Annotated in this window: 110 protein-coding genes (2 of these 110 cut by a window edge); 25 read left to right on the forward strand and 85 right to left on the reverse strand. The window is 72.0% G+C overall.

The genetic code is table 11. From position 1 onward, the window contains the following. Nucleotide 1: a 1-nt sliver of a hypothetical protein gene (locus ACF061_RS07645; protein WP_392265890.1), read on the reverse strand. 353 nt of this gene lie to the left of the window's left edge; only 1 of the gene's 354 nt is visible here; only part of the start codon is in view: it crosses the left edge, with 1 base visible at nt 1; its stop codon lies beyond the left edge, outside the window. A 430-nt stretch (nt 2-431) separates the two neighbouring features. On the opposite strand from ACF061_RS07645, the gene ACF061_RS07650 reads away from it, so the two are divergent. Then, nucleotides 432-1,496 (forward strand): NlpC/P60 family protein, encoded by a 1,065-nt coding sequence (locus tag ACF061_RS07650; protein ID WP_392266182.1) that lies wholly within the window; start codon nt 432-434, stop codon nt 1,494-1,496. Between the two features lie 114 nt (nt 1,497-1,610). Here the strand turns inward: ACF061_RS07650 and ACF061_RS07655 are convergent, their stop codons facing one another. Next, nucleotides 1,611-2,345: a LuxR C-terminal-related transcriptional regulator gene (locus tag ACF061_RS07655; protein ID WP_392265891.1), complete on the reverse strand. Its 735-nt coding sequence runs from the start codon at nt 2,343-2,345 to the stop codon at nt 1,611-1,613. Further along, nucleotides 2,345-3,634 (reverse strand): PspC domain-containing protein, encoded by a 1,290-nt coding sequence (locus ACF061_RS07660; RefSeq protein WP_392265892.1) that lies wholly within the window; start codon nt 3,632-3,634, stop codon nt 2,345-2,347. The genes ACF061_RS07655 and ACF061_RS07660 overlap by 1 nt, the downstream gene beginning before the upstream one ends. A 208-nt stretch (nt 3,635-3,842) precedes the next feature. Between ACF061_RS07660 and ACF061_RS07665 the strand changes: the two genes are divergently transcribed. Then, a complete protein-coding gene (locus ACF061_RS07665) occupies nt 3,843-5,507 on the forward strand; it encodes a PspC domain-containing protein (RefSeq protein WP_392265893.1) in 1,665 nt (554 codons plus the stop codon). Further along, nucleotides 5,494-5,736 (forward strand): hypothetical protein, encoded by a 243-nt coding sequence (locus ACF061_RS07670; protein WP_392265894.1) that lies wholly within the window; start codon nt 5,494-5,496, stop codon nt 5,734-5,736. The genes ACF061_RS07665 and ACF061_RS07670 overlap by 14 nt, the downstream gene beginning before the upstream one ends. 85 nt (nt 5,737-5,821) lie before the next feature. On the opposite strand, the gene ACF061_RS07675 is transcribed toward ACF061_RS07670, so the two are convergent. From ACF061_RS07675 to ACF061_RS07685, 3 genes are all read right to left on the reverse strand, one after another. After that, a complete protein-coding gene (locus ACF061_RS07675) occupies nt 5,822-6,352 on the reverse strand; it encodes a DoxX family protein (protein ID WP_392265895.1) in 531 nt (176 codons plus the stop codon). A 136-nt stretch (nt 6,353-6,488) separates the two neighbouring features. Further along, nucleotides 6,489-7,766 carry a hypothetical protein gene (locus tag ACF061_RS07680; protein ID WP_392265896.1) on the reverse strand — a complete coding sequence of 426 codons (1,278 nt, stop codon included), beginning with the start codon at nt 7,764-7,766 and terminating at the stop codon, nt 6,489-6,491. Between the two features lie 583 nt (nt 7,767-8,349). Beyond that, nucleotides 8,350-9,144, reverse strand: a complete 795-nt coding sequence (locus ACF061_RS07685; protein WP_392265897.1) for a class II aldolase/adducin family protein — start codon at nt 9,142-9,144, stop codon at nt 8,350-8,352. A 152-nt stretch (nt 9,145-9,296) separates the two neighbouring features. Here ACF061_RS07685 and ACF061_RS07690 point away from each other — a divergent pair, with 152 nt between their 5' ends. Next, on the forward strand, nt 9,297-9,857 hold the full coding sequence (locus tag ACF061_RS07690) for a pyridoxamine 5'-phosphate oxidase family protein (RefSeq protein WP_392265898.1): 561 nt from the start codon (nt 9,297-9,299) through the stop codon (nt 9,855-9,857). A gap of 19 nt (nt 9,858-9,876) precedes the next feature. On the opposite strand, the gene guaA is transcribed toward ACF061_RS07690, so the two are convergent. Then, entirely contained in the window at nt 9,877-11,457 is a 1,581-nt protein-coding gene (gene guaA, locus ACF061_RS07695) for a glutamine-hydrolyzing GMP synthase (protein WP_392265899.1), read from the reverse strand. Between the two features lie 436 nt (nt 11,458-11,893). Here guaA and ACF061_RS07700 point away from each other — a divergent pair, with 436 nt between their 5' ends. Further along, nucleotides 11,894-12,190, forward strand: a complete 297-nt coding sequence (locus ACF061_RS07700) for a chorismate mutase (protein WP_392265900.1) — start codon at nt 11,894-11,896, stop codon at nt 12,188-12,190. Between the two features lie 670 nt (nt 12,191-12,860). On the opposite strand, the gene ACF061_RS07705 is transcribed toward ACF061_RS07700, so the two are convergent. Then, nucleotides 12,861-13,298, reverse strand: a complete 438-nt coding sequence (locus tag ACF061_RS07705) for a hypothetical protein (protein WP_392265901.1) — start codon at nt 13,296-13,298, stop codon at nt 12,861-12,863. Nucleotides 13,299-13,350: 52 nt separating this feature from the next. Here ACF061_RS07705 and ACF061_RS07710 point away from each other — a divergent pair, with 52 nt between their 5' ends. Beyond that, a complete protein-coding gene (locus ACF061_RS07710; RefSeq protein WP_392265902.1) occupies nt 13,351-14,040 on the forward strand; it encodes an LAETG motif-containing sortase-dependent surface protein in 690 nt (229 codons plus the stop codon). Nucleotides 14,041-14,276: 236 nt separating this feature from the next. Here the strand turns inward: ACF061_RS07710 and ACF061_RS07715 are convergent, their stop codons facing one another. From ACF061_RS07715 to ACF061_RS07750, 8 genes are all read right to left on the reverse strand, one after another. After that, entirely contained in the window at nt 14,277-16,082 is a 1,806-nt protein-coding gene (locus ACF061_RS07715; protein WP_392266183.1) for a GMC family oxidoreductase N-terminal domain-containing protein, read from the reverse strand. A gap of 107 nt (nt 16,083-16,189) precedes the next feature. Continuing rightward, nucleotides 16,190-17,803 carry a succinic semialdehyde dehydrogenase gene (locus tag ACF061_RS07720; protein WP_392265903.1) on the reverse strand — a complete coding sequence of 538 codons (1,614 nt, stop codon included), beginning with the start codon at nt 17,801-17,803 and terminating at the stop codon, nt 16,190-16,192. 130 nt (nt 17,804-17,933) lie between these two features. After that, nucleotides 17,934-19,841 (reverse strand): protein kinase, encoded by a 1,908-nt coding sequence (locus tag ACF061_RS07725; RefSeq protein ID WP_392265904.1) that lies wholly within the window; start codon nt 19,839-19,841, stop codon nt 17,934-17,936. Between the two features lie 444 nt (nt 19,842-20,285). Further along, nucleotides 20,286-22,025 (reverse strand): serine/threonine-protein kinase, encoded by a 1,740-nt coding sequence (locus ACF061_RS07730; protein ID WP_392265905.1) that lies wholly within the window; start codon nt 22,023-22,025, stop codon nt 20,286-20,288. A 71-nt stretch (nt 22,026-22,096) separates the two neighbouring features. Next, nucleotides 22,097-23,890, reverse strand: a complete 1,794-nt coding sequence (locus ACF061_RS07735) for a protein kinase (RefSeq protein ID WP_392266184.1) — start codon at nt 23,888-23,890, stop codon at nt 22,097-22,099. A 147-nt stretch (nt 23,891-24,037) separates the two neighbouring features. Further along, on the reverse strand, nt 24,038-26,899 hold the full coding sequence (locus ACF061_RS07740) for a protein kinase (protein WP_392265906.1): 2,862 nt from the start codon (nt 26,897-26,899) through the stop codon (nt 24,038-24,040). Between the two features lie 174 nt (nt 26,900-27,073). After that, nucleotides 27,074-29,245 carry a serine/threonine-protein kinase gene (locus tag ACF061_RS07745; protein ID WP_392265907.1) on the reverse strand — a complete coding sequence of 724 codons (2,172 nt, stop codon included), beginning with the start codon at nt 29,243-29,245 and terminating at the stop codon, nt 27,074-27,076. Nucleotides 29,246-29,457: 212 nt separating this feature from the next. After that, entirely contained in the window at nt 29,458-31,164 is a 1,707-nt protein-coding gene (locus tag ACF061_RS07750; protein WP_392265908.1) for a glycerol-3-phosphate dehydrogenase/oxidase, read from the reverse strand. 280 nt (nt 31,165-31,444) lie between these two features. On the opposite strand from ACF061_RS07750, the gene ACF061_RS07755 reads away from it, so the two are divergent. Continuing rightward, nucleotides 31,445-32,653 carry a nucleotide sugar dehydrogenase gene (locus ACF061_RS07755; RefSeq protein ID WP_392265909.1) on the forward strand — a complete coding sequence of 403 codons (1,209 nt, stop codon included), beginning with the start codon at nt 31,445-31,447 and terminating at the stop codon, nt 32,651-32,653. A 676-nt stretch (nt 32,654-33,329) separates the two neighbouring features. Here the strand turns inward: ACF061_RS07755 and ACF061_RS07760 are convergent. The 4 genes from ACF061_RS07760 to ACF061_RS07775 all read right to left on the reverse strand — a co-directional run bounded on the left by ACF061_RS07760 (nt 33,330) and on the right by ACF061_RS07775 (nt 38,125). Continuing rightward, nucleotides 33,330-34,454, reverse strand: coding sequence for a GuaB3 family IMP dehydrogenase-related protein (locus ACF061_RS07760; protein ID WP_392265910.1), 1,125 nt, complete (start codon nt 34,452-34,454; stop codon nt 33,330-33,332). Nucleotides 34,455-34,560: 106 nt separating this feature from the next. Next, nucleotides 34,561-36,063, reverse strand: coding sequence for an IMP dehydrogenase (guaB, locus tag ACF061_RS07765; RefSeq protein WP_392265911.1), 1,503 nt, complete (start codon nt 36,061-36,063; stop codon nt 34,561-34,563). Between the two features lie 163 nt (nt 36,064-36,226). Further along, nucleotides 36,227-36,814, reverse strand: coding sequence for a sigma-70 family RNA polymerase sigma factor (locus tag ACF061_RS07770; RefSeq protein WP_392265912.1), 588 nt, complete (start codon nt 36,812-36,814; stop codon nt 36,227-36,229). Between the two features lie 699 nt (nt 36,815-37,513). Continuing rightward, nucleotides 37,514-38,125, reverse strand: a complete 612-nt coding sequence (locus tag ACF061_RS07775) for a response regulator transcription factor (protein ID WP_003948568.1) — start codon at nt 38,123-38,125, stop codon at nt 37,514-37,516. A gap of 382 nt (nt 38,126-38,507) precedes the next feature. On the opposite strand from ACF061_RS07775, the gene ACF061_RS07780 reads away from it, so the two are divergent. Further along, on the forward strand, nt 38,508-38,837 hold the full coding sequence (locus ACF061_RS07780) for a WhiB family transcriptional regulator (protein WP_392265913.1): 330 nt from the start codon (nt 38,508-38,510) through the stop codon (nt 38,835-38,837). A 144-nt stretch (nt 38,838-38,981) separates the two neighbouring features. Here the strand turns inward: ACF061_RS07780 and ACF061_RS07785 are convergent, their stop codons facing one another. Further along, nucleotides 38,982-39,893: a LysR family transcriptional regulator gene (locus ACF061_RS07785; RefSeq protein ID WP_392265914.1), complete on the reverse strand. Its 912-nt coding sequence runs from the start codon at nt 39,891-39,893 to the stop codon at nt 38,982-38,984. Nucleotides 39,894-39,977: 84 nt separating this feature from the next. Here ACF061_RS07785 and ACF061_RS07790 point away from each other — a divergent pair, with 84 nt between their 5' ends. The 3 genes from ACF061_RS07790 (at nt 39,978) to ACF061_RS07800 (ending at nt 42,309) form a co-directional block, all read left to right on the forward strand. Further along, nucleotides 39,978-40,658: an MOSC domain-containing protein gene (locus ACF061_RS07790; protein WP_392266185.1), complete on the forward strand. Its 681-nt coding sequence runs from the start codon at nt 39,978-39,980 to the stop codon at nt 40,656-40,658. A 73-nt stretch (nt 40,659-40,731) separates the two neighbouring features. Continuing rightward, on the forward strand, nt 40,732-41,505 hold the full coding sequence (locus ACF061_RS07795) for an SDR family NAD(P)-dependent oxidoreductase (protein ID WP_392265915.1): 774 nt from the start codon (nt 40,732-40,734) through the stop codon (nt 41,503-41,505). Between the two features lie 96 nt (nt 41,506-41,601). Further along, nucleotides 41,602-42,309 (forward strand): ester cyclase, encoded by a 708-nt coding sequence (locus tag ACF061_RS07800; RefSeq protein WP_392265916.1) that lies wholly within the window; start codon nt 41,602-41,604, stop codon nt 42,307-42,309. Between the two features lie 19 nt (nt 42,310-42,328). Here the strand turns inward: ACF061_RS07800 and ACF061_RS07805 are convergent, their stop codons facing one another. The 5 genes from ACF061_RS07805 to ACF061_RS07825 form a co-directional block, all read right to left on the reverse strand. After that, nucleotides 42,329-42,853, reverse strand: a complete 525-nt coding sequence (locus ACF061_RS07805) for a hypothetical protein (protein WP_392265917.1) — start codon at nt 42,851-42,853, stop codon at nt 42,329-42,331. 411 nt (nt 42,854-43,264) lie between these two features. After that, the gene (locus tag ACF061_RS07810) at nt 43,265-44,206 is read right to left on the reverse strand and encodes a phosphotransferase (protein ID WP_392265918.1); all 942 of its coding nucleotides are present in this window, start codon (nt 44,204-44,206) and stop codon (nt 43,265-43,267) included. Nucleotides 44,207-44,210: 4 nt separating this feature from the next. Continuing rightward, entirely contained in the window at nt 44,211-46,841 is a 2,631-nt protein-coding gene (locus tag ACF061_RS07815; RefSeq protein ID WP_392265919.1) for an ATP/GTP-binding protein, read from the reverse strand. A gap of 306 nt (nt 46,842-47,147) precedes the next feature. Continuing rightward, nucleotides 47,148-47,354, reverse strand: coding sequence for a DUF397 domain-containing protein (locus tag ACF061_RS07820; RefSeq protein WP_392265920.1), 207 nt, complete (start codon nt 47,352-47,354; stop codon nt 47,148-47,150). Then, entirely contained in the window at nt 47,351-48,193 is an 843-nt protein-coding gene (locus ACF061_RS07825; protein ID WP_392265921.1) for a Scr1 family TA system antitoxin-like transcriptional regulator, read from the reverse strand. The genes ACF061_RS07820 and ACF061_RS07825 overlap by 4 nt, the downstream gene beginning before the upstream one ends. Nucleotides 48,194-48,502: 309 nt before the next feature. Between ACF061_RS07825 and ACF061_RS07830 the strand changes: the two genes are divergently transcribed. Continuing rightward, nucleotides 48,503-48,973 carry an ATP-binding protein gene (locus tag ACF061_RS07830; RefSeq protein ID WP_392265922.1) on the forward strand — a complete coding sequence of 157 codons (471 nt, stop codon included), beginning with the start codon at nt 48,503-48,505 and terminating at the stop codon, nt 48,971-48,973. Nucleotides 48,974-49,088: 115 nt separating this feature from the next. Here the strand turns inward: ACF061_RS07830 and groL are convergent, their stop codons facing one another. The 4 genes from groL to ACF061_RS07850 form a co-directional block, all read right to left on the reverse strand. Then, the gene (groL, locus tag ACF061_RS07835) at nt 49,089-50,714 is read right to left on the reverse strand and encodes a chaperonin GroEL (RefSeq protein ID WP_392265923.1); all 1,626 of its coding nucleotides are present in this window, start codon (nt 50,712-50,714) and stop codon (nt 49,089-49,091) included. A 113-nt stretch (nt 50,715-50,827) separates the two neighbouring features. Beyond that, entirely contained in the window at nt 50,828-51,136 is a 309-nt protein-coding gene (gene groES / locus ACF061_RS07840) for a co-chaperone GroES (protein ID WP_086729066.1), read from the reverse strand. An 829-nt stretch (nt 51,137-51,965) separates the two neighbouring features. Continuing rightward, nucleotides 51,966-52,751 carry a polysaccharide deacetylase family protein gene (locus tag ACF061_RS07845; protein ID WP_392265924.1) on the reverse strand — a complete coding sequence of 262 codons (786 nt, stop codon included), beginning with the start codon at nt 52,749-52,751 and terminating at the stop codon, nt 51,966-51,968. Between the two features lie 221 nt (nt 52,752-52,972). After that, nucleotides 52,973-53,923 carry a polysaccharide deacetylase family protein gene (locus ACF061_RS07850; RefSeq protein ID WP_392265925.1) on the reverse strand — a complete coding sequence of 317 codons (951 nt, stop codon included), beginning with the start codon at nt 53,921-53,923 and terminating at the stop codon, nt 52,973-52,975. Nucleotides 53,924-54,225: 302 nt separating this feature from the next. Between ACF061_RS07850 and ACF061_RS07855 the strand changes: the two genes are divergently transcribed. After that, entirely contained in the window at nt 54,226-55,437 is a 1,212-nt protein-coding gene (locus ACF061_RS07855) for a methyltransferase domain-containing protein (protein ID WP_392266186.1), read from the forward strand. Nucleotides 55,438-55,476: 39 nt separating this feature from the next. Here ACF061_RS07855 and ACF061_RS07860 read toward each other — a convergent pair whose 3' ends face one another. The 3 genes from ACF061_RS07860 to ACF061_RS07870 form a co-directional block, all read right to left on the reverse strand. Further along, nucleotides 55,477-56,748: an RNA polymerase sigma factor gene (locus tag ACF061_RS07860; protein WP_392265926.1), complete on the reverse strand. Its 1,272-nt coding sequence runs from the start codon at nt 56,746-56,748 to the stop codon at nt 55,477-55,479. 209 nt (nt 56,749-56,957) lie between these two features. Beyond that, entirely contained in the window at nt 56,958-57,314 is a 357-nt protein-coding gene (locus tag ACF061_RS07865) for a YciI family protein (RefSeq protein WP_392265927.1), read from the reverse strand. A gap of 413 nt (nt 57,315-57,727) precedes the next feature. Continuing rightward, entirely contained in the window at nt 57,728-58,756 is a 1,029-nt protein-coding gene (locus tag ACF061_RS07870; RefSeq protein ID WP_392265928.1) for a LacI family DNA-binding transcriptional regulator, read from the reverse strand. 143 nt (nt 58,757-58,899) lie between these two features. Between ACF061_RS07870 and ACF061_RS07875 the strand changes: the two genes are divergently transcribed. The 6 genes from ACF061_RS07875 to ACF061_RS07900 all read left to right on the forward strand — a co-directional run bounded on the left by ACF061_RS07875 (nt 58,900) and on the right by ACF061_RS07900 (nt 66,711). Next, the gene (locus ACF061_RS07875; RefSeq protein WP_392265929.1) at nt 58,900-60,210 is read left to right on the forward strand and encodes an ABC transporter substrate-binding protein; all 1,311 of its coding nucleotides are present in this window, start codon (nt 58,900-58,902) and stop codon (nt 60,208-60,210) included. Continuing rightward, nucleotides 60,207-61,103 carry a carbohydrate ABC transporter permease gene (locus tag ACF061_RS07880; protein ID WP_392265930.1) on the forward strand — a complete coding sequence of 299 codons (897 nt, stop codon included), beginning with the start codon at nt 60,207-60,209 and terminating at the stop codon, nt 61,101-61,103. Before ACF061_RS07875 ends, ACF061_RS07880 begins: the two co-directional genes overlap by 4 nt. Before the next feature lie 4 nt (nt 61,104-61,107). After that, nucleotides 61,108-62,013, forward strand: coding sequence for a carbohydrate ABC transporter permease (locus ACF061_RS07885; protein WP_392265931.1), 906 nt, complete (start codon nt 61,108-61,110; stop codon nt 62,011-62,013). 35 nt (nt 62,014-62,048) lie between these two features. Continuing rightward, nucleotides 62,049-64,361 (forward strand): glycoside hydrolase family 3 N-terminal domain-containing protein, encoded by a 2,313-nt coding sequence (locus tag ACF061_RS07890; RefSeq protein ID WP_392265932.1) that lies wholly within the window; start codon nt 62,049-62,051, stop codon nt 64,359-64,361. 451 nt (nt 64,362-64,812) lie between these two features. Then, nucleotides 64,813-66,342, forward strand: a complete 1,530-nt coding sequence (locus ACF061_RS07895) for a hypothetical protein (RefSeq protein WP_392265933.1) — start codon at nt 64,813-64,815, stop codon at nt 66,340-66,342. 48 nt (nt 66,343-66,390) lie between these two features. Next, a complete protein-coding gene (locus ACF061_RS07900) occupies nt 66,391-66,711 on the forward strand; it encodes a hypothetical protein (RefSeq protein ID WP_392265934.1) in 321 nt (106 codons plus the stop codon). A 206-nt stretch (nt 66,712-66,917) separates the two neighbouring features. Here the strand turns inward: ACF061_RS07900 and ACF061_RS07905 are convergent, their stop codons facing one another. From ACF061_RS07905 to tsaB, 4 genes are read right to left on the reverse strand one after another with little or no spacing between them, the layout of a single operon-like run. Beyond that, a complete protein-coding gene (locus ACF061_RS07905; RefSeq protein WP_392265935.1) occupies nt 66,918-67,184 on the reverse strand; it encodes a hypothetical protein in 267 nt (88 codons plus the stop codon). Beyond that, nucleotides 67,181-68,284, reverse strand: coding sequence for a tRNA (adenosine(37)-N6)-threonylcarbamoyltransferase complex transferase subunit TsaD (tsaD, locus tag ACF061_RS07910; RefSeq protein WP_392265936.1), 1,104 nt, complete (start codon nt 68,282-68,284; stop codon nt 67,181-67,183). Before tsaD ends, ACF061_RS07905 begins: the two co-directional genes overlap by 4 nt. Next, a complete protein-coding gene (gene rimI, locus ACF061_RS07915; RefSeq protein ID WP_392266187.1) occupies nt 68,277-68,750 on the reverse strand; it encodes a ribosomal protein S18-alanine N-acetyltransferase in 474 nt (157 codons plus the stop codon). Before rimI ends, tsaD begins: the two co-directional genes overlap by 8 nt. Nucleotides 68,751-68,794: 44 nt before the next feature. Then, complete coding sequence (gene tsaB / locus ACF061_RS07920) at nt 68,795-69,448, reverse strand: tRNA (adenosine(37)-N6)-threonylcarbamoyltransferase complex dimerization subunit type 1 TsaB (protein WP_392265937.1); 654 nt, start codon at nt 69,446-69,448, stop codon at nt 68,795-68,797. Between the two features lie 115 nt (nt 69,449-69,563). Between tsaB and ACF061_RS07925 the strand changes: the two genes are divergently transcribed. Continuing rightward, nucleotides 69,564-70,142, forward strand: a complete 579-nt coding sequence (locus tag ACF061_RS07925) for a hypothetical protein (protein WP_392265938.1) — start codon at nt 69,564-69,566, stop codon at nt 70,140-70,142. Nucleotides 70,143-70,728: 586 nt separating this feature from the next. Here the strand turns inward: ACF061_RS07925 and tsaE are convergent. From tsaE to ACF061_RS07945, 4 genes are all read right to left on the reverse strand, one after another. Next, on the reverse strand, nt 70,729-71,283 hold the full coding sequence (gene tsaE, locus ACF061_RS07930; protein WP_392265939.1) for a tRNA (adenosine(37)-N6)-threonylcarbamoyltransferase complex ATPase subunit type 1 TsaE: 555 nt from the start codon (nt 71,281-71,283) through the stop codon (nt 70,729-70,731). Further along, complete coding sequence (locus ACF061_RS07935; protein WP_392265940.1) at nt 71,249-72,484, reverse strand: alpha/beta fold hydrolase; 1,236 nt, start codon at nt 72,482-72,484, stop codon at nt 71,249-71,251. Before ACF061_RS07935 ends, tsaE begins: the two co-directional genes overlap by 35 nt. A gap of 81 nt (nt 72,485-72,565) precedes the next feature. Next, nucleotides 72,566-73,774, reverse strand: coding sequence for an alanine racemase (alr, locus tag ACF061_RS07940; protein ID WP_392265941.1), 1,209 nt, complete (start codon nt 73,772-73,774; stop codon nt 72,566-72,568). Nucleotides 73,775-74,127: 353 nt separating this feature from the next. Further along, nucleotides 74,128-75,564, reverse strand: coding sequence for an NAD(P)H-hydrate dehydratase (locus tag ACF061_RS07945; RefSeq protein ID WP_392265942.1), 1,437 nt, complete (start codon nt 75,562-75,564; stop codon nt 74,128-74,130). Between the two features lie 427 nt (nt 75,565-75,991). Here ACF061_RS07945 and ACF061_RS07950 point away from each other — a divergent pair, with 427 nt between their 5' ends. Next, nucleotides 75,992-77,761 carry a PP2C family protein-serine/threonine phosphatase gene (locus ACF061_RS07950; RefSeq protein ID WP_392265943.1) on the forward strand — a complete coding sequence of 590 codons (1,770 nt, stop codon included), beginning with the start codon at nt 75,992-75,994 and terminating at the stop codon, nt 77,759-77,761. Nucleotides 77,762-77,808: 47 nt separating this feature from the next. On the opposite strand, the gene ACF061_RS07955 is transcribed toward ACF061_RS07950, so the two are convergent. The 4 genes from ACF061_RS07955 to ACF061_RS07970 all read right to left on the reverse strand — a co-directional run bounded on the left by ACF061_RS07955 (nt 77,809) and on the right by ACF061_RS07970 (nt 81,626). Further along, complete coding sequence (locus ACF061_RS07955) at nt 77,809-78,180, reverse strand: holo-ACP synthase (protein ID WP_392265944.1); 372 nt, start codon at nt 78,178-78,180, stop codon at nt 77,809-77,811. 35 nt (nt 78,181-78,215) lie between these two features. Next, on the reverse strand, nt 78,216-78,428 hold the full coding sequence (locus tag ACF061_RS07960; RefSeq protein ID WP_392265945.1) for a DUF4287 domain-containing protein: 213 nt from the start codon (nt 78,426-78,428) through the stop codon (nt 78,216-78,218). A gap of 403 nt (nt 78,429-78,831) precedes the next feature. After that, entirely contained in the window at nt 78,832-80,679 is a 1,848-nt protein-coding gene (glmS, locus tag ACF061_RS07965; protein WP_392265946.1) for a glutamine--fructose-6-phosphate transaminase (isomerizing), read from the reverse strand. Nucleotides 80,680-80,825: 146 nt separating this feature from the next. Further along, the gene (locus ACF061_RS07970) at nt 80,826-81,626 is read right to left on the reverse strand and encodes a hypothetical protein (protein WP_392265947.1); all 801 of its coding nucleotides are present in this window, start codon (nt 81,624-81,626) and stop codon (nt 80,826-80,828) included. A gap of 233 nt (nt 81,627-81,859) precedes the next feature. Between ACF061_RS07970 and coaA the strand changes: the two genes are divergently transcribed. After that, nucleotides 81,860-82,828 (forward strand): type I pantothenate kinase, encoded by a 969-nt coding sequence (gene coaA, locus ACF061_RS07975; protein WP_392265948.1) that lies wholly within the window; start codon nt 81,860-81,862, stop codon nt 82,826-82,828. 37 nt (nt 82,829-82,865) lie between these two features. Then, complete coding sequence (locus ACF061_RS07980) at nt 82,866-83,822, forward strand: DUF389 domain-containing protein (protein WP_392265949.1); 957 nt, start codon at nt 82,866-82,868, stop codon at nt 83,820-83,822. A gap of 55 nt (nt 83,823-83,877) precedes the next feature. Here ACF061_RS07980 and glmM read toward each other — a convergent pair whose 3' ends face one another. From glmM to rplM, 3 genes are all read right to left on the reverse strand, one after another. Further along, a complete protein-coding gene (gene glmM / locus ACF061_RS07985; protein WP_392265950.1) occupies nt 83,878-85,236 on the reverse strand; it encodes a phosphoglucosamine mutase in 1,359 nt (452 codons plus the stop codon). 191 nt (nt 85,237-85,427) lie between these two features. Beyond that, complete coding sequence (gene rpsI, locus ACF061_RS07990; protein WP_392265951.1) at nt 85,428-85,940, reverse strand: 30S ribosomal protein S9; 513 nt, start codon at nt 85,938-85,940, stop codon at nt 85,428-85,430. A 42-nt stretch (nt 85,941-85,982) separates the two neighbouring features. Beyond that, entirely contained in the window at nt 85,983-86,426 is a 444-nt protein-coding gene (gene rplM / locus ACF061_RS07995) for a 50S ribosomal protein L13 (protein WP_392265952.1), read from the reverse strand. A gap of 360 nt (nt 86,427-86,786) precedes the next feature. Here rplM and ACF061_RS08000 point away from each other — a divergent pair, with 360 nt between their 5' ends. Further along, nucleotides 86,787-87,662, forward strand: coding sequence for a hypothetical protein (locus tag ACF061_RS08000; RefSeq protein WP_392265953.1), 876 nt, complete (start codon nt 86,787-86,789; stop codon nt 87,660-87,662). Nucleotides 87,663-87,800: 138 nt separating this feature from the next. On the opposite strand, the gene ACF061_RS08005 is transcribed toward ACF061_RS08000, so the two are convergent. From ACF061_RS08005 to ACF061_RS08165, 33 genes are all read right to left on the reverse strand, one after another. Continuing rightward, the gene (locus tag ACF061_RS08005) at nt 87,801-89,105 is read right to left on the reverse strand and encodes a UDP-glucose dehydrogenase family protein (RefSeq protein WP_392266188.1); all 1,305 of its coding nucleotides are present in this window, start codon (nt 89,103-89,105) and stop codon (nt 87,801-87,803) included. 142 nt (nt 89,106-89,247) lie between these two features. Further along, complete coding sequence (gene truA, locus ACF061_RS08010; RefSeq protein WP_392265954.1) at nt 89,248-90,102, reverse strand: tRNA pseudouridine(38-40) synthase TruA; 855 nt, start codon at nt 90,100-90,102, stop codon at nt 89,248-89,250. An 89-nt stretch (nt 90,103-90,191) separates the two neighbouring features. Then, complete coding sequence (rplQ, locus tag ACF061_RS08015) at nt 90,192-90,686, reverse strand: 50S ribosomal protein L17 (protein ID WP_392265955.1); 495 nt, start codon at nt 90,684-90,686, stop codon at nt 90,192-90,194. Between the two features lie 207 nt (nt 90,687-90,893). Beyond that, nucleotides 90,894-91,916 carry a DNA-directed RNA polymerase subunit alpha gene (locus ACF061_RS08020; protein ID WP_003966937.1) on the reverse strand — a complete coding sequence of 341 codons (1,023 nt, stop codon included), beginning with the start codon at nt 91,914-91,916 and terminating at the stop codon, nt 90,894-90,896. A gap of 181 nt (nt 91,917-92,097) precedes the next feature. Continuing rightward, nucleotides 92,098-92,502 carry a 30S ribosomal protein S11 gene (gene rpsK, locus ACF061_RS08025; RefSeq protein ID WP_003956432.1) on the reverse strand — a complete coding sequence of 135 codons (405 nt, stop codon included), beginning with the start codon at nt 92,500-92,502 and terminating at the stop codon, nt 92,098-92,100. 66 nt (nt 92,503-92,568) lie between these two features. Further along, on the reverse strand, nt 92,569-92,949 hold the full coding sequence (gene rpsM / locus ACF061_RS08030) for a 30S ribosomal protein S13 (protein ID WP_189700564.1): 381 nt from the start codon (nt 92,947-92,949) through the stop codon (nt 92,569-92,571). 195 nt (nt 92,950-93,144) lie between these two features. Continuing rightward, nucleotides 93,145-93,258 carry a 50S ribosomal protein L36 gene (rpmJ, locus tag ACF061_RS08035; RefSeq protein WP_003998809.1) on the reverse strand — a complete coding sequence of 38 codons (114 nt, stop codon included), beginning with the start codon at nt 93,256-93,258 and terminating at the stop codon, nt 93,145-93,147. Nucleotides 93,259-93,323: 65 nt separating this feature from the next. Continuing rightward, complete coding sequence (gene infA / locus ACF061_RS08040; protein WP_003948620.1) at nt 93,324-93,545, reverse strand: translation initiation factor IF-1; 222 nt, start codon at nt 93,543-93,545, stop codon at nt 93,324-93,326. Between the two features lie 286 nt (nt 93,546-93,831). Beyond that, a complete protein-coding gene (map, locus tag ACF061_RS08045; RefSeq protein ID WP_392265956.1) occupies nt 93,832-94,668 on the reverse strand; it encodes a type I methionyl aminopeptidase in 837 nt (278 codons plus the stop codon). A gap of 131 nt (nt 94,669-94,799) precedes the next feature. Beyond that, a complete protein-coding gene (locus ACF061_RS08050) occupies nt 94,800-95,462 on the reverse strand; it encodes an adenylate kinase (RefSeq protein WP_392265957.1) in 663 nt (220 codons plus the stop codon). Beyond that, nucleotides 95,462-96,775, reverse strand: coding sequence for a preprotein translocase subunit SecY (gene secY / locus ACF061_RS08055; protein ID WP_392265958.1), 1,314 nt, complete (start codon nt 96,773-96,775; stop codon nt 95,462-95,464). Before secY ends, ACF061_RS08050 begins: the two co-directional genes overlap by 1 nt. A gap of 181 nt (nt 96,776-96,956) precedes the next feature. After that, on the reverse strand, nt 96,957-97,412 hold the full coding sequence (gene rplO, locus ACF061_RS08060) for a 50S ribosomal protein L15 (RefSeq protein ID WP_392265959.1): 456 nt from the start codon (nt 97,410-97,412) through the stop codon (nt 96,957-96,959). Between the two features lie 2 nt (nt 97,413-97,414). After that, nucleotides 97,415-97,597, reverse strand: a complete 183-nt coding sequence (gene rpmD, locus ACF061_RS08065) for a 50S ribosomal protein L30 (RefSeq protein WP_030174559.1) — start codon at nt 97,595-97,597, stop codon at nt 97,415-97,417. Between the two features lie 2 nt (nt 97,598-97,599). Further along, the gene (rpsE, locus tag ACF061_RS08070; RefSeq protein WP_361119948.1) at nt 97,600-98,205 is read right to left on the reverse strand and encodes a 30S ribosomal protein S5; all 606 of its coding nucleotides are present in this window, start codon (nt 98,203-98,205) and stop codon (nt 97,600-97,602) included. Nucleotides 98,206-98,245: 40 nt separating this feature from the next. Continuing rightward, nucleotides 98,246-98,629 carry a 50S ribosomal protein L18 gene (gene rplR, locus ACF061_RS08075; RefSeq protein WP_392265960.1) on the reverse strand — a complete coding sequence of 128 codons (384 nt, stop codon included), beginning with the start codon at nt 98,627-98,629 and terminating at the stop codon, nt 98,246-98,248. Nucleotides 98,630-98,632: 3 nt separating this feature from the next. Continuing rightward, complete coding sequence (gene rplF / locus ACF061_RS08080) at nt 98,633-99,172, reverse strand: 50S ribosomal protein L6 (RefSeq protein WP_392265961.1); 540 nt, start codon at nt 99,170-99,172, stop codon at nt 98,633-98,635. Between the two features lie 24 nt (nt 99,173-99,196). After that, nucleotides 99,197-99,595, reverse strand: a complete 399-nt coding sequence (gene rpsH, locus ACF061_RS08085; RefSeq protein WP_073951484.1) for a 30S ribosomal protein S8 — start codon at nt 99,593-99,595, stop codon at nt 99,197-99,199. A 212-nt stretch (nt 99,596-99,807) separates the two neighbouring features. After that, nucleotides 99,808-99,993 (reverse strand): type Z 30S ribosomal protein S14, encoded by a 186-nt coding sequence (locus ACF061_RS08090; protein ID WP_003948630.1) that lies wholly within the window; start codon nt 99,991-99,993, stop codon nt 99,808-99,810. Between the two features lie 5 nt (nt 99,994-99,998). Next, nucleotides 99,999-100,556 carry a 50S ribosomal protein L5 gene (rplE, locus tag ACF061_RS08095; RefSeq protein WP_392265962.1) on the reverse strand — a complete coding sequence of 186 codons (558 nt, stop codon included), beginning with the start codon at nt 100,554-100,556 and terminating at the stop codon, nt 99,999-100,001. Then, nucleotides 100,556-100,879, reverse strand: a complete 324-nt coding sequence (rplX, locus tag ACF061_RS08100) for a 50S ribosomal protein L24 (protein WP_392265963.1) — start codon at nt 100,877-100,879, stop codon at nt 100,556-100,558. The genes rplE and rplX overlap by 1 nt, the downstream gene beginning before the upstream one ends. A 2-nt stretch (nt 100,880-100,881) precedes the next feature. Further along, the gene (gene rplN / locus ACF061_RS08105) at nt 100,882-101,250 is read right to left on the reverse strand and encodes a 50S ribosomal protein L14 (protein ID WP_003998823.1); all 369 of its coding nucleotides are present in this window, start codon (nt 101,248-101,250) and stop codon (nt 100,882-100,884) included. 128 nt (nt 101,251-101,378) lie between these two features. Then, on the reverse strand, nt 101,379-101,660 hold the full coding sequence (gene rpsQ, locus ACF061_RS08110; RefSeq protein WP_392265964.1) for a 30S ribosomal protein S17: 282 nt from the start codon (nt 101,658-101,660) through the stop codon (nt 101,379-101,381). Next, nucleotides 101,657-101,881, reverse strand: coding sequence for a 50S ribosomal protein L29 (gene rpmC, locus ACF061_RS08115; RefSeq protein WP_018564811.1), 225 nt, complete (start codon nt 101,879-101,881; stop codon nt 101,657-101,659). Before rpmC ends, rpsQ begins: the two co-directional genes overlap by 4 nt. Next, nucleotides 101,881-102,300 carry a 50S ribosomal protein L16 gene (rplP, locus tag ACF061_RS08120; protein ID WP_009190136.1) on the reverse strand — a complete coding sequence of 140 codons (420 nt, stop codon included), beginning with the start codon at nt 102,298-102,300 and terminating at the stop codon, nt 101,881-101,883. The genes rpmC and rplP overlap by 1 nt, the downstream gene beginning before the upstream one ends. 5 nt (nt 102,301-102,305) lie before the next feature. Next, a complete protein-coding gene (rpsC, locus tag ACF061_RS08125; RefSeq protein ID WP_009190135.1) occupies nt 102,306-103,136 on the reverse strand; it encodes a 30S ribosomal protein S3 in 831 nt (276 codons plus the stop codon). After that, complete coding sequence (rplV, locus tag ACF061_RS08130; protein ID WP_019329637.1) at nt 103,136-103,483, reverse strand: 50S ribosomal protein L22; 348 nt, start codon at nt 103,481-103,483, stop codon at nt 103,136-103,138. Before rplV ends, rpsC begins: the two co-directional genes overlap by 1 nt. A gap of 44 nt (nt 103,484-103,527) precedes the next feature. Beyond that, complete coding sequence (gene rpsS, locus ACF061_RS08135; RefSeq protein WP_086726223.1) at nt 103,528-103,809, reverse strand: 30S ribosomal protein S19; 282 nt, start codon at nt 103,807-103,809, stop codon at nt 103,528-103,530. A gap of 12 nt (nt 103,810-103,821) precedes the next feature. Continuing rightward, nucleotides 103,822-104,658 (reverse strand): 50S ribosomal protein L2, encoded by an 837-nt coding sequence (gene rplB, locus ACF061_RS08140; protein ID WP_384162215.1) that lies wholly within the window; start codon nt 104,656-104,658, stop codon nt 103,822-103,824. Between the two features lie 40 nt (nt 104,659-104,698). Further along, nucleotides 104,699-105,118, reverse strand: coding sequence for a 50S ribosomal protein L23 (rplW, locus tag ACF061_RS08145; protein WP_392265965.1), 420 nt, complete (start codon nt 105,116-105,118; stop codon nt 104,699-104,701). Next, nucleotides 105,118-105,774, reverse strand: a complete 657-nt coding sequence (gene rplD / locus ACF061_RS08150) for a 50S ribosomal protein L4 (protein ID WP_392265966.1) — start codon at nt 105,772-105,774, stop codon at nt 105,118-105,120. The genes rplW and rplD overlap by 1 nt, the downstream gene beginning before the upstream one ends. A gap of 8 nt (nt 105,775-105,782) precedes the next feature. Further along, a complete protein-coding gene (gene rplC / locus ACF061_RS08155; RefSeq protein ID WP_067045344.1) occupies nt 105,783-106,427 on the reverse strand; it encodes a 50S ribosomal protein L3 in 645 nt (214 codons plus the stop codon). Between the two features lie 18 nt (nt 106,428-106,445). Beyond that, on the reverse strand, nt 106,446-106,754 hold the full coding sequence (gene rpsJ / locus ACF061_RS08160; RefSeq protein ID WP_003948644.1) for a 30S ribosomal protein S10: 309 nt from the start codon (nt 106,752-106,754) through the stop codon (nt 106,446-106,448). A gap of 751 nt (nt 106,755-107,505) precedes the next feature. Then, complete coding sequence (locus ACF061_RS08165; RefSeq protein ID WP_392265967.1) at nt 107,506-108,066, reverse strand: MarR family winged helix-turn-helix transcriptional regulator; 561 nt, start codon at nt 108,064-108,066, stop codon at nt 107,506-107,508. Nucleotides 108,067-108,311: 245 nt separating this feature from the next. On the opposite strand from ACF061_RS08165, the gene ACF061_RS08170 reads away from it, so the two are divergent. After that, nucleotides 108,312-109,844 (forward strand): MFS transporter, encoded by a 1,533-nt coding sequence (locus ACF061_RS08170; protein ID WP_392265968.1) that lies wholly within the window; start codon nt 108,312-108,314, stop codon nt 109,842-109,844. 154 nt (nt 109,845-109,998) lie between these two features. On the opposite strand, the gene gdhA is transcribed toward ACF061_RS08170, so the two are convergent. The 4 genes from gdhA to ACF061_RS08190 all read right to left on the reverse strand — a co-directional run. Beyond that, nucleotides 109,999-111,357: an NADP-specific glutamate dehydrogenase gene (gdhA, locus tag ACF061_RS08175; protein ID WP_392265969.1), complete on the reverse strand. Its 1,359-nt coding sequence runs from the start codon at nt 111,355-111,357 to the stop codon at nt 109,999-110,001. A gap of 276 nt (nt 111,358-111,633) precedes the next feature. Further along, entirely contained in the window at nt 111,634-112,098 is a 465-nt protein-coding gene (locus ACF061_RS08180; RefSeq protein WP_392265970.1) for a hypothetical protein, read from the reverse strand. 2 nt (nt 112,099-112,100) lie between these two features. After that, nucleotides 112,101-112,598, reverse strand: a complete 498-nt coding sequence (locus tag ACF061_RS08185; RefSeq protein WP_392265971.1) for a hypothetical protein — start codon at nt 112,596-112,598, stop codon at nt 112,101-112,103. Between the two features lie 30 nt (nt 112,599-112,628). After that, nucleotides 112,629-112,841, reverse strand: partial view of a hypothetical protein gene (locus ACF061_RS08190; protein WP_392265972.1) — the end only. The gene runs 1,101 nt beyond the window's last position; the window shows 213 of its 1,314 coding nt (coding positions 1,102-1,314); its start codon lies beyond the right edge, outside the window; the stop codon is at nt 112,629-112,631.

Consider the following 112,841-nt stretch of genomic DNA (forward strand, 5'->3'; position numbering starts at 1 on the left):
TGAGGCCGGAGCCTAACCACCGGCCCGTACCCCTTCGGACACCGGCCCGTCCCCGAGCGTCCGGCGCGGCCCGGCCGACACGGCGGCGCGCCCACGTCCCATAGCACCCCCTCGTTCCCGTCCGCTCCCGAAGTCCCGGAACGGTCACCACTCAGCGTGAAGACGCCGCCCTGGGGAGCGTCCGGCGGTCTCATACGGTCACCGGCCGGTCCCCTCCCGTCAGTTCCGCACATGGAGTCACCCGCTCGACACGGAGAGCCCTAGCGTCCTCACCCGGTGACCGGCTCCCCATCGCCGCCCGGACCAGGGGCGGCAGCCGGACACCACCGCCGAATGGTCCGGCGGTGGCGCGCTCCCCCGTGTGGGCCGCCGCCGGACGCGCACCCCGCACCGCGGCCCCGCGGCCGGACGAAGGGAACGTGACAGTCCTCGTGGCAGCGCACCGCAAGCCCCGACAGTGCTCGCTCAGCGGCAGCACGGCGCGTACGGCCGTCACCATCGCCCTCGCGGGCGCGGCGACGCTGACGGGCTTCGACGGCGTCGGCCGGGCCGCGCCGCGGCCCGAACCGGAGCAGGTCAGGGCCAGGGTGGACCAGCTGTACCGGGAGGCGGAGGTCGCCACCGAGCGGTACGACGGCGCGAGGGAGAAGGCTGACGCGTCCGGGCGGCGGCTGCGGACGCTGGGCGACGAGGCGGCCCGCAGCCAGGCCAGGCTCAACTCCGCGCGGGACGCGCTCGGTTCGATCGCCGCAGCGCAGTACCGGGAGGGCGGGATCGATCCGGCCGTACGGTTGATGCTCTCCGACGATCCGCGCCGCTATCTGCGCGACGCCGAGTTCGCGGAGCGGGCGGGGTTCCGGCAGACGGCCGCCGTGGCCGACGTACGCAGGCAACTGAGGAACATCGAGCGGTTGCGCGGTGCGGCCCGCGTCGAACTGGCCTCCCTCCGGTCGGAGCAGGCGCGACTGCGGCGGCACAAGAAGACGATCACCAGCAGACTGGACGAGGCCCGTCGGCTGCTGTCCGGGCTGTCCCCTCACCAGCGGGCCGCGACGACCGGCCAGGACGCGGACACCGGGCGTGCCTCGCGCTCCACCGCCGCCACGCGGAACACGCTCGGCGGCCCGGCAGCGGTCAGGGCCCCCGGCTCCCGGGCGGCGGCGGCCGTCGCGTACGCCTACCAGAAGCTCGGCAGCCCCTACGTGTGGGGCGCGACCGGTCCCGACGCCTTCGACTGCTCGGGCCTGGCCCAGGCCGCCTACCGTGCCGCCGGAATCTCGCTGCCCCGCACCACCTACGCCCAGATCAACGCCGGCCGCCGCGTCGCCCGGGACGAACTGCTCCCCGGTGACCTGGTGTTCTTCTACTCAGGGGTCAGTCATGTCGGCATCTATGTGGGTGGCGGCCACATGATCCACGCCCCGAACCCCTCGGCCCCGGTCCGGGTGGCCCCGATCGACCAGATGCCGTTCGTGGGGGCGACCCGGGTGGCGTGAGCTCACGGGCCGACCTCAAGGCGAGGGACGGGTGACGGTCCGGCAGCGCCGGTCGCCGGTCGCCGGTCGCCGGTCGCCGGTCGCCGGTCGCCGGGGCCAGGATGAACGGCCCGCTCACACCAGTCGGCGCGCCGTGGCCCAGCGGGTCAGCTCGTGGCGGTTGGAGAGCTGGAGCTTGCGCAGGACCGCCGAGACATGGGACTCCACCGTCTTCACCGAGATGAAGAGCTGCTTGGCGATCTCCTTGTAGGCGTAACCGCGGGCGATGAGCCTGAGGACCTCGCGTTCGCGCTGGGTGAGACGGTCGAGGTCCTCGTCGACCGGTGGCGCGTCGGTGGAGGCGAAGGCGTCGAGGACGAAGCCGGCCAGGCGGGGCGAGAAGACGGCGTCGCCCTCCTGGACACGGAAGATGGAGTCGATGAGATCGGCCCCGGTGATCGTCTTCGTCACGTATCCGCGCGCGCCGCCGCGGATGACGCCGATCACGTCCTCCGCCGCGTCCGAGACGGAGAGCGCCAGGAAGCGGACCGGTCGCTCGGTGTCGGCCGTCAACGCCGCGCAGCGCCGCAGCACCTCGACCCCGCCGCCGCCGGGAAGGTGCACGTCGAGCAGGACCACCTCGGGTCGGACCGCGGTGATGACCGTGACCGCCTGGTCCACGTCCGCGGCCTCGCCGACGACCTCCACCCCGGTCTGCTCGGTCCGGCCGATCTCGGCCTGGACGCCCGTACGGAACATGCGGTGGTCGTCGACGAGGACCACGCGCACGTGCCGTCCGTCCGTCCCCCCGCCGGCCGTCCCCGCCGCCTCCGCTCCCGCCGTACCGTTCGCCTCGGTCGGGTCGCTCATCACGTGTTCTCCGCCCTCTCCATCTCCAGCTCGACCTCCGTGCCGCCGTCCGGCACCGCGCGCAGCCGGGCCGTTCCCCCGTTGCGCTCCATGCGGCCGATGATCGATTCTCTGACGCCCATGCGGTCGGCGGGTATCGCCTCGAAGTCGAAGCCGGGTCCGCGGTCCCGGACGGACACGAAGACCTTCCTCCCCTCGACCTCGGCGTAGACCTGCACGGCGCCGCCCTGGCCACCGTACTTGGCGGCGTTCACCATGGCTTCCCTCGCGGCTTGCATCTGGGCGCCGATCCGCTCGTCGAGCGGGCAGTCGCCGACCACGACCACCTCTATCGGAACGCCGTGCTTGTCCTCCACCTCGGCGGCGTTGCGCTTGACCGCCTCGGCCAGCGTGGCCGGCTCGTCGGCCTCGTCCTTGCCGTTGCCCTCCGGCTTGTAGAGCCAGGCGCGCAGGTCGCGCTCCTGGGCACGGGCCAGGCGGCGCACCTCCCCCGCGTTCTCCGCGTTGCGCTGGATCAGGGTCAGGGTGTGCAGCACCGAGTCGTGGACGTGGGCCGCGACCTCGGCACGCTCCTGCGCGCGGATGCGCATCAGACGCTCCTCGGAGAGGTCCTGGGTCATGCGCACGAGGTACGGCCCGGCGAGCAGCGTTATGCCGACGAGGACGGCGAGGGCCGCCTGGAGGACCGAGCCGAGATGAGCTGCGGACCCCTGGAGGACGAAGATGGCGGAGACGCCTGCCGTGACCAGCAGCACGCCCGCCCCGGCGCGCAGCAGCGTGAGCGTGCGGCGGCGGCGGCCGACCTCGACCCAGCGGGCCCGGCGGGCGTTGTCCGCCTGGCGCCAGACCAGGGCGACGCCCGCGGCGACGAGGACGGCCGGCAGGAGGTACGCCTTCGCGCCGTCGCCCAGGTTCACGTTGCCGACGAAGACCGTCGCCACGACGACCATGAGGAGCAGGGCGAGGATCTGGCCCTTGTCCGGTTTGCGGGCGACCATTCTGCGCCGGCCGTCCGGCGAGGTCTCGGTGGTGACGAGGGAGGGCGGCTTCTGACCCGCGACACCGCCGACACCGAGGGGCACGAAGAACCAGAAGGCCGCGTACAGCAGCGCGCCGAGGCCGTCGGCCATGAACAGGCCCGCGAAGACGAGCCGCACCCAGACCACGGGCAGCCCGAGATGCCCGGCGAGGCCCCGCGCCACCCCACCGAGCCAGCGTCCGTCGCTGCTGCGGTAGAGCTTGCGCGGCGGCCGCGGGTCGTCGAGGGGCAGTGCTGCGGCTTCCGGCATGCCATCGATGGTCACATGCCGCCGGAGCGGGAGCATCAGGGTCCGTCCCCGAGACTCCCCTGATCTTCGAGCGAGCCGTTGGGACGCGGCGCCGACGGACCTCCGGCGGCCCGTCGAACACATCCCGGGCACGGCTCAGGGGCGAATCAGGGTTCGGCCAGGGTCGTCCCGACTGCCGCCGCGACGGCGCGCCCGTCACCATGGACGCATGACGAATCACCAGCACGCCGCGACGAGCCCGGAACCCGGCTCCGGCTCCCGCGCGGCCGCAGGTGCCGGGCCGCGGGACACCGCGCCCGGCCAGGGTGCCGGTGAGGACCCGGGGGCGCACGGGCACACGGGCGCGCAGGCGCGGGAAACGAGCGGACGGCCCGGTGCCGGCGACCGTCCGCACCACGGCGGAGAGGCGAGTGTGACGGGGACAACGGGGGCGGCCGGCCCGGCGGACACGGCCGAGGAGCCACGTCCGGGCCGGTCCGGGGAGCCCGGGCCGGCCGGATCTTCCGGACCGGCGGGCCCGGGGCCCCACGGCAACGCGGCGGCGGGCGGCCCGGGGGCCGCCGGGGAACCGTCGAGGTTCCGGCGGGACCGGCGGCACAGGTTGATCGCCGGGGTCTGCTCGGGGCTGGGACGCCAGTGCGACATGGATCCGGTGATCTTCCGGGTCACACTGGCCGTGCTCGCCGCGACCGGCGGAATCGGCCTCATCTTCTACGGCTTCGCCTGGCTCTTCGTGGCGTACGACGACGAGGACGAGAACGAGGTCCGCAAGCTCCTGACCGGCAGGGTGGACGGCCAGGCGCTGGCCGGCGTGCTGTTCGCGCTGGTCGGCTGCGGGGTGTTCCTGTCGATGCTGAACAACGGCAGCGTGCTGACCTTCGCCGTCGTCCTCTCCCTGCTTCTGGCGGGAGCCGGGTACTGGTCGCAGCACCGCGGGGTCCCCGCCCCCGATCCTTCCCCCAGCTCTCGGCCGCGCCCGAGCAGGGGAAGCCCCCTCGCCGCCCAGGCGGCCGCCGACGCCCCGCCGGAGGCCCAGGCGCCCCCGGTCCCCACCGCCTACCCCTCCTGGTGGCGCGACCCGATCGTCAAGGACGGCACCCACGTCGGCGGCACCGGTTATCTGTGGGGCCCACGGGACTCCCACGACCGGGACATCGCGGCGGCCGTCAACATCAGCCTGGGCGACCGCGTGAGGGAGGACGTGCGGGCGCCGCGCGCCGAGCCGCCGCGCGGCCCGCGCGGGCCGCGCTGGATCGGTGGCTGGGTGTTCCTGCTCGCGCTGGTCGCCGGTGCCCTGGGCACCGGCCGGACCTGGAACGATCATGCGCTGGGCACCAGTCTGCAGACCGGCCTGGCCTGTGCGCTCGCCGTCTTCGGCCTGGGCATAGCGGTCAGCGCGTTCCTGGGGCGGACGGGCGCGGGCTCCGTACTGCTGGCGATCATCACCGCGGCCCTGCTCGCCACGTCGGCAGCGCTTCCGAAGGACATCAGCACCCACTGGGCACACACCACATGGCGGCCCACCGCGACGACGGACGTCCCGAGGAAGTACGACCTGGGCACCGGTGAGGGCACGCTCGACCTGACCCGAATACGCCCCGGCCAGGACCGGACGGTGACGGCACGGGCGCAGGTCGGGTTGGGCCGGCTGCGGGTGATCGTTCCCCGGGACGTGACCGTGCGGGCGACCATCGACGTGGGTCTCGGCGACATCCGGTTGCCGGGCGACGGCTCTCAGGACGTGGACGTGGCTCCCGGCAGGCACCAGCAAGTGACGCTGGTCCCGGCGTCGGGCGCCGGGAACGCCGGAACACTCGACATCGACCTGCGGGTCGGCATGGGACAGGCGGAGGTGAGTCGTGCTGCGTCATGAGTTCCAGCCCGGGAAGCTGGTGGCCGGTCTCTTCCTCACCGCGGCGGGCGTCGTCTACGCCGGTGACGCCGGTGGCCTCTGGCGGACGCCGTGGTTCGTGGCGGCCCCGCTGGTCGTGGGCGGCCTGTGCCTGGCGGCGGTGGCCGCGCTGCTGAACCGCGCCGTACGCCGGCTACGGGCCGACCGGCGTACGGGAAGGGGCGACACCGCGCCGGACGCGGCGGACTGAGCCCCGCGGGCTCCCGCGGACGGGCCTCGGGCGGCCCCGGTGGGCAACCGCACGGGCAGCCCGCCGGGTGCTTCCGCGAGATCTTCTACCGGAAGACGCGGGCACCTTGCCGTCGGCGCGACCGCAGGGCCTCGTCCATGGAGAGCATCGGGGCGCCCGCGAGGACGAGGGGGATCCAGGCCATGAGATAGGCGAGGTCGTTGCCGTAGTAGTAGGGGGTGGAGGCCCAGCTGACCGTGAGCCACAGGCTGAGGGAGATCAGCGCGCCGCCGAGTGCGGCCAGACGGCCGAACAGGCCGAGCAGGGTGCCGATGCCGACGGCCAGCTCGCCGAGGGCGATGGCACAGCCGAAGCCGACCGGGGCCTTCAGCGCCAGGTCGACCAGGGCAGGGACGGCGGCGGAGTCGCGCGCCGCGCGCATCGTGTCGCCGATCGACCCGGTGCCGGCTGCCTGGAGGAAGGCACTGTCGGTGAGTTTGTCCAGGCCGGCATAGATGAAGGTGCCGCCCAGGAAGACACGGAGGGGAAGGAGGGCGTAGCGGGCAGCGGTGTCCCGCCAGTCACCGCGTCCCTCGCTGTATGAGGTCTGTGGGTCCACCCGAACGCCGTGAGCCATCACTGCCATCCGCCTCTCACCGCCATATCGTGCACTCCTCGACAGACCATACGTATGCAGGAAAGAACGCACTCAACCGCACCGGGCAGTTTTTCCGACTAACGCATGATTCCGATGCGAGGTAGGTGGTCCCCCCTCACTCCGTCACGTCGATCGAGTACCGGTTGGTCTCCACGCCCGCCGCGGTCACCAGCTGCACCTCGACCCGGCCCGGTTCCACGTCCGCCGGGACGGGGACGGTCAGCGCCGCGTCCGTGGGGTTGCTGAACCCTCCGGTGACCGGGACCAGGGGCACATGGACGTTGACCGCGCCGATGCGGACCACCATCCGCGCCAGCCGGTCGGCGCCCTGGGCGCCGGGCGGGACGAACCCCGCTCCGCGGATCTCGATGTCGTCGCCGGTGCGGATCGGCGCGTCCAGGTCACCCGCCTCCCGGACCCGGACCACCGAGAGGATCACCGGCCGGCCGCCCTCGGCGTACTTGCCCGCCAGGTAGGTCAGGGCCGACACCAGCACCAGTACCGCGAGCCCCCACGGCAGGTCGGGCAGCTGATCCGGCCGCCGGGCCAGCCGCACCGCCGCGAACGCCAGGGACACGGCGCTGATCACGACGTACTGGATGTCGGGGAACGTGCCCCGCCCCGCGTCGTCCGTCAGCAGGTCGGCCGCCCTCGGCCGGTCCGCGCGCACCTTTTGCAGCCGCTGCCCCAGCACCCGGAGCCCGACCACCCGCCGCACCAGCACCGCGATCCCGCACACCACGGCGAGCACGGTGACCACACCGGCGCCGCGGGCCAGGTCCAGGCCGGAGATCAGCGCGTCGCGCTCGGTGTGGTCCGAGGCCGCCGCCAGCCGGCCCACCAGCACCAGCACCGCGTACACCACGAACAGCACCCACGCCGCGGCGACGGCGCGCGAGGTGGAGAGCCGGTTGTCCTCGCCGATGACCGGGGCCAGCGCCCCGCCGCGCGTCCGGTGGAACCACGACGCGGCCGTCAGGGCGCCGGCCACCAGCACCGCCGCCAGCAGACCCGCCGTCCGCGCGGAGCTCCAGCCCGCGCCGATCGCCGTCAGCGCCTGGGCCAGGAGCAACAGCACGACCGACGCCCAGGCCGTGTACGTCGTCCAGCGCCACAGCCTCGCCAGCCATGCCTCGCCCTCGGCCCGGCCGCGTACGGCGACGAGTTCCGCCGACTGCGTCAGTTCCTCCGAGACCCACTGCCGGGAGGCCGACGCCGAGTGGGCCACGGCCGCCGGCAGGCCCTGTCCGGCGGCGTACTCGTCCCGCTTGAGGAGGAACGCGGCCACGGCCCGCCGGTGCCCCGTACGCGCGCCGTGCGGGCAGTCCCCGCACGTGCAGCCGCCCGAGTGGGCAGCCGCGCCCGCGCCGTCTCCCGCTTCCTGCACCGCCACGCCCGATGCCCGCCTTCCCCGGAGCCCGCAGAGTCCCTGCGGCCAACACGCCTTCGCCGACTGCGAATTGTGCCCTACCGCCCCCGCCCCCGGGTGCTCGCTCCGGTCAGTGCGGGTGAAGCTCCGGCCATCGTGTTGACCCGGCGGCGTACGCTCCCTCGTGCTCGGGGACGTCCAGCGGGTCGGGACCGCACCCCAGAAGCCGGCGCGGCCCGGATCGGCGCCGGTTCCGGGCCGGGAAACGAGCGTCGGTTCCGGGCCCGGGAGCGGGCGCCGGTTCCGGACGGTCCGCGGAACGGGACCGGTTCACGACCCCGGGACCGCACCGGCTCGCGAGCCCGGGTGGGTGTCGGCCGCCTGGTGCCGCGGCGGGCAGCGTTCGTCAGTCAGGGAGCGGCGTCCGGCGCGTGCCCTCCGGGTATGGCCCCTGCTTGGAGAGCTCGGGGATGTGCCGGCCGGAAATCCTCGTCCTGGACGTACTTGGGCTTTCGGCTGGTGCGGCGAGCGGGGTCGCCCCCCGTTCCAAGGGCTCGGGGAAGGCGTGCCGGGCGTCGCGACGGGGCGAACGTCTTCTGTCGCGGCACTAGCTGAGCAGGTCCGGTTCGCTGCGGCTGATGTCCTGCCACAGTGGCTGGTAGTTGATCCACGCCACCAGGTCCCCGCCGAGCTGTTCGCGCGTCGCCACCGCCGCCCTGCGGTCGATGATGACCGGCCGGCCCGCCGCCCGGGCGGTCAGCTGCACCTGGGCGCAGCGTTCCATCGACAGGAACCACCAGGCGGCGGCGTCCACCGAGTCGCCGACCGTCAGCAGCCCGTGGTTGCGCAGCACCAGCGCCTTGCGGGAGCCCAGGACGGCCGCGATCCGGCGGCCCTCCTCGGTGTCGACGGCGACGCCGGTATAGGCCTCGTAGAGGGCGTGGTCCTCGAAGAAGGCACAGCTCTCCTGGGTGATGGGATCCAGGAGGTCGCCCAGGGCGGCCAGGGCCCTGCCTTGCAGGGAGTGGCAATGGGCGACGGCGACCACGTCGGGGCGGGCCTCGTGGACCTGGGCGTGCACGGTGAACGCGGCCTGGTTGACGTGATAGGCGCCCTCGATGACCTGCCCGTCCTGGTTGGCGAGGACCAGGTCGCTCACGGTGACGTGCTTGAACGGCATCCCGAAGGGGTTGACCCAGAAGCAGTCGCTGAACTCGGGGTCGCGGGCGGTGATGTGCCCGGAGACGCCGTCCTCGAGACCGTACCGTCCGAAGATCCGCAGCGCGCCGGCGAGCCGCTCCTTCCGGTGCCGGCGTTCCTCCTCGACCGTTTCGTGCCGCGGCGGCATGGCGAACCGCAGCTTGTCGGTCGGCAGGGGCGGGGGCGGCGTGGGGCCGTGCATGGATCCTCCGGCGCGGGGTCGGCGTACGGGCCGCAAGCTACCGGCGCTCGGGCCAGGATGACAGCGCGGGTCCGTGAAGACGCCGCGCACCCGGAAGTCCGGGTGCCCCATACCCGACAGAGGATGTCGGGTTTCGCCGCCACACTCGCCGTATGACGACGAACCGCACGACCAACGACACGGAGAAGGGTCCCCCGACGGCGACGGCCGCGGCCGGGGACCGCACGGCGACCGGCCGCACCGCGACGGGCTGGGCGGCGTTCGCCGCCGCCGAACCCGAGCTGGCCCGGACCGTCGAAGAGCGGTTCGGCGCGTTCACCCACCATGTCCTCGCGACCCTGCGCAGGGACGGCTCGCCGCGCACCACCGGGCTGGAGGTCCGCTTCCTGCGCGGCGAGCTCTGGCTCGGCATGATGCCGGGTTCGCTCAAGGCCCTCGACCTGCGGCGGGACGCGAGGTTCGCGTTGCAGGCCAATCCGGGGCCGGGCACCACGCTGGGCGGCGGCGACGTGCGGATCGGGGGCCGTGCGTTCGAGGTGACGGACCCGGCGGCGAAGGGCGCGTATGCGCAAGAGGTGGAACCGCCGCAGCCGTTCCACCTCTTCCGCACCGAGCTGACGGAGGTCGTACGGACCTTCGTCGAGGACGACACGTATCTGGTCGCTCAGGTCTGGCGGCCCGGAGAGCCGGTGCGCACCCTCCGGCGGACCTGACCCCTCGCCGGCGAGGGGCTCACTCCCACTCGATGGTGCCCGGCGGCTTGGAGGTGACGTCGAGGACGACCCGGTTGACGTCCCGCACCTCGTTGGTGATCCGGGTGGAGATCCTCGCGAGCACGTCGTAGGGCAGCCGGGACCAGTCGGCGGTCATCGCGTCCTCGGAGGACACCGGGCGCAGCACGATCGGGTGGCCGTAGGTGCGGCCGTCGCCCTGGACGCCGACGCTGCGGACGTCCGCGAGCAGCACGACGGGGCACTGCCAGATGTCGCGGTCCAGGCCGGCCGCCGTCAGCTCCTCGCGGGCGATGGCGTCGGCCTCGCGCAGCAGGTCCAGCCGCTCCTTGGTGACCTCGCCGACGATCCGGATACCGAGGCCGGGACCCGGGAACGGCTGGCGCTGGACGATCTCCTCCGGAAGGCCCAGTTCCTGGCCGACCATACGGACCTCGTCCTTGAACAGCTTGCGCAGCGGCTCGATCAGCTTGAACTCGAGGTCCTCGGGCAACCCGCCGACGTTGTGGTGCGACTTGATGTTGGCGGTGCCGGTGCCGCCGCCGGACTCGACGACGTCCGGGTAGAGCGTGCCCTGGACGAGGAACTCGACCGCCGGGCCCTCGTCCGCGATGATCTCCACCTGGGCCTGCTCGAAGACCCGGATGAACTCGCGGCCGATGATCTTCCGCTTCTCCTCGGGGTCGGAGACCCCCTTCAGAGCGGTGAGGAAGCGCTCCTCCGCGTCCACGACCTTGAGCTGGACGCCGGTCGCGGCCACGAAGTCCTTCTCGACCTGCTCGGTCTCGCCCTTGCGCATCAGGCCGTGGTCGACGTACACGCAGGTCAGCTGGGAGCCGATGGCCTTCTGGACGAGGGCGGCGGCGACCGCGGAGTCCACACCGCCGGACAGGCCGCAGATGGCCCGCTTGTCGCCGACGAGCTCGCGGATCGCGGCGATCTGTTCGTCGATGACGTTGCCGGTGGTCCAGTTCGGCCTCAGGCCCGCGCCGCGGTACAGGAAGTGCTCCAGCACCTGCTGGCCGTGCGTGGAGTGCATGACCTCGGGGTGGTACTGGACGCCGTAGAGCTTCTTGTCGTCGTTCTCGAAGGCGGCGACCGGGACGACGTCCGTGGAGGCCGTGACGGTGAAGCCCTCGGGCGCGGCGGAGCAGGCGTCGCCGTGCGACATCCACACGGCCTGCTCCTCCGGCGTGCCCTCGAAGAGGGTGGAGGAGGGCTTGGATACGGCGAGCTCGGTCCGGCCGTACTCACGCGCACCGGTGTTGTCCACGGTTCCGCCGAGGACCTGCGCCATCAGCTGGAAGCCGTAGCACATGCCGAAGACGGGGACGCCGGACTCGAAGATCTCGCGGTCGAGGCGGGGGGCGCCCTCTTCGTACACCGAGGAGGGGCCGCCGGAGAGGATGATCGCCGCCGGGTTCTTGGCGAGCATCTCCGCCACCGGCATGGTGCTCGGCACGATCTCGCTGTAGACCCGGGCCTCGCGGACGCGACGGGCGATGAGCTGGGCGTACTGCGCGCCGAAGTCGACGACCAGGACGGTGTCGGTGGCGGCGGCAGCGGGGGTCGCTGATGACACGGGGTGCCTTCCGGCGGTTGGGCGGGGGGCTGTGTACACCGATTCTAACGGGGTGGGCGCGAACGACGTCCCGAGCGCCGACGACGGCCGGGAACGACGGGCCACGGACCGCCTCCGTCGCCGACGACGACCAGGCACGGACGGGCCACGGACCGCCTCCCGTCACCGACGACGACCAGTCACTGGAATCGGCGTCTCACCATACGAGCCGCCTTGGCCACCGGCCGCCACCACGGCATACTGGAGCCATGCTCACGCAGACCACGACCTTCCTGTTTACCTATGGCACCCGGCCCGCCGGCTGCCATGGTCGTGTTGCTTGAGTCACTGACGAGCGACTTCCCAGGCGTCCCGGGCCGACAAGGCCCGGGACGCCTGGCGTTTTCCCGGTCCTTGCCGGTCCGGGGCACCCCACCCACCCGTGAGGAGCCCCCGAATGACCGCCACCGCAGCCACCCCGGCAGAGCAGACCGGCGCCCGCACCGACGAGGCCGCGCGCCTGATCACCGGCGCCCGCGAGCGCATCGACGCACTGGACGACCGGATCATCGGACTGATCCAGGAACGGATGGCCGTCTCGGCCGTCATCCAGGAGGCCCGGATCGGTTCGGGAGGCCGGCGCGTGAACCTCTCCCGCGAGATGGAGATCCTCGGCCACTACAGGGACGCCCTCGGCAAGCCGGGCACGACCCTGGCGATGACCCTGCTGGAGCTGTGCCGGGGCAGGGTCTGAACCGGATCCGCACCCGCCGCCCACGCCGCCCGCCCCGGAGCCGCCCGCGCGTCCCGCCCACGCCCGCCCACGCCCCAACCGCATCTCACCCGTACGGCGCGTGACCGGTGCGTGCCACGACTCGTTGCTCCGGATGTCCGCGCCGGCCAGGGGCGGGCGTGAGAGAACCGCGTGTGCTCTCTGGAGCGATGAGGCGCCCGGATCGTGCCGTGCGCCGTGGGACCTCGCTCCAGGGAAGTGACCGGACGGCAGGGGACAGCAGCCCGGTCACCCATGGCACGGTCGGCCCCGGGGACGCCCGGGGCCGACCGCGCCCCTCGGACCGCCGCGCTTCTCGGATCACCTTGATCCACAGATCACCTTGACCCGCGGATCACCTTGACCTGCGGATCACCTTGACCCTCGGATCGCCGTAGCCCTCGGACCACCGAGACGCACCGCACCGCCGTGCCGCGCGCACCCCCGAACCGCCGCACCCCGGACCGACGAGGGCACCGGCGTCGCCGTCGGCGCCGAACGGCTGGAAGTGCCTCGCCGGCGACGCCGCCGAAGCCGCACGAGACTCCTCGCCACGGCTGGATCTGCTCTCCGCCACCGTCGACCCCGCAGCTGAGTCCCCATCAGGGTGTGATGCACGCCACATGAGAATTCTGTGAAAGGACGCAACCATTCACAGCCTGCTCGGGTCACACCAGCAGAACCGAGGGTCACATCCGCACCGCCACGCGGATGCCTCACCCAGCGTCCGTGCTGCGCCGAAGGTGCCGTACGCCAGATCTCCCGAGGTCTTCATGAAGCTTCGCCGCGCCATGGTCACCGCGGCCGCGACGGCTGTCATAGCTCCACTGGCTCTGCTGTCGGCGCCGACCGCGTTCGCGTCCACCGATGAGAGCCCTTCGCCGAGCGCCAGCACGAGCGCCGACGAGTCACCCTCCCCGAGCGAGTCGCCCTCTCCGAGCACGTCGGCGTCCGAGACCGAGACCACGTCGCCCTCCCCGAGCACGTCGGCGTCCGAGACCGAGACCACGTCGCCCTCCCCGAGCGTGTCCGCGTCCGAGAGCGCGTCCGCCTCACCCTCCCCGTCCAGCCCGGCGCCGAGCAGCCCCACCCCGCAGACCTCGGAGTCCGCCGAGCCCACGGCCGACCCGACGCCCTGCACGATGGACGAGGTCGACCCCGACTCCCAGCTGACGATCGCGGTCTCCGGTCTGCCCGGCAAGATCGTCGCGGGCAGCGGCTGGCACCCGTTCAAGCTCACCGCCGCCAACCACGGCAACCAGTCCCTCGGCCAGGTGCAGTGGCTCGCGATCATCGACAACGACTCGATGAGCGAGAACGAGAAGGACTGGCTGAGCACCTACACCCAGCTCGAGTACTTCAACCCCGCGACCAAGGCCTGGGAGTCCCTCACGGACGAGATCGGCGGTGGCATCTACTTCGGTGAGACGCCGCTCGGTCCCAAGCAGACGGTCGACATCAAGCTGCGCGTGAACATCACCGCGAAGGCCCCCGCGGGCGACGGCTACACCGTGGGTCTGGGTGGTTACGTCGACCAGGAGAAGAACTGCGTCCACAGCGCGTTCGACTACTACACGTTCACCGTCCTCAAGCCCGGCAGCCCCAACGACGAGCCGGGTGACGCCAAGCCGAAGCCCGACAACGGCGACAAGCCCACGGGCGGCAAGCAGCCACAGGGCGGCGCCAAGGAGATCCCGCCCACCGGCACCCTCGCCGAGACCGGCTCCAGCTCCATGGTGCCCGTGATCGGCTTCGTCGGCGGCCTCGCGGTGGTCGTCGGCGCCGGCGCGCTGTTCGCCGTCCGTCGCCGCAAGGGCGGCGCGCAGGCGTAACGCGCCCGACGGATCGCAGGGTCCCGCACCGCACGGCGCGGGGCCCTCGGGGGGAGAAGGACCTGTGCCAGGAGGGGGGTGCAGGTCCTTCTCTCATGCGGTTCCCACCGAGCCGGCCTCCTGCCGCTCCTACCGGGCCGGCCCTCTGCCGTTCCTGCCGGGCTCCTGCCGCTCTTACCGGGCCGGCCCTCTGCCGCTCTTCCCGAGCCGGTCTCCTGCCGTTCCTCCCGCGCCGGCTACTTCTTCGGCGGCACCGAGGGCATGCCGAGGAACGGCAGCCGCAGCGCGCCGAACGCGTCCGCCGGAACCGCCGGCCGCCGGGGCTCCACCGGCTTCAGCCGCTCGTACGCCGTGCCCTGCGCCGGGCGCGGGTCGGCCTCGCCCTTGTTGGGCCAGTACGACATCGCCCGCTCGGCCTGGGCCGTGATGGTCAGGGACGGGTTCACACCCAGGTTCGCCGAGACCGCCGCGCCGTCGACGACCGAGATGCCCGGGTGGCCGTAGAGCCGGTGGTACGGGTCGATGACGCCGCTCTCGGCCGAGTCGCCGATCGGGCAGCCGCCGAGGAAGTGCGCGGTGAGCGGGGTGCCCATCAGCTCGCCCACGTTGGAGCCGGCGAAGCCGTTGATCTCGGCGGCGAGCGCGGTGGCGCCCTCGGTGGCGGCGCGGATCTGCTTGGGATTGGGCGAGCCGTGCCCCTGACGGGCGGTGAGCAGGCCCTTTCCGACGCCGTCGGGCTTCAGGTACGTCGTCAGGGAGTTGTCCAGGGACTGCATCACCAGGCCGATGATGGTCCGCTCCGACCAGCGGCGGTTCGACAGCGAGCGCAGGACGAGCATCGGGTGGCGGGCGGCGTTCGCCAGCCAGGCCGTGACCCTCGACGAGCCCTCCGTGTAGGGGACCTGGAGGATCGACAGGCCGCCCATCGAGTTGGAGCCCCGGCCGTAGCGGACCGGCTCGATGTGGGTGTTCTCGTCGGGGTGGACGGAGGAGGTGATGGCGACTCCGCGGGTGAAGTCGGCCCTCGGCCGGCCGGTCGCCCGGCGGTAGCGCCGGTCGTCGGTCTGCGCGCCCACCAGCGCCTCGGAGTTGGTGCGGGTCAGCTCGCCCAGCCGAGGCGAGAGGTAGGGCAGTTGCCGGCCCGCCTTCATCCGGTGCAGCAGGGTCTGGGTGCCGTAGGTGCCGGCCGCCAGGACGACCCGGCGGGCGGTGAAGAGCCGGCCGGCGCCCTTCCTCCGGTCGTCGGTCGGAAGGGTGGCCACGGCGTAGCCGCCGCGCGAGTCGTCCGTGACCGACACGACCGTCGTCATGGGGTGGACCACGGCGCCCGCCTTCTCGGCGAGGTGCAGGTAGTTCTCGTTCAGCGTGTTCTTCGCGCCGTGCCGGCAGCCCGTCATGCACTCGCCGCACTCGGTGCAGGCCTTGCGCGCCGGACCGACGCCGCCGAAGTAGGGGTCGGCGACCTGCTGTCCGGGCTTGGCCTTCGCCGTGCCGTCGGCGTCCTCGCCGTCCCCGAAGAACACTCCGACCGGGGCCATGTGGAAGGTGTCGCCGACGCCCATGCGCTGCGCCGCCGCCTTCAGGTGCACGTCGGAGGGGGTCATCGTCGGGTTGAGCCGGACGCCCAGCATCCGCCTGGCCTGGTCGTAGTACGGGGCCAGCTCCTCCTCCCAGTCGGTGATCCCCCGCCACTGGGGATCCTCGAAGAACGCCTTCGGCGGCACGTAGAGGGTGTTGGCGTAGTTGAGGGAGCCGCCGCCGACTCCCGCGCCGGCCAGCACCATGACGTTGCCCAGCAGGTGGATGCGCTGGATGCCGTACATACCGAGCTTCGGGGCCCACAGGTAGTTCTTCAGGTCCCAGGAGTTCTTCGGCAGGGTCTCGCGGGTGAAGCGGCGGCCGGCCTCCAGGACGCCGACCCGGTAGCCCTTCTCGGTCAGGCGCAGCGCGGTGACGGAGCCGCCGAAGCCGGAGCCGACGACGACGACGTCGTAGTCGTAGGCCTCGTCGTCACGGTCGCGTGCCGTGCCTTCCTGGGACACGTCCTCGCGCTCGTGGGCCGCGTCGGCGTGGTCGTGCGCCGCGTCGTCCTGATCGCGGACGGAGTTCTCCTGCGACACGTGCTCTCCTCGTCGAGAACGGGTGTGGGCTAACGGAACCGGAACGCCTTCATGGCCTTCAGGCTCCGGCTCATGAACGCCGCGTACTTCTCGTCGTCCATGCCGAGCGACGGGGCCATGGGAAGCAGCCGCTGGTGGGCGATGGTCTGGGCCTCGGTGTACTTGAGGATGCCCTCGGAGCCGTGCCGTCGGCCGAGCCCGGAGTCCTTCATGCCGCCCATCGGCGACTGGACGCTGCCGTAGGCGGGCGCGTACCCCTCGTTGACGTTGACCGTGCCGGTGCGCAGCCGGGCGGCGACCTCGCGGCCCCGGCGGGCGTCCCGCGTCCAGACCGACGAATTCAGGCCGTACGCGGTGGAGTTGGCGCGCTCGACGGCCTCGTCGTCGTCGGCGAAGCGGTAGACGGAGACGACCGGGCCGAAGGTCTCCTCCGTGCAGACGGCCATCGGGGCGTCGACGCCGTCGAGGATGGTCGGCTCGAAGAAGTACGGGCCGATGTCCGGGCGGGCGACCCCGCCGGCCAGCACCGTGGCGCCCTTGGCGACGGCCTCCTCCACGTGCCGCGCGACCGTCTTCAGCTGCCGTTCGCCGACCAGTGAGCCCATGTCGGCGCCGTAGGCGAGGGAGGTGCCGAGCCGCATCGCCTTCGTGCGGGCGACGAAACGTTCGAGGAAGGCGTCCGCGACGGCCTCGTGGACGTACAGCCGCTCGATGGAGATGCACAGCTGGCCGGCGGAGGAGAAGCAGGCGCGGACGGCTCCGGCCGCCGCCTTCTCGACGTCGGCGTCCTCCAGGACCAGCATGGCGTTCTTGCCGCCGAGTTCGAGGGAGACGCCGACCAGGCGGGCGGCGGCGCCCTGGGCGACCTCGCGGCCGGTGCGGGTGGAGCCGGTGAAGGAGACGTAGTCGGCGTGCCTGACGACCTCCGGGCCGACGACCGGGCCGTCGCCGATGACGACCTGGAAGACCTCGGCCGGCAGCCCGGCCTCGACGAGCAGGTCGCGGGCCCACAGCGCGGTCAGGCAGGTCTCGGTGTCGGGCTTCATCACCACCGCGTTGCCCGCGGCGAAGGCCGGCAGCGCGTCGCCCACCGAGAGTTCCAGCGGGTAGTTCCAGGGGGCGATCTGGCCGACGACGCCGCGCGGGTGGCGCAGTTCGGTGACCTTCGTCAGGGTCGGGATGGCGCCGGTGTGCCGCTTCGGCTTCAGATAGGCGGCGGCCCGGCGGCCGTAGTGCCGGGAGGCGACGGCGACGGCCTGCACCTCCTCGTGCGCGTGCAGGCGGGCCTTGCCGGTCTCCAGCTGGATCAGGTCGAGCACCTCGGCCTGGCGGTCGAGCACGAGGTCGTGGAAGCGGAGCAGGACGGCGGCGCGCTGCCGTACCGGGGTGCGGCCCCAGGCGCTCTGCGCGGCACGGGCCCGTTCGAAGGCGAGGGCCACGTCCTCTGGGGTGGACTCGGGCAGGTCGGCGAGCTTCTCACCGGTGAACGGAGTGTGGTTGGCGGTCCGGCCCGAACCGACGACGCCCTTGGTGAGCTGGGCGACCAGTTCGGGGGTCACCACGTCGGCGGCGGTCCGGGCGCCCGCGGGGGCGGGGGCCAGGGGGTTCGTGCCGGTCTGTGCCGGGGCCTGCGCGTCCGTCATGAAGCGCAGGGTATGCCGCGGGAGAGGCTTTGTGTACCCATCGGTAACGGGGATTCACCGAGTGCTCACACGGCGCCAGTGATCACTGGCAGCGAATGCGCTGATCAGGGACCTTCGGCCGGTTCCCTGACTACTGCGTGGTCCGCCCGGCTATTTCGAGCCGGTCGCGGGCGCCCTCGAACACCGCCGTCCCCTTCTTCTCGTCCGCGGTGCCCCCGGGCATGTCGACGCGCAGCTCGAACATCCGGCCGTCGTCGGTGCGGACGATCAGCGCCATGGTGCGGGTGACGGTGGCGTCCGCCCCGCGAGCGCCGCCCGGCTCGGCGCCGTCGACCGGAGCGCCGGTGGTGTCCGGCCTGCGGGTGGTGTCGGCGAGGACGGCCTCCTGACCGTTCAGGCTGGTCCGCGTGTACCGCACGGTGGAGCCGTCGCGCTCCAGGAGGCGCGCCTCGTCGCGGGGCGAGCCGGGCGCCCTGTCCCATTGAAGGAGACGGACCTGGACGGCGTGGTCGCCGTCGTCGTGGGCGTAGACGGCGGTACGGGGCTGGGTGGCCGTGTGGCTCCGGGCGCTCCGGCGGGTGTAGTCCGCCGGCAGGAAGAGGACGGCGCTCATCGCCTTCTCCTCGTGCCCCACCCAGCCGCTTCCGGTGGCCTCCGGCCTCCCCCTGCCGCCGGTGTCCTCCTTCACGGCTGCCGCCCCACCGCCGCTGCCGTGCGCCACGAGGCCGTATCCCAGCCCACCCAGGACGAGCGCCCCGGCGAGGGCGAACGGGGCGGGGCTCAGCCGGCGGGACCGGTGAGGCGGCTCGGGGGTCGACGTGTCCCGCGGCCGCGCCCACGACGCGGTCCGCGACGGGGCATGCCGTGACTTCCCGGGCGGACTCTGCCCCGGCTCGGCCGTCGTCGGGGATTCACCGGTGGGCGCGCTCGCGGCTTCCGGAGCCGGCGCCGGCTCCGGTACGGCCTCGGCCCGCGCCACTGCGGGCTCGGGTCCGGGGACGGGACCGGAACCCGACACGAGACCGGAACCGGAGACGGAACCGGAGACGGGGGCAGGACCGGAGACGGGGGCAGGACCGGACATGGGAGAGAGGCCGGACATATGAGAGGGACCGGACGCAGGACCGGAACCCGACACGAGACCGGAACCGGAGACGGGAGCCGTCGTCTCCGCGGCCACCGGTTCCAGGGCCGCGGCCACCTCGTGCGCCGGCGGCCGCGCCTCGGGCGTCTTGTCCAGCAGCCGTGCGAGCAGCGGCCCCAGCGGCCCCGCCCGCTCCGGTTCGGGCGGGTCGGCGGTGATGACCGCGGCGAGGGTGGCCTCCCCTGTCGTGCGCCGGAACGGGGACGTGCCCTCGACGGCGGCGTACAGGAGAACGCCCAGCGACCAGAGGTCGGAGGCCGGGCCCGCGCCCCGGCCGGACATCCGCTCGGGCGCGACGCACTCCAGGGAGCCGAGGAACTCCCCGGCTACGGTGAGGTTCTGCTCACCCCGCACCTGTGCGATGCCGAAGTCCGTGAGGACGACCCGGCCGTCCGGGCCGAGCAGGACGTTGGCGGGCTTCACGTCCCGGTGCACGATGCCGACTGCGTGCGCGGCCCGCAGGGCGCCGAGGACGCCGAGGCCGATCCGGGCGGCCCCGGCGGGATCGAGGGGGCCGCGCCGCAGGACCTCGTGCAACGACTCGCCCCGGATCAGCTCCATGACGATCCACGGGACCGAGTCCTCCACGACGACGTCGTGGAGGGTGACGGCACAGGGGTGGTCCACCCGCGCGGCGGCCCGGGCCTCCCGGTACAGCCGGTGGGCCGCGCGCCGGTACTCCTCGCTCTCGGGATCACCCGGCAACCGCGGCCGCTTGACGGCGACCTCGCGCTCCACGAGCTCGTCGTACGCCCGCCACACGGTGCCCGTCCCGCCCCCGCCGATGCGCTCGACCAGCCGGTAACGCCCGCCCACCGTGCGGCCGTCGCCCACCGTGCGGCCGTCGCCGGTTTCGAGGCCCCCGTCGGCCACCTGTCCGCCGTCCTCACGCATGTCCCATGAGTACCGTGCCGCGCGCCTCCCTGTCGACGCGTACGGAGGCCCGGCCGACCCGCCGTGCCGGTGCCAACCGACTGCCCGCGCCGCTCACTTCGACCGTGTCCGGCCCGGCGAGGCGGGCCGGGACCAGCGCCTCCCCCGCGTCACGGCCGGTCGACGTCCAGGTCAGCGACGGCCGCCCTCGCCACCGCGCGTCCGCGCTCGGTGAAGTCCCCCTTGCCGGGGTAGCCGACGAAGAGCTCGTACATGTCGCCGGCGGCGGTTTTGCAGTGGAAGATCCGCAGCTCGCGCGGACGGGGGTGCTGGGAGTCGCCGGTGACGTAGCCGACGGTGATCCCGGCGGCCTTCCCGCCGTGGAACGTCGCGTCGTCGGGGCCGCGTCGACGGACCCGTGCCGTGCCGACCGGCGCCCCGTCGACCGGCCTCGCGCCCCGGGGCTCACTCCGGGCTGAACGTGTCGACCGCGACGTCGAAGTACTCCCTGGCCTCGCGCACCTTGCCGACCGGTGCCGACACCCACACGTCGTACAGCCGCCCGTCCTGCTCCCAGCACAGGTCGTAGGTGTGCCGCGGTCCCTCCGCCGCGCTGAAGCCGTCCCAGGTGAACTCCCACAGGGCGGCCGGGCGCCCGGCGTGCGTGATCCCGGTGACCTCGCCGTCGTGGTAGCCGGGGTTGGTGGACGGGCCGGCGGAGTCCGCGCGGCGCATCACGGCGAGCGGGCCGCCGGCGCCCGGACCGGCGACCCTGATGCCGAGGCGGAAGGTCTCCCCCGGCGACACGTAGAAGATCCGCACCCCCTGCTGGGACCGGGTGAAGCCGTCCGGGACGGCCAGCGAGAAGCCCGCCGGGTCCCGCGCCGGGTGGTAGCCGGAGGGCACGGCCGGCCCGTCGCCGCCGGTCGGCGCGGACCGGGTGGCGGTGGCCGCCGGTCCGGCCGACGCCGTGGCCGACGACGGCGGTGCCGACGGCTCCGGTGGCCGCTGGGACTGCGTGCCCGCCGCGGTGCCCGTGGCGTTCCCGGGGTTGCCCGTGACGGTCCGCCCGGCCGAACTCGTGGGCGTGGCACCGCCGTTCCCGTGGCCGTTCATCAGCAGCGCCACCGTGGACACGCCCGCGGTGGCCATCGCGGCGGCGGCCAGCGCGGTGACCAGCACACGCCGGGTGGAGTGGCCGGCGGGCGCCTCGGGCGCGCCGGGCGGCACCGGGCTCGGCGGCGATGCCGGGCCCGGCGCCGACGGCAGTGGCCAGGGCGTCCCCGGTGGCCGCGGCACGTTCCGCTGAGTGGGCGTGTAGGACGGAGGCGGCGCCGAGGGCGTATGGCGGGCCGCCGGCGGCCGCGGCGTGCGGCCCGACTCCAGGTAGCCACGCAGCATGCCCTCCGCCTCGGCCGCCGTCAGCCGCCGGTCCGGGTCGCGTTCCAGCAGTCCGCGTACGACGGGCAGCAGCGGGCCGGCCTGCGCGGGCGGCCTGATCTCGTCCATGACGACCGCGTGCAGGATGCCGCCCAGGGAGTCCCGGCGGAACGGGGACTCACCGCTGAGCGCGGTGCACAGCAGCGCGCCGAGCGACCACAGGTCGGACTCCGGGCCCGTGCCCACGCCGGACATGCGTTCGGGCGCGGTGTACTCCGGCGACCCGACGAAGGACCCGGTCTCGGTGAGCGTGGTGGCGCCGGCCACCTGGGCGATGCCGAAGTCGGTGAGGACGACCCGGTCGGTACCGGACTCCATCAGGACGTTCGCCGGTTTGATGTCGCGGTGCAGCACTCCGGCCGCGTGCGCGGTACGCAGCGCGCCCAGCAGCGCGATGCCGATCCGGGCGCCCTCGGCGGGCTCCACCGGGCCGCGGGTGGTGATCCGCTCGGCGAGCGATCCGCCGTCGATCAGCTCCATGACGATGAAGGGGCGTTCGTCCTGCTCCACGACGTCGTGGACGACGATGATGTGCGGATGGCGCAGTTGGGCGACCGCGCGGGCCTCCCGCAGCGTACGGTCGCGCTGTTGCCCTGACTCCTCGACGGACAGCGTTGCGTCGAACGGGAGTTCCTTGACCGCGACCTGCCGGCCGAGCAGTTGGTCGGTGGCCCGCCACACGACGCCCATGCCCCCGCGGCCGAGCCGCGCCTCCAGGCGGTAACGGTCCGCGATCACGCGGGAGTCGTCCCCCTCGGTCACCATGCGCCCCATCATGCCGCATCGACGGGGCTCCTCCCGGGGCGCCGACCGGCCAAGCACGAGCGCCTTCCCGGTCAGCCCGACTCGGGCCGCCAGCTCTGCAGCACCGTCTTGAACTGCCGCTCCGTGGAGGACCAGTCGGCTTCGGGTCCGGACATGTAGATCGCGTACTCCACGCCCGAGCGGGAGAAGTAGATCTCCTCGACGGCGTGCCGCGGTCCGGGGTAGGGGGTGTCCTTGGCCAGCGCGGTCCAGGTGTACTCCCACAGGGAGCCGGGACGGTCACGGAAGGTGTTGTTCCGCAGCGTCACACGCTGGTAGTCGACCAGCCGGTGCAACTGCTGTTCCAGGTCGAGCTGGTGGTCGTGCGCGGTGGGGAAGTCCGGCGAGTCGTCCACGGCGATGCGGATGAAGTGCTCGCCGCCGTCGGGCGTGTAGTCGACCTGGTGCAGTGCCGGGTCGGACTGCACCCGCTGCCAGTTCTCACCGGGCACGGCGATGCTGAAGCCGTTGGGGTCCTTCTTGCGGGTCCAGCCGGCGGGCAGGTCGCCCGTGGAACCGCTCTTCTTCGCCTTCGTCGTCGTGGGGCTCGGCTCGGCCTGGACCGGGGTGGAGGGCGGTGTGGACGCGGACGTGCCGCTAGCCTGCCCCCGGCGCTCGTCCCACTTCTGCAGGACCACCGCGGTGCCGCCGCCGATGAGCGCGGCGAGGACCACCACGAGGGCCGCGTTGCGCAGTCGGCGGCGCCTGGTCGGCGCGACCGTGCCGGGCGCGGCGTACGCGGGGCCGACGGCCGTGGCGTGCCCGGGGCCGACGGCCGTCCGGGCGTTCGACGGCTGTTGCCCCGGGGCGCCCAGGGGGCCGGGGACGCCCATGGCGCCGTAGGGGCCGGAGAAGCCCTGGCCGGCCGTGCCGGAGGGGGCCGGAACCGGCTGCGCGGTTGCGGCGTCGCCGGAGGCCGTGGCGCCCGTCCCAGCGCCGGTGGTCCCGGTGCCCGCCTCCCTCTGGTGACCGACCGTCCGCGTGGGGACGTACTCCTGCGCGTCCCTCGGCCGCCGGCCCTCCGCGGCCTCCGCGAGCATCTGCTCGGCGGCCAGGACCTCCGGGCGGTGGGCCGGGTCCTTGCGCAGCAGCGCGGTGATGACCGGTCCGAGCGGACCGGCGTGCCGGGTCTCGCGGGGCTCCTCGTCGACGACCGCCTGCATGGTGGTCAGCGGCGAGGTGCGGCGGAACGGCGACAGCCCCTCCACCGCCGTGTAGAGGGTGGCGCCGAGCGCCCACAGGTCGGAGGCCGGGCCGGGATCGTGGCCGCGGACCCGCTCGGGGGCCAGGTAGTCGACCGAGCCGACCACCTCTCCGGTGCGGGTGATCGTGGTGTCGCCCTCTATCTGCGCGATGCCGAAGTCGGTGAGCAGGACCCGGCCGTCCTGGCCGAGCAGGACGTTGCCCGGTTTGACGTCGCGGTGCAGCACCCCGGCGGTGTGCGCGGCGCGCAGGGCGCGCAGCACCCACAGACCGATCCGGGCGGCCTCGGCCGGCTCCACCCGGCCGCGTTCCTTGACGGCGTCCGCCAGCGACTGGCCCTCGACGAGTTCCATCACGATCCACGGGCGGCCGTCGTGTTCGAGCACGTCGTGCACGGTGACGACGGCGGAGTGGTTGATCCGGGCGGCCGCGCGCGCCTCCGCCCTGGTACGAGCGAGGAGGACGGCCTGATCACTCTCGGACACGTAGAGCGCGGCGGTCAACTCCTTGATGGCGACGGACCGGTGCAGCACCTCGTCGTGGGCGCGCCACACCCGCCCCATGCCGCCGCTGCCGATGGATTCGGCGAGCCGGTAGCGGCCCGCGAGGAGCTGGCCCTGCATCTGATTCACGTTTCCCCGCAATGCTCTTGACAGGGCCAGCGTAAGGACCGGCCCACGGTCAGGGAACCAGCGGGGTGCCACGGTATCCGCACTGTGACAGTTGTCCCTTGACGGGTCGTCCGGAAAATTCCGGCGACGACCGCGGTCTCAGCCGGTGTAGCGGTACGTCGCCGACGCCTGCTCGTACAGCTTGTCCACCTCGTCGCGCCGGCTCTCCGGGCCCCGCACCTGGACGACGTGGTAGCGGCCGTCGAGGAGGATCGCGAGGTTGCGCACGAAGAGTTCCTGCCCGCTCGCGCCGTTCCAGGTGAACTGGCCCTCCGCCATGGACTTCCCGCCCACCGTGATGGTCCGCATCCCGGAGGAGGTGGCCCAGCTGGAGGCGCGGTAGGCCTGCAGTTCGCTCTCCCTCTCCCGCTGGTACGTCATCGGGTCGCTCCCGAACTCGGCCGCGCTGTCCCGGCCGGGCACCACGATCAGCTCGAAGCCGCCGTGGGAGTAGACCACTTGCCCCTGGCCGTTCTTCGGCGTACGGCTCCAGCCGCCCGCGACGGCGACCTGGAACCCGGCGGGGTCCTTGCGCAGGGTGAAGCCGGCCGCCGTGCCCGGGGTGGTGGTCTGCGCCTCGGCCGAACCCGACGTCTGCTCGGTCGAACCCGACGTCCGCGAGGAACTGTCGCCGGCGCCGGGCGCGGGCGCGCCGCTCGCGTCGCCGCCCGAGGACTCCGGGGCCGGGCTCGCTTCCCCGGCGGATCCCGTATGGTCGCCGCCGGCCGCCCCGTCGTGGTCCGCCTTCGGCATGAACACCATCGCGTATGCGACCGCCGCGGCCATCAGGAGCAGGACGAGCAGGAGCAGCAGGCGTCCCAGGCTGCGCGGCGAGCCCTCCTGTCTGGCCCGCTTGTGCCGTCCGTGGTGGGCGGGCAGCCCGGCGCGCCGCCTGCGCACCAGTTCGCCGCGGCGGCGGACGATCGGCAGCCGGCTGGGGTCCGCGGGCGGCGCGGCCACCACGTGCGCGCCCGCCTCCGGTTCGGGCGCGGAGCGCACCAGCGACCGCAGCCAGCCGCCCAGTTCCTCGAAGTCCAGCCTCTCGGTGGGGTCCTGCCGCAGCAGCGACTCCACGACCGGACGCAGCGCGCCGCACTCCTCCGCGAAGGCGGGCGGTTCGGCGCACACCAGTTGCACCAGCTCGGCGGTCGACTCCTCCGGGTAGGGCGCGTGTCCCTGGACCGCCCTGAACAGCAGCGCGCCCAGCGCCCACAGGTCGGTCGCGGGTCCGATCGGCGCGGCGAGCTGCCAGTTCTCGTGCACGGACCCGGCCTGTTCGGGAGCCCACCGCTCGGTCACCGGTCCGACCACGGTCATCCGCGCCTGTCGGGCCCGCTCGGCGGCGAGCGCGGTGGCCGGCCCGCGCCGCGTGGACGAACCCGCGCCGAGGTCGTCCCAGCGTGCGGGCCGTGGGACGGTTCCCGGCCCGTCCGGCTCGGGCGCCGGGCCGGGCACGCCCGCGGCGGGTACGGCGCCGAGGGCGGGCACGCCCTGGCCGGAACCGGAGGCCGGGCCGCCGCGGCCGGGGACGAACGCGGAGCCGCCCGGTACGTCGCCGGGCGGAAGGGCGGGCCCGGGTCGGCCGCTCCGGGACGAGCCGGGGAGGACCGCACGGCCCTGTCCGCCGGGCCCGGCGGCCGGCGGCGCGCCGCCGGCCGCGGGCCGCGCCGCCGCGCCGTTCCAGGGGGTGGCGCGGACGCCGTACGGGTCGGCGATCCGGCCCGGCGGTGCGCCGCGGTCCTCATCCTCGGCGGGCGGGCGCGCGGCGGGCAGCGCGGCGCGCGCACTCTGCTGTGCCTCCTGCACCCGGGCCGCCGCCCGGGCTCCCGCGCGGTACGCGGCGATCGCCCCGGCCCGGGCCGCGCGGACGTCCTCGCCGCTCTCCGGAGCCCGCCGCACGAGCGCTCCCGGCTCCTGCGGGTCGTCCAACGTGTCGTCGCCGGCCGGGGGCAGGGCGCCGGCCGCCCGTGCCTCGATGGCGGCCCGCCGCGCGGCCTCGGGGTCCACCGGGGCGTCGCCCGGGCGGCCCGCCTCACCGCCGAGGCCGGCGCCACCGTCGCCGGCACCGGCACCGGCACCGGCACCGGCAACACCACCGATCTCCGGCGCACGCCCCGAGCCGCCACCGGCACCGGCACCGGCACCGGCACCGGCACCGGCACCGGAGAATCCGCGCTCGGCCGGTCCGGGCGCACGGCCGGGCCCGGGCCCGGCCGTGTGCCCGGGCCCGCCGAAGCCTTCCGGTCCTCCGGCCCCGTCGTACGGCGCCGGGTCCTCGTGGGCGGCGTGATCGTCGTCCTGGGCCGGCACCGGGTCGTAGCCGCACAGGGCCTCTTCCGCCGCGCCGACCGCGAGTCCGGTCAGCATCACCCGGCCGTCGTCGCAGACCAGGACCGTGCGGGCGGTGATGTTGCGGTGCACCCAGCCGTGGCCGTGCAGCACCCGCAGGGCCATGAGTATGTCGGAGGCCACCTCGGCCGCCCGGTAGGGCGTCAGCGGGCTCTCGGCCAGCAGCGCCGCCAGCGGTCGCGCGGCGACCAGTTCACTGGCGATCCACAGCGACCCGCCCTCCGCGAACACGTCGAAGACCTGGTCGAGCCGCGGATGGTCGGGGATCCGGGCGGCGGCCTGCGCCGCTTCCAGGGCGCGGCGCACCGCCGGGTCGGCGGGCCGCCGGGTGGCCGGACGCGCGGAGCCACCGGGCCCGGTGGCGCGCCCCTGGCGACCGGCGCGCGAAGCGGACCGCAGGACGGAGTCGTCGCGGGCGGTGAACCCCTCGGGCAGGCCGTCCGCGTCGAGCACCTCCGCCTCGACCACCTCGGGCAACGGCACCTGCCTCAGCAGCACTTCCTGCCCGCTGTAGGTGTCGAAGGCCCGGGTCTCGGAGAGTTCGTACTCGTCGGACGGGGGCAGCGGCAGGCGGTAGCGGTCGGCGAGCACCCGGCCCGCATAGTCGTCCACGTTGCCTCCCCCGGCCGCACGGTCGGTCAGATGCGTTCGCCACGCGACCCGTTCCCGAGGCTCACGGTCCGCAACCACTCACGATACGTGCCGGAGGCAACCCACAAAGAGGGGTTGCCGGATCTGGTGCCGCAAAACCGTGCGAGCCGGTCCCGCGCCCCGGGACCGCTCGCCTCACTTCCTGGGTTCGAAGGTCCTCGTCAGCGTCCGCCAGGTGTCACGGCGCAGATCGCCGTCCCAGTCGTCGGCCTTCGCCGTGTACATCAGGCCGTACCCGAGGTCGTCGCCGACGACGAACCCACGGTCCACGACCCGGTACTTGGTCCCGTCGCCGACGTAGGTGAACTCCCAGTCGGCGGTGTTCCAGCCGCGGTAGCCCACCTTCTCGATCCGGATGCGGTGGTACTGGGGGCGCACCATGTAGCGCTCCTGCTTGCGCCAGTCGGCCACCGGGTCGCTCTTGGGCGAGGACGTCCAGCCGACCAGCAGCCGCTGACCGTCGGGGCCGGTGAAGCGGGCGCCCGCGTCGTCGGTGGAGGTGTACTTCCACCCCTTGGGCAGCCCGATGGTGAAGCCCTGTCCGCTCTTGTACGTCGTCACCGCCGCGTCGTCGCCGCCGGAGTCCGAGGCGGAGTCGGAGCCGGACGGGGAATCCGAACCGTCGTCGTCCGGCGCGCCGGCGCCCGCCGAGGGCGACTCGCCCGAACCGGCCGCCGGGGACGTGCCCCCGGCCGAGTCGGTGCGCTTCCCGCCCGCCCCGTTCGCGGCGTTCGGGTCCTCCTCGGACACGGAGCTCGCGGTCGTGCCGGCGGTGACGGACGTACGGGCGGCGCCGCTGTCGCCGCTCTTGGAGCCCTCGTCGTCACCGCTGAGGACGACGGCCAGCACGGCGCCGACGACGGCGAGCGCCACGACCACCGCGATGATCACCAGCGTGCGCCGCGGCACCACGTCGGTCAGCGGCGCCCTGGGCGCCGGCCGGGGCGGCAGGTCGAGGTCCGGCGGCGGCATCACGGGCCAGCCGGAACCGGCTCGGCCGGCCTGCGTGCCGTTCCCGCCGCCGGCGGTCCCGGTTCCGTTCCCGGGCCGCGTTCCGGTGCGGGCCCCGGCGCCGCTTGCGGGCCCGGCGGGCATGCCGGCGCCCTTCGCCTGACCGGCCGTGGCGGGAGCCGTCCCGCTCGCGGCGGCGGCCGAGCCCCCGGCGGCCGAACCGGCGGCGCCGGCCGCGGGCCCGGTGGGGCGGGCGGTGCCCGCCGAACCGGCCGCCTTGCGCACGGACCGCAGCGCGCCGCGCAGCCGATCGGCCGCCTCCTCGCCCCGCTTGCCCCCGGCCCCCGGAGCGGAACCGGGACCGGGCTCCGCCGCTGATCCGGCGCCCCGGCCTGCCGAACCGCCCTTGCCCGCCCGCCGGTCCGGCTGCGCGGGCAGCGGGACCACCCGCGTCGCGTCCAGGGGCGGCTCGGGCTCCCTCTCCCCCGGCTCGGGCGCGTTGATGACGGCCTTGAGCATCGCCCGGGCGCCCGCGTCGTCGAGGCGCTTGGCCGGGTCCTTGTTGAGCAGGCCGTAGATGACGTCACGGAGCGGGCCGGCGTTCTTCGGCTCCTCCAGCGGCTCGGTCATCACCGCGGTCAGCGTGGCGATAGCCGAGCCCTTGTCGTACGGCGGCGAGCCCTCGACCGACGCGTAGATCAGGCCGCCGAGCGACCACAGGTCGGCCGCCGGGCCCGGCTTGTGACCGCGGGCCCGCTCCGGGGAGATGTAGGAGGGCGCGCCCACCAGCATGCCGGTCGAGGTGATGGACGGGTCGCCCTCGACCTGGGCGATGCCGAAGTCGGTGAGCACGACCCGGCCGTCCTCGGCGATGAGGACGTTGGACGGCTTCACGTCGCGGTGCAGGATGCCCTGGCGGTGCGCGGAGCGCAGCACGTCGAGGACGGCGAGTCCGACCTCCGCGGCCCGCCTCGGCTTGAGCAGTCCGTCCTCGCGGATGACCTCGGCCAGGGACTTGCCCTCGACCAGTTCCATCACGATCCACGGCCGGTCGTCCTCGTCGACCACGTCGAAGACGGTCACCGCGCTGGTGTTGCGGATCCGTGCGATGGCCTTGGCCTCGCGCAGCGTGCGCGTGATCAGGCGCCGCTTCTCCTCCTCGTCGATGTTCGACGGGAACCGCAGTTCCTTGACCGCGACCGTTCGGCCCAGGGTCTCGTCCTGGGCGCGCCACACCGTGCCCATGCCGCCCCGGCCGAGCACGTCCCCCAGCCGGTACCGCCCGGCGAGAAGACGCTCGCTGTTGTCCTGACGAGTGTCCTGACGGGATGCACCCGCCCGCTCCGCCTCCGACATGCGTCCCCTCATGCAACCCGCCCTGACAGAGGCTCCATTGTCTCTCACCCGGCAAGTGCTCCACGCCCAGGGTGCCCCTCGGGGCACCCCGGGCGGTAGCCGAACAGCGCTCCCGGCGTGGCGGGATGACGGCCCGTGACAGGAGGTCAGCGGGGGGTGCCGGAGCTCCGGGACACTTCCGGCCGTAAGGGTCCCGGGGCGCCGCGACCGCGCTACAGCGGCACGATGTCCGGCGCGCCCAGCCGTGCCGCGTCGGCCGTCAGGTCGTCAGGCTGCCGCTGCGACTCCCGCTCGGCCTCGACCCGCTTCTCGTAGTGCTGGACCTCGCGTTCGATCTGGCCCTCGTCCCAGCCCAGCACGGGCGCCATCAGCTCGGCGGCCTCCCGGGCGCTGCGCGTGCCGCGGTCGAAGGTCTCGATGGATATGCGGGTACGCCGGGTCAGCACGTCGTCCAGGTGCCGGGCGCCCTCGTGCGAGGCGGCGTGGACGACCTCGGCGCGCAGATAGTCGTCGGCGGACCTCAGGGGCGCGCCGAGGGCCGGATCGGCGGCGATGAGGGCGAGCACCTCCTGCGCGGCCGAGCCGTACCGGTTCAACAGGTGCTCCACGCGCACCACGTGGATGCCGGTCTCGGCGGCGATCCGCGCCCGGGCGTTCCACAGCGCCCGGTAGCCCTCGGCGCCGTACAGCGGGATCTCCTCGGTGACGCAGTCGGCGACCCGCATGTCCAGGCCGTGCACGGCCTCGTCGACGGCGTCCTTGGCCATCACCCGGTACGTCGTGTACTTGCCGCCCGCGACCACGACCAGACCCGGCGCCGGATGGGCCACGGTGTGCTCGCGCGAGAGCTTGCTGGTGGCGTCGGACTCGCCGGCCAGCAGGGGCCGCAGTCCCGCGTACACGCCCTGGACGTCGTCCCGGCTGAGCGGCACCGCCAGCACCGAGTTCACGTGCTCCAGCAGGTAGTCGATGTCGGCGCTGGAGGCGGCCGGGTGCGCCTTGTCCAGGTCCCAGTCGGTGTCGGTGGTGCCGACGATCCAGTGCCGGCCCCAGGGGATGACGAACAGCACGGACTTCTCGGTGCGCAGGATCAGCCCGGTGGTGGAGCTGATGCGGTCCTTGGGCACGACGAGGTGGATGCCCTTGGAGGCGCGCACGTGGAACTGGCCGCGCTCCCCCACCATCGCCTGGGTGTCGTCGGTCCACACCCCGGTGGCGTTGACGATCTGCTTGGCGCGGATCTCGTACTCGCCGCCGCCCTCGACGTCCTGCACCTTCGCGCCGACCACGCGTTCGCCCTCGCGCAGGAAACCGGTGACCCGCGCACGGTTGGCGGCCTTCGCGCCGTACGACACCGCGGTGCGCACCAGGGCGGCCACGAACCGGGCGTCGTCCACCTGTGCGTCGTAGTACTGGAGCGCGCCGACCAGGGCGTCCTTCTTCAGGCAGGGGGCGACGCGCAGTGCCTGACGGCGGGTCAGGTGCCGGTGCAGCGGCAGCCCCCGGCCGTGACCGCGGGCCATCGACATGCCGTCGTAGAGCGCGACGCCCGAACCGGCGTACCAGCGCTCCCAGCCCCTGTGCTGGAGCGGGTAGAGGAACGGCACGGGCCGCACCAGATGGGGGGCGAGGCGCTCCAGCAGCAGGCCGCGCTCCTTCAGTGCCTCCCTGACGAGGGCGAAGTCGAGCATCTCCAGATAGCGCAGTCCGCCGTGTATCAGCTTGCTGGAGCGGCTCGACGTCCCGGACGCCCAGTCGCGGGCCTCGACGATGCCGGTGCTCAGACCGCGCGTGACGGCGTCCAGGGCCGTGCCCGCGCCCACCACGCCGCCGCCCACGACCAGGATGTCCAGCTCGCGCTCGGCCATTTCCGCCAGTGACTCGGCGCGCTGCGCCGGCCCCAGTGCCGCTGTCCTCACCGCTGCCTCCCGCTGTCCCTAGCGCCGGCCGCGCCCGTAGGGCGAAGCCCGTCCCGTCTCCCCCACGTGTCTCCCTGCCCAGAATTCTGACCGTGTTGCCCGACTTCAGCCACCAGTCGCCCCAGCCTGTGGACAACTCTCCCCGCCGCACCGAGAAACACGCTGGTCAATCCCACAAAACGGTCATATTTACTCCTAGTCTGACATTGCACGCGCTCGTTCTGTCCACCGGACTTGCGTGCCCGCACCACGTCGGTTACTGGGAAGGACGGCCCACGCCATGCCCGCAGATCTCGCCGTCATCGGACTCGGCCCGCTCGGCCTGCCCCTGGCCCAGGCCGCGGTCGCCGCCGGCATCCCCACCCTCGGGTACCGGACCGGCGACGAGTCCGGCTCCCTCAGCCCCGCCGAACTGCGCCGGATGCTCTCGGGGGGCTTCCGGCCGGCCACCAACCCCGCCGAGCTGGGCCGGGTCCGCACGGCGGTGATCTGCGCGCCGACCCCGCGCGGCGCGGACGGCGGCCCGGACCTCGGCCAGGTGGAGGCCGCCGCCCGCGCACTGGCCGGACAGCTCCGCCCGCACACCACGGTGATCCTGGAGTCGCCCGTGCTCCCCGGAACCACCGAGGACGTGCTGCGTCCCCTGCTGGAGGAGGGCTCCGGCCTGCGCGCGGGCCGCGACTTCCACCTCGCCTACTCGCCCAGCCGCGTCGACCCCGGGAACCGCGACGTCACCCCGGCCAACACCCCGAAGGTGATCGGCGGCCTGACCCCCGCCTGCACCGAGTCGGCCGCCGCCTTCTACGGCCGGCTCACCGACAAGGTGGTCCGCGCGCGCGGACTGCGCGAGGCCGAGACGGTCCAGCTCCTGGAGACCAACTACCGGCACGTCAACATCGCTCTCGTCAACGAGATGGCGGTGCTCTGCCACGACCTGGGCGTCGACCTGTGGGACGTGGTGCGCTGCGCGGAGACCAAGCCGTACGGCTTCCATGCCTTCCGTCCCGGCCCGGGCGTCGGCGGCCACGGCATCCCGCAGGACCTCGTCGGCCCCTCCGGCCAAGGGCTGCGCATGGTGGAACTCGCCCAGCAGGTCAACAACCGCATGCCCCGCTACGTCGTGCAGCGCGCCGCGGCCCTGCTCAACGAGCACGGCAAGTCGGCACGAGGCGCCCGGGTACTCCTTCTGGGTGTCACCTACAAGCCCGACCTCGCGGATCTCCAGGGCACGCCCGCCGAGGAGATCGCCGTCCGCCTGACCGGACTGGGCGCCTCGGTCAGCTATCACGACCCGTACGTGCCCGCCTGGAGCGTCCCGGGCCAGCCGGTTCCGCGCGCGGACGCGCTCTACGAGGCGGCGGCGGACGCCGACCTGACGATCCTGCTCCAGCACCACCGGACGTACGACCTCCAGGGGCTGTCGGTGAAGGCGCAGCTCTTGCTGGACACCCGGGGAGCGGCGCCCACGGGGGCGGCGCACCGGTTGTGAAGGGGGGCGCGCGGGCTCCCCGGGCCACCGCCAAGAGTGGAGGGAGGGCGGCCCCGCCGCTACCGTGAGAGGTGGTTCACGGGTGTCCGCCCCTGGTCTCGATCGGGGTGGCCGCTCACTTTCCGTACATCCGCGAGATCCGCCTCCTCCGGCACCGCATCCGGTACCGTGCAAAAAGCGGAGCCCACCGCAGCGGCCACTGCGGCAGGCTCCTGAAAAGTGATCGGAGTGTCCACCCCTATTCTCTGTAGGGGTGGCCGCTCACTTTCCGTGGATCCGCAAGATCCACCTCCTCCGGCACTTCACCATCCGCAGACGGATCCGGTCCCAGCGAGTCGGCTTGCGGTGACGGCCCATGGGCGCGCCCCCTTCCACGATGCCGCCCATCGGCCCGGTGAGGCGGTCCGTCGGGATTCGGGCCGGGCCCCGAGGGCGGGGTCCGGACCGTGTCCTTGGAAGGGGGCGCTCCAGAGAACCGGGGCGCCGGACAGGGACATTACCGGCTCAACACACCGGTTCCCGGGCGCTTCCGCCCCGAAGGCAACCGTGCGCCCCCGAAGCGCGCAACGCGCCCCCTCGCCCCGTCCCCGGGGCGCACATCCGGCACGCGCGGAAAGGGGCCCGGCCGCTCGCTCACGCGAGTGACCGGGCCCCTTCGGCCGGACGGAGTGGTCGTCTACCGCTTGTGCTGCGAGTCCGCCACCGTCACCTCGACCCGCTGGAACTCCTTGAGCTCGCTGTAGCCGGTCGTGGCCATGGCCCGGCGCAGGGCGCCGAAGAAGTTCATGGAGCCGTCGGGGGTGTGCGAGGGACCGGTGAGGACCTCCTCGAGGGTGCCGACCGTGCCCAGGCCGACCTTCTTGCCGCGCGGCAGCTCCTCGTTGACGGCCTCCATGCCCCAGTGGTGGCCCTTGCCGGGCGCGTCCGTGGCACGGGCCAGCGGGGAACCCATCATCACCGCGTCCGCGCCGCAGGCGATCGCCTTGGGCAGGTCGCCGGACCAGCCGACGCCGCCGTCCGCGATCACGTGCACGTACCGGCCGCCGGACTCGTCCATGTAGTCACGGCGGGCCGCGGCCACGTCGGCGACGGCCGTGGCCATCGGGACCTGGATGCCCAGCACGTTGCGCGTGGTGTGCGCGGCGCCGCCGCCGAAGCCGACCAGGACACCGGCCGCGCCGGTGCGCATCAGGTGCAGGGCCGCGGTGTACGTGGCGCAGCCGCCGACGATCACCGGGACGTCGAGCTCGTAGATGAACTGCTTCAGGTTCAGCGGCTCCGCCGCGCCCGAGACGTGCTCGGCCGACACCGTCGTGCCGCGGATGACGAAGATGTCCACGCCCGCGTCCACCACGGCCTTGGAGAACTGGGCCGTGCGCTGCGGGGAGAGCGCGGCCGCGGTGACCACGCCGGAGTCGCGCACCTCCTTGATGCGCGCGCCGATCAGCTCCTCCTTGATGGGAGCGGCGTAGATCTCCTGGAGGCGGCGGGTGGCGGCCTCGGCGGGCAGCTCGGCGATCTCGTCGAGCAGCGGCTGCGGGTCCTCGTACCGGGTCCACAGGCCCTCGAGGTTCAGCACGCCCAGGCCGCCGAGCTCGCCGATGCGGATCGCGGTGGCCGGGGAGACGACCGAGTCCATGGGGGCGGCCAGGAAGGGCAGCTCGAAGCGGTAGGCGTCGATCTGCCAGGCGATCGAGACCTCCTTCGGGTCCCGCGTACGGCGGCTGGGGACGACGGCGATGTCGTCGAAGGCGTACGCCCGGCGGCCGCGCTTGCCGCGCCCGATCTCGATCTCAGTCACGTCTGTGGCCTTTCCCTGATGCGTTCCAGCGTCTTCCAGTATCGCCGACGCCCACGACAAGGGCGGCCCCGGAGGGATCCGGGGCCGCCCTTGTCAGGCTCGTCGCCTACTTGCTGCTGTAGTTCGGCGCCTCGACCGTCATCTGGATGTCGTGCGGGTGGCTCTCCTTCAGGCCCGCCGAGGTGATGCGGACGAAGCGGCCCTTGGACTCCATCTCCCCGATGGTGGCCGCGCCCACGTAGCCCATGGTCTGGCGCAGACCGCCGACGAGCTGGTGCAGCACGTTGGCCAGCGGGCCGCGGTAGGGGACCTGGCCCTCGATGCCCTCGGGCACGAGCTTGTCGTCGGAGGCGACCTCGGCCTGGAAGTAGCGGTCCTTCGAGTACGACTTCGCCTGGCCGCGGGACTGCATGGCGCCGAGCGAGCCCATGCCGCGGTAGGACTTGAACTGCTTGCCGTTGATGAAGAGCAGCTCGCCGGGAGACTCCTCGCAGCCCGCGAGCAGGCTGCCCAGCATGACCGTGTCGGCGCCGGCGGCGAGCGCCTTGCCGATGTCGCCGGAGTACTGCAGGCCGCCGTCGCCGATCAGCGGGATGCCCGCCGGACGGGCGGCGAGGGATGCCTCGTAGATGGCGGTGACCTGCGGGACGCCGATACCGGCGACCACCCGGGTCGTGCAGATCGAACCGGGGCCGACGCCCACCTTGATGCCGTCGACGCCGGCGTCGATCAGCGCCTGCGCGCCGTCGCGGGTGGCGACGTTGCCGCCGATCACGTCGATGGACACACTCGACTTGATCTTCGACATCCAGCTCAGCGCGTTGCTGTTGTGGCCGTGCGAGGTGTCGACGACCAGGAAGTCGGCTCCGGCCTCGGCGAGCGCCTGGGCGCGCTCCAGGGCCTCGGGGCTCGCGCCGACGGCGGCGCCGACGAGCAGGCGGCCCTCGGCGTCCTTGGCGGCGTTCGGGTACTGCTCCGCCTTGACGAAGTCCTTGACGGTGATCAGGCCCTTGAGGACGCCCGCGTCGTCGACCAGCGGCAGCTTCTCGATCTTGTGGCGGCGCAGCAGCTCCATGGCGTCCACGCGGGAGATGCCGACCTTGCCGGTGACCAGGGGCATCGGCGTCATGATCTCGCTGACACGGCGCGAGCGGTCGGGCTCGAAGGCCATGTCGCGGTTGGTGACGATGCCGAGCAGCTTGCCGGCCGGATCGGTGACCGGGACACCGCTGATGCGGAACTTGGCGCACAGCGCGTCGGCCTCGGCGAGCGTGGCCTCCGGGTGGATGGTGATGGGGTTGGCCACCATGCCGGACTCGGAGCGCTTGACCAGGTCGACCTGGTTGGCCTGGTCCTCGATGGACAGGTTGCGGTGCAGCACGCCGACGCCACCGAGGCGGGCCATCGCGATCGCCATGCGGGACTCGGTCACCTTGTCCATCGCCGCCGACAGCAGCGGGATGTTGACCCGGACGTTGCGGGAGATGTGGGACGAGGTGTCGACCGCGTTGGGCAGCACCTCGGATGCGCCCGGCAGCAGCAGCACGTCGTCGTAGGTCAGCCCGAGTGTCGCGAATTTCTCGGGCACTCCGTCGACGTTTGCAGTCATGACACCTTCCCCAAATGGCCTTGATCGGTGCGGATGTCCATGCTAACGGGAAGCGGAGGCGTCTCATTCCACGATGGACGGCGCCCGGCGGCTTCGTATGTTCGTACCGGAGCGGCGCCCGGCCGGCTCAACTGGAGTGTGAACCGGAGCCGAACGAGCCCGGTCACTGCTCGGCCAGGGCTCGCAGCCGGCTCAGCGCCCGGTGCTGGGCCACCCGGACCGCGCCCGGTGACATTCCCAACATCTGCCCCGTCTCCTCAGCGGTCAAGCCCACGGCGATGCGCAGCAGCAACAGCTCCCGCTGGTTCTCGGGGAGGTTGGCCAGCAGCTTCTTGGCCCACGCGGCGTCGCTGCTGAGCAGGGCGCGCTCCTCCGGGCCGAGGGAGTCGTCCGGGCGTTCGGGCATCTCGTCGGACGGCACCGCCGTCGAGCCGGGGTGCCGCATGGCCGCGCGTTGCAGGTCGGCGACCTTGTGCGAGGCGATGGCGAAGACGAACGCCTCGAAGGGCCGGCCGGTGTCCCGGTAGCGCGGCAGGGCGAGCAGCACCGCGACGCACACCTCCTGGGCCAGGTCCTCCACGAAGTGGCGCGCGTCGCCCGGCAGCCTGGACAGCCGGGTGCGGCAGTAGCGCAGCGCGAGCGGATGGACGCGGGCGAGCAGATCGTGCGTGGCCTGCTCGTCGCCGTCGACGGCACGGTGGACGAGCGGGCCGATCGCCCCTTGGGCAACTGCCGCCTCGTCGTCGCGCATCGGACCATCGTGCCTTGGCGTCGAACGCTCCGCGGCACCGCCATCACGGTTGTGCACCGAAGCGTTATGAGCGGGTGCGCCGGAACCCATCCCCTGCGCCCTCCCATTCCGCTCGACCGACTCGTCCCCGAGGAACTCCACACCTCAAGGATGCGGCATCCGCGGCGAAACGAGCAGCGGTCGCCCGGCAAGCCGCGTTGCCGCAGGTGACCGGCGTACGGTACGCGGCGCCGCGCACGGCCGGGACACGAACCCACACGAACCCGCCACGGACCGGCCGGTATCCGGCCCGGCATCCCGCCCCGACTCCCCTGACCACTCGGCTTCTCCCCCGCACGCAAGGACGTGTCGGCGAGGACACACCGGCGGAGATCCATCGGCTCGGGGGCATCGGCACCATGTGCCGACGCGTCCCGCCGGACAGCCGGTGCGGGCGGACGGCCGTCCTCCCGGCGGCGCTCCCCCGCCCGGTCCCGCGCGCGGGAGCGTCACCGTCCCGTTCCGCCGGTGCGGCGCGCCGCCCGACGCATCGCACCCTCACGTCGCGACCCACCGCACCCGCGTCACCGCGGCGCGTCGCGTCACCTCGGTCATCGCGGCGCGTCGGCGCTTCGCACCCACGCGTTCCGCCGGTCAGGGCCGACCGGTCCCCGCCGCCGGGAGGTGGCCCGTTCACCGGACCCGGTGCCGACGCAGGTCCTAGCGGACCAGGCCCCACCGGAAGCCGAGCGCCACCGCGTGCGCGCGGTCGGAGGCGCCGAGCTTCTTGAACAGCCGGCGGGCGTGCGTCTTGACGGTGTCCTCGGAGAGGAACAGTTCGCGGCCGATCTCCGCGTTGGAGCGGCCGTGGCTCATGCCCTCCAGCACCTGGATCTCACGCGCGGTGAGCGTCGGCGCGGCGCCCATCTCGGCGGACCGCAGCCGGCGCGGGGCGAGCCGCCAGGTGGGGTCGGCGAGGGCCTGGGTCACCGTGGCGCGCAGCTCCGCGCGGGAGGCGTCCTTGTGCAGGTAGCCCCGGGCGCCGGCGGCGACGGCGAGGGCCACGCCGTCGAGGTCCTCGGCGACCGTGAGCATGATGATGCGCGCGCCGGGGTCGGCGGACAGCAGGCGCCGGACCGTCTCGACGCCGCCCAGGCCGGGCATGCGCACGTCCATCAGGATGAGGTCCGAGCGGTCGGCGCCCCAGCGGCGGAGCACTTCCTCGCCGTTGGCCGCAGTCGTCACACGCTCGACGCCGGGCACGGTCGCGACCGCGCGGCGGAGCGCCTCTCGGGCAAGCGGGGAGTCGTCGCAGACGAGGACGGATGTCATGGCCGCCCTCCGCAGCTGATGCGCGTCACCTTGAGCCTCCAGGCTGGTACGAAATCGTCACCTGTGCGGTCGACCGTCTCGGACGCCTGCCCGAGCACTTGTGTTTTCAACCGCCTCCGCACTCTCAACGACGGTCACTCGAAAGAGTTACGGGGCCGTACGCCGTTTTCGGCACTCTACGTGAGGGAGCGGACACAGCGCAGACACAGACGTCGTCCTCTCAACTTTTCATCACAAGCTATGCCCCATTTAGCCCCTTTTCTTCCCGTTTCTAGGTGTCTAGGGCTAGATTCTCAATGAGTCATATTTTCATCTCCTTAGATCGGAAACGTACGGTCGTTGGCACCGTATCCGCCACCGAACGGCTACAAGGGGTCACGCAATGGCAGATTTCTCCCGCCTTCCCGGACCGAATGCGGACCTGTGGGACTGGCAGCTGCTGGCTGCCTGCCGCGGGGTGGACAGTTCGCTCTTCTTCCATCCGGAGGGCGAGCGCGGGGCGGCTCGGAGCGCTCGAGAGAACTCGGCCAAGGAGGTCTGCATGAGGTGCCCGGTCCGTGCGGAGTGCGCGGCACACGCCCTGGCGGTGCGCGAACCGTACGGAGTGTGGGGCGGCCTGACCGAGGACGAGCGCGAGGAGCTCATGGGGCGGGCCCGGAACCGGCTGGTGACGGCCTCGTCATCCAGCGGGGACTCCGCCTCGAACAACTGAAGGAACGTTTCTTCACAGGTATACGACCATGAGGGCACGCGCTGGCGTGCCCTCCCCGTGCGTTCCCATCGGACCCCTCGGCGGGGCATCAGCGGACCCCGGCGCGCGCACCAGCCTCAGCGGACCCCGGCGCGCGCACCAGCCTCAGCGGACCCCGGCGCGCACCAGTTCGTCCAGCGTGGCCGCGACCGCCGGGACCCGGGCCAGGTCGGGCAGGGTCAGGGCGACGATCTCCCGGCGCACTGCGGGCTCCAGGGTCACGGTGCGCACACCCCGCGGACGTACGGACTCCACCGCGAGCTGCGGCAGCACGGCGACGCCCAGTCCGGCGCCGACCAGGCCGGCCACCGCCGGATAGTCGTCGGTGGCGAAGTCGATGCGGGGCGTGAAGCCGGCGCTCGCGCACACCTGCACCAGCTGACCGCGGCAGCGCGGGCAGCCCGCGATCCACGGCTCGTCCGCGAGTTCCGCGATGGCGACGGAGCCGGCGGCGGCCAGCCGGTGCCGTTCGGGCACGAGTCCGACGAGCCGGTCGGTCAGCAGCGGCCGTACCACCAGGTCAGCCCATTCCTCCGCGTCCGCCGCGCCGTCGCCCGCGGCGCCCTCGTAGCGGAAGGCGAGCGCGATGTCGCAGTCTCCCTCGCGCAGCATTTCGACGGATCTCGGCGGTTCGGCCTCCTCCAGCGACACCCGGGTGCCGGGGTGCCCGGCGCGCAGGGCGGCGAGCGCGGTGGGCACCAGTGTGGAACTGCCGCTGGGGAACGAGACGAGCCGGACCCGTCCGGCGCGCAGTCCCGCGATGGCGGCGACCTCCTCCTCGGCGGCGGTGAGCCCGGCGAGGATGCCGCTGGCGTGCCGGACGAGGGCCTCACCGGCCTGGGTCAGCCGCATCTCGCGGCCGGTGCGCACCAGCAGCGGGGTGCCGACGGAGGTCTCCAGGGCCTTCATCTGCTGGCTGACGGCCGGCTGGGTGCAGCCGAGATCACGGGCCGCCGCCGAGAAGGAGCCGCTGGTGGCCACGGCGCGCAGCACGCGGAGATGACGAGCCTCGATCACCCTTGAAGCATAAGCGCCGCTTGGACGCAGCGGGGGATATTGCGTCGACGCTTTGATGTCCGGCCGCCTACCGTGCCGGGCATGATGCAGCTTCTGTCCGTCAACCTGGGCCGCCCCCTGGCCGTGCCGTACACCGACCAGCCGCGGGGCGTGACCGGGATCGACAAGCGGCCGGCGGCCGGGCCGGTGCGGGTGACGGCGCCGGGACCGAAGGGCGTCGGCGCGAGCGGGCTGGCCGGTGACGCGGTGTGCGACACGCGGCACCACGGCGGCGACGACCAGGCGGTGTACGCGATGGCCCGCGAGGACCTCGACTTCTGGGAGCGCGAGCTGGGCCGGACGCTGCCGAACGGCTCGTTCGGGGAGAACCTCACCACGGTGGGGCTGGACGTCTCCGGCGCGCGGATCGGCGAGCGGTGGCGGATCGGCTCGCCGGCCGGTCCTCCGACCGTGCTGGAGGTGACCTGCGGGCGCATCCCCTGCCGGACCTTCCAGGGCCATCTGGGTGAGAAGGGGTGGGTGAGGCGGTTCACGCTGAACGGCGCGCCGGGGGCGTACCTGCGGGTGATCGAGCCGGGTGAGATCCGCGCGGGCGACCCGGTCGAGATCGTGCACCGCCCGGACCACGACGTCACCGTGGCCCTGGAGTTCCGGGCCGCCACGACGGAGCGCTCACTGCTGCCGAGCCTGCTCCCGGCCGGGGCGGCGCTGCACCCGGAGTCACTGGCGGCGGCCCGGAAGTACGTGCGGGCGCACACGACCTGACGCTCCGCCGCAGCTTTCGGGAGACCCTGTGCAGAGATCGGAACGGAGCAGTCCGGGCCACTAACCTTTCGCCATGACAACGGCTCTGATTACGGGATCGACCGCGGGCATCGGTGCCGCGTTCGCACGGCGGCTGGCGGCGGACGGGCACGACCTCGTCCTGGTGGCGCGCGACACCAAGCGCCTGACGGAGCAGGCGACCGAGCTGCACGACCGGCACGGCATCGAGGCGGAGGTGCTGACGGCCGACCTGGCGACGGACGAGGGCATCGAGGCGGTCGCCGCCCGGCTCGGCGACCGCAGGAACCCGGTCGACCTGCTGGTCAACAACGCGGGTTTCGGCAACCGGGGCCGCTACCTCGACGTCCCGATGGCCGACGAGCTGCGGATGATCAAGGTGCACATCGAGGCGGTGCTGCGGCTCACGTCGGCGGCGACCGCGGCGATGCGCGAGCGCGGCCGGGGCGGGGTGGTGAACGTGGCCTCGGTGGCGGCGTTCGTACCGCGCGGCACCTACGGGGCGTCGAAGGCGTGGGTGGTGCAGTTCACCCAGGGCGCGGCGCGCGACCTGGCCGGCACCGGCGTACGCCTGATGGCGCTGTGCCCCGGCTTCGTGCGCACCGAGTTCCACGAGCGGGCCGGCATGGGCACGGACAACATCCCGAACTGGATGTGGCTGGACGCGGACAAACTCGTCGCGACCGCGCTGACGGATCTGGCCCGCGGTCGCACACTGTCCGTGCCGGACCCCCGCTACAAGGCGCTGATGGGTCTGGTGAAGCTGACCCCGCGGGCTCTGCTGGGCGGGGTCACGTCCAGGACGGGCCGCAAGTACGGCCCGCGGTGAGGGCCCCCGCGCGCTGACGGCGGGGAGGTGACGTCGCCGCCCCGGTGCGAAAATGGCATGGACGGAACCGGGCCAAGGGGGGCCGGAGGCGGCGCCATGACCTTCGCACAGCTCATCGAGTGCCGGACGAGCCGGATCGACGAGATGAACCAGCTGATCGACACCTGGGTCGAACAGACCGGGGGACGGCGGGCCGCGACCCACGCGCTGGTCGGCAGGGACCGCTCCGACGACGCGCACATCGTCGAGCTGGTGGAGTTCCCGTCGTACCAGGAGGCGATGCGGAGCTCGAACCTGCCGGAGACCGACGAGATCTACCGCGGCATGGTCGCGCTCTGCGACGAGCTGCCCACCTTCACCGACCTGGAGGTCGTCCGGGACGAACAGCTCTGCGAGACCGCCGTGCGGCGCTTCTTCGACACGATCGCCACGGCGGGCGAACTCCCCCCGCTGAACGACCTGATCGACGAGGACTGCCACAGCCACGACCCGGTCAATCCGCAGCCCACCATCGGCCTGGACGCGATCCGGCGCGAGTACCGCATGTGGCGGGACGGCTTCGACTTCGCCTTCACCGTCGAGGACGTGCTCGCCCAGGAGGACCGCGCCTGCGCCCGCTGGACCTGGAACGCCACCCACAAGGGAGAATTCCTGGGCATCGACCCCACCGGCAAGCGGGTCACCATGACCGGCATGACCCTCTTCCACTTCGGCCGCAACGGCAAGCTCACCGAGACCTGGTGGCAGCACGACCAGCTCGGCCTGCTCCAGCAGTTGGGCGCGCTGGACGAGTTGGAGGGTTAGGCCCTGCCGGCCCGGGGCCTCACCGTGCCGGGCAGGGCCCGTCCGCGACGGACACGGTCACCGAGTCGTAAGCGGCCGCTCCCTCGCGCTTCACGGCGTACGCGTGGACGCAGAAGGCGGCGGTGGTGCCCTCGGCGGTGACGGTGTAGTCGCGCTGTTCCGGGCCGCCGCCCGTCGGACGGGACTTCGGTCGCTCCGAGGCCGGGGTGACCGCCAGCCCGTTCTGCACACCGCGGCCGAGCGCGATGATGTCTTCCTGGAGGACGGATTCGAAGGGCACCAGGCTTCCGGGTCCGAACACCGTCTGACGCGAGAGCTTGGCGCTCGCCGCGGTGACGGCGGAACGCAGTTCGTCGCCGCGCCACCCGTCCCGGCCGACGTTCTGGCCCTGCCGGTGCATCCAGTACATACCGCCGAAGGCCAGCAGCAGCGAGCCGACGATCAGGGCGACACCGACCGGGTTGTCCGGGTTGTAGACATAGCGGTTGGTGCCCCACTTGCTGCGGATGAACACGCGGTCCGAGTCGTCCTGGCTGCCGGTCATGGCGGCATTCTCCACCGGCGACGGGACGGGAACGAGGGGGGTGAGCGGCAAGGAGCCGTCGCGCTCGTTGCCGCACGCGTCACTGGACGGCCGGGACCGGTCGTCAGCCACCGTTCGTGTTCTGGCCCTTTCTCCACTCCTGGGCAGTCGCTTCGAAAGGGCCGGTGCCCACTGATCTCCAGCCCGCAGCCCCCGCTCCGCGCGCATCCCGGCGGCCTGGGCTCCCGAACCATGGGAGTGGTCGGCCAGAAGACCGAGTGGGAGGTGCCGGACGGGCTGTTCCTGACGAGCCTGCGCCTGGCCGATTCACCCTTCTGATTGTCCGATTCGGCTTGCCAAGTTGGCACCTGCAAGCCCCTGACTGTGGGAAGAGGGACGCCATGCGGCTCGAACTTGCTGCGGTCTGGCTGCTCAGCCCACGAGTCCTCGTGCACCGTCGGCGACGGACTGCGCGAACGTCACCATCTCCAGGTGGTACGTCACCCTCTCGGGGTTCGGAAAGCGGACGTTGTGTCGGTAGTAGCGGTGGAAGCCGATGATGAGCGCCGCGTGCTCGATCTCCAGAGGGAGGGCGGCCCGGTCCGTCACCGTCAGGGGGCGCTTCTTCTCATAGCCGCCGAGCAGCGCTTCGAGGCGTTCGCTGGAGAGGAGCCCCGCGCCGTCCTGGGCCAGGCCCACCGCTGCCATGCCGAGGTCGAGCAGGGGGTCGTCCAGGGAGATCGTTTCCCAGTCGAGGACGGAAAGGTGCCCGTCGTCGCGGACGACGATGTTGTCGTCGAAGAGGTCACCGTGGACGAGACACGGTTCACGCCGGGCACCCGCCTCCGCGGCGAGGATCCGCTCGAGGCGACCGGTCAGCCAGTCGGCGAACTCCCGGTCCGTGAAGTCGGGGATCGCGGCCAGGTGTGCGGCGGACAGCCGCCGGGCTCCGACAGGAACGTCTTCCAGTCCGTCGGCCCGCGGCGGCAGGGCGTGCAGGTCGGCGAGGAACTCTCCGGCTTCGGACAGCAGGGCGAGCGGCAGGGGCTGTTGGACCCTGCCGGAGATCCATTCCTTCAGGACGAATCGGCGACCGTTGACATGGGTGATCAGGGATCCGTCCGCGGCGGGCACGATCCTGCTGGTGGGCAGGCCGAGTCGGTGCAGGGCCTGGGTATGGCGCGCGAGCGCGGACGCGCTGTGTTCGTCGTGGTTGTCCAGCGCGGTGAGGACGTAGCAGCCCCGGCCGGCGCTGAGCCGGAAGCTGGAGTTGGCGGCACCTCCCGGGAGAGGCACGATCGACGGGTCCGTCAGCTTGTACCGCGCGGCCAGTGTGGTCAGGTCGATCTGCTCGGCTGTGGTGTAGTGCGCCACCTGCTCAGTCTCCTCGGCGTGCTGTGACCGACTCGCGCCTACGGTCCTCGGTAAGGCCGACCCAGCGTGCCCGTACCTGGGCGGTGGTGTCCAGCCAGGTGGCGCGGGGCAGTTCGGCGGGCGGTTCCTCGTCGGCCATCAGGTAGGTGAGTTCCACAAGGTAGGCGAACTCGACGCCGTCGACGCACTCCCGCCTCAGCCGGTCACGTGCGGAGGCGAGGGCGTCCGCGCCACCGGCGAGGTAGGCGTGCAGGCACTCCACGAAGCGGACGTAAGCCAGGCACGAGGTCAGGCCCGCCTCCCGGGCCTCAGCCGCCACGGCCTCGGCGCGCTCGGGCAGGTCGTCCGTGACGCCCGCGTCACGGATCAGGGAGGCAGTGCTCGTCTGCACCTCGGCCCAGCGAATCGTGACGCTCGCGAGAAGTTCCTCAGCCCGGGAGATCTGCTCTGCGGCCCGTGGCCGGTCCTGAAAGGCCGCGGCGAAGGCGAGGCAGGCCTGCGAGAGCGCGGCCTCACCGGGCTGCCCGGCCGCGAGGGCCTGGTCGCGGGCGGCTGCGTAGGAGGAACAGGCCAGAGCGATCGACCCTTGAGCCCAGTAGAGGTCGCCCATGACCCTGTCCTGTCGCCCTTCGACGCCGAGGTGCGCGGCAGCCTGCCGGGCCTGGGCGAAGTCACCGATCCTGCGGGCGAGATGCACCAGACCACGGCGTGCGGTGGCAGACAGGCGCCCGCCGGCGTCGGCAACCTGGCGCATGCCGTCCAGGGACGACTGGAAGTGACCGAGGTCCCGATCGCATTCGGCCAGGAAGTAGCGGGGCAGCTCCTCCAGGCTTTCCGGCAGGGCGCCGCTGGCGAGGACCGCGCGGAGTTGTTCCGCTGTCCGACCGCGATGGTGACGCTGGCGTCGCGCGATCGCGGAGAGCGCCGCGGCCAGCGCCTGAGCAGGAGTGACGGACCCGTCGCCGGGCGAGCCGGTAGGAGGCTCGATCGGCTCCCACACGAAGTCGTCCACGTACCGGAATGCGGCGTCTTCCAACCAGCCGAGCGGCAGGCCGAACCGATGCGAGAGGGACAGCCCTTGGCGCAGCGCCGACACGAGCCGGCCGCGTTGGGACAGGTCCTCCCGCCCGAGCGCGTCGAAGGCCCGCCGCGCAGCCCGCTGCCAGTCCGCGCTCGTCCACCGGTCGTCGCTGGTCGAGTCCATCTCCCGGACCACGTCACGGACCAGGGGGTGCAGGCGGTAAGGCCACGGTGCATCGACGTCCTGGTCCACGAACGGCCGGTCGACCAGGTCCTGTGCCGGAGCATCGTGGTCGAGACCCGCGACGCTGGAGGCAAGTGAGACGGAGAACGTCTCCAGCAGGCTGACCGAACGCAGGACTCTGCGGGTCTGCGGAGACAGATCCCGGAACGTCCGGGCCACCAGCGCGGGAAAGTCCAGATTGAACTGGTCCGCGGCAGGCACACTCCCCCGACGCCGGTACAGGTCGAGGAACCGCATCACGGCGAGGTCCAGGTACAGCGGTAGGCCGTGGGAGTTGGCTGTGACCAGGTGACGGGTCGCGTCGTCCATCATCGGCCGTCCGTCACGTGTCAGGCGCCGGGCGAGGTACGTCTCGCAATCGCCCGCGGACAGGTAGCCGACCGTGTGCTGGCGGGGCTCCAGCACAGCGCCCCCGGTCAGCTGCGGCCAGCACTCCTCGCCCGCCCAGTCCAACTGCCCTTCGAGGCGCGGGTCGTCCCACTGGAGGCGGTTGCGGCCCGTGACGACGAACAGGGTGCCCGGCATCAGCCACACCACACGCTGGACAAGACGTTCGAGGTCGCGGTGGACCCGGTCCCCGACGTCCTCGAAGGTGTCCAGCAGAACCACCAGGGTGGCTCGCTGCCGGGCAGGCACGTTGGCCAGGTCCCAGGCCAGGAGGTGCGGATAGTAACTGAGTGCGTCCTGATCCGGCACGGCCTCGAGGAGATCAGCGAACCGGCGGCACTCCGCGAGCGCCCGGACCCGGTGCTGCCTCTCCCGCAGGGCGCGCACCACGGCGCGCAAGCCCTGGCCGACGACGCTGCCCACCGTACCCGGAAGGGTCATGGCCTGCGCGACATCCCCCAGGGCCGACTGCATCTGCTCGGACAGATTTCGTGCCCCGGGAAGTCCGCTCAGCCGCCTACGGCGCAGCACGTACTCGTCGAGGGTTTCACCCGGGTGGTTGTGTTCCCAGTAGCGTTGCAGGGCCAGGTCGAATGTCGGCATCGGCCGCCCGATCTCCGCCGCGGCCAGACGGATCGCGAGCACCAGGGACTCGAAGTCCGTTCCCGAGTCCCGAGCCAGGTCGATCCGCACCGGCACGACCGGACCGATCTGCTCGTCGAGCCGTGGCCAATGCCCCTGCTGGCTCAGCCCCCGGCCGAGGTGGTCCGCCACGCAGCGCGAGAGGGTCGTCTTTCCGATGCCTCCGACGCCGTAGAAGGTGAGCACGTTCCGCCGCGGCGCCTCGAGGTCCTGTACGTCGAAGCCCTGCTGCCGCGTCGCCTGGACGAGGTGGGACAGGCTCCGGGCCACCGACTGCCATTCATCGAGGCGGTCGGCGAAGTAGTCGACTGCCTTGACCTCGCGATCGTTGGAACGGAACAACGCCCTCAGATCCGACCGGCTCACCTTCGCCCCCAGTTTCGGCAACGAGCTCAGGAGAGCAGGATCGCCGATCGACCGTCAAGTCACCACGTCACCACTCCCCGTGTTCTGCGCAGGCGTTCGTGGGCGTACAGGAGCGGGATCCTCGGCCGGCGCTGGACGGCCGACACCCAGATGTGAATCCGGTCGTGTTTTCGAAAGCAAGATCATCCAGCCCCTCTCAGCCGCTCTGGGCGTTCCGTCCGGGGCGCGGGCATGAGCAAGGGCGGCAGGGAGCCGTCGTGCTCCCTGCCGCCCTCCCTTGCGTCAACCGCGTACGGCCATCCCGACGAACGCCGCCCACTGGTCGGCGGAAACGTTGAGCGTCGCTTCGCCGGGTCGCTTCGAGTCGCGGACGTGCACCGCCCTGCCCGTGCTCGCGACCTCGACACAGTCACCGCCACTGCCTGAGCTGTAGCTACTCTTGTGCCAGCTCAGCTCGTCAGCGGCAGGCTCGGGGTTGCTTGCCTTCATAGCTCTCCCAACAGCTTCTCGATGAAGGCCAGCGACTCCCTGGGGGTCAGTGCCTGCGCTCGGAGAACGCCGTACGTCGATACCAAGGGACTGACCTTCTTGGGCGCGGTGTGCAGGACGCTCGCCTCCTGCACCTCCATGTAGCCAATCCTGCGCTCGTCTTCGAGGTGGATCAACGTAAATGCGCCGCCCAGGCCAGCATGTTCGACGCGCGCGGTGGGCATGACCTGCAACTCCACGTTGCGTTCGTGCCCGAAGAGCAACAACTGCTCAAGTTGGCCGCGCAGCACTTGCCGACCGCCGACGGGGCGCCGAAGCACCTGCTCCTCGATGACGAAGCTCAGAAGCGGGGCAGGTCGCCGGGAGAAGAGTTGCTGCCGCTCCATACGCGCGACCACCCGCTGCTCGATGGTTTCGGTATCCAGCAACGGTCGCCACATGGTGAAGACCGCGCGCGCGTAGTCCTCCGTCTGCAACAAGCCCTTGACCACGTGATTGTCGTACGCGTGCAGTTCGACGGCCTTCGTCTCCAGCTCCGCGTACCGCCGGAAGAACCCCGGATACCTGGCCTTCGCCACCTCCTCCTTCATCACCATCAGCAGTCCGCCCGCCCCGGTCGCCTTGTCCACCGCGTCGACCAGTCCGGGCTTGGGGATCCGTCGCCCCTGCTCCACCGCCGCGATCTGCGCCTCGCCGTAACCGACGCGCTCGCCCAACTGCACCTGCGTCAGCCCCGCCGCCTCCCGCAGAAGCTTGATCTGGCGGCCGAAACAGCGCAGGAACGCCCTGCTGACCTCCGGCTCCTCCACACCCGCGCCCGAGTCCGCCCCAGACTCCATGCCGCCCTCCTCACCCACCGGTCACTGTCCGTGATCGCAGAGTAGGAGTCATGTACGCCAACCGATCTCAAACCCGGGCAAGTTGACTCGTGTGAGTGAAACCGACCGCCGAGAGCCTTCTTCACTCAACGCGTTCCTCCAGTGCCTCGGCACGCACCACCCGCGCGGCAACGCGTCCTGGCGGCGGACGGACGGCACCGGCCTGGCTCCCCGACAGCCCCTTACACGGTCGCACCCCTACCCCGACAGATTCCGCCCGTGCTGGCGTAGTGCCTGGTCAGGCGGGTCGCCGTACGGGATCTTCGATCCATGACGCCCTCCGCCGACCGGCAGCGCCCACCGCTGCGCACCGCCTCCGCCCAGCCGGTCCTCGCCCTCCGCTTCACCGCCTCCCCGCGTGGCGCGCGGCTGGCCCGCCGGCTCGCCTCTCACCAGATGGACGCCTGGGGGTGGGGTTACGGCACACCGGCCCACGACGCCGTGGAACTGGTCGTCGCCGAGCTGGCTGCCAACGCCGTCACTCACGGGCTGGTCCCGGGCCGCGACGCCGAGCTGCGGCTGAGCAGGGAGGAGGGCGGGCGGGTACGCGTCGAGGTGAGCGACGCGCGGGGTGAGCGGCTGCCCGAGGCTCGGGAGACCGGAGCCGGTGAGGGCGGCGGCCGCGGGCTCCTCCTGGTCGCGGCTCTCGCCAAGGAGTGGGGCACGGTCCGGCGGCCCGGCGCTCCCGGCAAGACGGTCTGGGCCGTCGTGCCCACCGACGGCGGGCACCGGTCCGCGTGACCGGTGCACCGGCCCCACGGCGGTCTCCGGACGCGCCGGTGCCCGGCACCCCTCGGGGGCGCCGGGCACCGGCGGTTCACTCAAGCCGCTGGGCGGCTCGGCTCAGCGCGCTGCCTCAGTGGGCGTGGCCGTGGCTGTGGCCCGCGGCGGCCGGCTCTTCCTCTTCCTTCTTCTCGACGACCAGGGTCTCGGTCGTCAGCAGGAGGGAGGCGATGGAGGCGGCGTTCTCCAGGGCGGAACGGGTGACCTTGACCGGGTCGATGACGCCGGCCTTGACCAGGTCGCCGTACTCGCCGGTGGCGGCGTTGTAGCCGTTGCCCTTGTCCAGCTCGGCCACCTTGGAGACGATGACGTAGCCCTCGAGGCCGGCGTTCTCGGCGATCCAGCGCAGCGGCTCGACGGCGGCGCGGCGGACGACGGAGACACCGGTGGCCTCGTCGCCGGTCTTGTCGAGGTTGCCCTCGAGGACCTTGACGGCGTGGACCAGCGCGGAGCCACCACCGGAGACGATGCCCTCCTCGACCGCGGCGCGGGTCGCGGAGATGGCGTCCTCCAGACGGTGCTTCTTCTCCTTCAGCTCCACCTCGGTGGCGGCGCCGACCTTGATCACGCACACGCCGCCGGCCAGCTTCGCGAGGCGCTCCTGGAGCTTCTCGCGGTCCCAGTCGGAGTCGGTGTTCTCGATCTCGGCCTTGATCTGGGAGACGCGGCCCTCGACGTCCGACTTGTTGCCGGCGCCGTCGACGATCGTGGTGTCGTCCTTGGTGACGGTGACGCGGCGGGCGGAGCCGAGGACGTCCAGGCCGACCTGGTCGAGCTTGAGGCCGACCTCCTCGGAGATGACGGTGGCGCCGGTGAGGATCGCCATGTCCTGGAGCATCGCCTTGCGGCGGTCGCCGAAGCCGGGAGCCTTGACGGCGGTGGCGTTGAAGGTGCCGCGGATCTTGTTGACGACCAGGGTCGACAGGGCCTCGCCCTCGACGTCCTCGGCGATGATCAGCAGCGGCTTCGAGGCGTTGGCCTGGATGATCTTCTCGAGCAGCGGGAGCAGGTCCGTGATCGAGGAGATCTTGCCCTGGTGGATCAGGATGTACGGGTCGTCGAGGACGGCCTCCATGCGCTCCTGGTCCGTGACGAAGTACGGCGACAGGTAGCCCTTGTCGAAGGCCATGCCCTCGGTGAAGTCCAGCTCCAGACCGAAGGTGTTGGACTCCTCGACGGTGATGACGCCGTCCTTGCCGACCTTGTCCATCGCCTCGGCGATGAGCTCGCCGACCTGCTGGTCCTGGGCGGACAGCGCGGCGACGGCGGCGATGTCGGACTTCTCGTCGATCGGGCGGGCGGAGGCCAGGAGGTCCTCGGAGACGGCGGCGACGGCCGCGTCGATGCCCTTCTTCAGCAGCGCCGGGGAAGCGCCGGCGGCGACGTTCTTCAGACCCTCGCGCACCAGGGCCTGGGCGAGCACGGTGGCGGTGGTGGTGCCGTCACCCGCGATGTCGTTGGTCTTGGTCGCCACCTCCTTCACCAGCTGGGCGCCGAGGTTCTCGTACGGGTCCTCGATCTCGACCTCGCGGGCGATGGTCACACCGTCGTTGGTGATGGTCGGGGCGCCGAACTTCTTGTCGATGACGACGTTGCGGCCCTTCGGGCCGATCGTCACCTTGACCGTGTCGGCAAGCTTGTTGACGCCGCGCTCGAGGGCGCGACGGGCGTCCTCGTCGAACTTCAGGATCTTCGCCATGGCAGCGGGAGCCCTCTCGAAATCTCGGATGAAAAAAACCGCGCCCCGGGCGCCCGGCTTCTTAACGGTGGCGGGGGCCAGGGGCGCAGCTCACAGCGGAAAGCTGAGGTGACTTACTTCTCGATGATCGCGAGCACGTCGCGGGCCGAGAGGACGAGGTACTCCTCGTTGTTGTACTTCACCTCGGTGCCGCCGTACTTGCTGTAGAGCACGACGTCGCCGACCTGGACGTCGAGCGGAAGACGGTTGCCGTCCTCGAAGCGGCCCGGGCCCACGGCCAGGACGACGCCCTCCTGGGGCTTCTCCTTGGCGGTGTCCGGAATGACCAGGCCCGAAGCCGTGGTCTGCTCGGCGTCGAGCGGCTGGACCACGATGCGGTCCTCGAGCGGCTTGATGGCAACCTTGGAGCTGGCGGTCGTCACGATCCGACCTCCCCCTTCGGAGATCTCACGGGGTTAACTGTCTGAGGTGGCGACCAGGTCGATCCGTCGTCGCGGGTGCCGGACCTGCCCGTCGCTTTGTTGGCACTCTCCAGGGGGGAGTGCCAGACCTGAGACTATGACCGTCGTTAGCACTCGGTCAAGCGGAGTGCCAATTGCCGACGGCGCGTCGGGCAGGTTCGCCCCGAGGTACGCCCGTGCGGGTGACGTCCAAAGGCCGGTGTCCGCCGCCGTCCCCGGCCTCCCGCCGGGGGGCGCAGCGGTCCACGGCCTCCCGCCGGGGGTCGCCGCGGTCCACGGCCTCCCGGCACGTACCCCCGCTGTCCGCGGGCATCCGCTCGGCCCGATCGGCCCCGTCCCCGACGCCGGGCGGGTTCGGCCGGCGTCGGCAAGCCCTCTTCCCGAACGTCCGGTTTCGTACGAACGTATGCTCATGCGCTCTCGTCCCACTCCCGCGGACGCGGTCACCGGTGGTTTCCTCCTCCTGCTCGTCCTGGTGGCGGACGTGTCGGCCGGGCTGCTGGTCGTCATCGTGCTCGCCGTGCGGGGGCTGAGCAGGGTGGAGGCACCCGGGGGCGAACTCGCCGTGCCACCGCCGGGCGACTGGGCCCCGGTGCTGCTGTACGGCGGCTTCGCGCTGGCGGCCGCCACGACCGGTGTGCTGCTCGTGCGCAGCGGGGCCCGGTTCACCGGTGCGGTGCAACTGGTGCTCGCCGCCGTCGTCGCGAGCGCCGCGCTCGGGGCGTGGCACGACACCCACGACCGCTCCCGCTCCCCCGCCACTTCCCCGTCCGACCGGCTGGTGGACGCCTCAGAGGTAGTCCTGGAGGCGCCCCACCGTCAGGCCCTCGCCCTGGATGCCGCGCAGCAGCCGCGTGGTGCGTTCGCGCAGGGTCGGGCCCGCCAGGTCGTCGTCGTCCGAGGTGACGAGGAGGACGTCGCCGGGCCGCAGCGCGTGGGGGCCGTGGGTGAAGCGCAGGTCCGTGTCGGTCAGCGCGGCGCGCCACAGCACGACCGCGGAGACGTCGCAGTGGGCGGCGGCGCGCAGGGTGGTGGTGTCGTACAGGCCGTAGGGCGGCCGGAAGAGACGGGGGCGCACACCGAAGCGGGCGTGCAGCTTGTCGCGCTGACCGCAGATCTCGGCGCGCTGGCCGGCGTAGGGCAGGCCGCGCAGTGAGGGGTGGTCGAGGGTGTGGTTCTGCAGGTCCGCGCCGACCGCCAGCAGGTGCGCGAAGTGCCCGTAGCCCGGCCCGGCGACACTGTCCGTGAGGAACAGGGTGACCGGCAGCCGCAGTTCGCGCACCATGTCGACGAACCCCGGGTCCCGCTCGGCCCCGTCGTCGTAGGTGAGGAAGACGACCCGGTCCGGCGTGTCGACGTGGTCCAGCACCGGGGGGAGGCCTGAGGTCCGCGCGGCCGGGTGCGCAGGACGGGCCGGCGGGTGCGGCGGTGCGGGCAGCGGGGCGGTCAGGCCCCAGCGGAGGTAGGGCTGCTCGGTGGCCGGGCTCCGCGGCCGCACCCGTTGCGCCGCCTTCCGGCCCAGCCGCTCGATCGGGTCGACGGACGGCGCGCAGCCGGCCAGGAGGAGCGCGAGCAAGGCCGCCAGCACAGCCGCGAGCAGGGACACGGGCAGGGCCAGGGCCGCGCGCGCAAAGCCGGGTCCAGGCCTGGGTCCGCAGCCGTCCCTCGTCCCGGGCGCCGGTCCCGTCCCGGGTGCCGGTCCCGTCCCGGTTGCCGGTCCCGTCCCGGGTGCCGATCCCGGTCGTGCACCCGGCTCCGCCCCTGTTCCCGGTCCCGGCCGCTGTCGCAGCCGCGGTCTCACAGGTAGTCCTCCAGCCGGGCCACCGCGAACCCCTTGGCCGTCACGTAGTTCAGGAACCGGCGCATGTCGTCGGCCATCGTGCCGTTCCACTCGGCGCGGCCCCGGAAGTGGGTGAGGACGATGTCGCCGCGGCGCATCCGCTGGTCGTCCTCGCGGAACTCCCAGTGGTCGACGTAGACCTCCTCGTTCCAGATCGGCGCGTACTCGATGCCGCAGGACTTGGCGGCGCGCAGGGTGTCCTGGTTGTAGTTGCCGTAGGGCGGGCGCAGGAGCTTCGGGCGCTTGCCGAACTGCCTCCGCATGATGTCCTGCATGTCGCAGATCTCGTGCCTCTGCTCCTCGTAGGACAGGCCCGGCAGGTACGGGTGGTGCAACGTGTGGTTGTCGAGGGTGACCCCGGAGGACTGCATCCTGCGGAAGTAGCCGTAGTCGTCCTCGATGAGGTAGTTGCTGAGGAACGCCGTGTACGGGACCTTCAGCTCGCTCATCATGCGCAGGAAGGCGGGGTCCTTCTCCGCGCCGTCGTCGATGGTGAGGAAGACGACCTTGTCCTTGGTGGGCACCGTGGTGAAGACCGGAGGCAGGTCCCAGTCCTCCTGGTGGCCCACCTCGAAGCCCGGGCGGGCGTGGATCCTCGGTTTGACCGCGGGGGGCGCCGGGGGCGTCAGCGGTACGTGTTGCAGTCCCCAGCGCCTGGCGGCGGCGGCCCGGGCCGCGTAGGAGGCGTGCAGCCGGGTGGCGTAGGAGTCGAGGTCGCGGGCCGGAGGGGCCTGGAGCAACTGCGGGCCCGGAGCGGGCCGTGCCGGGGCGCCCGGCCCCGCACCGGTCTGCGAGCAACCGGCGGCGAGGGCGGCGGCGCCGAGCAGGGCGAGCGCGGCGCGGAGGCGCCACCGGCGACCGGACCGCCGAATAGCACCATTTTCATCATTTTGTACTACCAATCCCATGGTGCCGGATCCTCCCAGGCACCCGCCCGGAACCCGGACAGACACCGCGACCGACCCCGCGCCTTCCACCGACCGGCCCAACGCGCCGCCGCCCATGGGCGGGCCCCACGCCCCCGACCCGCCGGCCGACCCGACGGCCCCCACGAGCCCGCCTCCGCCGACCGGTCCGGCGGTCCCGCCTCCCGCCGGCCGCCCGGCGAACCCGCCTCTTCGCCGACCGGTCCGGCGGACCCGCCCGGGCCGACCGGCCCCGGAGCGACGGGCCTGGGACCGACCGGCCCCGTGCGCCCACGCCCCGCCGGCTGGCCCACAATGAGCCGGTGACCGACCCACTCGCCCCGCTCGACGCCTTCGCCGCGCTCCTCACCCCCGAGGGCCGCGCCCTCCTGGAAGAGGTGCGCGGCACCGACCCCGCCGACGAACTCGCCGTCGCCACCCGTCTGCGCCGTGAGCACCCAGCCGAACTGGTGTCGGCGGCGCTCGGGCAGGCCCGGCTGCGGCAACGGGCGGCGGCGAAGTTCGGGGACGCGGACGCGCGGCGGATGTTCTTCACACCGAACGGCGTCGAGCAGTCCACCCGGGCGAGCGTGGCCGCCTACCGGGCGGCGCGGCTGAGGGAGCTGGGCGTGACCTCGCTCGCCGACCTGTGCTGCGGCATCGGCGGCGACGCGATCGCCCTGGCCCGCGCCGGGATCCGGGTCCTCGCCGTCGACCGCGATCCCGTGACGGCCGCCGCGGCGCGGGCCAACGCCGAGGCGCTGGGGCTGGCGGGCCTCATCGAGGTTCGGGAGGCGGACGTGACCCAGGTGGACCCGTCCCCGTACGACGCGGTCTTCGTCGACCCGGCCCGCAGGGGCGGCCGCGGCCGGATCTTCGATCCGGAGGCGTACTCGCCGCCGCTCTCCTGGGCCGTCGACACCGCCCTCCGGGCGCCGCGCGCGGCTCTGAAGGTCGCCCCCGGCATCCCCCACGAGGCCGTTCCGCCGCAGGCCGAGGCCGAGTGGATCTCCGACGGCGGGGACGTGAAGGAGGCGGTGCTGTGGTTCGGCACCGAGCCGGGCCTGGTGCGCGCGACGCTGCTCCCCGGCCCGCACTCGCTGCGCGGCCGCGGCCTCGCGAACCCCCGGGTGCGTCCACCGGGCCGCTATCTGTACGAGCCCGACGGCGCCGTCATCCGCGCCCACCTCGTCGCCGAGGTCGCCGCCGGACTCGACGGCGGCCTCCTCGACGAGACCATCGCCTACGTCACCGCCGACGAACTGGGCCACACCCCGTACGCCACCGCCTACGAGATCACCGACCGTCTCCCTTTCAACGTCAAGAAGCTGAAGGCCCTGCTGCGCGAGCGCGAGGTCGGCGTGCTGACCGTGAAGAAGCGCGGCTCGGCGGTCGAACCGGAGGAACTGCGCCGCAAGGTGCTGCCGAAGCCGCACGGCCGGAACGCGGCGACCGTCTTCCTCACCCGGGTCGCCGGCGCCCCGACGATGCTCCTCGGGCACCCCGCGCCCGCCTGACCGGGCCCTCGGACGCCCGGGCCCGCACCCGACCGGCTCCTACGCCAGCCCGGCGGCCCGGCCCAGCAGCAGCTCCCGCTCCCGTTCGTTGCGGGCGAGCGAGGCCGCGCGCTCGAACTGGGCGCGCGCCTCCGCCGTACGCCCGAGACGGGCCAGCAGGTCGGCGCGGACACTGGGGAGCAAGTGGTACTCGCGCAGGGCGGGTTCGTCGGCGAGGGCGTCGACGATCTCCAGGGCGGGCGCCGGTCCCTCGGCCATCGAGACGGCGACCGCGCGGTTCAACTCGACGACGGGCGACGGGGACCGGACGGCCAGCAGCCCGTAGAGGGCCGCGATGGCCCGCCAGTCCGTCTCCTCCCAGGTGGGCGCGAGCGCGTGGCAGGCGGCGATGGCGGCCTGGAGGGCGTACGGACCCGGGCCCCCGGCCGGGGCGGCGGCGTCGGCGCGGGACAGGGCGGTGACGCCGCGTGCGATGAGCATGCGGTTCCAGCGGCGGCGGTTCTGGTCCCTGAGCAGCACCGGTTCGCCGTCCGGACCGGTGCGGGCGGCGGCGCGGGACGCCTGGAACTCCAGCAGCGCCGCCAGTCCGTGCACCTCCGGCTCCGCCGGCATCAGGCCCGCCAGCAGCCGGACCAGGCGCAGCGCGTCCTCGCACAGGCCGGGGCGGAGCCAGTCGTCGCCGGAGGTGGCGGCGTAACCCTCGTTGAAGATCAGGTAGATGACGTCGAGCACCGAGCCGAGCCGGGCCTCGCGGTCGGGGCCGTACGGCACTTCGAAGGCCACGTTCCGCCTCGCCAGCGTCCGCTTGGCGCGCACGACGCGCTGGGCGATCGTCGGTTCGGGGACGAGGAAGGCGCGGGCGATCTCCGCCGTCGTCAGACCGCCGAGCAGGCGCAGGGTGAGGGCGGTGCGGGCCTCGGTGGACAGCACCGGGTGGCAGGTGGTGAACACCAGGCGCAGCAGGTCGTCGTCGATGTCGTCCGGGTCGGCGGGCTCCTCCGGAACCGTCGTGGTCTCCAGGGCGCGGCCGATCTCCGCCAGTTTCCGGGCGTAGTTCTCCCGACGCCGCACCAGGTCGACGGCCCGGCGCCGGGCGGTGGTCACCAGCCAGGCGCCCGGGTTGTCCGGCACCCCCCGCACCGGCCACTGCTCGAGTGCCGCGACGAGGGCGTCCTGGGTGAGTTCCTCGGCGATGCCGACGTCCCGCACGATCCGGGCGACGGCGGCGACCACGCGGGGCGACTCCAGCCGGAAGACGGTTTCGAGCGCCCCGGTGGACTCGGGAAGTTCCTTGGAGGCGGCAGGACCCAAGGGACCGGCAGGAGCCGAGGGGCTGGCAGGTACCTCGGGCCCGGGGAGGTCCGCGGGGCCGGGGAGGTCCGCGGGGCCGGGGAGGTCCGCCGGGCCGGGGAGGTCCGCCGCCCGGTTTTCCGCGGGGCCGGAGAGATCGGTGGGCTCGATGGGCTGCTGCGTCACAGCCCACCATGCAACACCGCGCCGGCCCGTCGGCCAAGGAGTGCTCAGCCCTCGGCGATCTCTCGCACCTCGCAGCTCATCGTCCAGTACTCCTCGTGGACCTTGACGAAGCGGTGGGCCCACTCCACGGCCTCGTCCATGTCCTTGCACTGCATGAGCGCGTACCCGCCGACGACCTCCTTGGACTCGGTGAACGGGCCGTCGGTGACGGTGGCCCTGCCGCCCTCCCAGCGCACCCGCTTGCCCTGGCTCTGCGGGGTCAGCCCGGCGGTGTCGAGCATGACGCCGGCCTTGGTGATCTCCTCGATCAGCTCGCCCATCCGCCGCATCAGTTCGGGGCTGGGGCCTTCGGCGGGGGCGGTGCTCTCGTCGATGCGCACGATCGACAGGTAACGCGGCATGGTGGACTCCTCCGGTCGGACGGGCCGGGTCCCTCCCCGGCCTCTCACCCCTGCGTCGACCGGGAGGCGCCGGAATCGACACACTCCCCGGATTTTCCCCGAGAATCTTTTCCGGGCACCCGTTCGCGCGGGTCGGAGGCGGGACCCGGCGCGGTCCGCCGCGACGCCCCCGCGGCGTCGTGCGCCGCCCCGCACCCGGATGCCGGTAGGCCCAGCCCGCCGCCGCGAGGCCCAGCGCCAGCACGCCCGCCAGGGCGATGGCGGCGGCCTTCAAGTGACCCCTTACAACGAGGAACTCACGTCCGAACCATGAACAACGGGTCGCACGGCCGGACGTGGGACGGCTTTCTTCGGAAGATCTCATCCGCGCGCCCGTCACGGCAGGCGCCGTCGAAAGTTTCGACGGCGCGTGGTCACGCCCCCGGGGCCGCCGTACTGCTGCGCACCACCAGGCTCGTCGCCAGTTCGACCCGTGTCGCCACCGGCGACTCGTCCTCGCGCCCGAGGTCCAGCACCAGCTTGGCCGCCGCCTCCGCCATCTCCGTCAGCGGCTGCCGCACGGTCGTCAGCGGCGGGCCCACCCAGCGGGCCACCGGCAGGTCGTCGAAGCCGACCACGCTCAGGTCCTCCGGGATGCGCAGGCCCTGCTCGCGCGCCGCCTCGTAGAGGCCGAGGGCCTGGAGGTCGTTGCCCGCGAAGACGGCGGTCGGCCGGTCCTCGCGGCGCAGCAGCTTCAGCCCCAGCCGGTAGCCGGCCTCGTGGTGGAAGTCGCCGGCCACGACCAGTGACGGGTCCACCGGCAGTCCCGCGGTCTCCAGCGCCGCCCGGTAGCCGTCGAGCCGGGCGCGGCTGCACATCATCCGCGACGGCCCGCTGATCGCGCCGATGCGGGTGTGGCCCAGCTCGACCAGGTGCCGGGTCGCGGCCAGCCCGCCCTGCCAGTTGGTGGCGCCGATCGACGGCACGTCGGTGCCCGGGTCGCCGGCCGGGTCCATCACCACGAACGGGATGGAGCGGCTGGTCAGCAGCGCCCGCTGGGACTCGTCGAGTCCGGACAGGACGAGGACGACGCCGTGCGGGCGGCGGGCGGCGACCTGGTCGGCCCAGGTACGGCCGGGGGTGAGCCGGCCGGCGCTCTCGGAGAGCACCACGCTCAGGCCCGCGTCCCGCGCCACGTTCTCCACGCCCCGGATGACCTCCATCGCCCAGGCGCTCTCCAACTCGTGGAAGACGACGTCGATCAGCGGCGAGCGGGTCGCCTCGGCGCGGCGCCGCCGGTAGCCGTGGGCGCGCAGCAGTTCCTCGACACGGCTGCGGGTGGCCGGGGCCACGTCGGCACGCCCGTTGAGCACCTTCGAAACAGTCGGAGCGGACACCCCGGCCTCGCGGGCGATCTCGGCGAGGGTGGCGGTGCGCGTTCCTGCGGGCTTCGTCGGTTTCATGGTCGCGATCGTATCTCTGCGCGACCTCTTGACGAACCCCCCGGCACGTCTTACGTTCCCGGAACATTCGAAGTCCCATCCGAAACATTCGGGTACCGGGCGCTGGGTCCTACCCGAACGACCTTCGTGAGAGGTGCCGTCACATGGAGTCCTACAGCAGGCGCTGGTTCCTCGGCGCCGGCGCCACCCTCGTCTCGGCAGCCGGACTCACCGCCTGCGGTTCCGGCGGCGGGTCCGGCGGGTCGGGCGGCGGCACCGTCACGGCGATGGTGTACGGCGACGACGCGGTGAAGATCCAGGTCAAGGCGGTCGACCGGTACAACGCCTCCGCGGCCGCCAAGAAGGCCGCGGGCAAGGTCAAGCTCCAGAAGATCCCGGCCTCCGACTACCCGGCCAAGCTGCGCACGGCGATGGGATCCCCCAACGCCCCCGACGTCTTCTTCAACTGGGGCGGCGGCTCGATCAAGGCCTACCAGGAGGCCGACCAGCTGACCGACCTCACCGACGTGATCCAGTCCGACGCGGTCCTCAAGGGCGGCTTCCTGCCCACGGTCCTCGCCGCGGGCGCGCTCAAGGGCAAGATGTACGGCATACCGATGCGCGGCACGCAGCCGGTGATCCTCTTCTACAACAAGACGCTGTTCGCCGAGCACAAACTGCAGGCACCCACCACCTGGGACCAACTGCTCGACGTCAACGCGAGACTGAAGAAGGCGAAGATCACCCCCTTCGCGCTGGGCGGCGCCGACATCTGGCCCGAGCTGATGTGGCTGGAGTACCTGGTGGACCGCATCGGCGGCCCCCAGGTCTTCGCCAAGGTCGCGGCCGGCGACGCCTCCGCCTGGGGCGACCCGGCCGTCCTCAAGGCCGCCGAGACGGTCAGGGAACTCATCGACGACGGCGCTTTCGGCAAGGGCTACAGCTCGGTGTCGTACAACAACCACGGCGCGTCCGCGGCCTTCGCCAAGGGCAAGGCGGCCATGCACCTGATGGGCTCCTGGGAGTTCTCCACGCTGCTCGGCACCTTCCCGGACTTCGCCAAGAAGGACGTGGGCTGGTGCGCCTTCCCGAAGTACGACGGCGGCTCGGGCGACATCCGCAACGTCGTCGGCAACCCCAACAACTACTGGTCCGTGAACGCCCGCGTCTCCAACAAGGACGCCGCCATCGCCTTCCTGCGCGACTGCGCCTCCGAGACGTACACCAAGGACCTGATCGCCAACGGTGACGTGCCGACCACCACCATCGCGGCGAACATGCTGGACTCCTCCCCCAACCCGGAGTTCGCCAAGTACCAGTACCAGATGGTGCAGCAGGCGCCTTCCTTCACCCTGAGCTGGGACCAGGCGGTCGACCCCAGCTGGCAGACGCCGATGCTGACGGAGATCAACAAGCTGTTCGTGGGCAAGTCGTCGCCGGCCCGGTTCGTGGGCGCGCTCAAGGGGCTGAAGTGAGTTCGTCGGTCACCGCCCTGACGAAGGGCAGGCCCCGGGAAGGCACGCGGACCGGCCGTCCGCACGCCGCCTGGGTCCTGCCCGGCGTCCTGTTCTTCGCGTTCTTCGCCGTCGCCCCCATGGTGCTGGCGCTCTACCTCTCGTTCACCAAGTGGAACGGCCTGGGCGACCCCGAGCCGGTCGGTCTCGCCAACTGGCAGAAGCTGATCCATGACCCGCGCCTGACCCAGTCGCTGACGGTGACCGTCCTGCTGACCGCCGTCAGCTGGGCCTTCCAGACCGTCGTCTCGCTGCTGCTCGGGGTCTGGGCGGCCGGCCGCCAGCGCAACCGGGCGATCCTCTCCGCGATCTTCTTCGTGCCGTTCCTGCTCTCCTCGACGGCGATCTCGCTGCTGTTCTACGCCCTGCTCGACCCGAACTTCGGCATCGTCCACGGGGACACGCTCGGCAGCACCTCCGGCGCCTTCCTGGCCATCGTCTTCGTCGGCGGCTGGCAGTTCATCCCCTTCCACACCCTGATCTACCAGGGCGGGGCCCGGCAGATCCCCGAAGTCCTGTACCAGGCGGCCGCGATGGACGGCGCCGGCCGCTACCGCCGGTTCTTCTCCATCACCCTGCCCCAGCTGCGCAACACGGCGACCACCTCGACCGTGCTGATGATCGTCGGTTCGCTGACCTACTTCGAGACCGTGCTGATCCTCACCCAGGGCGGCCCGGGCACGGACACCGCGATCCTGCCGTACCTGATGTACGAGTCGGGCTTCAAGAGCTACGACCTGGGCTACGCGAGCGCCATCGCGTCCTTCCTCGTCGTGATCGCCACCGCGCTGTCGCTCGTGCTGGTCAAGCTGTCCGGCTTCGGCGACATGCGCAGCACCAGGGAAGGGATGTGACGACATGTCACACGACACGTTGCGCCGCCCGCGTCCGGTGAAGACCGACGGACGGATCCCGTCCGCCCGCCCCGCCGGGCTCCGCCGCCACTGGACCAGGCGCCCCGACCCGGTGGCCGGCATCGGTTCGGTGCTGTGGCTGGTCGTGGTCATCGTCCCGATCTACGCGATGATCTCGTCGTCGCTGACCCACCAGGACAAGGCACTGGGCAAGAACGCCCTCGTGCCGCCCACCGACCCCACCCTCGACAACTACAACACCGTCCTGCACAACGGCTTCGGCCACCTCCTGCTCAACACGGTGATCGTGGCGGCGGCGGTCGTGGCGATCGTGCTGGTGCTGTGCATCCCGCTCTCCTACGTCGCCGTGCGCTCCCGCACCTTCTGGTCGGGCGCGGCCTTCCGCCTGTTCCTGCTGGGCGTGGCGATCCCCGCCCAGGCGGTGGTGATCCCGCTCTACCTGATGATCGCCAAGCTGAACCTCTACGACAGCCTGCTCGCGGTCATCCTGCCGACGGCGGCCTTCGCGATGCCGGTTTCGGTGCTGATCCTCACCGGCACCCTGCGGGACATCTCCGAGGAGATGTACGAGGCGATGGCCCTGGACGGCGCCTCGACCACCCGCATGCTGTTCCAGTTGGTCATCCCGATGACCAAGGGCGGCATCAGCACGGTCGTCATCTACTCCGCCCTCCAGGCCTGGAACGGCTTCCTCTTCCCGCTGATCTTCACCCAGTCCGACGGCCCGCGCGTGCTGACCCTCGGCCTGTTCAACTACGTCAGCCAGTTCGGGGTGAACATCCCCGCCCTGCTCGCCTCGGTCGTCCTCTCCGGCATCCCGATCTTCGCCGTCTACCTGGTGGCACGGCGCGCGCTCGTCGGTGGCCTGATGGGGGTGGGCGGCAAGTGAACCCATCCCCCGCCGACGTCTCCGACAGGAGTTCCATGACCTCCGCTTCCTGGCAGGACCCCACCCTGCCCGCCGCCGCCCGCGTCGACGACCTGCTCTCCCGGATGACCCTTCAGGAGAAGACCGCCCAGCTCTACGGGGTGTGGGTGGGCGCCTCGACGGACGGCGACGGAGTCGCCCCGCTCCAGCAGCACATGGACACCGACTACGACTGGGACGAGCTGATCACCCGCGGCCTGGGCCAGCTCACCCGCTCCTTCGGCACCGCCCCCGTGGACCCGGCGCTCGGCGCGCAGGCGCTGGCCCGCGCCCAGCGCCGGATCGCCGCGGCCGGCCGGTTCGGCGTTCCGGCGGTCGCCCACGAGGAGTGCCTGGCCGGCTTCACCGCCTGGGGCGCCACCGCCTACCCCGTCCCGCTGGCCTGGGGCGCGACCTTCGACCCGGCACTGGTGGAGGCGATGGCCGCCCGCATCGGCCGGGACATGCGCTCGGTGGGCGTGCACCAGGGCCTGGCCCCCGTCCTGGACGTGGTCCGCGACCCGCGCTGGGGCCGGGTCGAGGAGACCATCGGCGAGGACCCGTACCTGGTCGGCACCGTCGGCAGCGCGTACGTGCGGGGACTTCAGTCGGCCGGGATCATCGCCACGCTCAAGCACTTCGCCGGGTACGCCTCCTCCGCCGGCGCCCGCAACCTGGCCCCGGTCCGGGCGGGCACCCGCGAGTTCGCGGACATCACCCTGCCGCCGTTCGAGATGGCGCTGCGCGAGGCCGGGGCCCGCTCGGTGATGGCGGCGTACAACGACACCGACGGCGTGCCCGCCTCGGCCGACCCGCACCTGCTCACCGAACTCCTGCGCGAGGAGTGGGGCTTCACCGGGACGGTGGTCGCCGACTACTTCGGCATCGACTTCCTGCGGACCCTGCACCGGGTCGCCGGCAGCACCGCCGAGTCGGGGCACCTGGCCCTCGCCGCCGGCATCGACGTGGAGCTGCCGACCGTGAAGTGCTACGGCGAGGACCTGGTGGCCGCCGTGCGCGCCGGGACCGTCCCCGAGTCCCTGGTGGACCGCGCGGCCCGCCGGGTGCTGCTCCAGAAGTGCGAACTGGGCCTGCTGGACGCCGACTGGTCCCCGGAACCCGCCGACGAGGGCGTCGACCTGGACTCGGCGGAGAACCGCGCCGTGGCCCGCCGCCTGGCCGAGGAGTCGGTGGTGCTGCTGGCCAACCCCGACGGCGTGCTGCCCCTCTCCCCCGACACCCGGATCGCGGTCGTCGGCCCCCGGGCGGCCGACGCCCTGGCCATGCTGGGCTGCTACTCCTTCCCCTCGCACGTGGGCACCCAGCACCCCGAGGTGCCCATGGGCATCGAGATCCCCACGCTGCTGGACGCCCTGCGCACCGAACTGCCCGACGCCAAGGTGACGTTCACCGAGGGCTGCGGCGTCTCGGACCCGGACACCGCCGGTTTCACCGAGGCGGTGGCACGCGCGTCGGAGGCCGACGTGGTCGTGGCGGTCCTCGGCGACCGCTCGGGCCTGTTCGGCCGCGGCACCTCAGGCGAGGGCTGCGACGTGGCCGACCTCGCCCTGCCCGGTGTCCAGGGCGAACTGCTGGACGCTCTGGTGGAGACGGGCGTCCCCGTCGTCCTGGTGCTCCTCACCGGCCGCCCCTACGGGCTCGGCCGCTGGGACGGCCGGCTCGGGGCGGCGGTCCAGGCGTTCTTCCCCGGCGAGGAGGGCGGCCCGGCGGTGGCCGGCGTGCTCTCGGGCCGGGTGAACCCCTCGGGCCGCCTCCCGGTGAGCGTGCCGCGCGGCACCGGAGGCCAGCCGTGGACGTACCTCCAGCCCCCGCTGGGCCTGGCCGGCGAGGTCAGCAGCCTGGACCCGACACCGCTGTACCCGTTCGGGCACGGCCGCTCGTACACGACGTTCGCCTGGGACTCGTTCGAGGGCAACGATGTCACGGAGATCGGCACGGACGGCTCGTACGACGTCTCGCTCACCGTCCGCAACACCGGTGACCGCGCGGGTTCCGAGGTCGTCCAGCTCTACCTGCACGACCCGGTGGCCGCGGTGACCCGCCCGGACGTCCGCCTGGTCGGGTACCAGCGCATCGACCTGGCCGCCGGCGGGTCGGCCCGGGTGACGTTCCGCTTCCACGCGGACCTGTCCGCCTTCACCGACCGCTCCGGCCGCCGCGTGGTCGAGCCGGGCGCCCTGGAACTGCGCCTGGCCGCCTCCACGACCGACGTCCGCCACACGACCCGGCTGACCCTGACGGGCCCGCTGCGGGAACTGGGCCACGACCGGCGGCTGCGCTGCGAGACGGAGGTCTCGGCGGCGGGCTGAGCCGCACCCGCGCCCGCGCCCGGACCCGGCCGGACGACGGCCAGGACCCGGCCACGGGTCCTGGCCGGGCCGCCGACGGACCGGCCGGGGCCTGTACCACCACGGACCGCCGTGCCCCCGCCGGGGGGCACGGCCGCGGTCGTCGTGCGGTGCTCCACGGCGCGGTGGCCCAACGCGAAACCCCGCCCCCGGAGAACCGGGGGCGGGGTCTGATCGAGCGCCGGGCAGGCCTTGCACCTGCATCTCCCCGCAGGAAGCGGGACGTCTTTCCTTGGACCACCAACGCACTGCTCGCTGGGCTTCGTTCACCCGCTTGCGTGTGATGATCATAGCGCATCGGCCCCCGGCCGTCACGCCGGAACGGGCGCCCCGCCCATGACGACTCCGTGCGCGGCAGGGACAAGTGGCCCACCGCGCCGTCTTCTTGGACTGCTCGGCGGGAGGGGGACCGGTGGAGCAGCGTGTGCCGGGCGTGTTGCCGCAGTACGCGGAGGACATGCCCACCCGGGAACTGTGCGGCTGGACGTACCGCAGCGACAGGTTCGCGGACGCGGTGACCAGGCTTCTGGTGACGGAGAGGTTCGCGGCGCACGCCCGGCCGCAGGGCATCGACCTCGTCGCCGTGATCCGGCACGCTCGCCGTGCGCGACGGCTGTACCTGCTCCGCGACATCACCCTCGTCCTCTGTCTGGCCGCCCTGGTGGCGAGCGCGGTGGGGTGCGCGGCGGCCGTCACCGCGTCGGACGGACGACGCCTGGTCGTCTGCCTGGAGGCCGCCCTGTGCGCCCTCCTCGCGGGAGGGGTCCTCGTGTACGTCTGGGGCTGGGTCCTGACCCGGTCCGCGCAGGCCGTCCACTGGGGCGACGGCGCCCCGAGGGACGGCGCCGCACCGGTGGACGCCGCGCTGGAGTCGGACCTGGACGCGCTCCAGGACGCCAACGTGGTCCTGTACCAGTCGCAGGGCCGGGGCGGTGAGAAGCCCTTCGTCGACAGCGGCGTCCTCGTGCTGCAGCGGACCTGGCCGAGCATCGACATCAGCCGGCCCGCCCGGAACGACGACGGCGACGAACTCACCGTGACCGAGGTGAAGCCGGCCGCTCTGCACGCGTACATGGCCGAGCACCTGGCCAGGACGGCCGGACTCGACGGGCTGCGGGCCTGCAACCGCCTCTACGTGCAGGGCGACCGTGCCCGCGACCTCGACCACGGACGACTGTTCGCGAAGGAGCGCCGCCGGCCGCTGGTGAACGTCGACACCGCCCTGGTCGACGAGGGCATCACGGCCGAGGGCACCGCGATGCGCACCTACCTCACCCTGGAACTGGTCGGTACCGGCGGCTCCTACGTCGTGACGATGCACGTCCGGGCCAGGGTCTCGAAGTCGCAGCTCTCCTGGCAGTTGGCCGCCTACTACCTGCCCCCGGTGGACGGGAGCTACGGCGGTCACCCCATGGGCGGCGGGGAGGTGGCCTGGCGTCTGCTGGGGTTCACCCGCGCCCACCTGGGCGCCCAGTTGTTCGGGTCGGCCGGCCGGGTCCTCGACCGCCCGGCCCGGTACGTCAGGGACGGCGTCCGGCTGCTGTGGCGCAGCCACCGCGTCCGGCGGCCCCACGGCTACTTCGACTACGGCGCCTCCGGGACGCTGCGCGCCGCCGTGTCCGATCCCGACCGCAGCCACGACCAGACGCAGCAGCTGGACGCCCAGCTCGCCCTCCAGCGCATGCAGGAGGCGCTGCTGACGCTGACGGAGCGGTTCCTGAAGGAACACGGCATCGACACCTCCGGCCTGCGTGAGGCCCGCGTCACCATCACCATGCAGACGTACAACTTCCGCGGTCCCATCAACGGCCAGAACGTCTTCGGGGACGGCGGGACCAACATCCTCACCGGCACGGGCTCCACCCCCGGCACCCCCGACCGAGCCGGGCCGGGCACGACCTCGGCCCCGTCCGAGGGCGCCGCCGGACAGGCCGGCGCCTGACCGGGCGGGGCCGGTCCCACCCCTGCGAAGGACCGACGAAGGGCAGCGATGAGCACCTACAGGTTCGACGGAAGCACCTTCAACGGCGACAACCACCACTTCGGCGACAGGCCGCTCAACATGCGGGTCGAGGATCTGGAGGCGGCACGCCGGATCGCCGACGTCATGGTCGGACTGGTCGGCGCGGAACAGCCCGGCCAGACGCGGGCGGCCGAGGAACTGCGCGACGAGCTGGTCGCGGCGCCCTCGCCCCAGGCCCTGGACGGCACCCGGGTGCAGGGCTGGCTGGCCACGATCACCGCGGGCGCCACCGCCGGCGGCACCGTGGTGGGGCTCCTGGAGACGCTGAAGAGGCTCCTGGGCCTGTGAGCGGCACGGCCGGCCGCCCATGACGAAAGACCCCGCCCCCGGAGAACCGGGGGCGGGGTCTGATCGAGCGCCGGGCAGGCCTTGCACCTGCATCTCCCCGCAGGAAGCGGGACGTCTTTCCTTGGACCACCAACGCACTGCTCGCTGGGCTTCGTTCACCCGCTTGCGTGTGATGATCATAGCGCACCCGGAGGACCGTGCGCCACTCAGCGGCCCGGCGCCTCCGGTACCGGCTCGAACCGCCACCGGTGCACCGCCCGGGTGACCAACCCCTCGTCCGGCTCGGGCAGTTCCGGGAGATCGGCCTCGTAGGGGGCGTCCCACCAGGTGATGACCAGGACCCGGTCCTGCGGGGCGCGGAAGGTCTCGCGACGCGACGGAGGCTCGGTGAGCCGCTGTCGCCGCACCCAGGCAAGCAGTTCGTCACCGCGCCCCGGCCGGGCCCGGCCCTCCCACATCAGCGCCACCGTCACGAGTACAGGTTCTCCTTGCTGACCTCGTGCACATGGTCGTGGGTGTGAGTGTGCCCCGCGCCGGGGACGTGCGGGTCGGTGACCGGCAGGGAGGAGTCCGCCGAGAGGTCCCAGTCGGAGGCCGCGCGGTTGCGGCCCACCATCTCCGCGCCGAGCGCCGCCACCATCGCGCCGTTGTCCGTGCACAGCTTGGGGCGGGGAACGCGCAGCCGGATGCCGGCCGCCTCGCAGCGCTCCAGGGCGAGTGCGCGCAGCCGGGAGTTGGCGGCCACGCCGCCGCCGATCATCAGGTGGTCCACGCCCGCGTCCTTGCAGGCCCGTACGGCCTTGCGGGTCAGCACGTCCACCACCGCCTCCTGGAAGGAGGCCGCCACGTCACGCACCGGCACCTCCTCCCCGGCCGCCCGCTTGGCCTCGATCCAGCGGGCCACCGCCGTCTTCAGACCGGAGAAGGAGAAGTCATAGGCGGGGTCGCGCGGGCCGGTCAGGCCGCGCGGGAAGGCGATCGCCGCCGGGTCGCCCTCGCGCGCGTAGCGGTCGATGACCGGGCCGCCGGGAAAGCCCAGGTTCAGCACGCGGGCGATCTTGTCGAAGGCCTCGCCCGCCGCGTCGTCGATCGTCGCGCCCATGGGACGCACGTCCGAGGTGATGTCCGTGGAGAGCAGGAGCGAGGAGTGGCCGCCCGACACCAGCAGCGCCATCGTGGGCTCCGGCAGCGGACCGTGCTCCAGCTGGTCCACGCAGATGTGCGAGGCGAGGTGGTTGACGCCGTACAGCGGCTTGCCGAGCGCGTAGGCGTACGCCTTCGCCGCGGAGACGCCGACCAGCAGGGCGCCGGCCAGGCCGGGGCCGGCGGTGACCGCGATGCCGTCCAGGTCCCTGGCGCTGACCCCCGCCTCCTTCAGCGCGCGGTCGATGGTCGGCACCATCGCCTCCAGGTGGGCCCGCGAGGCGACCTCGGGGACGACGCCGCCGAAGCGGGCGTGCTCGTCGACGCTGGAGGCGACCGCGTCGGCCAGCAGCGTGGTGCCGCGCACGATGCCGACGCCGGTCTCGTCGCAGGAGGTCTCGATGCCGAGGACGAGTGGTTCGTCAGCCATTGATCTCGGTTCCTTGTACGGAGGTGGAAGGGTCGGACAGGCGCATCACCAGGGCGTCCACGTTCCCCGGCTGGTAGTAGCCGCGCCGGAAGCCGATGGGGACGAAGCCGAAGCGCTCGTAGAGCTTCTGGGCGCGGACGTTGTCCACCCGGCACTCGAGCATGACCTCGGCGCACTCGAAGGCGGTCGCGGCCCGCAGCAGCTCGGTCAGCAGCCGGGAGCCGAGCCCGGTGCCCCAGTGGTCGCGGGCGACCGCGATGGTCTGGACGTCGCCCTGGTCGCCGGAGGCGACGAGCCCGGCGTAGCCGACGATCCGGCCGCCGTCCTCGGCCACGACGTACCGCCGGGTGGCCTCCGGGCCGCGCGAGTGCGCCAGCTCGGACCAGAACATGCCCCGGGACCAGGCGTCCTCGGGGAACAGGTCCTTCTCCAGCTCCAGCACCGGGTCGATGTCCCACCAGCGCATCTCGCGCAGCGCGAGGGACGGGGCGCCGGTCGTCGTCTCGCCGGTCACTTGGGGGTGACCACCTTGTAGTTCTTGGGCACCTGCGCGTCCGGCCGGCGCAGGTAGAGCGGCCGGGGCGCGGGCAGCTCCTCGCCGGCGGCCAGCTTCTCGGCGGCCAGGGAGGCGAGGGCGGCGGCCGACACGTGCTCGGGCTCGTGCGCCTGGGGGAACGTGTCCGGGTAGAGCAGCGCGCCGGCGCCGACCGCGGGCAGGCCCCGGACCCGGTCGGCGATGTCGGCGGGCCGGTCGACGGCCGGGTCGGTGACGCGGGTGCGGGAGTCCGCGTAGCGAGCCCAGTAGACCTCCTTGCGCCGGGCGTCGGTCGCCACGACGAAGGGGCCGGGGACGTCGGCGGCGTAGGCGAGGCCGTCGAGCGTGCACACGCCGTGCACGGGGACGCCGAGGGCGAGACCGAAGGTGTCGGCGGTCATCAGTCCGACGCGCAGTCCGGTGTAGGGGCCGGGGCCGATGCCGGCCACGATGCCCGTGACGGCGTCGAGTCCCAGTCCGGCCTCGGCGAGGACCCGGTCGACGGCCGGCAGCAGCAGCTCTCCGTGCCGGCGCGCGTCCACCTGACTGGATGAGGCGATGACGGCCGTTCCGTCGTGCAGGGCGACGGTGACGGCGGGGGTGGCGGTATCCAGAGCGAGCAAGAGCACGCAAACAGCCTACGGCTCCCGCGAGCCCCGCACGGCCGCCCGGGTCGGGCGCATCCCGGCTGCTACCGTCGCGAGCCAGGCACCGGCACAGCGACCGACCCAGAGGTGGACGACCGTGGCAAGCAGCAGCTCGGGACTGGTGGCCGGGCTCACCGCGGCGGCCCTCGCCACGGTCGGCTTCCTCGCCTACCGGGCGCACGGGAACGTCCCGCGGGACCTCGACGGCCGGCCCGGAGCGACCGCGACACCGGCGGCGAGCGCCTCCAAGGCGCCCCGCGACAAGCTGCACCCGGCCGCGCTGCCCGCGGGTTCCGGCACGGGCGAGCGGGTCGTGTACTCGGTGGACGACGACCGGGTGTGGCTGGTGGCGGCGGGCGGCACGGTCGACAACACGTTCAAGGTCACCCCCGGCAGCGTCGACCCCGCCCCGGGCACCTACGCGGTCACCTCCCGCTCGCTGGCGGTCACCGGGACCGACGGCGTCCCGGTCGAACACGTCGTGCGCTTCGCCAGCGTGCAGGGGGTCGTCATCGGGTTCAGCGCGGCGGTGGACGCCCCGTCGCCGGGGGACGGCACGACCGACGGCGCGGCGGACACGGCCGTGAAGACCGGCGGCATCCGTGAGTCGCGGGCGGACGGCGAGGCGATGTGGATGTTCGCGACGATCGGGCAGAAGGTCGTCGTCATCCGATAGGGCTACGCCGCTTCCCGGCGCGCGTCCACCGTTCGGGGTTCCGGGCGGCAGTCCGCGGAGGACCCGGCACGCGGATCCGCACCGAAGTTCCCCGAACGTGGGTACGGGTCCGTACCGGGAGCGGGGCGCGGGCCCGCACCGGGCCCGGCGCACCGGCCCGTACCGGAGTCCGGCCCGGCGTCCGCGGGTTCCGGCCTGGCGTCACCAGGTTCCGGCCTGGCGTCCGCGGGTTCCGGCCTGGCGTCACCAGGTTCCGGCCTGGCGTCCGCGGTTTCCGGGGACCGTGGCGGGTGGGAGACCGCCTCCGCCGCGGCGCAGGAGGCCAGCAGGTCCCTCATGCTCACACCGGCGACCGCGTACGGCCCGGGCTGGTTCTCGGCAGCGGGCATGGACGCCTCCTGCAGGACGGGGGCGGGCGCAGTTAGGTAAACCTAACCACGAGCTGGAGACCATGTGACCACGCCCGGGAGGCCGGGCGCAAGGACCCGCCGGCCGGGAGCCGGGCGCAGGGGCCCGTCGGCCGGGGGCCGGCGCAGGGGCCCGCCCGCCGGGACGCCGGCGGGCGGGCGGAACCGGCGCGGTGGCCTCAGGCGGTCAGGACGCCCAGGTCCACGGCCGCCCACCGGCCGCCGATCCCGGTCACCGTCACGTGCCGCACCTCGTCCGCGTCCGAGGGCTCTGCTGCCGCCCCCGAGGTGGACGCGGTCCCGACGGTGCGGTGGATGAGGACCTGCAACCGCTCGTCGGTCAGCTCCTCGACCTTGCCCTCGCCCCACTCCACGACGACCACCGAGTCCGACAGCGAGACGTCGAGGTCCAGGTCCTCCATCTCGTCCAGCCCGCCGGACAGCCGGTAGGCGTCGACGTGGACGAGCGGCGGACCGTCGCCGAGACCGGGGTGCACCCGGGCGATGACGAAGGTCGGGGAGGTGACGGCGCCGCGCACCCCGAGGCCCTCGCCGAGCCCGCGGGTCAGCGTGGTCTTGCCCGCGCCGAGCTCACCGCTCAGCATCACCAGGTCACCGGCGCGCAGCAGCTTCGCGAGCCGGCGGCCCAGCTCCCGCATCTGGTCGGGAGAGGGGACGGTGATCTCGACGGACACGGGTTCAGCGGGGTTGTGCGGTGCTGCTGGTGCTTCCATAAGTGCCCACGGTAGTGCCTGCCGGGACCGCTCCGACCCGGACCAGCAGGTCGGCGAGCCGGTCGGTGACGACCTCCGGGTGCTCGAGCATCACCAGGTGGCCCGCGTCCGGCACCAGCACCAGCTCGGCGTCGGGGAGCAGGCCGGCGATCGCCTCGCTGTGCTCGCTGGGCGTGACCAGGTCCTGGAGTCCGGCCAGGACGAGCACCGGCATGTCCGCGAAGAGGGCGAGCGCCTCCGTCTTGTCGTGGTCGGTGAAGGCCGGGTAGAACTCGGCCACCACGTCTATCGGCGTGTTCTCGATCATCCGTTCGGCGAACCGGGCGACCGCCGGATCGACGTCCCGTCCGGCGAACGAGTACCGCTTGATCACCCCGGCGAACAGGTCGGCGGTGGCCCGCCGCCCGCGCTCCACCAGCTCGGCGCGCTGCCCGAGCGCCTTCAGCACACCGGGGAGCACCCGGCGCACCGCGTTGACGCCGGCCACCGGCAGCCCGAAGTTGACCTCGCCGAGACGGCCCGAGGAGGTGCCCACGAAGGCGGTGGCCACGACCCGCTCGCGGATCAGCTCGGGGTACTGGTCGGCCAGCGCCATCACGGTCATGCCGCCCATCGAGTGCCCGACCAGCACGATCGGCCCCTCGGGCGCGGCGGCGTCGATGACGGCCTTCAGATCGCGGCCCAGCTGGTCGATGGTCAGCGGCACGTCGCCCCGGAGCTGCTCCTGTCCCCGCCCGGACCGGCCGTGACTGCGCTGGTCCCAGTGCACGGTCCGTACGACGCCGCGCAGTGCCGCGCGCTGGAAGTGCCAGGAGTCCTGGCTGAGGCAGTAGCCGTGGCTGAAGACGACGGTCACGGGCGCGGGGTCCTTGCGGCCGAAGAGCCTGCGGCGGCGCGGGCCGAGGTGCGCGGAGGCGTCCGGGGGGTCGATGTCGTCGACCTCGTAGTGGAGTTCGGTGCCGTCGTCGGCGTACGCCTTGCCCGGGGTGCCGCGCAGGGTCCCGTACGGACCCGCCGAGTCCAGGGCGAGCCGGGCCTTCCTGCGCATCCCCCGGCCCACGGTCATCCGTTCGATGGCCACGGTGGCCGCCGCGCCCGCGGCCACCACGCCTATCGCGGCCCCCGCCATGCCGGTCGCCCGGCGCCAGCCGGCGGCCGCCCCCGCGGCGGAGGCGACGGCCGCCGCACTGCTCTCGCTCACGTACCGCTCCTCCTTGCGACGTACTGGTGTTCGGGGCCGCGGCGCGGCCGGTCCGGGACCCGCCGGGCACGCCCGGGCGGGTCACCGCTGCGGTGCGCGGCGCTCCCCGTCCCGTTCCCCGTCCTCTTCCTCGTTCACATGGACGCGGGGAACGCGTGTCCCGATGCGGGTGACGATCTCGTACGCGATGGTGCCCGCCGCCTGCGCCCAGTCCTCGGCGGTCGGCTCGCCGTGGTCGCCGGGCCCGAACAGCACTGCCCGCGAGCCGACTTCGGGTTCGTCGCCGCCGAGGTCGACCACGAACTGGTCCATCGCGATCCGGCCCGCGACCGTGCGCCACTTGCCGCCGACCAGGACGGGGCCGGCGCCGGACGCGTGCCGCGGGATGCCGTCGGCGTACCCCACGGGAACCAGGCCGAGCGTGGTCCCGCCCGCGGTGACGTAGTGGTGCCCGTAACTGATGCCGTGACCGCCCGGCACGTGCTTCACCAGCGCGAGCGAGGCGGACAGCGTCATCACCGGGCGCAGCCCGAAGTCGGCCGGGGTGCCGAGTTCGGGGCTGGGCGAGATGCCGTACAGGGCGATCCCGGTGCGGACCAGGTCGAAGTGGGTCTCGGGAAGGGTGAGCGCGGCGGGCGAGTTGGCGATGTGCCGCACCTCGGGACGCACGCCCCGCCCCTCGGCGTGGGCGACCATCTCGCGGAACCGGTCGAGCTGCGCGGCGATGGAGGGGTGACCCGGCTCGTCGGCGCAGGCGAAGTGGGACCACAGTCCGGTGATCCGGATCAGCCCCTCGGCCTCGGCGCGCAGCGCCTCGTCGACGAGTTCGGGCCAGTCGGCGGGCTGGCAGCCGTTGCGGCCGAGTCCGGTGTCGGCCTTCAGCTGCACCCGCGCGGGCCGGCCGGCCGCGCGCGCCGCCTCCCGCACCTCCGCCAGGGCCCACAGTCCGCTCACGGACACGTCCACGTCGGCCTCGACGGCCTCCCGCCACGGCCCGCCCGGCGTCCACAGCCAGCACAGGATCCTCACCCGCTCGGGCGACAGCCCGGCGGCGCGCAGCGCCAGGGCCTCCTCCGGGGTGGCCGTGCCGAGCCAGGTGGCCCCGGCGGCCACGGCCGCGCGGGCGCACGGGACGGCGCCGTGGCCGTACGCGTCGGACTTCACCACGGCCATGAGGGCGGCGCCGGGCGTCCGGTCGCGCAGGGCCCGCACGTTGGCCCGCAGAGCGGCCAGGTCGATCTCGGCGCGGGCGCGCAGCGGTGCCGTCCGCGGGTGTGATGTCTCGTTCATCGCGCCCCCAGTCTCTCAGAGGGCCCGAACCGGCCCGCCGCACCGGTGCCGCGGGCCGCCGCACCGCCACGCACCCGGCCCGGACCCGCCCCGCCTCCGCGCGTGAGCGCCCCGCACGTCCGCCGCCGCCCGGACCGGGCGCGGAGCCGCCCCGGAGCGGCGCGCCACGCCCACGACCGCGCGCCGCCTCCCGTGTCCACCACCGCGCGCCGCCTCCCGTGTCCACGACCGCACGCCGCCTCCCGTGTCCGCGACCGGCCGCACGCCCGCGACCGGGACGCGGCTCCCCGACGCCCTCGACCACGACGCGGCCCTCCGATACCCGCGTCCCGTCCCCGCGACGGCCGGCTCCCTCAGTCCCGTACGTCCCGCCATGCCGTGGGGAGGGTGTCCGCCACGTCATGGGCGCCGATGGGGGCGCCGTCGGCGGCGAAGCGGCCGGCCAGGCCGTGCAGATAGGCCGCCGCGCTGCCCGCGTCGCGCGGGGCGAGGCCGGCGGCGAGGAGGGAACCGGCGAGCCCCGACAGGACGTCGCCGCTGCCGGCCGTGGCGAGCCAGGGAGTGCCGGTCGCGTTCACCCGTACGGGACCGCCGTCCGGGCCGGCGACCAGGGTGGTCGATCCCTTGAGGAGGACGGTCGCCCGGTAGCGGGCGGCGAGTTCACGGGCGGCGGACAGCCGGGCCGCCTCGACCTCCTCCCTGGCCACCCCGAGCAGGGCGGCGGCCTCGCCGGCGTGCGGGGTCATCAGCGTGGGGGCGGTGCGGGCGCGCACCGCGTCGCGGGCGGCCAGGCGCAGGCCGTCGGCGTCCAGCAGGACGGGTACGTCGGTCTCCAGCACCTCGGCGACGGTGGCGGCGTCGTCCCCGGCGCCCGGGCCCACGACCCACGCCTGCACCCGGCCCGCCCGGTGCGGTCCCCGGTCGGACACCAGGGTCTCCGGGAAGCGGGCGAGCACCGCCTCCGCGGCCGGGCCCACGTACCGCACCGCTCCGGCCCCGCCGCGCAGCGCCCCCGACACGGCGAGCACGGCCGCGCCGGGGTAGCGGGCCGAGCCCGCCGCGATGCCGACGACGCCCCGCCGGTACTTGTCGCTCTCGGCCGCGGGCCGCGGCAGCAGCGCGGCCACGTCCGCGTGCTGGAGCGCCTCCAGTTCGGGTTCGGCGGGCAGTTCGCCGCCCAGGCCGATGTCGACGAGGCGGACGGCGCCGGCGTACTCGCGGGCCGGGTCGACGAGCAGCCCCGGCTTGTGGGTGCCGAAGGTGACGGTGAGGTCGGCGCGGACGGCGGCGCCGCGCACCTCCCCGGTGTCCGCCTCCACCCCGCTGGGCAGGTCGACGGCGACGACGGCGGCGCCGGAGCGCGCCGCGCGCTCGGCCAGCGGCGCGGCGTCGGGGCGCAGCCCGCCCTTGCCGCCGATGCCGACGATGCCGTCGACGACCAGGTCGGCCCGGTCGATCAGGTCCCCGGCGGCCTCCGGCCGGGCGACGGTGCCGCCCGCGCGGCGCAGGGCCGCGAGGCCGCCCGGGTGGGTGCGGTCCCCGGCGAGCGGGACCACGGCCACGCCGGCGCCGCGGCGGGCCAGCCGGGCCCCGGCGTACAGGGCGTCGCCCCCGTTGTCCCCGCTGCCCACCAGCAGCACCACCCGGCGGCCGTAGACCCGCCCGAGCAGGTCCGCACAGGCGGTGGCCAGCCCGGCGGCGGCGCGCTGCATGAGGGCGCCCTCCGGGAGCCGCGCCATCAGCGCGCGCTCTGCTGTCCTGATCGTCTCAACGCTGTACGCGGTACGCATGCGGTCGAGTCTGCCCCGACCGCGCCGGATGCCGCGCGGGAATCCGGCCGGACCCGGCCCCCGCGGACGCTCCCGGCCCGAGGGCCGCCGGGCGCGTGGGCGGCAGCGGACGGGGCGACGGGGCGCTTGTCCGCATGTGATTTTCCCGCCGTGCGGGAACCCGGCAGTCCGGCCGCCCGGACGGCGGCGGACGGCGGTGGACGGCTGGTGGACGGCACTCGGCGGCGGACGGTGCCAGGTGGCCGGCGATCTCGGCGATCTCGGCGATCTCGGCGATCTCGGCGATCTCGGCGATCTCGGCGATCTCGGCGATGGACGGTACCGAGTGGCTCACCCACGGCGGATCGCCGAGCATGGGCACGGAGGTGACCGGCGCGGCACGCGCTGCCGCCGGACACCGGACCGGGGGAGAAAGGCCCGAGCAGACATGGCCGACGAACCGGTCGGGACCGGCGCCCCGCGCCCGGCCGCGACGGCGGGTGACGGCGGCGGCGCCGGCGAACGTCCCGGCCCGCTGCTCGACGCGCTGGGGACACTGCTCGCCGAGCAGCGGCACCGTATCCGCCGCTACGCCGCCGAGCGCTCCGTGCCCGTGCGCGGGCCGCTCGGGGATCCGTCCCGGCCGCGGGCCGCCGCCGCGCCGGACGTCCCGGTCCAGGAACTGCTGGACGCCCTGCCGACCCCCACCATGCTCGTCCTTCCCACGCTCGACGAACGCGGCCTGGTCGAGGACTACCTCTACGTGGCGCAGAACGCGGCCTGCCGGCAGTACTCCGCCCAGCGCATCCCGGCCGACATCCTGCCCCCGTGGGCCGGTCCGGTGCCGCTGTTCGAGCGGTTCCCCAACATGGCGGACACCTCCGTGCCCCGGCTGCTCGCCGAAGCCCGGCGGACCGGGCGGCCCCAGGGCCCCGAGCCCGCCGAATGGGCCCTGCCCGGGGCCGGTGAGCTGGTGGTGCGCGTCAGCAGCCAGGTGCGGGTGGCGCCCCTGCGGGGCGGTCTGCTACTGCTCACCTGGGAGCGCGGGCAGCGCTCCCGGATGGCCGAGGCGGCACAGCACCTGGTCCGTGTCGGCTGGGGCGAGTGGAACCTCGGCGACGGAACCGTCGAACCGTCCGCGGGGCTGCGCGACGTACTGGACCTGCCCGCCTCGCGTCCCCTGCCCGACCTGCTCGAACTGGGCCGCATGGTGGCGCCCACCAGCCTGCCCCAGCTGTACCGGGCGGTCCACGACGTCCTGCTGCGCGAGCGGGTCGCGGAATGCGACCTGCAACTGGTCCGGCCGTACGAGCGGATCCTGCACTTCGTCGCCGAACCGGTGCGCCAGGAGCGGGGTCCGGTGTGGACCGTGCGCGCGGTGCTGCACGACGTGACCGGCGACCGCTACAGCAGGGTGCTGGCCGAACGGGCGACCCGTGAGGCCAGGGCGCAGCGGGAGCGGGCGGACACGGTCGCGGACGTGGCCGAGCGGCTGCGCGACGCCGTCGTCCCCCGGTTCCCCGCCGAGCTGGCCCGGCACGGCATCGAGGCCGCCGCCGTCTACCGCCCCGCGGCGCGCACCGCGCGCATCGGGGGCGACTGGTACAAGACCCGCGTCCTGCCGACCGGGCAGGTCCTGATCGCACTCGGCGACGCCCGGGGACACGGGCTGGACGCCGTCACGCTGATGGCGAAGCTGCGGTACGCGCTCGCCGGGCTGGCGTTCACCGGCGAGCTGGTGGAGGGGCTGACCGGCTGGCTCAACCTGGTGGCCTGCGACGACGGCGAGGAGTCCACCGCCACGGCGGTCATCGCCCGCTACCACCCCGACCGCGGTCTGCTGCGCTGGACGTGCGCGGGCCATCCGCTGCCCGTCCTGGTGCGCGACCGGCGGGCCAGGCTGCTCGACCCGCCGCCGGGCGGCCCCGGCATGCCGCTGGGCGTGCTGCCGGGCGAGACCTACACGGCGGCCGAGACCTTCCTGTACCCCGACGACGTGGTGCTGCTGTACTCGGACGGCCTGGTCGAGCGCCGCGACTCCGACCTCGACCAGGACGTGTCCCGCCTGCTGCGGGCCATCCAGGACAGTGCCGCCGACGGCATCCCGCCGGGCGACGAGGCCCTCGACACCTACGTCCGGCAGCTGGTCGACCGGCTCACCGGGCCGCACATGCAGGACGACGCCACCCTGCTCGCCTTCCGCCTCGTGAGCCGCTGAGCCGCTGAGCCGCTGAGCCGCTGCCGGGGAACGCGGCCCCCCGGCGGTCAGCCCTCGGCGATCACGACCGCGGAGGCGACCCCCGCGTCATGGCTGAGCGAGAGGTGCCAGTGCCGCACCCCGAGCTCCGCCGCCCGCGCCGCGACCGAGCCCTTCACCCGCAGCCGCGGGCGGCCGCTGTCCTCGACGTACACCTCCGCGTCGGTCCACAGCAGCCCGGCCGGGGCGCCGAGGGCCTTGGCGACCGCCTCCTTGGCGGCGAACCGGGCGGCGAGCGAGGCCATGCCCCGGCGTTCCCCGCTGGGCAGCAGCAACTCGCGCTCCACGAAGAGCCGCCGGACCAGTCCGGGCGTCCGCTCCAGCGACGCCGCGAACCGGTCGATCTCGGCCACGTCGATCCCGACCCCGATGATGCTCATGCCGAGCACCCTACGGCCGGCCGCCGCGCCCGCCGCTACTTGCCGCTGTCCTCGGCGAGGGTGTGCGCCACCAGGGCGTTGGCGTGCCCGTGCCCCATGCCGTGCTCGGTCTTGAGCCAGCTCACCAGTTCCATGTGCTTGACCAGCGGCGAGGCGCGGACGAGGTCCTTCCACTCGGCGATCGGCCGGCCGTACTTCTTCTCGATGGAGGGGAAGTAGCTGGCGGGGCCCTTGACGGGTGCGGTCATGGTGCGGGTCCTTCCTGGATGCGCGTCCGCGGGCAACTCTCGTCCATATGACCTACGCGGGAACGGAAACTCATCGCTCGGCGGGCGGCGAGTTCGCACCGGACGGCCTCGTCCCGGCTCCCCTCCCCGCCGGCGGCCGCCGTCCCCATGGATCCGCGCGCGTCGACCGGCGCCGGCCCGCGCCCCTGCTCCGGCCCGGCGGCCCGCCAAGAGCTGTGGGGCACCCATGGACGCGCTCGACGACTGGCGGGGAAATCCTCCTGTTCGGGCCCCGGCGACGGCCACTCCTGTCCGGACATCGCGCACCGCCGCACCCAGCCGTCCGCGTCTCGGAAGCCCCGGCCGGAGCCACCCCCACCCTTCCGGCCGGAGCCTTGGCCGCCTTCGTCGAGGCCCTGGGGGACTACTCCACCGTCACCGACTTCGCCAGGTTCCGGGGCTGGTCCACCTCGTTGCCCCGGGCGGTCGCCAGCTCGCAGGCGAAGACCTGCAACGGCACCGTCGCCACCAGCGGCTGGAGCAGCGTGGGCGTGGCCGGGATGCGGATCAGGTGGTCCGCGTACGGGACCACCGCCTCGTCCCCCTCCTCCGCGATCACGATCGTCCGCGCGCCCCTCGCCCGGATCTCCTGGATGTTGGAGACGATCTTGTCGTGCAGGAGGGACCGGCCGCGCGGCGAGGGGACGACCACCACCACCGGCAGGTCCTCCTCGATGAGCGCGATCGGCCCGTGCTTCAGCTCGCCGGCCGCGAAGCCCTCGGCGTGCATGTAGGCGAGTTCCTTCAGCTTGAGCGCGCCCTCGAGGGCCACCGGGTAGCCGACGTGCCGGCCCAGGAACAGCACCGTGTTCTTGTCGGCCAGGGAGCGGGCCAGTGCCCGTACCGGCTCCATGGTCTCCAGGACCCGCTCGACCGCGCCGCCGATCCGGGACAGGTCGCGGATGACCGCGCGGATCTCGTCGCCCCACTTGGTTCCCCGGACCTGGCCCAGGTACAGCGCCACCAGGTAGCAGGCGACGAGCTGGGTCAGGAACGCCTTCGTGGACGCCACCGCGATCTCGGGCCCCGCGTGGGTGTAGAGGACCGCGTCCGACTCGCGCGGGATCGTCGATCCGTTGGTGTTGCAGATGGCCAGCACCTTGGCGCCCTGCTCGCGGGCGTGGCGCAGCGCCATCAGGGTGTCCATCGTCTCGCCCGACTGGGAGATGGCGATGACCAGTGTCTGCGCGTCCAGGATCGGGTCCCGGTAGCGGAACTCGCTGGCGAGCTCGACCTCGCAGGGGATCCGGGTCCAGTGCTCGATGGCGTACTTGGCGATCATGCCCGCGTGGAAGGCCGTGCCGCACGCGACGATGACGACCTTGTCCATCTCGCGCAGCTCGGGCGCGGAGATGCGGACCTCGTCCAGGGTCAGGTGGCCGGCCGCGTCGATGCGGCCCAGCAGCGTGTCGGCGACCGCCTTGGGCTGTTCGGCGATCTCCTTGAGCATGAAGTAGTCGTAGCCGCCCTTCTCGGCGGCGGCCGCGTCCCAGTCGACGTTGTAGGAGCGGACGTCGGCGGGCCGTCCGTCGAAGCCGGTGACCGTCACGCCGTCCCGGCGCAGTTCGACGACCTGGTCCTGGCCCAGCTCGATCGCGGAGCGGGTGTGGGCGATGAAAGCGGCGACGTCCGAGGCGAGGAAGGCCTCGCCCTCGCCGACGCCGACCACGAGCGGGGAGTTGCGGCGGGCGCCCACGACGACGTCCGGCTCGTCGGCGTGCACGGCGACCAGGGTGAAGGCGCCCTCCAGGCGACGGCAGACCAGCCGCATGGCCTCCGCCAGGTCGGCGCAGCCGGAGAACTCCTCGGCCAGCAGGTGCGCGACGACCTCGGTGTCGGTCTCGGAGCTCAGCTCGTGCCCGCGTTCGGCCAGTTCGGCGCGGAGCACGGCGAAGTTCTCGATGATGCCGTTGTGGACGACGGCGACGCGCCCGGCGTTGTCGAGGTGGGGGTGGGCGTTGGCGTCCGTGGGACCGCCGTGGGTGGCCCACCGGGTGTGCCCGATGCCGGTGGAGCCGGTGGGCAGCGGCCGGTCGACCAGTTCCTTCTCCAGGTTGACGAGCTTGCCGGCCCGCTTCGCCGAGGCAAGCCCGCCGTCGGCGAGGACGGCGACGCCCGCCGAGTCGTAGCCCCGGTACTCCAGCCGCTTCAGCCCGGCCATCACGACCTCGAGCGCCGACTGCGACCCCACGTATCCCACGATTCCGCACATGGCTCCGCAGCCTACGACCCGTCAGGCGGCCAAAGCGGCCTGAGCGTGCCCGAAATCGGAAATTCCCACCGGGGTACGAACGTCCCCCGGCGGGAATCACCGGACGGCACGGCACGTCATGACGCATCAGGTCACGACGCCCGCCGTCACTTGAGCTTGGCGAGCTGCGCGTCGACGACCTCGGCCGGGAAGGCGAAGTCCTTGCCGGTGGCGGCCGCCGCGTAGTTGACGGCGGGGAAGTAGGCGATGGTGGCGCCCTTGCGGACGACCACACCCTTCGTCGGGGCCTTGACGCCCTCGTCGGCGTCCAGCGTCGAGGTCAGGGCCACGGCCTCGTCACCGGCCCGCGGCGCGTCGGTCTTCGCCACCTTCAGGCTCTTCGTCTTCTCGCCGGCCGCGGTGAAGGTGTAGCCGCCGGCGCAGGAGGTGAGCGCGGTGTTCAGGTCCTTCATCACCTTTTCGGCGCCGCCGTCCTGGTAGGAGGCGAGCGTCACCATGACCTGCGGCACGTCCACGCCGGCGAGGAACTTCTCCTCGTCGGTGGCGTCCGCGGCGGGCTTCTTCGGGTCGCCCTTCCACTGCCGCTTCACCACGGCCGACGGCTTGCCGACGTAGGAGCCGACCTGGAGCATGGCGAGCGGAGAGCACGCCGCGTCGTCCGCCGCCACCTTCTCCTGCGCCATCTCGTCCTTGGCCGGGACCTTGGTGAGCTTGCCGCTCTTGACGTCCGCCTGGGTCAGCGCGGCCTGCTCCAGCTCGGCGGCGGTCAGCGCCTTGACGGGAGCGGCGGGGGCGGTCTCGCCGGCCTGGGCGGTCTTGTCGGCCTGAGCGGTCTTGCCGTCACCGCCCTTGTCCCCGCCGTCGGACGAGCCGCAGGCGGCGGCGAGCAGGGCGAGGGCGGCGGCAGCGGCGGCGACGCCCGTACGGCGGAGCACCAGGGATCTCACGTACGCGAGCTCTTTCTCTTCGGACCTGCGGAAACCCTCCGCAGCGTTTTTACGCGCACTTTACGCCCGCCGGACGCACAGATGATCATTCCTTTGCCACCCGGTACCCGACCGTGACTGCCACGTGATCATCGGCCGCCGCCGGCCGGGGCGCGGGCCCCGGGTGACACACCCCACCTTCCGGCCCGTTCGAACTCCGTTAACAATGGACTGTGATCCCTCCGATCCCCTCGATGCCCCGGAGCGCCCACCGGTCCAAGCCGGAGGCGACTCCCTATGTCGATCTCACCCGTGCCGAGTGGAGCGCGCTGCGCGACAAGACGCCGCTGCCGCTGACCGCCGAGGAGGTGGAGCGGCTGCGCGGACTGGGCGACGTCATCGACCTCGACGAGGTGCGGGACATCTACCTGCCGCTGTCCCGGCTGCTGAACCTCTACGTCGGCGCCACCGACGAGCTGCGCGGCGCCCTGAACACCTTCCTGGGCGAGCAGGGGTCCCAGTCGGGCACCCCCTTCGTCATAGGGGTGGCGGGGTCGGTCGCCGTCGGGAAGTCCACGGTGGCCCGGCTCCTCCAGGCGCTGCTCTCCCGCTGGCCCGAGCATCCCCGGGTCGAGCTGGTCACCACCGACGGGTTCCTGCTGCCCACCAGGGAACTGGAGGCCCGCGGCCTGATGTCGCGCAAGGGCTTCCCGGAGTCCTACGACCGCCGGGCGCTGACCCGGTTCGTCGCCGACATCAAGGCGGGCAAGGGGGAGGTCACGGCGCCGGTCTACTCGCACCTCATCTACGACATCGTCCCCGGCGAGAAGCTGACCGTGCGCCGCCCGGACATCCTGATCGTGGAGGGCCTGAACGTCCTCCAGCCCGCCCTGCCCGGCAAGGACGGCCGTACCAGGGTCGGGCTCGCCGACTACTTCGACTTCAGCGTGTACGTCGACGCGCGCACCGAGGACATCGAGCGGTGGTACCTGAACAGGTTCCGCAAGCTGCGCGCGACGGCCTTCCAGGACCCGTCCTCGTACTTCCGCAAGTACACCCAGGTGTCGGAGGACGAGGCGCTCGACTACGCCCGCACGATGTGGCGGACCATCAACAAGCCGAACCTGGTGGAGAACATCGCCCCGACCCGGGGGCGCGCCACGCTCGTCCTGCGCAAGGGGGCCGACCACAAGGTGCAGCGGCTGAGCCTGCGCAAGCTGTGAGCGCCCGGGGCGGCCGTCGGCGTCTACGCTGCCGCCCATGCTGCATCTGCGACTGATCACACCCGCCGACCGCACCGAGGAGGTGGCGGGCCTGATCCAGCGGACGGTCGGCACCGCGCACCTGGTGGTGCTGCCGGGCGCCGCCCGCAGTCCGTCCGGTGACGTGGTGATGTGCGACGTCGCACGCGAGGCCGCCGAAGCACTCCTGGGCGGGCTGCGGGAGCTGGGCATCGACCGGACCGGCTCCATCGCCGTGGAGACCATCGACCTGTCGCTGTCCGAGCGGGCCGACCGGGCCGAGGCGGAGGCGCCGGGCGAGGCGGCTGACGCGGTGCTGTGGGAGGAGCTGACCGAGGCGACCCACGAGGAGTCGACGCTGTCGGTCACCTACCTCGCCTTCATCACGCTGGCCACCGTGATCGCAGCCTGCGGCGTGGTGCTCGACAACGCCATCCTGATCGTCGGCGCGATGGCGGTGGGCCCGGAGTTCGGTCCGCTGGCCGGCATCGGCACGGCCCTGGTGCGCCGGGCCCCGCGGCTGGCCCTGCGTTCGCTGATCGCGCTGCTGGCGGGGTTCGCGCTGGCGATGGCGGTGACGGTCGGCTTCAGCCTCGCCATGGACGCCGTCGGCCTGTTCAGCAAGGCGAAGCTGGAGGGCCCCCGGCCCAGCACGAACTTCGTCTACGCCCCCGACGCCTTCTCCTTCGTCGTGGCGGTCCTCGCCGGAGCCGCCGGAACGCTCTCGCTGACATCGGCCAAGTCCGGCGCCCTGGTCGGCGTCGCCATCTCGGTGACCACCGTCCCGGCCGCCGCCAACGCCGCCGTCGCCCTCGCCTACGGCGACACCGCCCAGACCTGGGGCTCGACCAAGCAGCTCCTGCTGAACCTGTTCGGCATCGTCCTCGCCGGCACCCTCACCCTGCTCGCCCAGAAGTGGTTCTGGGCGAGACAGCGCGCACACGGCACCACGAAGTCCGCGCACCGACCGGCCTGATCCGAACGGGAGGCCCGACCGGGAGAACGCGGACGGGAACGTGACGGCGGGCCTACTAGCCCAGTGCCGACTTCACCGCGTCGGCCAGCCGGCCCGCCACCGTGCGGGCCTGTTCGATGTCGGCGGCCTCGACCATGACGCGGACCAGCGGCTCGGTGCCGGAGGGGCGCAGCAGGACGCGGCCGGTCTCGCCCAGTTCACGCTCGGCCTCGCCGACGGCGGCGGCCAGGTCGGCGGAGGTCTTCACCCGGGACTTGTCCACGTCCGGGACGTTGACCAGGACCTGCGGAAGGCGCTCCATCACCGACGCCAGGTCCCGCAGCGTACGGCCGGTCCCGGCGACCCGGGCGGCCAGCAGCAGGCCGGTCAGCGTGCCGTCGCCGGTAGTGGCGTGGTCGAGGATGATGACGTGGCCGGACTGCTCGCCGCCGAGGGCGTAGTCCTTCTCCTTCATCTCCTCCAGGACGTAGCGGTCGCCGACCGCGGTCTGCACGAGGTGGATCCCCTCGCGCTCCATGGCCAGCTTGAAGCCCAGGTTCGACATCACGGTCGCGACGACGGTGTCGGAGCGCAGTGCGGAACGCTCGCGCATCGCCAGCGCGAGCACGGCGAGGATCTGGTCGCCGTCGACCTCGTCACCGGTGTGGTCCACGGCCAGGCAGCGGTCGGCGTCGCCGTCGTGCGCGATGCCGAGGTGGGCGCCGTGCTCGATCACGGCGGCCTTCAGCTTGTCCAGGTGGGTGGAGCCACAGCCGTCGTTGATGTTGAGGCCGTCCGGCTCGGCGCCGATGGTGACGACCTCGGCGCCGGCCCGCTCGAAGGCCACCGGCGAGACCCGGGAGGCCGCGCCGTGCGCCTCGTCGAGGACGATCCGCAGGCCGTCGAGGCGGTTCGGGAGGGCGCCCAGGAGGTGGGCGACGTACTGGTCGAAGCCCTCGTCGTAGTCGCGTACGCGGCCGACGCCCGCGCCGGTCGGACGCTCCCAGGGAGCGCCGGTGCGGTGCTCCTCGTAGACCTTCTCGATCCGGTCCTCGAGATCGTCGGCGAGTTTGTGGCCGCCCCGGGCGAAGAACTTGATGCCGTTGTCGGGCATGGCGTTGTGGCTGGCCGACAGCATCACACCGAGGTCGGCGCCGAGCGCGCCGGTCAGGTGGGCCACCGCGGGCGTCGGCAGCACGCCGACGCGCAGCACGTCCACGCCCGCGCTCGCCAGACCGGCGACCACGGCCGCCTCCAGGAACTCCCCGGACGCGCGCGGGTCCCGGCCGACCACCGCCGTCGGGCGGTGACCCTCGAAGGTGCCCGCCTCGGCCAGTACGTGCGCCGCGGCGACGGAGAGGCCGAGCGCCATCTCGGCGGTCAGGTCCGCGTTGGCGACACCGCGCACGCCGTCCGTGCCGAAGAGTCGTCCCACTTGTCCTCCTGAGAAAGCGTCAGTTCATCAAGCCGTGCCGATGTCTTCAGAATCCTGGCATCCGATCACACCAGCGTTTGAGCACCTTGTGCCGTTATACGCCCAAGTCCCGTGATAGACGAACGCCCCGGTGGCACAGTGGCGTGCCGCCGGGGCGTTCGGAGTAGGCCTGTCCGCAGGCAGCGGCGCGGTTAGCGCTTGCTGTACTGCGGAGCCTTGCGGGCCTTCTTCAGACCGGCCTTCTTGCGCTCGACCGCACGGTCGTCGCGACGGAGGAAGCCGGCCTTCTTGAGCGGGCCGCGGTTGTTGTCGACGTCGGCCTCGTTCAGGGCGCGGGCGACACCGAGACGCAGGGCGCCGGCCTGGCCGGAGACACCGCCACCGGCGATGCGGGCGACCACGTCGTAACGGCCCTCGAGCTCCAGCACCTTGAAGGGCTCGTTGACTTCCTGCTGGTGCACCTTGTTCGGGAAGTAGTCCTCGAGGGTGCGACCGTTGATCTTCCACTTGCCGGAGCCCGGGACGATCCGGACGCGGGCGATGGCGTTCTTGCGGCGGCCCAGGCCGGCGGCCGGCTGCGGCTCGCCGAAGCGGGAGGCCATGGACTCCGAGGTGTACTCGCCCTCGACGGGAACCTCGGACTCGGTGGTGTAGCTGTCGATGTCAAGCTCTTCGAGCGGCTGCTCGGCAGTGGTCTCGGCCACGATTCTCCTCAGATTCTCTTCAGTCTTAGGGGGTGGCCGGACTTACTGCGCGACCTGGGTGATCTCGAACGGCACCGGCTGCTGGGCGCCGTGCGGGTGCTGGTCACCCTTGTAGACCTTCAGCTTCGAGAGCATCTGACGGCCAAGGGAGTTCTTGGGGAGCATGCCCTTGACGGCCTTCTCGATGGCCTTCTCGGGGTTGTTCGCGAGCAGGTCGTCGTAGCGGACGGACCGCAGACCGCCCGGGTAGCCGGAGTGGCGGTACGCCATCTTCTGGGTGCGCTTGTTGCCGGACAGGTGCACCTTGTCGGCGTTGACGATGATGACGAAGTCACCAGCGTCGACGTGCGGCGCGTAGATCGGCTTGTGCTTGCCCCGCAGAAGGGTGGCGGCGGTGGACGCCAGGCGGCCCAGGACGACGTCCTGGGCGTCAATGACGTGCCACTGGCGCGTGATGTCGCCGGGCTTGGGGCTGTACGTACGCACGGTTCGTAGCCTTCGCTTCTTCAGTGAGTGGTCCTGACAAGGTCACCGAAGACGATCACGACAGCCCTGACCGCACTGCGGTGACGCAAACCGCGTGCAGGTCGCTGGTCATCGGCCCGGTGGACCGGTGTAAGGGCCGGGTCCGTGAGAAGAGCCAAGCCAATACACAACGAACATGCAGGATACCCGCGTCGCCGTTCCAGGGTCAAAACGGGGGCGACGATACCGGTCCCGCGTGTTCCGCACCCAGTGTACGTGCCCGGTCCACCGGGACGGCCGCCCGTCCCGGTCCCGGCCCGGCCGTCCCCGCCCTCGAACGCCGGAGCGGCTGTGACGTCAACCACCGTTAGGATGCGCCCCATGAGTTTTGGGCAGGGGGGCTCGCAGTCCCAGTGGGATCCCTGGAAACCGCATTCTCAGCAGCCAGGGGACGGCGGGGGTGACGACGGGACTCCGGACTGGGCCGCGCTGGCCGAGGCGTCGGAGGCCCGCAAGAAGCGGCGCCGCCTGCTGTTCGTCGGCGGCGGCGTGCTGGCCACGGTCGCGGTCGGCGCGGCCGTCGCCGTGGCCGTGATGTCGGCGAACGGCGACGACCACGCCTCGGGCGGCCCCCACCCGACCGCCACCGCCACCTCGCCGAGCGGCTCGGCCACCGCCCCCTCCTTCGCGCCCACCAGCGCCCCGCCCCCGCTGGACCCGAAGGACTTCATATCCAGCGCCAAGAAGGACACCGCCGCGCTCGGCGCGGACACCCTCTTCCCCGCCGCGCGGCTGACCATGAACGGGACCGTGTACCAGAAGGGCCCCACGGCCGACACCCGGGACTGCGCCTCGGCCGCCCAGGGCACCCTCGCCAAGGTCCTCACCGACAACGGCTGCACCCGCCTGATCCGCGCGACCTACACCCGGGACGGCATCTCCGCCACCGTCGGCGTCGCCGTCTTCGACACCGAGGCACAGGCCACCAGGGCCAAGGGCCAGGCCGACAGGAAGAGCATCGTCAAGCCGCTCGCCGGCGGCGGCGTCAAGGCCTTCTGCGACGGCGCGGTCTGCCGCTCGACCACCAACTCCTACGGCCGCTACGCCTACTTCACCCTCACCGGCTTCCCCAGCGGCAAGAACGTGACCACCAAGGACACCGAGGCGTTCGGCACCGGCGACGATCTCGCCGAATTCGCGTTCGGCCAGATCCGCCGGCGCGGTGAGGCCCAGGCGTCGGCCGCCGCCGACCAGTAGGCCCCGGCGTCCGTCACCAGGCCGGGGCCGCCCGCGACGGACGCCGGCCGGGAGGACGGCGCCCCGGCGACGGCCGTACGAGGACGGCGGGGCGAGTTCCCCCCGCCCGGGCGCTCCCGCGGGGGCGATCGGCACCGCCTACGACGCCGTGGGCCGGGGTGGCGGACCGCCAAGCGCCCGGAACAGCCAGCCCGCCGCCGTCCAGCGGGCCGCGTCGAGCGCTCCCCGGCCGTCCACGATCCGCGGCCGGCGCACCAGCTCGGCCGCCCGGCGTGGATCGATCACCCGGAACTGCGGCCACTCGGTCAGGTGCAGCACCAGCTCGGCCCCGCGCAGCGCCTCCTCGACCGACAGGGCGTAGCCGAGCAACGGGAACGCCTTGCGCGCGTTGTCCATCGCCTCCGGGTCGTAGACCGTCACGTCCGCGCCGTCCAGGTCCAGCCGCGCGGCCACGTTCAGGGCGGGCGAGTCGCGCACGTCGTCCGAGTCCGGCTTGAAGGCCGCGCCCAGCACCGCCACCCGCGCCCCGAGGAGCCTCCCCCCGCACAGCTGCCGGGCCAGCTCGATCACCCGGTCCCGGCGGCGCATGTTGATCGCGTCGACCTCACGCAGGAAACCCAGGTCCACGCCCAGCTCGGCGGCGCGGTGCGCGAACGCCCTGATGTCCTTGGGCAGACAGCCGCCGCCGAACCCGACCCCCGCCCGCAGGAACTCCCGCCCGATCCGGCCGTCGTGCCCCAGCGCCTCGGACAGGCTCCGCACGTCCCCGCCGACGGCCTCGCACACCTCGGCCATCGCGTTGATGAAGGAGATCTTGGTGGCGAGGAAGGAGTTCGCGGCCGTCTTGACCAGCTCGGCGGTGGCGAAGTCGGTCACGACCAGCGGTGTCCCGGCGGCGAGCACGGGGCCGTACACGCACCGCAGCAGCCGTTCCGCGCGCGGCGTCCGCACGCCGAACACCAGCCGGTCAGGCCGCAGGGTGTCCTCGACCGCGAAGCCCTCCCGCAGGAACTCCGGGTTCCAGGCGATCTCCACGCCGTGGTCGTCGGCGAGCCGAGCCGCCGTGCCGACCGGCACGGTCGACTTGCCCACCAGCAGCGCGCCCTTGCGGGCGTGCCGCCCCATGGCTCCGAACGCGTGCTCGACGTGGGAGAGGTCGGCGCCCTCGCAGTCCCTGCGCTGCGGGGTGCCCACGCACACGAAGTGCACCTGCCCGAACGCCCCGGCCTCCTCGTAGGAGGTGGTGAACCGCAGCCGCCCGCCCGCCGTGTGCCGGGCGACCAGGTCGGACAGCCGCGGCTCGTGGAAGGGCGCCCGGCCCGCGCGCAGCGCGGGGACCTTGCCCCGGTCCACGTCGACCCCGACGACCTCGTGTCCGAGCTCCGCCATGCAGGCGGCGTGTGTGGCACCGAGGTAGCCGGTGCCGATGACGGTGAGCCGCATGGGTCCGCCTCTCGCCGTGCGTTCCCCGCCGAGCCGTACGGCGAGCGGGTACTCCGACGAGTCCCCCGCCATGCCGTGACCGTACCGTCACCCGCAGTCGACGCGAGCGGCGGACGTGGCGCACGGGGCGCGGGCGCGGGGCTCAGCAGCAGCCGGCCGCCGGCAGCGACCGCTTGTTGCGCGCCTCCCGGCTGCGCGCGGCCAGCAGTTCGTCGGCCGGGTAGCCGACCTCCTCCAGGGTCAGTCCGTGCGGCCGTACGACGTGCACGGCGGAGTCCCGTACGCCCGCGGCCAGCACCTTCCCGGGCCAGTCGGGCGCGCGGTGCCCGTCCCCCACGAACAGCAGGGCGCCGATGAGCGAGCGCACCATGTTGTGGCAGAAGGCGTCGGCGCGGACGGTGGCCGTGACGATCCCGTCGGCGTCCCGCTCCAGACTCAGTTCCTGGAGGGTGCGGATGGTGGTCGCGCCCTCGCGCTTCTTGCAGTAGGCGGCGAAGTCGTGCTCGCCGAGCAGTCGCCGGGCGGCCTCGTTCATGGCGTCGACGTCGAGCGGCCAGTCGTGCCACAGGACGTGGCCGCGCAGCAGCGGGTCGACTCCGCCGGGGTTGTCGGTGACCCGGTAGGCGTAGCGGCGCCAGACGGCGGAGAAGCGGGCGTTGAAGCCGCTGGGCGCGGGCCGGAGCGCCCAGACCCGCACGTCCTTGGGCAGTCGCCCGGCGAGCCGCTTGAGCAGCTTCTCGTGGTGCTCGCGCCAGACCTCCTCGGGCAGGTCCACGTGGGCCACCTGGCCCCGCGCGTGCACCCCGGCGTCGGTCCGGCCGGCGACGGTCAGCTCGTACGTCTCACGGGACCGCGTGACCGTGCGCAGCGCGTCCTCGATCTCCCCCTGCACCGTCCGCTTGCCGCCGGCCTGCTTGGCCCAGCCGTGGAAGGCGGAGCCGTCGTAGGACAGGTCGAGACGGACACGGACACGACCGGGCTGTACTTCGTCACTCACGTGCAGATCCTCTCAGGGCCTGGGCGTTTGCGGGAAAGCGAAAGCGGGTCCGCCCCGAAGGGCGGACCCGCTCAGCGCGAGGGTGTGCCTCAGGCGTCCTTCGACTCCTCGGCCGGAGCCTCGGCGGCCTCGTCGGCCTTGGTCTCCTCGACCTTGGCCTCCTCGGACTCCTTGACCGCACGCTTGGTGGCGGCCTCGGCCTCGCCGACGGCCTTCTGCTGCACCGTCAGCGCCTCGACCAGCTCGATGACGGCCATGGGCGCGTTGTCGCCACGGCGGTTACCGATCTTGGTGATGCGGGTGTAGCCACCCGGACGGTTCTCGTAGCGCGGGCCGATCTCGGTGAAGAGCGTGTGGACGACGCTCTTGTCCGTGATCACCTGGAGCACCTGACGGCGGTTGTGAAGGTCGCCCTTCTTCGCCTTGGTGACCAGACGCTCGGCGTACGGGCGCAGGCGGCGGGCCTTCGCCTCGGTGGTGGTGATGCGGCCGTGCTCGAACAGCGCCTTCGCGAGGTTCGCGAGGAGCAGCTTCTCGTGCGCGGCGCTGCCGCCCAGACGGGCACCCTTGGTGGGCTTCGGCATGGTGTTTCTCCTAGGTGTCTGCCCCGGCCGTGTCAGGTACCGGGGTCAGTATCCGAGCAGGCGGTCGCCTGTCGGAGATCCGGACGGGGCCCTGTGAGGGTCCCGTCCGGAGGGGGCGCGGGGGGGCGGTGCCGGCACACGGCTCCCTCTCGGGAGCGCGGTGGGGCACTGGCCCGCGCCGGGTGGCGGACCGTCGGTCCCGAGCTGTCAGTACTGCTCGGTCTCGACGAAGCCCGCGTCCGCGTCGTCGTCCGCGCCGAAGGCGTCCGCGGCGGCGGTCGGGTCGAATCCGGGCGGGCTGTCCTTCAGGGCCAGGCCCATGCCGGCCAGCTTCGCCTTGACCTCGTCGATGGACTTCGCACCGAAGTTGCGGATGTCCAGCAGGTCGGCCTCGGAACGCGCGACGAGCTCACCCACGGAGTGGATGCCCTCACGCTTGAGGCAGTTGTAGGAGCGGACGGTGAGCTCCAGCTCCTCGATCGGCAGCGCGAGGTCGGCGGCCAGGGCGGCGTCCGTCGGGGACGGGCCCATGTCGATGCCCTCGGCGTCGATGTTCAGCTCACGGGCCAGACCGAACAGCTCGACCAGGGTCTTGCCGGCCGACGCCATGGCGTCGCGCGGACGCATGGCCTGCTTGGTCTCGACGTCGACGATCAGCTTGTCGAAGTCGGTGCGCTGCTCGACACGCGTGGCCTCGACCTTGTACGTGACCTTGAGAACCGGCGAGTAGATGGAGTCGACCGGGATACGGCCGATCTCCTGGCCCACCTGCTTGTTCTGCACGGCGGAGACGTAGCCGCGACCGCGCTCGACGGTCAGCTCCATCTCCAGCTTGCCCTTGCCGTTGAGCGTGGCGAGGACGAGGTCGGGGTTGTGCACCTCGACACCGGCCGGGGGCGCGATGTCGGCGGCGGTGACCAGACCCGGGCCCTGCTTGCGCAGGTACATCACGACCGGCTCGTCGTGCTCCGAGGAGACGACCAGCTGCTTGATGTTGAGGATCAGGTCGGTGACGTCCTCCTTGACGCCCGGCACGGTGGTGAACTCGTGCAGGACGCCGTCGATGCGGATGCTGGTGACAGCGGCACCGGGGATCGACGACAGGAGGGTGCGGCGGAGGGAGTTGCCGAGGGTGTAGCCGAAGCCCGGCTCCAGCGGCTCGATCACGAACCGGGAGCGGAACTCGTCGACGACCTCTTCGGTCAACGAGGGACGCTGAGCGATCAGCATGTGTGGATCAGATCCTTCTTTCGTGGACGCCCGCTATTTGACGTCCGACGGAGACCGCACCCAGGAGGGTGCGGGTACTGCAAGGGTACGGGCGGCACGACCCGAAAGAGCCGTACCGCCCGTACCGCTGCCCGTGAGGCGTACGCCGTGCGTCGCGTCGGACGCGGCGGCGCTTCGCGCGTCAGACGCGGCGGCGCTTCGGCGGGCGGCAGCCGTTGTGCGGGGTCGGGGTGACGTCCTGGATGGAGCCAACCTCGAGGCCGGTCGCCTGGAGCGAACGGATGGCGGTCTCACGACCGGAACCCGGGCCCTTGACGAACACGTCGACCTTGCGCATGCCGTGCTCCTGGGCGCGGCGGGCAGCCGACTCGGCGGCCATCTGCGCGGCGAACGGCGTGGACTTGCGGGAGCCCTTGAAGCCGACGTGGCCGGCGGAGGCCCAGGAGATCACGTTGCCGGACGGGTCCGTGATCGAAACGATGGTGTTGTTGAACGTGCTCTTGATGTGCGCGTGGCCGTGAGCGACGTTCTTCTTTTCCTTGCGGCGCACCTTCTTGGCAGCGCCCTGACGTCCCTTGGGGGGCATGTCGTTCTCCTACGGGAGGTGGTCGGTCCTACAGCGAAGACCGCTGGACGGCGAGTCCGCTGCGGACTACTTCTTGCCCGGCTTCTTCTTGCCGGCGATGGCGCGACGCGGGCCCTTGCGGGTACGGGCGTTCGTGCTGGTGCGCTGACCGCGGACGGGCAGACCGCGACGGTGACGGAGACCCTGGTAGGTACCGATCTCGACCTTGCGGCGGATGTCGGCCTGGATCTCGCGACGGAGGTCACCCTCGGTCTTGATGTTGTTGTCGACGTACTCGCGGATCGCGACGAGCTGCTCCTCGGAGAGGTCGCGAACTCGGGTGTTCGGGTCGATGCCGGTCGCGGCAAGGGTCTGCTGCGACAGGGTCCGGCCGATGCCGAACACGTAGGTGAGTGCGATCTCCACGCGCTTTTCGCGCGGGATGTCGACACCGGAAACGCGTGCCATTCAATGGCTCCAGTTGATCTTCGGAGGTCTTCCGCAGGGCCGGCTCCCGGCCGCCGTACGAGGTACGAACCGGGTCCCCGGCCTCCGAACCGGGGGTGTCGAGCCGCACTGCGGCTCGGGCCCTGCTTATGAACATGTTCAGCTCGCGTCGCGCGAAACTCTGCGATAGAGGTGCAGAGGGCGGTCGGTCGTGCGTCAGCCCTGGCGCTGCTTGTGGCGCGGGTTCTCGCAGATGACCATGACCCGGCCGTGACGGCGGATCACCCTGCACTTGTCGCAGATCTTCTTGACGCTCGGCTTGACCTTCATTGGGTGAGGTTCTCCGGGTCAGTTGCCGGCGGCCCCGCGGTTGGACGCGGGACGTGGGGCAAGATCTACTTGTACCGGTAGACGATCCGGCCACGCGTCAGGTCGTACGGAGACAGCTCCACCACGACCCGGTCGTCAGGGAGGATGCGGATGTAGTGCATACGCATCTTGCCGCTGATGTGTGCCAGGACCTGGTGGCCGTTCTGGAGCTCGACCTTGAACATGGCGTTCGGCAGAGACTCGACGACAGTGCCCTCGATCTCGATGGCACCTTGCTTCTTGGCCACGCTTCGCCCTTCGAATCGACTACCTTGATCGACTCTCTTCGCTTCCCTTGCGGGCGCATGCGGACATGCGGGTGCACGAGAGCCGACGAGTCAGTCTACGTCAGCGCACCCGGAAACACGAATCGGGAGAGCCTGCCCCGGCCAGGAGATCCTTATGCGGGGGCGGCGAAAACGGCGGTCCGCCTCGGGCCGGCGGCCCCGGTGACACCGTGGCACCCGGACACCGCACTCGAACACCGCGCCCGGCCGTACCGCCGGCCGGGCGGTGAGGACCGGGCGGCGCAGGTCAGGCGAGCGGGTCCGGAGCGGCCGTGACGCCGTACTCGGCCAGCTTCGCCCGGCCGCCGTCGGGGGCGGTGAGGACCAGCGGGCCCTGCTCCGTGAGGGCGACGGAGTGCTCCCAGTGGGAGGACCAGGTGCCGTCCGTGGTGATGACCGTCCAGTCGTCCTCGAGGACCTTCGTCCTCGGGGTGCCGAGGGAGACCATCGGCTCGATGGCCAGGCAGAACCCGGGCACCAGCTTGGGACCCTTGCCGCGCCGGCGGTCGACGTAGTTCAGCAGGTGCGGGTCCATGTGCATCTCGGTGCCGATGCCGTGGCCGCCGTAGTCCTCGATGATGCCGTAGCGGCCGCCGCCCGGCTTGGGCTGGCGGCGGATGTACGTCTCGACCGCGCGGGAGATGTCGACCAGCCGGTTGCCGAGCTTCATGGCCGCGATCCCGGCCCACATCGACTCCTCGGTCACCCGGGACAGCTCGATCAGCTCCGGGGCGTGCCCTGAACCGACGAAGGCGGTGTACGCCGCGTCGCCGTGCCATCCGTCGACGATCGCGCCGCAGTCGATGGAGATCACGTCGCCGTCCTTGAGGACGACCTCGTCGGACGGGATGCCGTGGACGACGACCTCGTTCACGGAGGTGCAGATGGTGGCCGGGAAGCCGCCGTAACCGAGGAAGTTCGGCTTGGCGTTGTGCTCGGCGAGCACCTTGCGGGCCACCTGGTCCAGGTCCCTGGTGGTGGCCCCCGGCACGGCCGCCTCCCGGGTGGCCGCGTGGATGGCGGCGACGACCAGCCCCGCCGCACGCATCTTGGCGATCTGCTCGGGGGTCTTGATCTGCACCATGGGGGCTAGGGCCTTTCTCGGACCGGAAGAGGACGGGCTCTTCCAACGATACGGGGGCGCCTGTACCCGCCCCCACGGCACAGCCGCGGTCCCTCCTCAAGGAAGGAACCGCGGCTGCGACCGGCGTCGGACTACTGGGTGGCTTCCTCGCGCTTCAGCGCCTCCAGCGCGCGCCGCGTGATCTCGTCCACCGGGCCGAGCGAGGAGATCGTCACGACCAGGCCCTGGGCCTTGTAGTAGTCGATGATCGGCTCGGTCTGCGTGTGGTAGACCTCCAGCCGCTTGCGAACGGTGTCCTCGTGGTCGTCGTCCCGCTGGTAGAGCTCACCGCCGCAGACGTCGCAGACGCCCTCCTGCTTCGGCTTGCTGTACGTCACGTGGAAGACGTGGCTGGAGTCCTTGCGGCAGATCCGCCGGCCGGCGATCCGCTTGACGACCTCGTCCTCGGGTACTTCCAGGTCGAGCACCGCGTCCAGCTTGATGCCCTCGTCCTCGAGCAGCGTGTCCAGCGCCTCGGCCTGCGAGACGTTGCGCGGGAAGCCGTCCAGCAGGAAGCCGCCCTCGGCGTCGGGCTGCTCCATGCGGTCCTTCGCCATGGCGATGGTGACCTCGTCGGGTACGAGGTTCCCGGCGTCCATGTAGGACTTCGCGAGCTTGCCCAGCTCCGTCTGCCGGCTGATGTTCGCGCGGAACAGGTCGCCCGTGGAGATGTGCGGGATGCGCAGTTTCTCGGCAAGGCGTACGGCCTGCGTTCCCTTACCGGCGCCAGGCGGTCCGACGAGGACGATTCGCATCAGCGGAGGAACCCTTCGTAATTGCGCTGCTGGAGCTGGCTCTCGATCTGCTTCACCGTCTCGAGGCCGACACCCACGATGATCAGGATGCTGGTCCCGCCGAAGGGGAAGTTCTGGCTCGCGCCGAACCCGACCAACGCCATTGTTGGCACGAGAGCGATCAGACCCAGGTACAGCGAACCCGGCCAGGTGATCCGGTTGAGCACGTAGGAGAGGTACTCAGCGGTCGGTCGGCCAGCCCGGATTCCCGGGATGAAGCCACCATACTTCTTCATGTTGTCCGCGACTTCTTCGGGGTTGAAGGAGATCGCCACGTAGAAGAACGCGAAGAACACGATGAGCAAGAAGTACAGAGTGATGTAAATCGGGTGATCACCCTTGGTCAGGTTCTGGGTGACCCACGTCTTCCATCCCGCGTTGCCGCCGGCGAACTGCGCGACGAGCGCCGGGATGTAGAGCAGCGACGAGGCGAAGATGACCGGAATCACACCGGCCTGGTTCACCTTGAGCGGGATGTACGTGGACGTACCGCCGTAGGAGCGGCGACCGATCATGCGCTTGGCGTACTGCACCGGGATGCGGCGCTGGGCCTGCTCGACGAAGACGACCAGACCGACCATGACCAGGCCGACCAGGATGACGGTGCCGAACTCGATCCAGCCGCCGGCCAGGGTGCCCTGCTTCTTGATGGCCCACAGGGCGGACGGGAACGTCGCGGCGATCGAGATGAACATCAGGATCGACATGCCGTTGCCGATGCCGCGGTCGGTGACGAGCTCACCGAGCCACATGACGACCGCCGTACCGGCGGTCATGCAGATGACCATCGTGATGGTGGTGAAGATCGCCCGGTCCGGGACGATGTTGCCGGCGACCGAGCAGCCGTTGAACAGGGCGCCGCTGCGGGCGGTGGCGACCAGGCCGGTGCCCTGGAGGATGGCCAGCGCCACCGTCAGGTACCGGGTGTACTGGGTGATCTTCGCCGTGCCGGCCTGGCCCTCCTTCTTGAGGGCTTCCAGGCGCGGGATCACGACGGTCAGGAGCTGGAGGATGATGCTCGCCGTGATGTACGGCATGATCCCCAGCGCGAAGACCGTGATCTGCAGCAGCGCGCCGCCGCTGAACATGTTGACCAGACCGAAGAGACCCTGGTTGCCGGATGCCTCGGTCACACACGTCTGGACGGCCTTGTAGTTGACGCCCGGGATCGGGATGTGGGTACCGACGCGGTACACCACGATGATGCCGAGTGTGAAGAGCAGCTTCTTGCGCAGGTCGGGCGTCCTGAACGCCCGGGCGAAGCCGGTGAGCACGGTGCCTCCTGCGACCCCCGCGCAAGTGCGTCAGGGTGACGGGTCTTGAGGTTCGACGAAAAGAGCAGTGCAGGCCACCTTACCGGCGACCATGCCCCCCATGGAACGACCAACCGGGGATACCTCATTGTGAGGTACCCCCGGTCGGGATCGCTTTACGTCATCGAGACGCCTGAGGGACTCAGACGAGCTCGGTGACGGAACCGCCGGCGGCGGTGATCTTCTCCTTGGCGGAGCCGGAGACGGCGTCCACCGTCACCTGCAGCGCCACGGTGACCTCGCCCTGGCCCAGGACCTTGACCAGGCTGTTCTTGCGAACGGCGCCCTTGGCCACCAGGTCCTCGACCGTGACCTCGCCACCCTCGGGGTAGAGCGCGGTCAGCTTGTCGAGGTTCACGACCTGGTACTCGGTCTTGAACGGGTTCTTGAAGCCCTTCAGCTTCGGGAGGCGCATGTGGAGGGGCATCTGGCCACCCTCGAAGCGCTCCGGAACCTGGTAACGGGCCTTGGTGCCCTTCGTACCACGACCGGCCGTCTTACCCTTCGACGCCTCACCACGACCCACACGGGTCTTGGCGGTCTTGGCGCCCGGGGCGGGACGGAGGTTGTGGATCTTCAGCGGGTTCTGCTCCGCCATGATCAGTCGACCTCCTCGACCGTCACGAGGTGGCGGACGGTGTGCACCATGCCGCGGAACTCGGGGCGGTCCTCCTTGACGACCACGTCACCCAGGCGCTTGAGGCCCAGGGAACGCAGCGTGTCGCGGTGGTTCTGCTTGCTGCCGATGTAGGACTTGACCTGCGTGATCTTGAGCTGAGCCATGATTACGCACCCACTCCGGCACGCGCACGCAGCAGGGCCGCGGGCGCGACGTCCTCGAGCGGCAGGCCACGGCGGGCCGCGACCTCCTCGGGACGCTGCAGGCCCTTCAGGGCCTCCACGGTCGCGTGCACGATGTTGATCGCGTTGTCGGAGCCGAGGGACTTCGACAGGATGTCGTGGATACCGGCGCACTCGAGCACGGCGCGCACCGGACCACCGGCGATAACACCGGTACCGGGCGACGCGGGCTTGAGCAGCACGACACCGGCCGCCTTCTCACCCTGGATCGGGTGCGGGATGGTGCCCTGGATGCGGGGGACCTTGAAGAAGTGCTTCTTGGCCTCCTCAACGCCCTTGGCGATGGCGGCCGGCACCTCCTTGGCCTTGCCGTAACCGACACCCACGGTGCCGTCACCGTCGCCCACCACGACCAGCGCGGTGAAGCTGAAGCGACGACCACCCTTCACAACCTTGGCGACGCGGTTGATCGCGACGACGCGCTCAACGTACGCGGTCTTCTCGGCGGCAGCTGCGCCGCCGTCACGGCCCTTCCGGTCCCGCCGCTCGCCGCCACCGGCACCGCCACCGCGGCGCTGGGGTCCAGCCATTGGAATTACCTCTCTCTGTTTCCGCTAGCTCGGAACCGGCTCAGAACTTCAGGCCGGCTTCGCGGGCGGCGTCCGCCAGGGCGGCGATGCGCCCGGCGTACTGGTTGCCACCACGGTCGAACACGACGGCCTCGACACCGGCGGCCTTGGCACGCTCGGCGACCAGGGCGCCGACCTGCTTGGCCTGCGCGGACTTGTCGCCCTCGCCGCCGCGGACCGAGCTGTCCAGGGTGGACGCCGACGCCAGGGTGTGGCCCTTGAGGTCGTCGATCACCTGCGCCACGATGTGGCGGTTCGAGCGGGTCACGACCAGACGGGGACGCTCCGCCGTACCGGAGATCCGCTTGCGGATCCGGATGTGACGGCGCTTGATCGCGGCGCGCTTGTAGGCGTCGCCCTTGAGGATCTTCTGCCCGTATGCCATGGCTTACTTACCCGCCTTTCCGACCTTGCGGCGGATGACTTCGCCCTCGTACTTGACGCCCTTGGCCTTGTACGGGTCGGGCTTGCGCAGCTTGCGGATGTTGGCCGCAACCTCGCCGACCTTCTGCTTGTCGATGCCCTCGACCGAGAAGCGGGTGGGGGCCTCCACCTTGAAGGTGATGCCCTCGGGCGCCTCGACGGTGATCGGGTGGCTGTAGCCCAGCGCGAACTCGAGGTTCGAACCCTTGGCCGTCACGCGGTAACCGACACCGCTGATCTCGAGCTTCTTCACGTAACCCTGGGTCACGCCGGTGATCATGTTCGCCACCAGCGTGCGGGACAGGCCGTGCAGGGCCTTGTTCTGACGCTCGTCGTTGGGGCGGGTGACGTTCAGGACGCCGTCCTCACCCTTGACGATCTCGATCGGCGCGGCGACGGTGTGGGTCAGTTCGCCCTTGGGGCCCTTGACCTGCACCGTGCGGCCGTCGATGGTGACGTCCACGCCGGCGGGAACCGCGATGGGGAGCTTGCCGATGCGCGACATAGCTGTTTCCTCCGTTCCCTTCCGCTACCAGACGTAGGCGAGGACTTCCCCACCCACGCCCTTCTTGCCGGCCTGCTTGTCGGTGAGGAGCCCGTGCGACGTGGAGATGATCGCCACGCCCAGGCCGCCGAGCACCTTCGGCAGGTTGGTGGACTTCGCGTACACCCGGAGACCGGGCTTCGAGATCCGCTTGATGCCCGCGATGGAGCGCTCACGGTTCGGGCCGTACTTCAGCTCGAGGACGAGGTTCTTGCCGACCTCGGCGTCCTCGGTCTTCCAGCCCGTGATGAAGCCCTCCTGCTGGAGGATCTCCGCGATGTGCGACTTGATCTTCGATGCCGGCATCGTCACGGTGTCGTGGTATGCCGAGTTCGCGTTCCGCAGACGCGTGAGCATGTCTGCGATCGGATCAGTCATGGTCATGAATTGGCCTTCGGCCTCTCTCGCCGGGGTTTCCTGGTGCGCCATCCCTCTCCCCGATCCGGGACGGGACGGGTGCGGCGCGGTGGACCTACGGCGTAGTAAGTCGTACGGGCACGGCAGGCGCCCAACCCCACAAGCCTAAGGCATGTGAGGTGGGCCTCCTGCCGGACCCAGTTGCTTACCGAGAGCCCGGTCTCAACCCAACTGGGTTGTTACCAGGAGCTCTTGGTCACGCCCGGCAGCTCGCCACGGTGAGCCATCTCACGAAGGCACACGCGGCACAGGCCGAACTTGCGGTACACGGAGTGCGGACGGCCGCAGCGCTGGCAGCGGGTGTAGCCGCGCACACCGAACTTGGGCTTGCGAGCAGCCTTCGCGATGAGAGCCTTCTTCGCCATCTCGCTCACGCCTCCTTGAACGGGAAGCCGAGGTGACGGAGAAGGGCACGGCCCTCTTCGTCGTTGGTCGCCGTGGTGACCACGGTGATGTCCATACCCCGGACACGGTCGATCTTGTCCTGGTCGATCTCGTGGAACATGACCTGCTCCGTGAGACCGAAGGTGTAGTTGCCACGGCCGTCGAACTGCTTGGGGGACAGGCCGCGGAAGTCGCGGATGCGCGGCAGCGCGAGCGACAGGGTGCGGTCCAGGAACTCCCACATGCGGTCGCCACGGAGCGTGACGTGGGCACCGATCGGCTGGCCCTCACGCAGCTTGAACTGCGCGATGGACTTGCGGGCCTTGGTGACGGCCGGCTTCTGACCGGTGATCGTGGTGAGGTCGCGAATGGCGCCGTCGATCAGCTTGGAGTCGCGGGCGGCGTCGCCCACACCCATGTTGACCACGATCTTGACGAGGCCGGGGACCTGCATGACGTTCTCGTACTTGAACTCGTCACGCAGCTTGCCGGCGATCTCGTCGCGGTACTTCTGCTTCAGACGCGGGGCAGTGGTGGTAGCCATCAGATGTCCTCACCCGTCCGCTTGGCAACGCGGATCTTGTTGCCGTCCTCGTCGAAGCGGTAACCGACGCGCGTGACGACCTTCTTGCCGTCCTGCTCCACGACCAGCTGGACGTTGGAGACGTGGATCGGGGCCTCGGTGGTCACGATGCCGCCGGCCTGGGAACCGCTGGCGGTCGGGCCGGCCTTGGTGTGCTTCTTGACCCGGTTGACACCCTCGACCAGGACGCGCTCGTCGCGCGGGTAAGCGGCAATGACCTTGCCCTGCTTGCCCTTGTCCTTGCCGGTGATGACCTGGACCAGGTCGCCCTTCTTGATCTTCATGCTCACAGCACCTCCGGCGCGAGGGAGATGATCTTCATGAACTTCTTCTCGCGCAGCTCACGGCCCACGGGGCCGAAGATACGGGTGCCGCGAGGGTCGCCGTCGTTCTTCAGAATGACGGCGGCGTTCTCGTCGAAGCGGATGTACGAGCCGTCCGGACGGCGGCGCTCCTTGACGGTGCGAACGATGACCGCCTTGACGACGTCACCCTTCTTCACGTTGCCACCGGGGATCGCGTCCTTGACGGTGGCGACGATGACGTCACCGATGCCCGCGTAGCGGCGACCGGAGCCACCGAGCACACGGATGCAAAGGATTTCCTTAGCACCAGTGTTGTCGGCGACACGCAGCCGCGACTCCTGCTGGATCACGTCTATCTCCTGTTTGTCTGCCGGTTCCCGGCAGGGGTTCCTTCACGGAACCCCTGCCGAGCCTGGCGGAACTGACCTGCGGGGTTTGCCCCGCAGGAATACCTTGCAGAGGAGTCCCCTTACGGGAACTACTTGGCCTTCTCGAGGATCTCGACGACGCGCCAGTGCTTGCTGGCGGACAGCTTCCGGGTCTCCATCAGGAGGACGCGGTCGCCGACGCCGGCAGCGTTCTGCTCGTCGTGCGCCTTGAGCTTGTTGGTACGGCGGATGACCTTGCCGTACAGCGCGTGCTTGACGCGGTCCTCGACGGCGACGACGACGGTCTTGTCCATCTTGTCGCTGACGACGTAACCCTCACGCGTCTTGCGGGCGTTCCGCTCGGTGTTCTCAGTCACGTTGTTCTCGCTCATGCGTTCTCCACCGTTTCGATGCCCAGCTCACGCTCGCGCATCAGGGTGTAGATCCGCGCGATGTCCTTGCGGACCGCCTTCAGACGGCCGTGGTTCTCGAGCTGGCCCGTCGCCGCCTGGAAACGGAGGTTGAACAGCTCTTCCTTGGCCTCGCGGAGCTTGCCCAGAAGCTCCTCGTTGCCCAGCTCGCGCAGCTCGGACGCCTTGGTACCGGCCGACATCACGCTTCACCTGCCTCGCGCTTGACGATCCGGCACTTCATCGGCAGCTTGTGGGCCGCACGGGTCAGCGCCTCACGGGCGATCTTCTCGTTCGGGTAGGACAGCTCGAACATCACCCGACCGGGCTTGACGTTCGCGATCCACCACTCCGGCGAACCCTTACCGGAACCCATGCGGGTCTCGGCGGGCTTCTTGGTCAGCGGACGGTCCGGGTAGATGTTGATCCAGACCTTGCCGCCACGCTTGATGTGGCGGGTCATCGCGATACGAGCCGCCTCGATCTGGCGGTTCGTCACGTAGGCCGGGGTCAGCGCCTGGATGCCGTACTCGCCGAACGCAACCTGCGTTCCACCCTTGGACATACCGTTGCGCTTCGGGTGGTGCTGCTTGCGGTGCTTGACCCTACGGGGGATCAGCATTTCGGTCAGGCCTCCGTTCCGGTGCTCTCAGCCGGAGCGGCAGCGGCCGGAGCCTCGGCCTTGGGGGCCTCGGCGGCGGGAGCCGACTGCTGCTGCGGCTTGCGACCGCGCCGCTCGCCACCACGGCCACCACGGGCCGGGCGGTCGGCGCCACCGCGGGCCGGGCGGTTGCCCGCACGCGCGGCGGCGTTCTCGGCGCGGACCTCGGCGATGTTCTTGACGTCGCCCTTGTAGATCCAGACCTTCACACCGATGCGGCCGAAGGTCGTCTTGGCCTCGAAGAAGCCGTAGTCCACGTTCGCGCGGAGCGTGTGCAGGGGCACGCGGCCCTCGCGGTAGAACTCCGAGCGGGACATCTCGGCGCCGCCGAGGCGGCCACCGCACTGGATCTTGATGCCCTTGGCGCCGGCCTTCATCGCCGACTGCATGCTCTTGCGCATGGCACGGCGGAAGGAGACGCGGGAGGAGAGCTGCTCGGCGACGGCCTGGGCAACCAGCTGAGCGTCGGTCTCGGGGTTCTTGACCTCGAGGATGTTCAGCTGGACCTGCTTGCCGGTGAGCTTCTCGAGGTCGCCGCGGATGCGGTCGGCCTCGGCGCCGCGGCGGCCGATGACGATGCCCGGACGAGCGGTGTGGATGTCCACACGCACGCGGTCACGGGTGCGCTCGATCTCGACCTTGGAGATGCCGGCGCGCTCCATGCCGGACGTCATCATCCGACGGATGGCGACGTCTTCCTTGACGTAGTCCTTGTACAGCTTGTCGGCGTACCAACGCGACTTGAAGTCGGTCGTGACACCGAGCCGGAACCCATGCGGGTTAACCTTCTGGCCCATTACCGGGTTCCTTCCTTGCTGCTGACGACCACGGTGATGTGGCTGGTCCGCTTGCGGATCCGGTAGGCGCGGCCCTGGGCGCGCGGACGGAACCGCTTCAGGGTCGGGCCCTCGTCGACGTACGCCTCGGAGATGTAGAGGCTGTCGGCGTCAGTGTGGTCGTAGTTGTGCGCGGCGTTGGCGATGGCGCTGTCCAGCACCTTGCCGACCGGCACGCTCGCGGCCTGCGGGGCGAAACGCAGGACCGCCTGAGCCTCCGTGGCGTCCATGCCACGGATGAGGTCCACCACGCGGCGGGCCTTCATGGGCGTGACGCGGATGTACCGCGCCTGGGCCCTGGCTTCCATGGTTGTCCCTTCAGTGTTTGTCATGGTCATTCACACCCCGCTGACTAGCGGCGCTTCGACTTCCGGTCTTCCTTGACGTGACCCCGGAAGGTGCGCGTCGGCGAGAACTCGCCGAGCTTGTGGCCGACCATGGACTCGGTGACAAACACCGGGATGTGGGTCTTGCCGTTGTGCACCGCGATCGTGTGGCCGAGCATGGCCGGGACGATCATCGAGCGGCGGGACCAGGTCTTGATGACGTTCTTGGTGCCGGCTTCGTTCTGGACGTCCACCTTCTTCATCAGGTGGTCGTCGACGAAAGGCCCCTTCTTCAAGCTACGAGGCATCTCAACCCGTCCTTAGCGCTTCTTGTTCGTCTTGCGGCGGCGGACGATGTACTTGTTGCTCGCCTTCTTGGGAGAACGAGTACGACCTTCCTTCTGACCCCAGGGGCTGACCGGGTGGCGACCACCCGAGGTCTTGCCCTCACCACCACCGTGGGGGTGGTCAACCGGGTTCATCGCCACACCGCGAACGGTCGGGCGGACGCCCAGCCAGCGCTTGCGGCCGGCCTTGCCCCAGTTGATGTTGCTCTGCTCGGCGTTGCCGACCTCGCCGACCGTGGCGCGGCAGCGCTGGTCGACCAGGCGGATCTCACCGGACGGCATGCGGAGGTGGGCCATGGTGCCCTCCTTCGCGAGCAGCTGCACGGAGGCGCCGGCGGAGCGGGCGAACTTGGCACCGCCACCGGGACGGAGCTCGATCGCGTGGATCGTGGTACCGACCGGGATGTTGCGGAGGGCCAGGTTGTTGCCCGGCTTGATGTCGGCCCCGGGACCGTTCTCCACCCGGTCGCCCTGCTGCAGGTTGCGCGGGGCGAGGATGTAGCGCTTCTCGCCGTCGGCGTAGTGCAGCAGCGCGATGCGCGCGGTGCGGTTGGGGTCGTACTCGATGTGCGCGACCTTCGCCGGCACGCCGTCCTTGTCGTGACGACGGAAGTCGATCACGCGGTAGGCGCGCTTGTGTCCGCCACCCTGGTGGCGAACGGTCACACGACCGGAATTGTTACGGCCGCCCTTGCTGTGCAGGGGACGGACCAGCGACTTCTCCGGCGTGGACCGCGTGACCTCGACGAAGTCGGCGACGCTGGAGCCACGACGGCCCGGAGTCGTCGGCTTGTACTTGCGGATACCCATTTCTCAGTCCTCGTCCGATATCGGACGATCCGGACCGCCGTCAGGCGGTCGGACCGCCGAAGATGTCGATACGGTCGCCCTCGGCGAGGGTCACGATCGCGCGCTTGGTGGCGGCGCGCTGGCCGAAGCCGGTGCGGGTCCGCTTGCGCTTGCCCTGGCGGTTGATCGTGTTGACCCCGGTGACCTTGACCTCGAAGACCGCCTGGACGGCCTGCTTGATCTGGGTCTTGTTGGCGTTCGGGTCGACGATGAACGTGTACTTGTTCTCGTCGAGGAGCGCGTAGCTCTTCTCCGAGACGACCGGCTTGATCAGGACGTCACGGGGGTCCGTGTACGACTTGCTCAGCGGGGTCTCGACGGTGTTCTTGCCCTCGGCGGCGTGACGGCGCGCCTTGGCGACGCGCGCGGCCTTGGCGGCCTTGGCGGCCTTCGAGGCGATGGAGGGGTGACGCGTAGCCATCAGGCCTCGCTCCCTTCGGTGTCGTTGGCCTTGTTCGGGCCGGCGACGAAGGACTCGAAAGCGGCCTTGGTGAAGACCACGTCGTCCGAGACGAGAACGTCGTACGTGTTCAGCTGGCCCGGCTCCAGGATGTGGACCTGGGGCAGGTTGCGGGCGGACAGCCACGCGGCCTCGTCGGCGCGGTCGACGACCAGGAGCAGGTTCTTGCGCTCCGAGATCTTGCCGAACAGCGTCTTGGCGGCCTTGGTGGAGATGTCGCCCTCGACCACGCCGGTGACGACGTGGATGCGGTTGTGGCGGGCCCGGTCGGTGAGGGCGTGGCGCAGGGCCGCGGCCTTCATCTTCTTCGGGGTCCGCTGCGAGTAGTCGCGCGGCACGGGACCGTGCACGACGCCACCACCGGCGAACTGCGGCGCGCGGGTCGAACCCTGACGGGCGCGACCGGTGCCCTTCTGGCGGTACGGCTTCTTGCCACCGCCGCGGACCTCGCCACGGGTCTTGGTCTTGTGCGTGCCCTGACGGGCGGCGGCCAGCTGCGCGACGACGACCTGGTGGATCAGCGGAACGCTGACCTTCTCAACGCCGAAGATCTCCGCGGGGAGCTCGACGGAACCGGCCTTCTCGCCCGCCGGCGAAAGGATGTCAACAGTGCTCATCGGTTACCTCAGGCCCCCTTGGCCGCGGTGCGGACCAGGACGAGGCCGCCGTTCGGACCGGGAACCGCGCCCTTGATGAGCAGCAGACCCTTCTCCGCGTCAACGGCGTGGACGGTCAGGTTCTGGGTGGTGACCCGCTCGTTGCCCATGCGACCCGCCATGCGGAGGCCCTTGAACACGCGGCCCGGGGTGGCGCAGCCACCGATGGAACCGGGCGAGCGGTGCTTGCGCTGGGTGCCGTGCCCGGCGCCGAGGCCACGGAAGTTGTGGCGCTTCATGACACCGGCGAAGCCCTTGCCCTTGCTCTTGCCGGTCACGTCGACCTTCACGCCGGCCTCGAACACCTCAGCGGTGATCTCCTGGCCGAGGGTGTACTCGGCGGCGTCCGCGGTGCGGATCTCGACGAGGTGACGACGGGGGGTGACGTCGGCCTTGGCGAAGTGGCCCTTGAGGGGCTTGTTCACCTTGCGCGGGTCGATCTCGCCGAAGGCGATCTGGACCGACTCGTAGCCGTCGACGTCGTTCGTACGGACCTGGGTGACGACGTTCGGGCCGGCCTTGACGACGGTGACCGGAACAACACGGTTGTTCTCGTCCCACACCTGCGTCATGCCGAGCTTCTCGCCCAGGATGCCCTTGATCTGCTTAGCCATCTGTCAGATCACCGCGCCTCAGAGCTTGATCTCGATGTCGACACCGGCCGGGAGGTCGAGTCGCATCAGAGAGTCAACGGTCTTGGGGGTCGGGTCGAGGATGTCGATCAGGCGCTTGTGCGTGCGCATCTCGAAGTGCTCGCGCGAGTCCTTGTACTTGTGCGGCGACTTGATGACGCAGTACACGTTCTTCTCAGTGGGCAGCGGCACCGGGCCCGCGACCGACGCACCAGTGCGGGTCACCGTCTCGACGATCTTCTTCGCCGAGGAGTCGATGACCTCGTGGTCGTAGGCCTTGAGCCGGATGCGGATCTTCTGTCCCGCCATGGCTACTCAGTAGTCCTGTCTCTTCAACGCTCTGGAACCCGGGAGGCCACTGACCTCTTTCTCCGACCCACGCGGTCGGGCGTGTCGCGCTCCCGCTGACACAGATGTCCCTTGTTCGAACATCCCTGCGGGATTGCACACGGCCCTACCGGAACCGCGAGCCGGGGATCGAAGACCCACCGGGTGCCTGGCCGGTGCCGCGCCCACGCTTCCCGGAAGATTCCCGTACGTCCGCCCCAGCGCTGCCGTGAGGCAGTTAGGGCGACGAGTACTGTGGGACTCGCTTCCGGTCCTCCCGGCGGGAGGCGCGCAGCATCAACACTCGACCGAGCAACTCGGACAGTCTGCCATACGGGATGGCAGCCTGGCCAATCGAGCTGAAGAGATTACCCCGGGAGTGACGCAGGTCAAACCCGGACGCCACGAAGGACCCCGGCGAGCCCGGCGGGACGGCCCGCGGACACCCGAGCGGGGACCGGCGTCCGGCACCGACACCGCCGGGAGGCGGTGGGCCGGCCCGGACGGTCAGCCGGGACGGTCGGAGCCGCCGGTAGGCGGTGGGCCGGCCTGGACGGTAAGCCGGGACGGTCGGAGCCGCCGGGAGGCGGTGGGCCGGCCTGGACAGTCAGCCGGGACGGTCGGGGCCGCCGGGAGGCGGTGGGCCGGCCTGGACGGTCAGCCGGGACGGTCGGAGCCGCCTGGGACCGCCGGGGCGGCCACACGCGGAGGCTCGCGCCGCGCGCGAGGGCGCTCAGACCCCGCGGCCGGGCGCGGGGTCCGGCATCCCGCTCCCCCGGTCATCGCCGCATGTCTTGGCCCCATGACGGTCCTCGCACCGCGTACGGTCGCCCGCACCGGCGCGGCCGGCGCCCGCCCGGGCGCGGTTCAGGGTGAGCAGGGCCGAGGTCAGGGCCTCGGCGGCCGCCTCGTCCAGCGGGGCGAGGAAGTCGCGTTCCACGCGCTCGCGGGCGCGTTCCGCGTCGCCCACGCACGCCTGTCCGGCGGGGGTGAGCGTGACGACGTTCCGGCGCCGGTCCCGGTCGCTGCGGCGGCGCTCGACGTACCCCTTCTCCTCCAGCGAGTCGATGACGCCGACCATCGTCGTGCGGTCGACGCCGAGCCGCGCGGCGATCTCCAGCTGGGACGGCTGTTCACCGGAGGCGTCGATCACCGCCAGGACGCCGAGCTCCCGTGGGATGAGCCGGAAGGGCGCGAGCGCCGCGTCCAGTTCCGCCGCCAGCTCCAGGAAGGCGTGCTTCAGGAGAAAACCCAGGCGACGGGAAACGACATCCGCGGGACACTCGTCCTTCATGTGTGTAGCGTACCCTGCACTGACCATCAGCTTTACTGACGATCTGCGACAATGACAGATCGTTGGGCCGTTCGGCCCAACGGGGAACGGGACACCCGGTTCCCCTGTGTCCGCGGAGCACGCGCCGGACCGGACCCTCCGGCGCGGGGGCGCCCCATCGCCGTGGCGCCGCCCGTCCTCGCACCACCGCACGCACCGCGGATCACGCACGCCATCATCACGAGCAAGGAAGTGACGTTCACGTCATGAGCGACTCGCCCCCGGCCGAGGCCATACGGACGGCTCCGGCCCCGACCCCGAACAGCGCCGCCGACGCCCCCGACCCCCGCCGCTGGTGGGGGCTGGTCGTCATCGCCCTGGCGCAGTTGATGGTGGTCCTCGACGCGACCATCGTGAACATCGCGCTGCCGTCCGCGCAGAAGGCCCTCGGCATGTCCGACGGCGACCGTCAGTGGGTCATCACGGCCTACACCCTCGCCTTCGGCGGCCTGCTGCTGCTCGGCGGCCGCATCGCCGACCTGGTCGGCCGCAAGCGCACCTTCATCATCGGCCTGATCGGCTTCGCCGTCGCCTCGGCGATCGGCGGCGCGGCCCAGAGCCCCGGCCTGCTCTTCGGCGCCCGCGCGCTGCAGGGCGTGTTCGGCGCCGTCCTCGCGCCCTCCGCGCTCTCCCTGATGACGACGACGTTCACCGACCCCAGGGAGCGCGGGAAGGCGTTCGGCATCTACGGCGCCATCGCCGGCGCGGGCGGCGCGATCGGCCTGCTGCTCGGCGGCGTCCTCACCTCGTACGCGAACTGGCGCTGGTGCCTGTACGTCAACATCCCGATCGCCGTCGCCGCGGTGATCGGCGCCGTCATCCTGCTGCACGACCGCCCGGGCCACAGCGAGGCCAAGCTGGACATCCCCGGCGTGATCCTGGGCTGCGGCGGCCTGGTCGCCGTCGTCTACGGCTTCTCCGAGGCCGAGCCGCGCGGCTGGAGCGACAGCCTGGTGGTGAGCATGCTGGTCGGCGGCGTGGTCCTGCTGGCGGCGTTCGTCTTCTGGCAGACGAAGGCCAAGCACCCGCTGCTGCCGCTGCGCATCCTCGCCGACCGCAACCGCGCGGGCTGCTTCCTGACCATGGGCCTGGCCACCATCGGCATGTTCGGGCTGTTCCTGTTCATGACCTACTACCTTCAGGGCATCCTCGGATACTCCCCGGTCAAGAGCGGTCTGGCCTTCCTGCCCATGTCCGCGATGATCATCCTGGGCTCCACCCAGATCTCCGCCCGGCTGCTGCCCCGCACGCCCCCGCGCCTGCTGATGGTGCCCGGCATGCTGCTCGCCGCCTCCGGCCTCGCGGTGCTCACCCAGCTCGGCGTGGACTCCGCCTACGCCACCCACGTCCTGCCCGCCGAGCTGCTGCTCGGGCTCGGCATGGGCCTGACCTTCATGCCGGTCTTCTCCACCGCGACCCACGGGGTCCGGCCGCAGGACGCCGGCGTGACCTCCGCGATGGTCAACACCTCGCAGCAGGTGGGCGGTTCGCTCGGCACGGCGCTGCTGAACACCCTCGCCACCTCGGCGACCAGCACGTACGTCGGCAGCCACCTCACCGCCCCCGCGCGCAAGGCGCAGGTGCTGCGCGAGGGCATCGTCCACGGCTACACCCAGGCCATCTGGTGGGGCGTGGCCGCGATGCTGATCGCCGCGGTGGCCGCCGGCGTCCTGGTGGTCGCCCGCCCGGCCGGTCACGGCCGGGGCGGTGCCCCGGCGGGTGCGGCCGCCGCCCACTGAGGCCCGACCGCCTCAACCTCCGCGCCCCGTCCCGGCACTGCCGGGACGGGGCGCGGACGCGTGTGCGGGGACGGGACGCGGTCGAGTGCACGGGGACGGACGCGACCGCCCGCGCCGGACGACACGCCACGCCGGACGACGCTCCGGATGACTCCTAGATGACGCCCTGGGCGAGCATCGCGTCGGCGACGCGCTCGAAGCCGGCGATGTTGGCGCCGGTCACGTAGTCGCCGGGGGCGCCGTAGCGCTCGGCGGTCTCGTGGCAGGTGGTGTGGATGTCGCTCATGATCTGCGCCAGCTCCTCCTCGACGCGCTCCGGCGACCAGGTCGTGCGCGCGTGGTTCTGGGCCATCTCCAGGGCGCTGACCGCCACGCCGCCCGCGTTGGCCGCCTTGCCGGGACCGAAGGCCACCCCCGCGTGCTGGAACAGGTGAACGGCCTCGGGCGTGGTCGGCATGTTCGCGCCCTCCGCCACCGCCTTCACCCCGTTGCGGACGAGCGCGGCCGCGTCGTCCTCGGTCAGCTCGTTCTGGGTGGCCGACGGCAGCGCGATGTCGGCGGGCACCTCCCAGACCCGCCCGCCGGGCACGAAGCGGGCGGAGGACCCGCGCCGCTCGGCGTACTCGCTGATCCGCCCGCGCTCGACCTCCTTGATCTGCTTGAGCAGGTCGAGGTCGATGCCCTTGTCGTCGACGACGTACCCGGTGGAGTCCGAGCAGGTCAGCGGGTTGGCCCCGAGGGCGAGCAGCTTCTCGACGGTGTAGATGGCGACGTTCCCGGAGCCGGAGACGACGGCCGTCTGCCCCTCCAGGTCCTCACCGCGCTCGCGCAGCATCGCCGCCGCGAACAGCACGCTGCCGTAGCCGGTCGCCTCGGGCCGGATCGCGGAGCCGCCCCAGGTCGGGCCCTTGCCGGTGAGCACACCGGCCTCCCACCGGTTGGTGATCCGCCGGTACTGCCCGAACAGGTAGCCGATCTCGCGCCCGCCGACCCCGATGTCCCCGGCCGGGACGTCGGTGTGCTCGCCGATGTGCCGGTACAGCTCGGTCATGAACGACTGGCAGAACCGCATGACCTCGGCGTCACTGCGCCCGTGCGGGTCGAAGTCGCTGCCGCCCTTGCCGCCGCCGATGCCGAGCCCGGTCAGCGCGTTCTTGAAGATCTGCTCGAAGCCCAGGAACTTGATGATCCCGAGGTTGACCGAGGGGTGGAAGCGCAGACCGCCCTTGTACGGGCCGAGCGCGCTGTTGAACTCCACCCGGAACCCGCGGTTGACGTGCACCCGGCCCTTGTCGTCCTGCCACGGCACCCGGAAGATGACCTGCCGCTCCGGCTCGCACAGCCGCTCGATGAGCCCCGGCTCCGCGTACTCGGGCCGCGCCGCCAGCACCGGCGCCAGCGTGTCCAGCACCTCGTGCACGGCCTGGTGGAACTCCGGTTGGGCGGGATTGCGCCGCTCGATCTCCACGCGCAGGGCGTCGAGCTGGGTCTTGGTGTCGTGTCCGATGGTCACGAGTCCCCTTTCTGGCACGGCTGCCACCGGTACAGGACCGGTGAGTGGGCGCTCGGCGCCGTTGCCGCGCGCAGGACTGGGCCGCCCCGGGGATCACTTCTCGGCTGGCGAGCTGGTCCTCCGGGAAACGGCCGACGCCTCAGTGTTACTCCTGTGTAAAGGCCTAGGCCAGCATGCACACAGCGACTGTCCGGGATGTGAGACTCGACATCGTCCGGCGCGGACTCCTCGCAACTGCTCTGTGCGACGGCGACGACGAGTACGGCTCGGGACTCGTCAGAGCCTGAACGCTCCGCGCCAACTCCATCCCGCACCGAGGACCGCGTCCCGGAGGGGGTCCGTCATCTCACGGGTGTCGAAGCGGTACACCTCGACCTTGCGTCGACGGCCGTCGGGTCCCTGCTCGGTCTCCCACTGCCGGTACACCGCGGGCGCGTGTCCGCGCCCGTACTGGGTGCCGGCCTGCCCGTCGGAACGGTTCTCCCACCGCTCCTCGACGACGCGCACTTCGCGCTTGTCCGGGACCAGACGCATCCTGGTCTTGAGGACGACGCCCACCCGCCGGACCCGACACTCCGCCACCAGGTCGGCCCTCTCCGCGGGCGAAGCGTTGCGCACGCGATACGGCACGGTCGGCCCGTTGAGCGCCAGCAGCGCGGCCCGGACCTCCGGGGCCGACAGCGGCGCGACACCAGCCTCGGGGTGTTGAGTGCCCGTCAGCCTGTTCCAGAGACGGCCCATCGCTAGGCACCCGCCCCCGTGTCCGGGCGCACCGTGTGGACGAACTCCTGGAAGTCACCCAGAACGTCGTCGTGCTGGGCCGCGGTAGCGGTCAGAATCAGCCGGATCACCGCGCGTTTGTGCGGGTCATCGACATCCGCCAGCGACAAGTACACCTGCGACTGGACCAGGTCGCGGGGCGCACCGCCCACTACGGTGGCGAAAGCCAGCCGCTGGGTCAAAGCCGGCGCGTCCTCGGAGCCGACCTCGCGGCGTTGGACTACGGTCACCGCCTCGGCGACCTCACGCACGTGCTCCACCGAATCGTCCGCGAGGTCCGCCAGTGTCGCGTCGATCGGCGGCACGTCACCGTCGATGGTGATGTTGGCGGTGAACCCGGCGTCCGGCTGCGGATGCACGGCGGCGAAGGCCACGCCCTCAGCGTCATCCTCCTTCGGGCGGGCGGGAGACCAGCCCTCCGGCAACCGGAACTCCAGGGGGATCGGCAGTGGCTTCGGCATGACGTGCCCTCTTTCCGGGGGGGAAGTGGATCAGAACAAGTGGGAGAGGCTGTTCTTGGCGGAGTTGAAGCCGTCGCCGATCGCGTCGGCCGCGTCGCTGACAGTCTTCTCCACCTTGTGCGGATCAACGGTGATCTCGACGCCGACCGCGCCACCCAAGATGGGGGAAACCCCGGCCTTGCCCCCGAGATGGAATTTACCGCTGTCGTCCTTTTTCAAGCCCCACCAGGCCTCAGCACCAGG

The organism is Streptomyces sp. NPDC015220 (genome assembly GCF_043079345.1).
Lineage (GTDB): Bacteria > Actinomycetota > Actinomycetes > Streptomycetales > Streptomycetaceae > Streptomyces.

Coding starts and splice junctions, on each gene's coding strand:
- rpsQ (WP_392265964.1), bottom strand. CDS start 101,660: ATGAGCGAGAACAACGTGACTGAGAACACCGAGCGGAACGCCCGCAAG.
- ACF061_RS08005 (WP_392266188.1), bottom strand. CDS start 89,105: ATGCGGCTCACCGTCATCGGCACCGGCTACCTCGGTGCCACACACGCC.
- rpsH (WP_073951484.1), bottom strand. CDS start 99,595: ATGACCATGACTGATCCGATCGCAGACATGCTCACGCGTCTGCGGAAC.
- ACF061_RS07950 (WP_392265943.1), top strand. CDS start 75,992: ATGGCCGACGAACCGGTCGGGACCGGCGCCCCGCGCCCGGCCGCGACG.
- ACF061_RS07780 (WP_392265913.1), top strand. CDS start 38,508: ATGGCAGATTTCTCCCGCCTTCCCGGACCGAATGCGGACCTGTGGGAC.
- ACF061_RS07655 (WP_392265891.1), bottom strand. CDS start 2,345: ATGAGCGACCCGACCGAGGCGAACGGTACGGCGGGAGCGGAGGCGGCG.
- ACF061_RS07875 (WP_392265929.1), top strand. CDS start 58,900: ATGGAGTCCTACAGCAGGCGCTGGTTCCTCGGCGCCGGCGCCACCCTC.
- ACF061_RS08090 (WP_003948630.1), bottom strand. CDS start 99,993: ATGGCGAAGAAGGCTCTCATCGCGAAGGCTGCTCGCAAGCCCAAGTTC.
- ACF061_RS07720 (WP_392265903.1), bottom strand. CDS start 17,803: ATGACGGACGCGCAGGCCCCGGCACAGACCGGCACGAACCCCCTGGCC.
- ACF061_RS07700 (WP_392265900.1), top strand. CDS start 11,894: ATGACCGCCACCGCAGCCACCCCGGCAGAGCAGACCGGCGCCCGCACC.
- alr (WP_392265941.1), bottom strand. CDS start 73,774: ATGAACGAGACATCACACCCGCGGACGGCACCGCTGCGCGCCCGCGCC.
- ACF061_RS07980 (WP_392265949.1), top strand. CDS start 82,866: ATGCTGCATCTGCGACTGATCACACCCGCCGACCGCACCGAGGAGGTG.
- rpsM (WP_189700564.1), bottom strand. CDS start 92,949: ATGGCACGCGTTTCCGGTGTCGACATCCCGCGCGAAAAGCGCGTGGAG.
- ACF061_RS07850 (WP_392265925.1), bottom strand. CDS start 53,923: ATGGGATTGGTAGTACAAAATGATGAAAATGGTGCTATTCGGCGGTCC.
- ACF061_RS07665 (WP_392265893.1), top strand. CDS start 3,843: ATGACGAATCACCAGCACGCCGCGACGAGCCCGGAACCCGGCTCCGGC.
- ACF061_RS07900 (WP_392265934.1), top strand. CDS start 66,391: ATGAGCACCTACAGGTTCGACGGAAGCACCTTCAACGGCGACAACCAC.
- coaA (WP_392265948.1), top strand. CDS start 81,860: ATGCCCCGGAGCGCCCACCGGTCCAAGCCGGAGGCGACTCCCTATGTC.
- ACF061_RS07885 (WP_392265931.1), top strand. CDS start 61,108: ATGTCACACGACACGTTGCGCCGCCCGCGTCCGGTGAAGACCGACGGA.
- rpsC (WP_009190135.1), bottom strand. CDS start 103,136: ATGGGCCAGAAGGTTAACCCGCATGGGTTCCGGCTCGGTGTCACGACC.
- rplV (WP_019329637.1), bottom strand. CDS start 103,483: ATGGAAGCCAGGGCCCAGGCGCGGTACATCCGCGTCACGCCCATGAAG.
- rpmD (WP_030174559.1), bottom strand. CDS start 97,597: ATGGCTCAGCTCAAGATCACGCAGGTCAAGTCCTACATCGGCAGCAAG.
- ACF061_RS07735 (WP_392266184.1), bottom strand. CDS start 23,890: ATGCAGGGCCAGCTCCTCGCGGGCCGCTACCGGCTCGCCGAATCCATC.
- ACF061_RS07690 (WP_392265898.1), top strand. CDS start 9,297: ATGACGACGAACCGCACGACCAACGACACGGAGAAGGGTCCCCCGACG.
- rplD (WP_392265966.1), bottom strand. CDS start 105,774: ATGAGCACTGTTGACATCCTTTCGCCGGCGGGCGAGAAGGCCGGTTCC.
- ACF061_RS07805 (WP_392265917.1), bottom strand. CDS start 42,853: ATGACCGGCAGCCAGGACGACTCGGACCGCGTGTTCATCCGCAGCAAG.
- rpsE (WP_361119948.1), bottom strand. CDS start 98,205: ATGGCTGGACCCCAGCGCCGCGGTGGCGGTGCCGGTGGCGGCGAGCGG.
- rplF (WP_392265961.1), bottom strand. CDS start 99,172: ATGTCGCGCATCGGCAAGCTCCCCATCGCGGTTCCCGCCGGCGTGGAC.
- ACF061_RS08050 (WP_392265957.1), bottom strand. CDS start 95,462: ATGCGAATCGTCCTCGTCGGACCGCCTGGCGCCGGTAAGGGAACGCAG.
- rplR (WP_392265960.1), bottom strand. CDS start 98,629: ATGGCATACGGGCAGAAGATCCTCAAGGGCGACGCCTACAAGCGCGCC.
- glmS (WP_392265946.1), bottom strand. CDS start 80,679: ATGTGCGGAATCGTGGGATACGTGGGGTCGCAGTCGGCGCTCGAGGTC.
- ACF061_RS07725 (WP_392265904.1), bottom strand. CDS start 19,841: ATGCGTGAGGACGGCGGACAGGTGGCCGACGGGGGCCTCGAAACCGGC.
- tsaE (WP_392265939.1), bottom strand. CDS start 71,283: ATGGAAGCACCAGCAGCACCGCACAACCCCGCTGAACCCGTGTCCGTC.
- ACF061_RS07755 (WP_392265909.1), top strand. CDS start 31,445: ATGCCCGCAGATCTCGCCGTCATCGGACTCGGCCCGCTCGGCCTGCCC.
- groL (WP_392265923.1), bottom strand. CDS start 50,714: ATGGCGAAGATCCTGAAGTTCGACGAGGACGCCCGTCGCGCCCTCGAG.
- ACF061_RS07945 (WP_392265942.1), bottom strand. CDS start 75,564: ATGCGTACCGCGTACAGCGTTGAGACGATCAGGACAGCAGAGCGCGCG.
- ACF061_RS07955 (WP_392265944.1), bottom strand. CDS start 78,180: ATGAGCATCATCGGGGTCGGGATCGACGTGGCCGAGATCGACCGGTTC.
- rplB (WP_384162215.1), bottom strand. CDS start 104,658: ATGGGTATCCGCAAGTACAAGCCGACGACTCCGGGCCGTCGTGGCTCC.
- map (WP_392265956.1), bottom strand. CDS start 94,668: ATGGTGCAGATCAAGACCCCCGAGCAGATCGCCAAGATGCGTGCGGCG.
- rplP (WP_009190136.1), bottom strand. CDS start 102,300: ATGCTGATCCCCCGTAGGGTCAAGCACCGCAAGCAGCACCACCCGAAG.
- rpsS (WP_086726223.1), bottom strand. CDS start 103,809: ATGCCTCGTAGCTTGAAGAAGGGGCCTTTCGTCGACGACCACCTGATG.
- ACF061_RS08165 (WP_392265967.1), bottom strand. CDS start 108,066: ATGAAGGACGAGTGTCCCGCGGATGTCGTTTCCCGTCGCCTGGGTTTT.
- rplO (WP_392265959.1), bottom strand. CDS start 97,412: ATGGCGGAGCAGAACCCGCTGAAGATCCACAACCTCCGTCCCGCCCCG.
- tsaD (WP_392265936.1), bottom strand. CDS start 68,284: ATGGCTGACGAACCACTCGTCCTCGGCATCGAGACCTCCTGCGACGAG.
- rpsK (WP_003956432.1), bottom strand. CDS start 92,502: ATGCCCCCCAAGGGACGTCAGGGCGCTGCCAAGAAGGTGCGCCGCAAG.
- ACF061_RS07730 (WP_392265905.1), bottom strand. CDS start 22,025: ATGGTGACCGAGGGGGACGACTCCCGCGTGATCGCGGACCGTTACCGC.
- ACF061_RS07865 (WP_392265927.1), bottom strand. CDS start 57,314: ATGCCGCGTTACCTGTCGATCGTGCGCATCGACGAGAGCACCGCCCCC.
- ACF061_RS07830 (WP_392265922.1), top strand. CDS start 48,503: ATGACGCCCTCCGCCGACCGGCAGCGCCCACCGCTGCGCACCGCCTCC.
- ACF061_RS08180 (WP_392265970.1), bottom strand. CDS start 112,098: ATGGGCCGTCTCTGGAACAGGCTGACGGGCACTCAACACCCCGAGGCT.
- ACF061_RS07960 (WP_392265945.1), bottom strand. CDS start 78,428: ATGACCGCACCCGTCAAGGGCCCCGCCAGCTACTTCCCCTCCATCGAG.
- guaB (WP_392265911.1), bottom strand. CDS start 36,063: ATGACTGCAAACGTCGACGGAGTGCCCGAGAAATTCGCGACACTCGGG.
- rpmC (WP_018564811.1), bottom strand. CDS start 101,881: ATGTCGGCCGGTACCAAGGCGTCCGAGCTGCGCGAGCTGGGCAACGAG.
- rplQ (WP_392265955.1), bottom strand. CDS start 90,686: ATGCCGAAGCCCACCAAGGGTGCCCGTCTGGGCGGCAGCGCCGCGCAC.
- ACF061_RS07675 (WP_392265895.1), bottom strand. CDS start 6,352: ATGGCTCACGGCGTTCGGGTGGACCCACAGACCTCATACAGCGAGGGA.
- ACF061_RS07820 (WP_392265920.1), bottom strand. CDS start 47,354: ATGAAGGCAAGCAACCCCGAGCCTGCCGCTGACGAGCTGAGCTGGCAC.
- rplW (WP_392265965.1), bottom strand. CDS start 105,118: ATGGCTACGCGTCACCCCTCCATCGCCTCGAAGGCCGCCAAGGCCGCC.
- ACF061_RS08020 (WP_003966937.1), bottom strand. CDS start 91,916: ATGCTGATCGCTCAGCGTCCCTCGTTGACCGAAGAGGTCGTCGACGAG.
- rplE (WP_392265962.1), bottom strand. CDS start 100,556: ATGGCTACCACCACTGCCCCGCGTCTGAAGCAGAAGTACCGCGACGAG.
- rplX (WP_392265963.1), bottom strand. CDS start 100,879: ATGAAGATCAAGAAGGGCGACCTGGTCCAGGTCATCACCGGCAAGGAC.
- ACF061_RS07685 (WP_392265897.1), bottom strand. CDS start 9,144: ATGCACGGCCCCACGCCGCCCCCGCCCCTGCCGACCGACAAGCTGCGG.
- rpmJ (WP_003998809.1), bottom strand. CDS start 93,258: ATGAAGGTCAAGCCGAGCGTCAAGAAGATCTGCGACAAGTGCAGGGTG.
- ACF061_RS08170 (WP_392265968.1), top strand. CDS start 108,312: ATGAGCGACTCGCCCCCGGCCGAGGCCATACGGACGGCTCCGGCCCCG.
- ACF061_RS07825 (WP_392265921.1), bottom strand. CDS start 48,193: ATGGAGTCTGGGGCGGACTCGGGCGCGGGTGTGGAGGAGCCGGAGGTC.
- ACF061_RS08185 (WP_392265971.1), bottom strand. CDS start 112,598: ATGCCGAAGCCACTGCCGATCCCCCTGGAGTTCCGGTTGCCGGAGGGC.
- ACF061_RS07890 (WP_392265932.1), top strand. CDS start 62,049: ATGACCTCCGCTTCCTGGCAGGACCCCACCCTGCCCGCCGCCGCCCGC.
- ACF061_RS07790 (WP_392266185.1), top strand. CDS start 39,978: ATGCAGCTTCTGTCCGTCAACCTGGGCCGCCCCCTGGCCGTGCCGTAC.
- ACF061_RS07770 (WP_392265912.1), bottom strand. CDS start 36,814: ATGCGCGACGACGAGGCGGCAGTTGCCCAAGGGGCGATCGGCCCGCTC.
- rpsJ (WP_003948644.1), bottom strand. CDS start 106,754: ATGGCGGGACAGAAGATCCGCATCCGGCTCAAGGCCTACGACCACGAG.
- ACF061_RS07870 (WP_392265928.1), bottom strand. CDS start 58,756: ATGAAACCGACGAAGCCCGCAGGAACGCGCACCGCCACCCTCGCCGAG.
- ACF061_RS07660 (WP_392265892.1), bottom strand. CDS start 3,634: ATGCCGGAAGCCGCAGCACTGCCCCTCGACGACCCGCGGCCGCCGCGC.
- ACF061_RS07775 (WP_003948568.1), bottom strand. CDS start 38,125: ATGACATCCGTCCTCGTCTGCGACGACTCCCCGCTTGCCCGAGAGGCG.
- ACF061_RS07710 (WP_392265902.1), top strand. CDS start 13,351: ATGGACGAGGTCGACCCCGACTCCCAGCTGACGATCGCGGTCTCCGGT.
- rplC (WP_067045344.1), bottom strand. CDS start 106,427: ATGGCTAAGCAGATCAAGGGCATCCTGGGCGAGAAGCTCGGCATGACG.
- ACF061_RS07745 (WP_392265907.1), bottom strand. CDS start 29,245: ATGTCGGAGGCGGAGCGGGCGGGTGCATCCCGTCAGGACACTCGTCAG.
- ACF061_RS07800 (WP_392265916.1), top strand. CDS start 41,602: ATGACCTTCGCACAGCTCATCGAGTGCCGGACGAGCCGGATCGACGAG.
- ACF061_RS07795 (WP_392265915.1), top strand. CDS start 40,732: ATGACAACGGCTCTGATTACGGGATCGACCGCGGGCATCGGTGCCGCG.
- rimI (WP_392266187.1), bottom strand. CDS start 68,750: ATGCGCTGGTGGGACATCGACCCGGTGCTGGAGCTGGAGAAGGACCTG.
- ACF061_RS08000 (WP_392265953.1), top strand. CDS start 86,787: ATGAGTTTTGGGCAGGGGGGCTCGCAGTCCCAGTGGGATCCCTGGAAA.